Raw genomic sequence first — 113,542 nt, forward strand, 5'->3', positions numbered from 1 at the left:
TGATGCTCCGGTGGCACAGCCACCGCGGGCGCCACTTCGTGGACGCCGCGTTCGTCGGCACGCACGACGACGGTGGCCGGCAGTGGGTCCTCGAGCTCGACAGCTCGGTGCGGATCGCCCAGGACCGGCGGTACGTGCGGGGGGCCGGCGGTGAGGTCCTCACCGTGAGCCGCGAGGAACCTGCCCTGGGGCCCGTCGAGGGCGTCGCCGTGGACCTCAGCGAGGGTGGGCTGCGTGGCGCGTTCGACCCTGCCTCGGTCGCCGACGTCGCGGAGGACGACGTCCTCACCGTCGACGTGCTGCTCGACGGGCAGTCCGTGGGCCTCGCCGCGACGGTGCTGCGTGTCCTCCCCCAGTCGGACCGCACGGACCTCGTGGTCGTCTACGAGCCGGACGACCGCACCGCGACGAGGATCCGGCGCCACGTGCTCGAGGCGCAGCGCCTCGCGCGGCAGGCCGCGCGCGAGGAGTAGCACCCTCACGAACGGCTCTGCGTTGCCGATGGGCGGGGTGTCGGGCGCGTCCGCCCGGCACCGTCCGGAGGTCAGGCATGCAGCTCAGCGCCCGCGCGACGGCCCGCAGGGGTCTCGTCGTGCTCATGTGCGCGCTCCTCGTGGTGTACGTCGCCTTCCTCGCGGTGGGCGACCTGTCCGCCACGGGTCCTCTCGTCGAGGGGACCCTGAGCCTGCTCACCCAGTGGCTGCCCGCGATCGTGTGCTGGACGGCCGTCACGGCGACCCGGTTCCGCCGCGCCGAGACGGTCCTCGCCGCGGCGGCGATCACCGCGAACGCCGTCGGCGACACCTGGTACGTGGTGGCGACGCTCCTCGGGGCGGAGCCGCCCTTCCCGTCGCCCGTCGACCTCGTGTACCTCCTGTTCTACCCCCTCATGCTCGCCGCCATGGTGGTCGCCGCGAAGCGCGCCCTGCCGCGGGTCACGGCGCTCGTGTGGCTCGACGCCACCGTGGGGTCCTTCGGGGCGGCGGCGGTCCTTGCGGTCGTCCTCGACCCGGTCCTCGCCTCGGCGCGCACGGAGGCCGGTCCGCTCGCGGTGTCGGTGGCCGTCGCCTACCCGATGTCCGACCTCGTGCTCGTCTCGGCGATCGCCGGCATCGGGGCCCTCGCGGGGCTGCGCGCGGCGCGGTCGTGGTTGCTGCTGGCCGTGGGCCTGCTGTTCTTCGCGGCCTCCGACGTGCTCTTCGCGCTCCAGGTCGCCCAGGACACGTACACGATGGGGACCGTCGTCGACGCGTGGTGGCCGGTCGGTCTCGCGCTCATGGCCCTGTGGGCCGTGCGGACGATGGACGTGGAGGACGAGCACCCGCCCGAGGCGCGCCGCACCGGGGCGTTGACGCTCCTGTCCCCCGCCGTCGCCACGGTCGCCGCGCTCGGGGTGCTCGTCGCCGGCACCCGGACCGACCTGTCGGGGCTCGCCGTCGCCCTGTCGACGGTGGCGCTGCTCCTCGCGGGCGCCCGCACCCAGGTGGCGTTCGTGCGTCTCGCGGCGATGGCCGACCTGCGTCGGCAGGAGGCGGCGACGGACCCGCTCACGGGCCTGCCCAACCGCCGCTCGCTCTCCGCGGACGCGCGCGCCGAGCTCACCGACGGCCGTCGCCGGGCCCTCCTGCTGCTCGACCTCGACCGGTTCAAGGAGGTCAACGACAGCCTGGGGCACCACGTCGGTGACCTCATGCTCGTCCAGGTGGGCGCGAGGCTGCGCCGTCACGTGGGTCCCTCGGACCTCCTCGCGCGCCTCGGCGGCGACGAGTTCGCGATGCTCCTCGACGACGCGGGCGTGGCGGAGGCCCTCGGGCTCGCCGACGCCGTCCACGAGGCGGTCGCCGGGACCTTCCTCGTGGAGGACACCGCGATCCACTCCTCGGTGAGCATCGGGGTCGCCCTCTTCCCCGACGACGGGCGCGACCTCTCGACGCTTCTGCGCAAGGCCGACATCGCCATGTACCGGGCGAAGTCCACCGGCACCGGCGTCCACGTGTACGACGCCGTCGACGACGTGGACGGCGCGGAACGCCTGCGGGTCACCGAGGAGATCCGCACGGCCCTCACCACCGATCAGCTGGTCCTCCACTACCAGCCCAAGGTGGACCTCGTGGACGGACGGGTGCGCGGCGTGGAGGCGCTGGTCCGGTGGCAGCACCCGGACCGGGGCCTGCTGCCACCGGTGGAGTTCCTCGGGCTCGTCGAGGAGCTCGGTCTCATGCGGTCCCTCACGGACATCGTCCTGCGCAGCGCCCTCGACCAGGCGTCGCGGTGGCGCGCCGCAGGTCGGGACCTCGAGGTCGCCGTGAACCTCTCGGCGAGCGGTCTCGTCGACGTGGACCTCCCCGACCGTGTCGACGCGATCCTCCGCGAGCGCGGCCTGCCGCCGCAGGTCCTCCAGCTGGAGATCACGGAGGAGTTCCTCATGCGGGACCGCGAGCGCGCCCGGTCAATCCTGGCGCGGCTGCGGGCGACGGGGGTCCAGGTCGCCCTGGACGACTACGGCACGGGCTTCAGCTCGTTGGGCTACCTGCGTGACCTGCCGCTGGACGAGCTCAAGCTCGACCGGTCGTTCGTGGCACCGATGGTCGACGAGCCGCGGGCCGCGGCCATCGTGGCGTCGACGATCGGGCTGGCGCACAGCCTGGGGCTGCGGATGGTGGCGGAGGGCATCGAGACGCGGGAGGTGTTCGACGCGCTGGCGCGGCTGGGGTGCGACCAGGGGCAGGGGTACCACATGTCGCGTCCGGTGCCGGCGGTCGAGCTCGAGGCGTGGTTGGACGCGCGCTGGTCAGGTGGAGGGGTCGACGGGCCACGCGTGCTTGGGGTAGCGCCCCCTGAGGTCTGAGCGGACCTGGGGGTAGCCGGTGCGCCAGAAGGACTCGAGGTCCGAGGTGACGGCTGCCGGGCGTCGTGCGGGTGAGAGCAGGTGGAGGAGGACGGGGACGCGGCCGTCGGCGACGCGGGGTGTGGTGCGCCACCCGAAGGCCTCCTGGACGCGGACGGCGAGGACGGGTTGGTCGTCGTCGTAGCGCAGGCGGGCGGTGCCGCCCCCGGGGAGCGGGACGCGTTCGGGGGCGAGGTCGTCGAGCCGGGCGGCGTCGGGCCATGGCAGGAGGCGGCGCAGGGCTGCGAGGACGTCGGTGCGGCGCAGCTGGGAGGCGGTGCGGATGCGGTCGACGTCGAGCCAGGTCCGCAGGCCGTCGAGGAGCGCGTCGTCGGAGACGTCGGGCCAGGGGTGTCCGAGCACGCGGTGGCAGAAGGCCATGCGGGCGCGCAGCTCGCGGGCGGCGTCGGTCCACGGGAGGGCGTCGAGGCCGTCGGTGGCGAGGTGGTCGTGGACGGCTGCGGCGACGAGGTCGGGCGGCGGGTCGATGGTGGCCGAGGCGAGCTCGACGGCCCCGAGCCTGGTGGTGCGGCGGGCGACCACCCGTCCGTCCGCCCAGCGGACGTCGTCCTCCTCGTGGAGGTCGGCGAGGGCCGCCTCGACGGCGAGGTCCTCGTCGAGGGGGGCGGCGGAGCGGACGGTGGCGTCCCGGCGTCCTGCGCCGCGGTCGGCGTCGGCGACCGCGAGCCACCCGTACCCGGCGAGGGGTGAGCCGGGCGGCAGCACGGCCCCGGTGCCGGACACCATGAGGTAGGCGGACCCGGTGGGCCGGCGTCGTGCGACGCGCTCGGGGTGGGCGAGGGCGACGACGAGCCCGACGGCGAGGTCGTCGGTGAGGCGTGACGCGCCGCGGGTCCCTCGGGTGCCCTCGGTGGCCGTCCGTTCGGCGCGGCGCACCTGGGCGACCCAGGAGGCGGGCCGGTCGCGTCGGTAGGAGCGCAGCGCCGCGACGAGGTCGGCGCCGGGCGCGCGGACGTCCTCGGACAGGAGGGCGACGACCTCGGCGGCGCGACGGGCACCGACGAGCGGGGCCGCGTCGAGGAGCGCCCTGGCGAGACGCGGGTCGGTCCCGGCGCGGGCGATGCGGCGGCCGCGCCCGGTCACGGCCCCGTCGTCGTCGACGGCGCCGAGGCGGCGCAGCGTGGCCCGGGCGACGGCGAGGGCGGCGGCGGGCGGCGGGTCGAGGAGGGCGAGGCCTGTGCCGTCGGGGCTGCCCCAGCAGGCGAGCTCGAGGGCGAACGCGGTGAGGTCCGCGGTGGCGATCTCGGGGGCGGGGTGCTCGGGCAGGCGGGCGTGGTCGGGCTCCGACCAGCAGCGCAGGACAACGCCGGGCCCCTCGCGTCCGGCGCGTCCGGCGCGCTGGGCGGCGGAGGCGCGGCTGGTGCTCACCGTGACGAGGCCGGCGAGGCCCCGGCGGTGGTCGGTGCGCGGCTCGCGGGACAGCCCGGCATCGACGACGACGCGGACGCCGGGGACGGTGAGGGAGGACTCGGCGACGGCCGTGGAGACGACGACGCGTCGGCGGGGCCCGGTCTCGAGCGCGAGGTCCTGTTCGTGGGCGGTCAGCCTGCCGTGGAGGGGGCGGACGTCCACGGGCCCGGCTGCTGGACGGACCCCGGTGAGCGCACGGGTCACGGCAGCGACCTCGGCGGCACCCGGGACGAACACGAGGACGTCGCCGGGGTGGTCGTCGAGGGCTCGGCGGGCGGTGGCGGCGACGTGGTCGAGGAAGGCGCGGGTGGGGCCGCGCTCGTCGGCGCGGCGCACAGCCGTGGGAGGGGGGCACCAGCGGACGTCGACGGGGTGGAGCGAGCCGTGGGCCTCGACGACCGGGGCGGGCTGTCCGGGCGGGCCGGCCCCGAGGAGCTCGGCGGTGCGGTGCGCCTCGACGGTGGCGGACATCGCGACGAGCACGAGGTCGGGCCGCAGGGTGGCGCGGACGTCGACGAGGAGCGCGAGCGTGAGGTCGGCGTCGAGGTGGCGCTCGTGGACCTCGTCGAGGACGACGGCGCTCACCCCGGCCAGCTCGGGGTCGCGCTGCAGACGGCGCAGGAGCACACCGGTCGTGACGATCTCCACGCGGGTGGTGGGTGTCGTGGTGGACTCCCCGCGGACGCTGTGGCCGACGGTGACCCCGAGGGGCTCGCCGAGGAGGTGCGCGAGCCGGCGTGCCGCAGCCCGGGCGGCGACGCGCCGCGGCTGCGTGACGACCACGCGGCCCCCGAGCGCGTCCGCGAGCGCGGGCGGCACCAGGGTGGTCTTCCCGGTGCCGGGGGGCGCCTGGAGGACGGCGACCCGGTGCGTGCGGACCGCGGCGACGAGGGCGGGCAGGCTCTGCGTGACCGGGAGGCCGGGGGGTGAGGCGAGGAGCCGGGCGATCGGGTCGGGGTGCACCCGTGCATTGTCCTCCGGGTCGTGGTGCGCGGGCGACGTCGCCCGTTCAGGCCTGCGCGAGGGCCCGGCGCACGGCGGCGGCACGCTCACCGAAGCGCGCGACGTCGTGCTCCACGTGCCCGGCCCCGCGGAAGGCCTCCTCGAGGAGACCCACGTGGGTGAGGAGCCGTGCCCGGACGGCTCGTGACAGGGCGGCGGCGCCCACCCTCTCGACGAGCGTGAGGGTGGCGTGCATGACGCCCGGGTCCCCCGCGGCGTACCAGCGCAACGGGTCGAGCACCTCGGTGACGATGTCGACGGGGTCGACCCGGGGGGCGTGGACCCGGCGGGCCCCCGAGGGGCCTGCCCGGTCCGGGGAGGGGAGCTCGCGGCTCACGAGGTGGGTGAGGCCTGCGCCGAGGTCGTCGAGGGCGTTGGCAGCGGTGTAGGGGTCGTTGGTGCCGGGCGAGACGGCGCGCACGGCCATCTCCGTGAGCTGCTGCACCGCGAAGGACACGTCCTGGTAGGGGCTGCGCGCGTCGGAGACCCGGACGGCCGCGCGGACGGCGTCCCGGAGGTCCTTCCCGGACCGCCCGGGCGGGTGGACGAGCACGAGCGGTGTGCCGTCGAGCACGTGGTCGCCGGGGCGCACCCGCAGCACGAGGAGCACGTCGTGCTCCTCGGCGATCTCCAGGAGGTCGTCCTCCTGGACGGACTGGACGTACCCGGGGACCGCGGACCGCACGGCGTCGCCGTGGGCGAGCGCGTCCTCGAGATCGCGGTCCTGCACACCGGCGTCGTCGTGCGTGCCCTCGTCCGCGCTCCCGGCGGGTCGGCCCAGGCCCTCGGGGTAGAGGCGGTCGACCGTGTCCACCAGCTCCGCCCGCACGCGGTGCGTGAGGGTCGACACCTGGATGGAGTCGGAGATGTGGTGGATGAAGTACACGAGGACGGCGACGTTGGCGACGGCGAGGAGCACCGCGACGTTCACGGCGAGGTGGGGGACGAACACCTCGGCGTCCTGGTTGCCGGGATCCCCCACCACGCGGACCGCACGCAGCACGAGGAGGCTGTAGAGGAACGTGGCGACGTACACGCCGAGGACGGCCTGGTTGCCGCGGTCGGCCATGAAGTTCCGGACGAGGCGTGGGCCGTACGTCGACGAGGTGAGTGCCAGGACGGCCATGGTGATGGAGAACGTCGTCCCGGCCACCGCGAGGCTCGAGGACGCGATGGCACCGAGGATGTCGCGGCTGCCGCTCTCCCCCACCCTGTACAGGAGGGTCGACGCCCAGCCGGGGGTGATCCGGTCGTCGAGCGACCGGTCGAGCGCGACGAGCGCCTGGGCGAGGACGGCCGCCAGCGCGCACAGGACGGCGGGCAGGAACCAGAAGCGCTCGCGCAGGCGTTGCAGGAAGCTCACTCGGTCCACCCTGCCACCGACCCGCGCACGGTGCCGGTCGCAGCCCGGTCAGCCGGCTGGTCAGCGGGCCTGGTCGGCCGCGTATCTCCGGAACACCGCGTCCCGGTCGCCCTCACCGGGGACGTGCTGCTCGGCCAGGAGCTCCGCCAGGAGGTCGAGCGCGACGCCGAGCCTGCGGCCCGCGTCGCGGTGGCTGGGGACGGTGCAGGCCCGGTGTGCGACGCGCGAGGCGATCGGCAGGGCCAGGTCGAGCGCCACGCTCGGGTCGCTGTCGCGGAAGTAGTACGTCTGGGCGTGCTGCCACAGGTCGACGCGCACCGCGACGACGCTGCGCACGAGGTCGTCGATGACGTGCAGGGGAGGCAGACCGTGGGCGTCGTCCTCGTCCTCGTCCCCGTCCTCGTCGTGCTCGGCGCCGCTCCCTGCCGCCCGGGCGGAGCGGGCGAGCGCGTCGAGCTCGCCCGCGAGGCTGCGGCGGCGCTGGAGCGCGGGCGTGATCTGCTGCACCCAGGACATGCCGGCGGTGAGCAGACCGAAGCCGACGAGCGCCTCGCCCGCGGCGACGAGGCGCAGCACGCCCGACGCGGGCACGATGTCCCCGAACCCGAGCGTCCCGAGGACCACGGCGGACACGTAGAGGGCGTCGAGCGCCCCGGCCCAGCGGCCTTCCGGCACCCCGCTGCCGTAGACGAACGCCTCGGGCACCCACGGCCAGTACACGAGGGCGCACCCGACGACCACGAGGCTCCCCCAGACGACGATGACGGCGACGAGGACGGCAGGCCCGGCGTGGTTCTGGGCCCGGGGACCGATCCTGCGTGCCGCCCGCCACAGGACGGTGCTCACGTACCCGCTGAGGCGTCCCTGGCCGCTCGGGTGCCACAGGGTGAGGAACACGTCTCGCAGCGCACCGAGCACCAGGAGGGCCCCGACGACGCTGACGACGACCATGAGCGGGGTGGGCAGCGCCGCACCCGTCATCACAGGCCCATCCGCGGCGCCTCCATGGCCGGGCACGTGTCCATGACGACGTCGAGCCCGGCCGCGGCGGCACGTGCCGCCGCAGCCTCGTCGACGACGCCGAGCTGCAGCCACACCGCCCGGGCACCCGCGGCGACGGCCTGGTCGACGACGTCCCCGGCGAGCTCGGAGCGGACGAACACGTCGACGACGTCGACCGGCCCCGGGACGTCGGCGAGCGTCGGGTACCCCCGCGCGCCGTGGACCGTCTCGGCACGCGGGTGGACGGGCACGATCTCCATGCCGAGGTCCTGGACGTACCGGGCCACGCCGTAGGCGGTGCGGCTCTCGTTGGCGGAGAGTCCGACGACCGCCCACCGCGCGGGGGTGGTGAGCAGCCGGCGGACGACGTCGGGGTCGTTGGCGTGGGTCATGCTCCGACGCAACCATGCGCCCCGCCGACGCGCCAGCCGGACGTGGCACGCGGAGCCGTCCACGCTGCCGGCGTCCGTGCTGCGGGATCAGGACGGCGTCGCGTTACGGGCGAGGTGGAGCGCGTAGTCGGTCCACCACGTGCCCGCCTCCGGGCCCCCGTTGCACGGGCCGTCGGACCTGCCCGGGTGCTTGATCCACAGGTACCCGTCCACGAGCTCGATCCCGGTGTCCAGGGTCGGTGGCACACCGAGGCCGCGACCCCAGGGGTTGCACCACTCCCCGCTGTCGGAGGGGATGCCGTTGCGGCTCGTGTCGATCACGAAGTGGGTCGACACGTCGAGCGCCTCGGAGATGCGCGTGCCGTACTCCACCTGGTCCTCGGTGCTCCGGAAGTTCGAGACGTTGAGGCTGAAGCCCGCCGCCTCGTCCACGCCTGCCCTCCTCAGCCGGTCCGCCATCTCCTCCGCGTCGTGCCAGCCGGAGTGCCCCGCGTCGACGTACACGAACGACCCCTGGTCGGAGATCGCGGTCACCGCGTACCGCAGCAGCGACAACCTCGTCTGGCGGTCCTCCGGCTCGAGGCAGTCGAGCTGCGCCAGGGCGTCGGGCTCGAGCACGACGATCGCCCGGTGCTCACCGAGCCCGTCGACGAACTCGCCCACCCAGGCCCGGTAGTCGTCGACCTCGACCGTCTCGTCCGACGCGGAGTGGCTCCCGCAGTCCCTGCCGGGGATGTTGTACGCCACGAGAGTCGCCATCGCCTCACGGTCGGCCGCCCCCTCCACCGCCCTGTCGACGGCCTCGGCCGCCAGGCGGGTGGGGCCGGGGATCCACACGGCCGTGGGCCGCGTGCTGATCCTCCGCAGCACGTCACGCTCGGCCTCCGTGAGGGATCGGTCCTCGTCGACCGCCCGCGCCGCGGCCGACGTCGGGCTGACGTCGAGCGGGAGCTCGACAGCAGCGGGCGACGGCGCCGTCCTGCCGACCATCCACAACGCCACGCACACCAGGACGACAGCGAGCGTCGTCCCCGAGCCGATCCTCCCCCACCGCACGCGGGACCACTGCCCGCACACGTCGTTCCATGCCATCGACCGACCACCCCCTCGACGTGTTCTCCTCGACGCTAACACCCCCACCGCCGGTGAGACGCAGGAAACCCTCTGTTTACCGAGAAAATACCTCGGCGAAACGCTTAGTTCGCCGGATCGTGCTTGCCTGGATGGCACCGGAGAAAACGGTGAAGTATGTTTCCTCGGGGCTCGACGGAGCGTCCCGTCCGCATTTGTGGACGGCCACCGCGCCGTTCCGCGCCTTTCGGAGGAGAACACGTATGCCCGTACCTCAGCTGTCGGTCGGGACGCTGTCCAGACCGCACGACGAGGCCCCGACGCCGGGGTCCACCGCACAACTCGAAGCCAACGCGGCGACCGTGCAGACCACCCTCCGCCCCCCGGCGGACGAGCACCAGCCGGTGGTCGAACCGCCGGACGACGAGGAGCTCTTCTGGTACCTCGGGCCCCAGAGACGGTGGGTCCAGCTGCTCTCCGTCGTCGCATTCGCGCTCGCCGCAACCAGTCTCACGCGCTTCTCGCTGACCAGCCCGTGGCTCTACCCGCTGCTCGCCCTGCTCGGTGTCAGCGTGTTCGCCCTCGTGCTGTCCATGATCTCCGGGCTCAACAGGAGGCGGGACAGCAAGGCCTCCCACCTGCACCGGGTGGAGACCTGGCACCGACGGACCCCCGACCACGACGTCCCCTCGGTCGACGTCTTCCTCCCCTCCTGCGGTGAGGATCTCGCCGTCCTGAGGAACACCTACACGTTCGTCGATAAAATGCGATGGCGTGGGGAGCTGAACGTCTGGGTGCTCGACGACGCCGACCTTCCGCAGGTCCGTGAGATGGCACATGAGTTCGGATTCAACTATCGCGTGCGCCCCGACCGTGGCCACCTCAAGAAGGCGGGTAACCTCCGGGCCGGATTCCGCGAGTCCGACGGCGACTTCATCGTCATCCTCGATGCCGACTTCTGCCCCCGCGCCGACTTCCTCGACCACACGATCCCCTACATGGAGGACGCCGGGGTGGGCATCGTCCAGACCCCCCAGTTCTTCGGGACGTCCATGTCCATGAACTGGCTCGAGCGCACTGCCGGCGCCACCCAGGAGCTCTTCTACCGCTGGGTGCAACCCTCCCGGGACCGCGGTGGGGCACCCATCTGCGTCGGCACCTGCGCCGTCTACCGGCGCGAGGCCCTCCGCTCAGTCGGGGGCTTCGCCGAGATCGAGCACAGCGAGGACGTGCACACCGGCATCAAGCTCACCCGCGCCGGGTACAGCGTCCGGTACGTCCCCGTCCTCGTGTCCCGCGGCCTGTGCCCCGACGACCTCCAGGGATTCCTCAACCAGCAGTACCGCTGGTGCAACGGCTCGATGACCCTCCTTGCCAGCGGCCAGGCCAACCGCCGTCCCCTGACCCTGCGGCAGCGCATCGCCTTCTGGTCCGGCTTCATGTACTACATCAGCACGGCGATCAACGTGTTCGTGCTCCACGTACCCGGGATGCTCATGGCGGTGTTCTTCGCCGACCAGGTCCGAGCCGACCACTACATCCCCTTCCTCGCCGGCGTCTGGGTCTACTTCGTGCTGCTCCCGGCCGTCATGCGCTCCCACTGGCGGTTCGAGGTGCTCCGCGTACAGATGGCCTACAGCTTCGCCCACGCCCTCGCCATCACGCACAAGCTCACCGGGCGCACCGCCGGGTGGGTGGCCACCGGAGCGGTCGGCAAGAAGAGCAACCTCGCGTCCACCATCGCCACCGTCGGCATCGTGACCATCAGCCTCACCCTCGCGATCTCGTGGGCCGCTCTCGTCTACGACGTCCACGTCTTCGGGTGGGCCGACTTCTGGATGATGGGTCTCTTCCTCCTCGGCTACACCTACCTCGCGGTGCCGCTGCTCCTGGACTTCGTCAGGGTCGTCGCACCCGCCAGGACCGCCGCACGCCCCACGCCGGCCCCGGCCCTCCGGACCGGCCCGGCCGACGCCGCCCTCCCCCGCACCTCGACCACGGAAGCCCTGGTGACCCCATGACGCACCGAGACGACAAGACGCAGGAAGGCGGCCGTGCGACGGCCGTCGAGGTCGTGAGCTACACCGCCGTCATCGCGCTCGTGGGCGCCGTGGCCGCCGGATGGTTCGACACGATGGTGCCCTGGCTGTGAGCGGGACGACAGCGGCCCCGCCCGGGGGCACCGCCCTGGCACAACGCTCCACCTCCGTCCCCCCCGCGGGACGCGAGCACTTCCGGACCGACGTCGAGGGACTGCGAGCGCTGGCCGTCCTTGCGGTCGTCGCGTTCCACGCGTCCGTCCCGGGCTTCTCGGGCGGGTTCGTGGGCGTCGACGTGTTCTTCGTGATCTCCGGCTTCCTCATCACCGGCCTCCTGCTCCGCGAGGCCCAGGGCACCGGTCGGATCAACTTCGCGCAGTTCTACGCGCGCCGTGCCCGACGCATCATCCCGCCCGCAGCGCTGGTGCTCGTCGTCGTCGCGCTGGTGTCCTTCGCGGTCGAGCCCCTGCTCGGGGTCTACAACACGAGCCGGGCGGTGCTCGCCTCCGGGGTCTTCCTCGCGAACTGGCACTTCATCGGCATCGGCACCGACTACTTCGGTGCGTCGGTCTCGGAGAGCCCGGTGCTGCACTACTGGTCGCTCGCGGTGGAGGAGCAGTTCTACCTCGTGTGGCCCCTGCTCGTGCTCGTCCTGTTCAGCGTGGCCCGGCGCGCGCCGCTCATGAGCTCTCGCATCATCCTCCTCGGTGTGGGCCTCACGACCGCGGCGTCGTTCCTGTTCTCGCTGACCACGACGTCGAGCGACCCCACCCTGGCGTACATGTCCACGCTGACGCGCGCCTGGGAGTTCGGCATCGGTGGCCTCGTGGCGGCCGCAGCCCACTGGTTGTCCCGCGAGGCCCGCAGGGACTCCTCGCGGCGCATCGGGTTCCTCCTAGGGTGGGCCGGGGTGGGTGCGGTGGTCGGGTCCGTCGTCGTGCTCGACGAGTCCGTGCCGTTCCCGGGGACCGCTGCGCTCCTGCCGACCCTCGGGACGGCGGCGATCATCGCCGGCGGCATCCTCGTGGCCAACGCGCGCGGGTCCGTCGGGGCGGTCCTGTCGGTGCGACCCGTGCGGTACGTCGGGCGCGCGTCGTTCGCGTGGTACCTGTGGCACTGGCCCGTCCTCGTCCTCGTCGAGGGCCACACGGGCCAGCTCGGTTGGCAGGACCGCAGCGTCCTCATGCTCGCTGCTCTCGTCCTCGCCGTCGCGACGCTCCACCTCCTCGAGATCCCGGTGGGCCGGTGGAAGCAGCTCGCCCGGCGCGCCGCGCCCGCCACCGCGCTGGGGATGCTCGGCGTGACCGTCACCACCAGCGTGGCGCTGGCGACGGGCTCGTCGGCCGTGGACCGGCTCTCGTCGACGGAGGCGTCCGCACCGGTCGACGCCTCGAACTTCGAGCAGGTCTTCGGGCCTGACACGAAGGACACGTCGGGCCCCGTGTCCCCCAACCCGCTCGACGCACCGACGGACGAACCCGAACCGTCCGGGTGCCTCCTCGACAAGGAGGTCGGTCCCGTCCTGTCCTGCACGCTCGGGACCGCGGGCGGGACGCCCGTCGTCCTCTTCGGTGACAGCCACGCCCACCAGTGGGTGCCGGCGTTCGACAAGCTCGCCGAGGACAACGGCTGGGAGGTGTTCGTCTACGCCAAGGCCGGGTGCCCGGTCCACGCCATCGAGCCTCGTGACGACGACTCGCGGTTCTCGAACCCCGAGTGCGTGCGGTGGCGCGCGGCGTCCATCGAGTCGATCGTCCGGCTCCGGCCGGAGCTCGTGGTCGTCTCCTCCCTGCACACCTACCTGCCCGACCAGGAGGAGGTGCTCGAGGCGTGGGAGACGTCGCTCGACCAGCTGCGCGAGGCGGACGCGCCGATCGCGTACCTGCGTGACACGCCGAAGCCCGTCGAGGACATGCCCACGTGCATCTCGGCGGCCTTCGACGACTGGACCCGCTGCTCGTTCCCGCACGACGGTGTCCCCGAACCGGTGATCCAGGAGAGCATCACGGGCCGCCAGCCGGGCGTCACCGTCGTGGACCTCCTGCCGTACTTCTGCGACGGCTCGCAGTGCGTGGCCGTGCGCAACGGCCTGCTGCTGTACCGCGACGACTCGCACCTGACGGCCACCGCGGCACGTTCCCTCGCCCCGGCCCTCGCGCACGAGCTCGAGGCAGCCTCCCTCGTGCCTGCGTCCTGACCCGCACCCCACACACAGGAGTACCCATGAGAATCTCCGTCATCGGCTGCGGCTACCTCGGAGCCGTCCACGCCGCCTGCATGGCCCACCTGGGCCACGAGGTCGTCGGCATCGACGTCGACCACGACAAGGTCCGTGCGCTCGCCGCGGGCGTCTCCCCGATCTTCGAACCGAACCTGGACACGATCCTCAGCTCCGCCCGCGAGTCCGGGCGGCTGACGTTCAGCGACGACCCGGCCGCCGCGGCGGGCGCCCAGGTGCACTTCGTGACCGTCGGCACTCCCCAGCGCAAGGGCGAGAACGCCGCGGACATGACGTACGTCCACGCCGCCGTCGACGCGCTGCTGCCCCACCTGCGGCCGGGGGACCTCGTCGCCGGGAAGTCGACCGTCCCCGTGGGGACGGCCGCCTTGCTCGCCGAGAAGGTCGCCGCTTCCGGCACGGGCGCGCTCGTCGCCTGGAACCCCGAGTTCCTCCGCGAAGGCTTCGCGGTGGAGGACACGCTCACCCCGGACCGCATCGTCTACGGTCTCCCGCCGGCGGGCGCCACGACGGTGGACGGCGTCCCCGCGCAGGACCATGCGCGTCGCCTGCTGGACGAGGTGTACGTGTCCGCGCTCGAGGGCGGCACCCCGCTGGTCGTCACCGACTACCCCACCGCCGAGCTCGTCAAGGTCTCGGCGAACGCGTTCCTCGCGACGAAGATCTCCTTCATCAACGCGATGGCGGAGATCGCGGACGCCACGGGCGCGGACGTCACCGCCCTGGCGGACGCGATCGGCCACGACACGCGGATCGGGCGCCGGTTCCTCAACGCGGGGATCGGGTTCGGGGGCGGGTGCCTGCCCAAGGACATCCGGGCGTTCGCTGCGCGCGCGGAGGAGCTCGGCAAGGGTGAGTCGCTCGCGTTCCTGCGCGAGGTCGACGCCATCAACCTCCGCCGCCGGCAGCACGTGGTGGACATGGTCGTGGACGAGCTCGGCGGTGACGTGGTGGGCAGGAAGGTGGCGATCCTCGGCCTGTCGTTCAAGCCGGAGTCCGACGACATCCGCGACTCCCCCGCGCTCGACGTCGCGGTGCGGCTCAAGGGTCTGGGGGCTGACGTGGTGGCGACCGACCCGCACGCCATCCTCAACTCGATCCGCCAGCACCCTCAGCTGGGCTTCGCGACCAACACGGTGGACGCCCTCTTCGGGGCCGACGCGATCGTGCTCGTCACGGAGTGGGCGGAGTACCGCGACCTCGACCCGGAGCGGGTGGGCGAGCTCGTCCGCGCCAAGGTGGTGATCGACGGCCGCAACGCCCTCGACCCGCAGCGGTGGGCCGACGCCGGATGGACCTACCGGGGAATGGGCCGACCGGGGGTCGCCCCGCGGGCCGCCAGGGACGAGGGCGCGACGACGCAGGAGGCCATGGCGCCGGCCTGACGCACGGGCAGCGGGGCGGGTCGGGAATCCTCCGGCCCGCCCCGCTGCGCGTCACACGAGGAGCTCGTCGATCTGCTCCAGGGCCTGGGTCATGCCCTCCTGCATGCCCATGGCGACCATCTGCTCGAGCTGCTCGACGCTCTCGAACGTCGACTCGATGGTCATCCGGGCGCCGTCGTCCGTCGGGTCGATCGACACGACCGCTCGGGTGACGCCCATCTCGGGCGACACGGTCCCGTGCTCGTCGGCGAATCCGTCGTCGAACGCGAGGTATCGGGGCTCGTCGATGGCCGTGATGGTCCAGGCGCCCCACATCTGCTCGCCCTCCGGGCCGGTCATGTAGTAGCGCGACATGCCGCCCACCTCGAGGTCGTGCTGGGGGAAGGTGGCGGGCCACTCCGGCGGGCCCCACCAGCGCTCGAGCAGGCGCGGGTCGGCCCACAGCTGCCAGACCCGCTCCGGGGGTGCAGCGTGCTCGCTGACGAAGGTCATGGTGAGGGCCTCGGAGTCCTTGGTGCTGCTCACGACAGGCATGTGCGTCTCCTGATCAGTTCTCGGATAGAAGGTCATCGATGCGCCGTGCCCGCGACCGCCAGAGGGCCTCGTACTCGTCGAGGAGCCTGGCCGCGCCGCGGATGGTGTCGAGGTTCCCGTGGACGACCTGCTCCCGGCCGCGGCGCACCTTCGTCACGAGCGAGGCCCTCTCGAGGACCGCGACGTGCTTCTGGACCGCGGCGAAGCTCATGTCGTACGCGCTCGCCAGGACCGAGACCGAGCACCCCTCCTCGACCACGCGCCCCACGATGTCGCGACGCGTGGAGTCGGCCAGGGCCTGGAAGATGCGGTCGATCTCCGCATCCGTCCATCGATCTACAACCATAAAGTTGTACGTTACGCGCGGCCGGGCGATGTCGGCAAGACCACGCACGGGACTTCTCGAGCGAGCCGAGCTGTCACCGCGCCGTGGAAGGATGTCTCAGAACGAAGGACCCGCAGGTCCTGGCAAGGGACGGCCGGCACCCGAGCGCACTGGGAGCGCGGGCGAGGCGTCACGTGCCTGCCGTGCCGAGGGACGACCGGCCATCGCCCCTCTCCCCGCAGGCGTCCCTCGCGGTGACCTGGACCTGCCACTGATGGTGCGCCCGGACTGGTACCGACTCGGTGCACATCGGCATTGGAGCACCCAGCATCGGCACGCACGGCCGTCACGGTGGGCCTCGAGCCGGTATCGGCGAGAAGCGCGTCAGCGGAGAGGTAGACCCGCTCCGTCCTGCTGGGGTCGATCGTCTTGTCCGCGGCCTGATCCGTACCCCTAACGCACCCCTACCGCGATGTGCGAGACGCCCTCGCTACTGCGGCGGCTCACCCCGTCGGTCCGGTCACACTGTCGCATCCTCCTAAACAATGTTGCGATTGGTGACGACGAGACGGAACCGGCCGTCGGAATCGGGGTCGGGGTCGGTTCCGCCGGCTCGGCCCTGGCGATGACAGCGAGTGCAGCAGCTATGGGTTACTCGCGTGCCCCGACGAGCGCGATCGGTGCGGACCGGGTGGCCGCCAGGGTCGTCCACACGCTGGTCGCGCCGACGACGAGGAAGGCTGCGGGGACGGTTCGCCAGACGATGCCCCAGGGGATGACCAGCGTGCCGGCGACCCCGCTGATGCCTATCAGGGTGGCCACCGCCGCCAGTGAGCCCAAGAGCAGGCCGGCGCCGGTGACGATGGTCGACTCGAGCAGGGCGCCGGCGACCACCTGGCCGCGGCTGTAGCCGCTGAGTCGGGCGATGGCGAACTCGCGGCGTCGCTCGCCGGCGGCGATGACGATCGCGTTGATCACACCGATCGCCGCGTAGATGGCGGCCATGCCCAGGACGACCTTCATCACGCCGGCGTTCAGGGTGTCCTGCGCACCGTCGTCCTGCGCGATCCAGTCTTCGAGAGGTAGCACCGGCTGCGGCAGGGTGCTGGCTACGGCTGTGGGGTCCGTTCCGGGCTTGAGGCGGACGATGGCCCGCGCTGGGCCGAGTGCGGCGACCGGGACGATGTCGTGTGGCAGCAGGTACTCCGGGCCGCCGTTGAGGTTGGGCGGAAGTACGGCCACCACGCGCGTCGAGAGATCCTGGCCTCCAACGCGGATCTGCACGCTCGCGCCGAGAGTTCCACCCGCAGCGGCGACGGTATGCCCGTGGAGGTCGCCGTACGAGCCGGCCAGCAGCGGCACCCGGTGGGCCTGCTGGTAGGCGGCCGGGTCGACGGCCAACGCCTCGACCTCGTTGGTGTCGGTGCCGGGGTCGCCGGCGTAGTTGGTGGTGGTCGTGGCCCGAATGCTCAGGGCGTATTCAGTTGAGGCGGCTGCGACCCCGGAAGAGCCAGGGGCGACGGGCCCGGCGGCCATCAGGTCACCGTGCAGGTCGGCCGCGAGCTGGTCGCGTGCGCCGGCGGAGAGACTGTAGAAGGTCCCGGCCAGCCCGATCAGCAGGGCGACCAGGATCAGGAGGGGCGCGGCGATCGAGGTGCTGCGACGTACGCCGTCGCGCAGATTCCCCCGGGCGAGCCGGCTGACCGAGGAGTTGCCGGCGAGGCTGCCGCCGAGCCGGCTGAGCAGGGGCACGAGGACGGGGCTGAGCGCGGTCAGGCCGAGGCCGAGTGCGACGGTGGCGTTGATCGACAACGGGATCGCTGCGTCGGGATGATCCACAGCGGTCGCTGTCGTCATGAGGATGACGGCGAGGACAGTCAGCATGACACCGATCCGCCAACGGCCACCGGTCATCATTCTCCCAGCGGCGCCGGTCTCTCCCAGCGCTTCCAGCGGGCGAACGGAAGCAGCCTGTCTCGAGGCAGCGAGGACGCCTGCCTCAGAGACGCCGATGCCGATGCCGATGGAGACCCAGAGCACCCAGCCATGCCATGCCGCGTGGAAGGAGTGCGGTAGGAATCCCAAGTCGGTGAGAAGCGCTGTCTGCATGCCCAGCGCGATCTGCCCGGCGGGGACGCCGAGGATGGTGCCGACGATGCCGAGCAGCAGCGCCTCGGCAAGCAGCAGCCGCCGCACCTGGCGACGGCTCGCGCCGATGAGGCGCAGTAGAGCGAGGTCACGGCGGCGCTGAGCGATGGTGAAGGCGAAGGTCGCGCTCACCACGAAGATCGCCAGAAACACCGACACCCCCAGCGCCAGGCCGAGCACCGCGACCGCTTCGCCGTATCGGCCGGCCGAGGAGATGATGAGCAGCGATGACTGCACGATCGCGACGCCGAGCATGACGGTGATGATCGCTCCGGTGAACAGCTGCCAGCGTTCTCGGAAGGTGGCGACGGAGAGCGTGAGCATCAGGCCTCCAGGGCGGCGAGTCGGTCGGTGACCTCGCGAACCGAGGGCTGGATGAGTCGGTCGACGATGCGCCCGTCGTTGAGGAAGACGACGGAGTCAGCGCTGGCGGCGACGACCGGGTCGTGGGTGACCATGACGATGGTCTGCCGCGCGGAGCGGACCATCGAGCGCAGCAGCGCCAGCACCGTGCGCGCGGAACGGGAGTCCAGGGCGCCGGTCGGCTCGTCAGCGAACAGCACTGCAGGTCGGGTGACCATGGCGCGGGCTATGGCGACCCGTTGCTGTTGCCCTCCGGAGAGCTCGCGCGGCCGATGCCGGAAGCGATCGCCGAGTCCGACATCTGTGAGGATCTGCCGCACGTTGGTCATCGACACTTTCTGACCGGCCAGCCGCAGTGGCAGGGCGACGTTCTGCTCGGCGGTCAGGGATCCGAGGAGATTGAAGCTCTGGAAGACGAAGCCGACGTCCTGGCGTCGCAACTGGGTGAGTTCACGCTCGGAGGCGCCAGCCAGGTCGTGGTCGCCCAGCATCACCCGCCCGCTGGTAGGCCGCTCGAGGCCGGCGGCGCAGTGGAGCAAGGTGGACTTCCCGGAGCCGGAGGGCCCCATGACGGCGGTCCAGCTGCCGCGGGCAAACCTGATGTCGACCCCGTCGAGCGCACGAACTTGCGCCTGCTTGCTGCCGAATATATGGACTACGTCGCGCAATTCGACGGCTGTGCTCGTATGCATCTGAAGCTCGGTCATGCCCGTAAACGTACGGAGGAACGGGGGCTGAGCGCGTCACCCGGCGCGGTGACAACCCGGGTAGCTCGCACGGGGGACACCAGTGAAAACGTAGGACGCACGATGTCGCGGACCTCGGCTTCGAGCTCGGGGGGTCTAGTGCGACCCTCTCCCAACTGACATGAGCACTCCAGCCGTCGAAGCCGAAGGCCTAACCAGTGACGAGCCGGTGAGTCGCACGCATGTCTGCGACCACGGTGGCCCAGTGCTGCTCAGGCGCCCCCCTCCCTGCGCTCCACGAGAGAGTGACCCCCAGCCGGCTTCTGCGCCTGAACGGAAGTGTCCCCGCTAGCGTCCGACATCCTCTCGAGGATCAGGAAGGTCCCTTCGCCTGCCTCAATATCCTCGAGGAGCATGAATAGCAGGTCCTCCGACGGGTCGTCCCAGCTCTCGCCGCTCTCATTCGTGACACGCACGGTTGGCGCGGCGGGGGTGGCAGGAACGACTGGCACAACGTCTCGCCTGCGAGTATCGCCACGTCGCGTCACACCAGGACACGCTCGAGCTCCACGGCATCTCCGAGCGCCCCCAGTCCGTCAAAGAACTGGCCGTGCGCCACCCCTGCGTTCAGACTCACGGCCACGTACCCAGGGGCGTACCACTCACACAGGTACTCCAGCCGACCCAGCAGCTCGTGGAGCTTCCGATGTGCCCCATCGATGACGTAGCCCGAAGAAGCCTCAGCACGGACAACGTTGCCGAGCGCCAGGTCGTAGGCGAAGAACGGAATGCAGCACAGCTCGAGCAGGTCATCTCCGACGCGCTTCGTCCACAACTGTTCGAGGTTGTCTCCCTCGCCGACACCCTCCAACGCTGGCCGGGCTCTCACGAGGTCCCGGTGCTGGCCCGCCTCGAGTGGTCGTCGTCCGTGCAGGTGGTCCCCGGCGTAGTCGTACGCACCGCCCGCGGTCGGGTGCTGGTGCGCTGGAACCCCAGCGCCCGCAGGCCTCAAACGCGGATGACGTGGCTCGCGCGCCAGGACGTGCGTACCGAGCTGCGCGAGCCCGGACCGACCGACCCGTCACCCTCGACGTGACCTGCCGCTTTCCCGCGCCTCGGCAGTGACCAGCTCCGCCGCGTACTCCGCCGGCTACGAGATGCACAAGATCCTCAACGCCGCCCCGGTCCCGCCGCGTCCCGCGCAGCGTGACGCTCAGCCGCCGATCCCGGCCCGGGCCCGGGTGGTCTGGGAGCACGACGGGCAGGAGATCCTCGACGCCCTGGCGATCGGGTGGACCTCTCGCCACATCTGGATCCAGCTACGCGACCCTCGGCCGCGGTTCGTCGGAGTGTGGCTGCCAGCGCGCGACGTCCGGCGCCGGGAAGATCAACGCTCGACGTGAGCGGCAATGAGCTCGCGCCGCACCGTCGCCGGGTCGAGCCCGTCAGGCAGCTCGGCCACCCGTGCCGCTCCCGCTTCGATGTCGGTCCAGGCCCCCTGCATTGTCGTCTGGTCCCCAGCGCTTGAGGAGGTCACGTCGTGGTGCGAGGCGACAGGTGCCGGGAGGATCAGCGCGCTGAGCACCCCGTCTTTCTACCGCCGCACGCATTGGCTCACCGCGCACTGTTATGCAATCGTGTCCAGCCGGATCCACGCCAGACTTAAGCTCCCAAACGCGAAGAAAGCCACCACCGCTCTCGCGGTGATGGCCTCCGACCTGCGTGAAACGCCTGTCGGGATGACAGGATTTGAACCTGCGACCCCTTGACCCCCAGTCAAGTGCGCTACCAAGCTGCGCCACATCCCGAGAAGCCCCGCGGTGCCGTGCGCGTGAGCGCGGGCACGTTCCGGACCTCTGTCCGACCCCGAAGGGCCGTAGAGAATATTACCCCACGGCAGGGGTGGTTCAGGACATCGACGCCGCAGGGTCGGTCGGGGCGATCCCGTCCTCGGCGATGACGGCCCCGGAGTGGACCACGGCGACGTCACCCGGGTCGGTGAGCCGGGCGTCACCGACAGCCCGGACGTCGGCCTCGAACGTCCAGTCGCCCTCGACCGTCAGCGACGTCGCGTCGACGAGCGACGGCGGCCCGGCAGCGAAACGCGTGTCGAACGCCTGGATCGTCTTGTAGTGCGCGGGGTCGAGCGTCACGAGCGGCGCCTCGACGCGCGCCCGCAGGCGGTAGTCGTCCCCGAGCTCGTAGACGTCCGAGCGCAGCACCAGGAGGTCATTCGTGGTCTTCACGGGGAGGAAGCGCTCCCGGTCCACCTCGAGGACGGCCGCACCGTCGAAGACCTCGATCGCCGCGCCCATCGCGGACTCGATCTGGATGACCGGTGTCGACGACGGGTCCGTCGGGTCGACGGTCTTCGCGTTGCGGATCACCGGCAGGTGCAGCACTCCCCCGGTCCGCTCGAGCTCGTCCGCGAGCGCCCGCAGGTCGAACCACAGCGAGTTCGTGTTGAAGTACCGGTGCGTGGTGATGTCACCGGCGGCCTCGGCGTCGGAGTCGAGGACCTGCGCGGTCTCACGCAGCACGATGCGCCCGTCCGAGGACCTCACGACGAGGTGGCCGCCCTTGCGGTCGGCGGGCGTGCGGCGGGCAACCTCGGCCGCGAAGGGCGCCCCGGAGGCGGCGAACCAGCCCGCGACGGCGGGGTCCGGCGAGGCACCGAGGTTGTCGGAGTTCGACACGGACGCGTACCGGAACCCCTGGGCGAGGAGCTCGGTGAGCACACCGGACGTCTGCAGCGCCGTGTAGAGGTCACCGTGGCCCGGCGGGCACCACTCGAGCGACGGGTCCGCCGGCCACGACACGGGCGTCAGGTCGTCCGCGCGGAGCTTGGGCTCCCGGTTCTGGAGGAAGTCGAGCGGTAGGCCCTCGACGGGCAGGTCCGGGTACGACGCGAGCGCGGCGAGCGTGTCGTCCTGCGTCCGGAAGCTGTTCATGAAGATCAGCGGGAGACGCGCCCCGTAGGCCTGACGGGCGTGGCGCACCTGGCCGACGATGACGTCGAGGAACGTCTGCTCCCCGCGCACCCCGAGGAGGGACTTCGCCTTGTCCATGCCCATCGACGTGCCCAGGCCACCATTGAGCTTGATGACCGCCGTCGCTGCGAGCGCCTCGCGCCCGGCCTCCTCGGAGACCTCGAGGGCGGACTGCTGCTGCACGTCGACGAGCGGCTCGACGTCCGCCTCGCTGATGACGCCCGTGTCGCCGGACTCGAGCTGCGCGTAGAAGTGGGAGAAGACGTCGATGGCGGTCTGGTGCACTCCGCCGGCGGCCATCTTCTGCTGTGCCTGGGTCAGTCCCTGGTCGCTCATGCCTCCGATGGTACGGACGGCCCCGCCACCTCGACAGCGGAGCGACCTGAGGTGCAGATCACACGCCGTCGAGGTGGCAGCGCCGCCTCGTCCACGGTAAAAGAGTCCGGATTGTCGCGAGTGTCAGCGCTTGCGCTTCTCGCGGACCCGGACGGAGATCGAGATGGGTGAGCCCTCGAACCCGAAGGTCTCGCGCAGGCGCCTCTCGATGAACCGGCGGTAGCCGGCCTCGAGGAACCCGGTGGCGAAGATCACGAAGCGCGGGGGCCGCGTGGAGGCCTGCGTCGCGAAGAGGATGCGGGGCTGCTTGCCACCGCGCAGCGGGTGCGGGTGCGCGGCGACGAGCTCACCGAGGAACGAGTTGAGCCGTCCCGTCGAGATGCGCGTGTCCCACGACTCGAGCGACTTCTCCAGCGCAGGGACGAGGCGGTCCGTGTGCCACCCCGTCTGCGCCGAGATGTTCACGCGAGGCGCCCACTGCACCTGGACGAGCTCCTTCTCGATCTCCCGCTCGAGGAACGGACGACGGTCCTCGTCCATGAGGTCCCACTTGTTGTAGGCGATGACCACGGCACGTCCGGAGTCGATCACCTGCGAGATGACGCGGGTGTCCTGCTCCGTGAGCGGCACGCTCGCGTCGAGGAGCACGACCGCCACCTCGGCCTTCTCGATCGCGGCCTGCGTGCGCAGCGACGCGTAGAAGTCCGCCCCGCGCGTCTGGTGGACGCGACGACGGATGCCCGCGGTGTCGACGAAGGTCCACGGCTTGCCGCGCAGCACCACGAGCTCGTCGACCGGGTCGCGCGTCGTGCCCGCCGTCGGGTCGACGACCACGCGCTCGGAGCCGGCGACCTTGTTGAGCAGCGAGGACTTCCCGACGTTCGGTCGGCCGACGAGGGCGACCCGCCGCGGCCCGTCGGGGAGGACCACGCCGTGCTCCGACTCGGTGGGCAGAGCGCGCATCGCCGCGTCCAGGAGGTCACCCGTGCCACGACCGTGCAGCGCCGACACGGGGTGGGGCTCACCCAGCCCGAGGCTCCACAGCTCCGAGGCGTCCGCCTCGGCACGGGGGCCGTCGACCTTGTTGGCGCACAGCACCACGGGCTTGCCGGACTTGCGCAGCAGGCGCACCACGCGCTCGTCGGTGGCCGTCGGGCCGACCGTGGCGTCGACGACGAACAGCACGGCGTCAGCGAGCGAGATCGCCAGCTCGGACTGCTCGGCCACGCGGGCCTCCAGCCCGAGGACGTCGACCTCCCAGCCGCCCGTGTCGACGAGCATGAAGCGGCGCCCGGCCCACTCGGCCGGGTAGCTCACGCGGTCGCGGGTGACCCCGGGACGGTCCTCGACGACGGCCTCGCGGCGCCCGAGGATCCTGTTCACCAGGGTCGACTTGCCGACGTTGGGACGCCCCACCACGGCCAGGACGGGCAGCGGTGCGTCGGGCTCCGCGTCGTGCGCGTCGCCGTGCCCGCCGCCGAGGAGCGCGAGGTCCTCGTCGCCGAGCTCGTACTCCTCGAGGCCCGCGAGGAGGGCGCGCTCACGCGCGGCGTCGTCGTCGGGGTGCTCGGAGAGGGCGTCGGGAAGTTCGTGCTCAGGCGTGCTCATGCGTCCATTGTCCCAGCCGTGGGCCGTCCTGACGAACACGCGCCCGGACGGGTCGCCGCCCCGGGGGCGACGAGCCCTGGCCCACTCAGGCGGGCAGCTCCCGGTTGGGGTCGTCGAGCGGCAGCGGGACGCCCGTGCGCGCGACCGCCTGGTTGACGACGGCGGACAGCGCCTCGACGATCCGGACGTTCGCCGCCTCGAGCGCGACCTTCCCGCTCGTGCCCCGCTCCCGCTGGACCGTCAGCGGCGTGCCGAACTCGACGTGGAGCCTGCGGCGCGGCCTCGGCACGGTCCCGACGTCCTCACCCGTACGCCGGGTGCCGAGGACAGCCACAGGGACGACCGGCGCACCACTCGTCAGCGCGAGCCACGCGGCACCGGCACGCGCCGTCGCCGCGTCCCCCCGCCCACGGTTGCCCTCGGGGAAGATCCCCACGACCCCGCCGGCCCGCAGCACCGCCATGGACGAGGTGAGAGCAGCACGTCCCCCGTCGCGGTCCACGGGGATCTGGCCGACCGCGAGGAGGAACCGCCCGAGCAACCCGGTGAACATCGCGTCCTTGACGAGCATGTGCACGGGGCGTGGCGACGACCCCACCACCACCGGGCCGTCGACGAGGCCCGTGTGGTTCGCCGCGAGGATGCACGGCCCGTCGACCGGGACGTTCGACGCCCCGACCACCCTGGTGCTCCACACGGCGCGAGCGAGGAGCCGCCCCGCGCGGTGCCCCCACCGCACCCCCGTGGTGCGGGCGGCGGCCGGTGTCGGCGCTCCGCTCACCTCGACGACCCGGTGACCTGGGACACCACGGCGAGCACCGCGTCCACCGTCCCCTCGAGGTCGAGGCCCGACGAGTCGAGCGTCACGACGCCGTCGGCTGCCACGAGGAACTGGGACACCGTCGAGTCGTCCGCGTCACGACGCAGCACCTCGTCGCGGGTCGCGTCCACGGCGGCCGCGTCGTCGGCCCCGTGCACGTCCCGTGCACGGCGCGCCAGACGCGCCTCCTCGCTCGCGGTGAGGAGCATCCGCACGTCCGCGTCGGGCGCCACGACCGTCGTGATGTCCCGACCCTCCGCGACCACCCCGCCCCCCGACGAGAAACCGCCGGAGCGCTCGGCGTCGATGATCGCCCGCTGCAGCCGGCGCATCTCGTCACGGACCGTGAGGTTCGTCGCCACCGCGCTCACCGCGGTCGAGATCGACGACTCACGGATCGCCTCCCCCACGTCGGTACCGGCCACGTGGACCGTCGGGCCCGACGGGTCCACCCCCATCTCCAGGGGCAGCTCGAGGACCAGCGCGGAGACCGCGTCCTGGTCCGAGAGGTCCACGTCCTGCTGCACGCACCACCACGTGGCGGCCCGGTACATGGCGCCGGTGTCCAGGTACGCCAGCCCGAGCGCGGCCGCGACACGGCGCGACACGCTCGACTTGCCCGACCCGGACGGTCCGTCGATCGCGATCGTGAGACTCACTGTGCAAGATCCTTCCGCAACGACGTCGCCCCGTGGAGGTAGACGTGCCGGACGTCGGCCCGCGGGACGTCGAGGTCCGCGTGGGCCATGAGGCGCACCACCCGGGGCAGGGCCCCGGGGACGGCGACCTCCGTCGCGCACATGAGGGGGACGTCGCCCAGCCCCATCTCGCGCGCGGCGGCCGCCGGGAAGTCCGACACGAGGTCGGGGGTGCAGGTGAAGAGGATCGAGATGAGCGACCCCGTGTCGAGGGAGTTCTCCTCGAGGACCGCCAGGACCAGCTCCGTGGTCCTGGCGAAGAGGTGGTCGCGCTCGTCGATGTCGAGCTGCGTGGCACCGCGGATGGCGCGGACCGTCATGGGTTGCTCCTCGTCGTGGTGTGCGGGCGGCGGGTCAGAGGCCGACGTCGCTCATCAGCGACCCGAGCTCCGTCTGGCCGAGCACGCGCACACGTCCCGGGCGCAGGTCACCGAGACGCACCGGCCCGATGCGCGTGCGCACCAACCTGGTCACCGGGAAACCCACCTGCTCGAACATGCGACGCACGATGCGGTTGCGGCCCGCGTGCAGCTCCACCTCGACGAGGCTCGCCTGCGGCGTGCTGTCCACGACGCGGTACCGGTCGACCTGCGCGACGCCGTCCTCGAGCTCCACACCGTGGAGCATCGTGTTCGCGAGGTTCCCGGGCACCCGACCCTGGACGTTCACCAGGTACGTCTTGGGGATCTCGTACTTGGGGTGCGCCAGCCGGTTCGCCAGCTCGCCGTCGTTGGTCAGGAGCAGCAGGCCCTCGGAGTCCACGTCCAGCCGTCCGACGTGGAACAGGCGCTCCGGACGGTCCGCCACGAGCTCCGCGAGCGTCGGGCGCCCCTCGGGGTCGTGCATGGTCGAGACCACGCCCTGCGGCTTGTTCAGCGCGATCGTGATCATCGACGTGTCCAGCTGGATCCGCAGACCGTCCACGTGGACGGCGTTCACGGCCGGGTCGATGCGCACACCGAGCTCGGTGACGCTCACCCCGTCGACCTCCACGCGACCCGACGAGATGAGGTTCTCGCACGCACGACGCGACCCCAGGCCGGCCGTCGCGAGGACCTTCTGCAGCCGGACGCCGTCCGGGACGTGCACGTCGCGGGGCGGCTCCTGCGGGCGAGCCTTCTTGCGGCCGCCACGGGTGTTGCTCATCTACTCTTCCTCCAGTTCGGGCGCCACGGGATGCTCGGACGCCCCACCGACGCCCCGAGAGCCTTCCTCCACCCCCGGTCGAGGCACCACGGACGGCGGTCCGTGGAGCTCCTCCAGGGAGTCGATCTCCGGCAGGTGCGGGGCGAGGGCGGGCAGCTCGTCGAGCGACGTCAGCCCCATGCGCTCCATGAAGTATCCCGTGGTTCCGTACAGGTGCGCACCACTGACCGGGTCCGTACCCACCTCCGTGACCAGACCACGGGTCGTCAGGGTCCGCACCACACCGTCCACGCTCACCCCGCGCACGGCCGACACCTGCCCTCGCGACACCGGCTGACGGTACGCGATCACCGCGAGGGTCTCGAGCGCGGCCTGCGTCAGACGGGCCGTCTGCCCCTCCGTGACGAACCGCCCGACCACGTCGGCGAACGGTGCCGCGGAGTACAGGCGCCACCCGCCGCCGGCCTCACGCAGCTCGAAGCCGCGCGGACGCACGCCAGGGTTCCCCGAGGCACCGGTGTACTCCGCAGCGAGACCGTGGAGCAGGACGTCGACCTCGAGGACGGTCATGCCGAGCACCGCCGCCAGGGCGGCGGTGGGCACGGGGGCGTCCGCCACCATGAGGACCGCCTCGACGGCCGCGGCGGCGCCACCGGGGATCATCGCCACGTCCACGGGCCCAGCCACGGTCCGAGCGTCCTCACCCATGGTGGACCGCCTCCCCCGGGACTGCCTCCACGGCCACCGGGTCGTCGAAGTCGCCTTGCACGCTCACCTCTCCCTGCGTCGCACCGGTCCACCGGACCGTGAGCTCTCCCAACGGCGTCACCTGGTCGAACGCCACCACACCCTCCCGGAAGAGCTCGAGGAGCGCAAGGAAGCGAGCGACCACGACCCCGGGCGTGGCAGCGCCGGCGACGATGGTGCGGAAGGAGACCGGCCCCACGTGGTCGCCCGACGGGCCCCGCAACAGAGCCACGACCACGGCCGCCTGCTCGCGGACGCTGACCGTCGGGGCGTGCAGGTGGGTGGTGTCCACCCCGGGCGGGGGCGGTTTCGGGGCGAGCGCGGCCGCCGCGAGAGCAGCGAGGTCCGCCGGTGACGTCGTCCACTCGAGCTCGGGGAGCAGCGCCGCGAGGTGCGGCTCGAGGGCGACGTCCCGCGGGACCCGCCGCGACTCGATGTCGAGCCGCTCCGCGAAGACGCCGGCGAGCTGCTTGTACGCCCGGTACTGCAGCAACCGAGCGAAGAGGAGGTCGCGGGCCTCGAGGAGCTCGAGGTCCTCCGCGTCCTCGACGTCGCCCGCCGGGAGGAGACGGGCGGCCTTGAGGTCGAGGAGCGTCGCCGCGACGAGGAGGAACTCGCTCGTCGTCCCCAGGTCCCGCTCCGCGGCGCGGATGTACGCGATGAACTCGTCCGTCACCTGGGCGAGCGCGATCTCCGTGATGTCCAGACGGTGCTTCGCGATGAGCGACAGGAGGAGGTCGAACGGCCCGGTGAAGTTCGACAGGTGGACCTCGAAGGCGTCGCCCGGCGCCCCCGGGCCGTGGACCGCGTCAGGCGGCGTCGCCACGGGCGACGAGCTCCCGCGCCAGCTGCCGGTAGGCGACGGCACCCGCGTGCGTGGGGGCGTACGTCGTGATGGGCTCCGCCGCGACCGACGCGTCGGGAAACTTCACGGTCCGTCCGATGACGGTGTGCATGAGCGTGTCACCGAACGCCTCGTAGACCCGGGCGACGACCTCACGGGAGTGCAGGGTCCTGGGGTCGAACATCGTCGCGATGATGCCGTCCACCTCGAGGCGCGGGTTGAGGCGGTCCCGCACCTTCTCGATGGTCTCGATGAGGAGCGCCACACCCCGGAGCGCGAAGAACTCGCACTCGAGCGGGATGAGGACGCCGTGCGCGGCGGTCAGCGCGTTCACGGTGAGCAGGCCCAGGGACGGCTGGCAGTCGACGAGGATGACGTCGTAGTCGTCGGCGACGGGCCGCAGCACCCGGGACAGCACGGACTCCCGTGCGACCTCCCCCACCAGCTGGACCTCCGCAGCGGACAGGTCGATGTTCGCCGGGAGGACGTCGAGCCCCGGCACGCCGGTCTGCACCACGATGTCGTGGATGTCCGCGCGACGGTCCATGAGCAGGTTGTAGACCGTGTTGTCGAGCTCGTGGGTGCTCACGCCCAGACCGACGGACGCGGCACCCTGCGGGTCGAAGTCGACGATGAGCACACGACGCCCGTACTCGGCGAGAGCGGCGGCGAGGTTGATGGTCGTCGTCGTCTTGCCGACGCCGCCCTTCTGGTTGCACATCGCGATGATCCGCGCGGGTCCGTGGCCACCCAGCGGGGCGGGTACCGCGAACGCCGGCAGGGGGCGTCCGACCGGGTCGTGGGCCTGCTCGTCGGTCGCTGTCGGGGCCTGGCTAGTCACACCGTCACGCTACCTCAGGGCTCCCGGCGGGAGCGGGCAACGCGCCGTCGTCAGCCCATCGCCCGCGGGTGGGACTGGATGTACACCTCACGGAGCGTGTCCGGGGTCACCATCGTGTAGATCTGGGTGGTCGTCACCGACGCGTGACCGAGAAGCTCCTGGACGACACGCACGTCGGCGCCTCCGGAGAGCAGGTGCGTGGCGAAGGAGTGCCGGAGCGTGTGCGGCGAGACGTGGGCGGCGCCCGGCAGGCCGGCCCTCTCGGCGGACGACCGCAGGACGGCCCAGGCGCTCTGCCGGCTGAGCCGAGCCCCCCGGGTGTTGAGGAAGACGGCCGGGGTGCCCCTGCCCGCGCCGGCCAGGGCGGGCCTGCCGCGGACCACGTACGCCTCGAGCGCGTCCACCGCGAAGGACCCCACGGGGACGACCCTCTCCTTGCTCCCCTTGCCGAAGAGCCGGACCGCCGCGGCACCGGGGGTGAGGTCGAGGTCGTCGACGTCGAGGTTGACGGCCTCGGAGATCCGGGCCCCGGTGGAGTAGAGGAGCTCGAGGAGAGCACGGTCGCGCAGCGGTCCCGGTCCGTCGCCGGCACCGGCGGCCTCGAGCAGGAGCTCCACCTCGTGGGTGGAGATCGCCTTGGGCAGCCGCTTGCGCTGGCTCGGCGGACGGACCACCTGGGCGGGGTTGCTCGACGTGAGGCCCTCGTCGAGGCAGAACCTGTGCCAGCCCCGCACCGCCGCGAGGGACCGAGCGGTGGACGACGCGGACAGGGCGGCACCACCGTCGGCGCCTGTGCGGACGGCGGTGACGTACTCCTCGACGTCGTCCGGACCCACCTCGGACAGGACGGTCCCGCGAGCATCGAGGAACGCCGCGTAGCGAGCCAGGTCGCGACGGTACGCCGCGACCGTGTTGGGCGACCTGCCCCGCTCGACGGTCAGGTGGTCGAGGTAGCCCTGGAGGGCACGAGCCGTCGACACGACCGGTGGGTCAGAACGGGAGGTAGACGTCGACGGCGACCGCGACGAAGAGGAGCGTGAGGTACGTGATGGACCCGTGGAACACCTTCATCGCACCGAGCTTCCCCCGCGCGGGGTCCTTGGCGCGCTGGTACATCCCGTAGCAGTCCGCGAGGAACCACAGGCCGAGCCCGCTGGCCACGACCGCGTACACCCACGTCATCCCCGCGAGCGGGACGAGCGCCAGGGAGCTGACGATCATCGCCACCGTGTACAGGAGCATCTCGCGGGCGACCTTCGTGTCGGCGGCGACCACGGGGAGCATAGGGACCCCTGCGGTCGCGTAGTCGCGCCGGAACTTCATCGACAGCGGCCAGTAGTGCGGGGGCGTCCAGAAGAAGATCACGAGGAACAGCGCGACCGCCGACCAGCTCAGGCCGCCCGTCACGGCGGACCACCCGATGAAGACGGGCATGCACCCGGCGATCCCGCCCCAGACGATGTTCTGCGGGGTCCGGCGCTTGAGGATCATCGTGTAGCCGACGACGTAGATGAGGATCGCCGTCGCCGTGAAGATCGCCGAGGCCATGTTCACGAGCAGCGCGAACCACAGGAGCGACCCGGCACCGAGGACCGAGGCGAAGACGAGCGCGGCCCGGGGTGAGATCTCCCCCGTGACGAGCGGCCGGCGCTTGGTCCGGTTCATGACCTCGTCGATGTCACGGTCGATGTAGCAGTTGAACGCGTTGGCGGACCCTGCTGCCGCGGCACCGCCGACGAGCGTCGCGAGGACGAGCCACAGCCCGGGGAACCCGCCGGCGGCGAGCATCATCGTCGGGACCGTCGTGACGAGGAGGAGCTCGACGACCCGCGGCTTGGTCAACGCGAGGTAGGCCCCGAGACGGCCGCGCAGGGCCTCTGGACCTGACGCGTCCGGGGTCGCGTCGTGCGCGCCGCCCGTCGCGTCGGAGCGTCCGGTCGGCTGGGCCGAGGCTTGACTCGATGTGTGCACGCGGGGATGGGTTCCGTTCTGCGTCCGGGAGATGTCCGAGGACACGACCCGAGGGAGGCGCCCGAGCCGTCGTCAATGCCATGGTACGTGGCCGGGAGGCGACCGGGAGCGGCTCCGGCGAGGAACATCGTGTGACATTGGCGTCAACACCACGATGTGAGCGTTCACAACGGCGTGCTGCATGACGCGATAGGGTGGAGCGCAGTCATGAACTGTGGCGAAACCCACCCGTCCGTCGCGCGATCGCGCCACGCACACCGGACCGTGCCGCGCACGGGACGGGATGCGCGCACGTGCGCACCACGGCCGAGGGCGCTGGACCCGCAGCCGTGTGCCGTCAGACCCCCAGATGTCCGAGAAGTCGACTGATCACGGCGGCCCGCCCGCCGGAGAAATGAGGTTCGGTGAACGCGTTCGCTCCCGCAGAGCAGCCCTTCGAGTGGTCGGAGCTCGACGACCGCGCGGTGAAGACCATCAAGGCCCTCGCCGCTGACGCCGTCGAGAACGTCGGAAACGGCCACCCCGGGACCGCGATCTCCCTGGCACCCGCCGCCTACCTGCTCTTCCAGCGCTTCATGCGCCACGACCCCAGCGACTCCCAGTGGGTCGGCCGCGACCGCTTCGTGCTCTCCGCCGGCCACTCGTCGCTGACCATCTACCTCCAGCTCTTCCTCTCCGGCTACGACGTGGACCTCGAGGACATCAAGGCGCTGCGCACCTGGGGCTCGAAGACCCCCGGGCACCCCGAGTACAGCCACACCGACGGCGTCGAGATCACCACGGGCCCGCTCGGCCAGGGCCTCGCGTCGGCCGTCGGCATGGCCATGGCAGCCCGCCGCGAGCGCGGCCTCCTGGACCCGGACACCGCGGCCGGTGAGAGCCCGTTCGACCACAACGTGTACGTCATCGCCGGCGACGGCGACCTCCAGGAGGGCGTCACCTCCGAGGCGTCGTCGCTCGCGGGTCACCAGAAGCTCGGCAACCTCGTGGTCGTCTACGACCAGAACCACATCTCCATCGAGGACGACACGGACATCTCGTTCAGCGAGGACGTCCTCGCGCGGTACGAGGCGTACGGCTGGCACGTCCAGCGCGTCGACTGGACCGAGGGCGGTACGGGCTACACCGAGAACGTCGAGGAGCTCGCGGCAGCGCTCTCGGCCGCCCGCTCGGAGACCGGCAAGCCGTCGATCATCGCGCTGCGCACCGTCATCGGCTGGCCGTCGCCCACCAAGCAGAACACGGGTGGCATCCACGGGTCCGCGCTCGGCGGCTCCGAGGTCGAGGGGCTCAAGCTCGCGCTCGGGCTCGACCCGGAGAAGACGTTCGACGTCGACCCCGATGTCCTCGCCCACGCCCGGAAGGTGAGCGAGCGCGGCACAGCCGCGCGCGAGGCGTGGACCACCGGCTTCGACGCGTGGCGCACCGCCAACCCCGAGGGCGCGGCCCTCCTCGAGCGCCTCACCACCCGGACGCTGCCCGACGGCTGGACCGACGCCCTCCCCGCCTTCGAGTCCGGCAAGGACGTCGCGACGCGCTCCGCGTCCGGGAAGGTCCTCAGCGCGCTCGCGCCCGTCCTGCCCGAGCTCTGGGGCGGCTCCGCCGACCTCGCCGGCTCGAACAACACGACCATGGCGGGCGAGCCGTCGTTCATCCCCGAGGAGTTCGCCACCAAGGCGTTCCCGGGCCACCCGTACGGCCGCACCCTGCACTTCGGCATCCGTGAGCACGCCATGGGCGCGATCCTCAACGGCATCGTGCTGCACGGCGGGACCCGCGCGTACGGCGGGACGTTCCTCGTCTTCTCCGACTACATGCGGCCCGCCGTCCGTCTCGCGGCCCTCATGCGCATCCCGGCGGTGTTCGTCTGGACGCACGACTCCATCGGCCTCGGCGAGGACGGGCCCACCCACCAGCCCGTCGAGCACCTCGCGGCGCTCCGCGCGATCCCCGGGCTCGACGTCGTCCGCCCCGCGGACGCGAACGAGGTCACGTGGGCCTGGCGCACGATCCTCGAGCACACCGACCGCCCCTCCGGGATCGTCCTCACGCGGCAGAACGTCCCGACGTTCCCCCGTGGCGAAGCCGGCTTCGCGGACGCCTCCGGGGTCGCCCGCGGCGCCTACACGCTCGTCGACGCCGAGGACGGGAACCCCGACGTCGTGCTCCTCGGGACCGGCTCCGAGGTCCAGCTCGCGGTCGAGGCGCGCGAGCTCCTCGCCGCCGAGGGCATCGGCGCCCGCGTGGTCTCCGTGCCGTCGCGCGAGTGGTTCGACGAGCAGGACGACGCGTACCGCGACTCCGTGCTCCCCCCGTCGGTCCGCGCGCGCGTGTCCGTCGAGGCGGGCATCTCGCAGGGATGGCACGAGCTCGTGGGCGACGCCGGTCGCACCGTGAGCCTCGAGCACTACGGGGCGTCGGGCGACTACAAGCGCCTGTACACGGAGTTCGGCATCACCGCCGAGGCCGTCGCCGCAGCGGCCAAGGAGTCCATCGCCGCAGCGGGGTCGAGCGCACCCGGCTCCTCCCCCGAGCCGTCCGAGGGCGGGACCGGCGACCAGAAGTAGCACCGACCAGCACCACCCGGTTGCGCCCCGAGCGCAGCTGATCTAGACCGGACCGTGCGACAGCACACCGGACGGACGATCGAGGAGAGGTCATCGTGGCACCAGAGAACAGCACCCTTCAGCAGTCCGAGCGCACCGCACGGCTCACAGCAGAGGGGGTCGCCATCTGGTTGGACGACCTCTCCCGTGACCGGATCACCTCCGGCAACCTCGCGGGTCTCGTCGAGACCCGCGGGGTGGTCGGGGTGACCACCAACCCGACGATCTTCGCCGGGGCCCTCGCCCAGGGGAGCAGCTACGACGAGCAGCTCCGGGGCCTCGAGGCGCCCGTCGCCGGTGCCGACCCGGACGACGCGGTGTGGGCGGTCACCACGCACGACGTCCGGGAGGCCTGCGACATCCTGCGCCCGGTCTACGACGCGACCGGCGGGGTGGACGGCCGCGTCTCCATCGAGGTCGACCCGCGCCTCGCGCGTGACGCCGAGGGGACCGCGACGCTCGCCGAGCGCCTGTGGACGCTCGTCGACCGCCCCAACCTCTACATCAAGATCCCGGCGACGGTCGAGGGCCTCGACGCGATCACCCGGACCGTGGCGGCGGGCATCAGCGTCAACGTCACGCTCATCTTCTCCCTCGAGCGGTACAGCGCCGTCATCGACGCGTACCTCACGGGCCTCGAGCAGGCGGTGGCCGCGGGCCTGGACGTCTCCCGCGTGGGTTCCGTGGCCTCGTTCTTCGTGTCGCGCGTGGACGCCGCGGTCGACGCCGCGCTCGACGAGATGGGCACCGACGAGGCGGCAGGCCTCCGCGGCAAGGTCGCGATCGCGAACGCGCGCCTCGCCTACGGCGTCCACCTCGACACGCTCGCCGGGGACCGGTGGAAGGCACTTGCCGAGGCCGGTGCCACGCCCCAGCGTCCCCTCTGGGCGTCGACCGGCGTCAAGGACCCGCAGTACCCGGACACCCTCTACGTGACCGAGCTCGTCGCACCGGGTGTCGTGAACACCATGCCGGAGGCCACGCTCGAGGCCGTCGCCGACCACGGCACCATCACGGGCGACACGATCACCCCGGCCCTCGACGAAGCCCGGGCGACCCTCGAGACGCTCGACTCCCTCGGCATCTCGCTCGGCGAGGTTACGGAGCGCCTCGAGGAGGAGGGGCTCGAGAAGTTCGTCACGAGCTGGACGGAGCTGCTCGCGACGGTCACGGACGGGCTCTCCCGCACCCGTGCGTGAGACGCGCTTCCCGCCGCAGCGCGGCCTGCTGTAGAAACTGATGGACGGCTCGGCTCCCCGGCGGTACCGGGGAGCCCTTCCGTCCGCACGCCGCAGCACCGCGCTGACCTGCCGTTGACCCGCTCGACCTCGTCCCGACCACGATTGGTGCCCACCCGTGAGACCCGCGAACATCACCGCCGACTCCAACCCGCTGCGGGACCCGCGGGACCTGCGCCTCCCACGCATCGCGGGACCGTGCGGGCTCGTGATCTTCGGGGTCACCGGCGACCTCGCACGCAAGAAGCTCATGCCCGCGGTCTACGACCTCGCCAACCGAGGTCTCCTCCCCCCTGGGTTCGCGCTCACGGGCTTCGCCCGACGCGACTGGGAGGACCAGGACTTCGCGCAGGTGGTCCACGACGCGGTGAAGGCCCACGCACGCACACCGTTCCGCGAGTCCGTGTGGAACCAGCTCGCCGAGGGCATCCGGTTCGTCCAGGGCACCTTCGACGATGACGACGCGTTCGAGCGCCTGAGTGCGACCGTCGCGGAGCTCGACGAGATCCGGGGTACCGGCGGCAACCACGCCTTCTACCTCTCGGTGCCGCCCAGCTCGTTCCCCGTGGTGTGCAAGCAGCTCGCCCGCTCCGGTCTCTCCGAGTCCAGCGAGGACGCGTGGCGGCGGGTCGTCATCGAGAAGCCGTTCGGCCACGACCTCGAGAGCGCCCGCGAGCTCAACGACGTCGTCTCGGAGGTCTTCCCGCCGGACTCGGTCTTCCGCATCGACCACTACCTCGGCAAGGAGACGGTCCAGAACCTCCTCGCCCTGCGCTTCGCCAACGAGATGTACGAGCCGATCTGGAACGCCAACTACGTGGACCACGTCCAGATCACCATGGCCGAGGACATCGGGATCGGTGGCCGCGCCGGCTACTACGACGGCATCGGGGCCGCCCGCGACGTCATCCAGAACCACCTGCTCCAGCTCCTGGCGCTGACCGCCATGGAGGAACCGGTCTCGTTCAGCGCGAACGACCTCATCGCCGAGAAGATCAAGGTCCTCTCCGCGATGCGCCTGCCCGCCGACCTCGGTGAGCACACCGCCCGCGGCCAGTACTCGGCCGGGTGGCAGGGCGGCGAGGAGGTCCGTGGCTACCTCGACGAGGACGGCATCAGCGAGGACTCAGCGACCGAGACCTTTGCCGCGATCCGCGTCGACATCGACACACGTCGATGGGCGGGGGTCCCGTTCTACCTGCGTGCCGGCAAGCGTCTGGGACGCCGCGTCACGGAGATCGCGGTCGTGTTCAAGCCGGCCCCGCACCTCCCGTTCGAGTCGACGGCCACGTCGGAGCTCGGGAAGAACGCCATCGTCATCCGCATCCAGCCCGACGAGGGCGTCACCCTCCGGCTCGGCGCGAAGGTCCCCGGGACCGCGATGGAGGTCCGTGACGTCACCATGGACTTCGGGTACGGGCACGCGTTCACCGAGTCCTCCCCCGAGGCCTACGAGCGGCTCATCCTCGACGTCCTCCTCGGCGACCCGCCCCTGTTCCCCCGCCACGAGGAGGTCGAGCTCTCCTGGAAGATCCTCGACCCGATCACCGCGTTCTGGGAGAAGGAGGGCAAGCCCGAGCCCTACCGCTCCGGCACCTGGGGACCCGACTCGGCCGACGAGATGCTCGCCCGCGACGGCCGCGTCTGGCGACGCCCGTGACCTCGCCCCACGCTCCCGCGGGAGCGCTCGCCCGCCCGGCACAGACCCGCCCCTGACGGAGGACCACCCGTGATCATCGACATCCCGCAGACCACCGCCGGGGCCGTGGCCAAGCGCCTCATCAAGATCCGCGAGGAGGGCGGCGCGATCGCCCTCGGTCGTGTCCTCACCCTCGTCATCATGGCCGACGAGAAGGGCATAGAGGAGGCCATCGACGCCGCCAACGACGCCAGCCGTGAGCACCCGTGCCGCATCGTCGTCCTCGCCACCGCCCGGGGGCGCACCACCGACGGACTCGACGCCCAGATCCGCGTCGGTGGGGACGCCGGCGCGAGCGAGGTCATCGTGCTCCGCCCCTCCGGTGCCGTCGCCGAGCACACCGACACGCTCGTCATGCCGCTCCTGCTGCCCGACGCGCCCATCGTCGCCTGGTGGCCGGACGAGATCCCGACCAACCCCTCGAAGGACCTCATCGGGGCGATGGCGAAGATCCGCATCACCGACACGATGAACTGCGCCTCGCCGCGGGAGAGCCTCCGCTCGCTCCGCGAGAACCACTCCCCCGGGGACATCGACCTCGCCTGGACGCGGGTCACGGTCTGGCGTGGGCTCCTCGCCGCGGCGCTCGACCAGGCGCCGTTCGAGCCCGTCGAGGCCGTCGTCGTCGAGGGGAACGCGTCTCACCCGTCGGTCGACCTCCTCGCCGCGTGGCTGGGGCACTACCTCGCGTGCCCCGTGACGACGCATCGGGACGCCTCCGCGCACGCTATCACCAAGGTCGTGCTCAGGCGCCGCACCGGTGACATCGTCCTCGACAGGCCGGACGGCGCCGTGGCGATCCTGTCGCAGCCGGGGCAACCGTCCCACCGGATCGCCCTGCCCGTCAGGCAGCTCCGGGAGTGCCTCTCGGAAGAGCTGCGACGGCTCGACCCCGACGAGGTGTACAGCGACGTCCTCTCGAGCGGGCTCACGACCGTGGACGCTGACGCGTGACCGGGCACCTGGTGGTCGTCCACCCCACGGCTGAGGTCCTCGCAGAGGCCACCGCGGCACGACTCCTCACCCGGATCCTCGACGTCCAATCGGTGCGCTCCCCCGTGCACGTCGTCGCCACCGGGGGGACGGTGGGCATCAGGACCTTGGCGGCCGTCGCCGCCAATCCTGTGCGTGACGCCGTCGACTGGTCGCAGGTGCACGTGTGGTGGGGTGACGAGCGATTCCTGCCGCCCGGGCACGCCGACCGCAACGAGACACAGGCACGCGACGCCCTCCTGGACGCCCTGGACCTCCTCCCGGCGGAGAACGTCCACGCCATGCCAGCGGCCGTCGGCGATCTCGACCCGGAAGGGGCCGCGAATCTCTACGCCTCCGAGCTCGCCGAGCACGCGACGGACGGTGCTCCCGTCCCCGAGTTCGACGTGACCCTCCTCGGCATGGGGCCCGACGCCCACGTCGCGTCCCTGTTCCCGGGGCACGAGGCCCTCCGGGCCACCGGTGCGTCGACCGTGGGCGTGCACGGTTCGCCGAAGCCGCCCGCGGAGCGCGTCTCTCTCACCTTCGAGGCGATCCAGGCCTCCAGGGAGGTCTGGGTGGTGGCTGCAGGAGCTGAGAAGGCCGGTGCCGTAGCGGCCGCGCTCGGAGGCGCTCCGCGCGACGAAGCCCCGGCCGCGGGAGCGACAGGGACGTCGCGGACCCTCTGGCTGCTCGACGCGGCGGCGTCCTCCGAGCTCTAGCGGCGCGTCCGGCGGGCGCGGAGCGCAGCGAGCGCCTCGTCGAGGAGCGCCTCGCCGTCCTCGTCGCTGCGTCGCTCCTTCACGTATGCGAGGTGCGTCTTGTAGGGCTCGTTGCGGAACGGCTGAGGAGGGTTCTCCGCGTCGAGACCCGCCGGCAGTCCGCAGCGCGGGCAGTCCCACACCTCGGGGGCTACGACGTTCGCCTCGATCGAGAAGCTGGGGCGCGTCTCGTGCCCGTTGACGCAGTAGTACGGCACGAAGAACCGAGGAGCGGTGTCACCACGCTCGGCCTCGCCCATCGGCCCTGCTCCTACACGCGATCCTCGGATCGCACTACCACCAGCCACTGCACACCTCCGGGAGAGCGGACGAACTCGAGCTAGACGGCGACCTTCTGGATGAGACCGAGGAGCACCACGGCGGCGAACCACACGAGCGCGAAGCCGATGGTGATGCGGTTGAGGTTGCGCTCGGCGACCCCGGAGCTCCCTGCGCTGCTGGAGACGCCGCCGCCGAACATGTCGGAGAGGCCCCCGCCCTTCCCCTTGTGCATGAGGATCAGGAGCGTCAGGAAGGCGCTCGTGAGTACCAGGACGACTTCGAGGGAGATGCGCAGGATGTCCACAGGGTCTTCGTTCCTCTAGCTCAAGGGGTCACGCTCCGGGAGGAGCGGGATCTCGCGCGCGGGGCTGCCCGCACCGTGGTCAAGACTAGGCCACGATCCGGAGTCCGATCCACCATGTCGCTGATCGGATCTCCGGGAACGGGCCGAGCGACGCGTCGCCGGGGGCCCGGCCCCCCGCGCCGCCCCCCGCGGCCCCGCGCCACGTGTCGGTCAGGCGCCGGCGTGCGCCTGGTACCGGGCGATCTTGGCGAACTCCTCGGCGTCGAGGCTCGCGCCACCGACGAGGGCACCGTCGACGTCGGTCTCCTTCATGAGCTCGGCGATGGTTCCGGACTTCACGGAACCGCCGTAGAGGACGCGCACCGCGTCCGCGACCTCGCTCGAGTAGAGCTCGGCGAGACGGGCGCGGATCGCGCCGGCGACCTCCTGCGCGTCCTGCGGGGTGGCGACCTCACCGGTGCCGATGGCCCACACGGGCTCGTACGCGATGACGACCTTCGAGGCGTCCTCCGCGCTCAGTCCGTCGAGGGCGCCGTCCACCTGCGCCAGCGTGTGGGCCACCTGGTCGCCCGCCTTGCGGACCTCGAGGGCCTCCCCGACGCAGATGATCGGGACGAGGCCGTGCGCGAGGGCCGCCTTCGACTTCGCGTTGACGAGGGCGTCGTCCTCGCCGTGGTACTGCCGGCGCTCGGAGTGGCCGACGGCCACGTACTTCGCGCCGAGCTTGGCGAGGAACACTGGCGAGATCTCGCCCGTGTAGGCGCCGGAGACGTGCTGGGAGACGTCCTGCGCGCCGTAGCTCAGCTCGAGCTTGTCGGCGTCGACGAGCGTCTGGACGCTGCGGAGGTCGGTGAACGGCGCGAGGACGGTCACCTCGACGGCGGAGTAGTCGTGCTTGCCGTCCTTGAGCGCCCAGGCGAGCTTCTGCACCAGGTGGATGGCCTCCTGGTGGTCCTGGTTCATCTTCCAGTTGCCCGCGATGAGCGGGGTGCGTGCGTTGGCCACTGTGTGCCTACCTTCTTCGATGGAGGGACGGGACGGTCAGGCGTCGAGCACGGCGATGCCGGGCAGCGACTTGCCCTCGAGGAACTCGAGGCTGGCGCCACCGCCCGTGGAGATGTGGCTGAAGCCGGCCTCGTCGAACCCGAGGATGCGCACGGCGGCCGCGGAGTCACCGCCACCGACGATCGTGAAGGCACCGTTCGACGCCGTGGCGTCCACGAGCGCCTGGGCGACCGCGCGGGTGCCGCCGGAGAACGCCTCGAACTCGAACACACCGGCCGGGCCGTTCCAGACCGCGGTCTTGGCGTCGGCGAGCTTCGACGCGAAGAGCTTCTGGGAATCCGGGCCGATGTCCAGGCCGATCTTGCCGTCAGGGATCGAGTCGGCGGCGACGACGCTCGCGGGCGAGTCGGACTTGAACTCGTCGGCGACGACGATGTCCGTCGGCAGGACGATCTCGACGCCCGCCTCCTCGGCCTGGGCGAGGTAGCCCTTGACCGTCTCGACCTGGTCGGCCTCGAGGAGCGAGTTGCCGACCGAGTAGCCCTTGGCGGCGAGGAAGGTGAAGACCATCCCGCCACCGATGAGCAGGCGGTCCGCCTTGGTGAGGAGGTTGGCGATGACACCCAGCTTGTCGGACACCTTGGAGCCGCCGAGGACGACGACGTAGGGGCGCTCCGGCGACTCCGTCGCCTTCTTCAGGGAGTCGACCTCCTTGAGGACGAGCGCACCGACGGCGGACGGGAGCTTGAGCGCGACGTCGTACACCGACGCCTGCTTGCGGTGCACGACACCGAAGCCGTCCGAGACGAACGCGTCGGCGAGGGCCGCGAGGTCGTCGGCGAGCGCGGCACGCTCGGCGTCGTCCTTCGACGTCTCGCGGGCGTCGAAGCGGATGTTCTCGAGGAGCGCGACCTCACCCTCGCCGAGAGCCGCGACGGTCGACCGGGCGGAGTCCCCGACGGTGTCCTCCGCGAGGGTCACGGGAGCCCCGAGGAGCTCACCGAGGCGCTGGGCGACGGGCGCGAGCGAGTACTTCGCGTCGGGCGCACCCTTGGGGCGTCCGAGGTGGGCGGTGACGACGACCTTCGCGCCAGCGTCGACGAGGGACTTGAGCGTCGGCAGGGCCGCGCGGATACGGCCGTCGTCGGTGATGGTCGCGCCGTCCAGCGGCACGTTGAAGTCGGAGCGGACGAGCACGCGCTTGCCGCGCAGGTCGCCGAGGTCCTCGAGCGTCTTCATGGGTTCTCCAAGTTCAGGGTGCGGACATGCGAACGTCCGCGTGAGTGACGAGTACCGGTTGGTTCATCACTCACGCGGACGCTTCAGAGAGTTCGGGGAGTGACCCGAGACCGTTCGCTAGGCGAGGGTCAGAGCTTCTCGCCGACGAGGACCGTGAGGTCCACGAGGCGGTTCGAGTAGCCCCACTCGTTGTCGTACCAGGAGACGACCTTGACCTGGTCGCCGATCACCTTGGTGAGCTTCGCGTCGAAGATGCTCGATGCGGGGTCGGTGACGATGTCGGACGAGACGATGTCGTCCTCGGTGTAGACGAGGATGCCCTTGAGGGGGCCCTCGGCGGCAGCCTTGATCGCGGCGTTGACGGACTCGACGGTGACGTCCTTGCCGGCGGTGAAGGTGAGGTCCGTCGCGGAGCCGGTGGGCACGGGCACGCGGAGCGCGTAGCCGTCGAGCTTGCCCTTGAGCTGCGGGAGGACGAGCGCCACGGCCTTCGCCGCACCGGTCGAGGTGGGGACGATGTTCAGCGCGGCGGCGCGGGCACGGCGGAGGTCCTTGTGCGGGCCGTCCTGCAGGTTCTGGTCACCCGTGTAGGCGTGGATCGTCGTCATGAGGCCGCGCTCGATGCCGAAGGCCTCGTCGAGGACCTTCGCCATGGGGGCGAGGCAGTTCGTGGTGCACGACGCGTTGGAGATGATGTGCATCGTCTCGGGGTCGTAGTCGCCCTCGTTGACGCCGATGACGAAGGTGCCGTCCTCGTTGCTGGCGGGAGCGGAGATGATGACCTTCTTGGCGCCGGCCTCGATGTGCGCCTTGGCCTTGGTGGCGTCCGTGAAGAAGCCGGTCGACTCGATGACGATGTCGGCACCCAGCGCGCCCCAGGGGAGGTCTGCGGGGTTGCGCTCTGCGAGAGCCTTGATCTTCTTGCCGTCGACGGAGATCGAGTCATCGTCGTAGGTCACGTCAGCTGCGAGACGACCCAGGACGGAGTCGTACTTGAGCAGGTGCGCGAGGGTCTTGTTGTCCGTGAGGTCGTTGACACCGACGATCTCGATGTCTGCACCGGACGCCACGATGGCGCGGAAGAAGTTACGTCCAATACGACCGAAGCCGTTGATTCCGACGCGGATGGTCACTGTGCCCTCCTCGGGGGCGCGCCGGAGGGTACCGACGCACACGGTTGTTGACGAACGTCACGTACGTCGACGTACGTAGGGTGGTGTCCGGAGCCTCTCGGGACTCGCCTCTCAGCACGTGGCTCGGGGCCAGCACCCGGTTGACCGGACCTCTTGAGCCTATACCCCTCAGGGAGGTTCTGTGAGGACCATCGTCCTTCTGAGACGTCCCGTCCTCTCGTCGGACGAACGCCTCAGAGGTCGAGGAGGTCCGCGCTCAGGCCGGCCTCGGTGTCGGGCACCCCGAGCTCCTGCGCGCGCTTGTCGGCGGTCGCCAGCAGCCTTCGGATCCGTCCGGCGACGGCGTCCTTGGTGAGGGGCGGGTCGGCGTACTGCCCGAGCTCCTCGAGCGACGCCTCCTTGTGCGCCAGGCGCAGCTCGCCGGCCTGGCGCAGGTGGTCCGGCAGGTCCGGGCCGAGGATCTCGAAGGCCCGCTCGACGCGCGCACCCGCGGCGACGGCCGCCCGGGCGGAACGCCGCAGGTTGGCGTCGTCGAAGTTCGCGAGCCGGTTCGCGGTCCCGCGGACCTCCCGTCGCTGTCGCCGTTCCTCCCACACCGTCACGGCGTCGTGCGCGCCGAGCCGACCCAGGAGGACCCCGATCGCCTCCCCGTCCCTGATCACGACCCGGTCGACCCCGCGCACCTCCCGCGCCTTCGCCGAGATCCCGATGCGCCGCGCGGCACCGACGAGCGCGAGCGCCGCCTCGGGGCCGGGGCACGTCACCTCGAGCGCGGACGACCGGCCGGGCTCGGTGAGCGACCCGTGGGCGAGGAACGCGCCGCGCCACGCGGCCTCCGCCTCCCCCACGCCCGCCGAGACGACCTGCGGGGGCAGCCCCCGGACCGGGCGGCCCCGGTTGTCGAGCAGACCGGTCTGGCGCGCCAGCGACTCGCCGTCCTTGACGACGCGGATGACGTACCGGCTGCTCCGCCGCAGCCCACCGGCGGAGACGACGATGATCTCGCTCGTGTGCCCGTAGACGTCCGTGATGGCCTGGCGCAGCCGACGCGCCGCGACACCGGCGTCGAGCTCCGCCTCGATGACGATGCGCCCGGAGATGATGTGCAGGCCTCCCGCGAACCGGAGGGTCGCGGACACCTCGGCCTTGCGGTGCGAGGTCTTGTCGACCTTGACCCGCGCGAGTTCGTCCTTCACCTGTGCCGTGAGAGCCATGGGGGCAATCCTGCCACCCCCGGGAGCACGCACCGACACGTCACCCGGAGACGGTCCCCACATCTCCCAGGAACCTGTCGAACACGTCCCGGTACGCGGCCGCGAGGCGGAGCGAGTCGTGCTGGGCGGATCCGTCCCCGCGCCGGACCTGCCGCATGAGGAGAGTCGCACCCATCCGTTCGGCCTCGTCGGCGAGGAGCTCCGGGTCGTCGACGGCGGACGGGTCGGCGACGACCGCGTCGATGCGCAGGTCCGGGGCGTGCCTCGAGAGCGCACGGAGGTGTTCGGTCGTCGTCATGCCCTGCGTCTCGTCGGTGTCGCTCGACAGGTTGAGCGTCAGGCACCGGCGCCCGCGGGTCTCGTGCAACGCCCTCGCCAGGTCCGGGACCATGAGGTGCGGCATGACCGACGAGAACCAGGACCCCGGCCCGAGCACCACCCAGTCGGCCGCCATGACGGCGTCGACGGCCTCCTGCGGCGCGGGCGGGGTCGCCGGGATGAGCCGGATGGTGTCGACGCGTCCGCGGGTCGACGCCACCTGCGCCTGCCCGACGACCGTCACCACCTCGCCGCCGACGCTGACGTCCGCCTCGATCGACAGCGGGACGGACGCCATCGGCAGCACCCGCCCACGCGACCCGAGGAGCTTTCCCACCCAGTCGAGACCCTCGACCTGGTCACCCAGGAGCTCCCACAGCGCCACGATGAGGAGGTTGCCCACGGCGTGCTGGTCGAGGTCCCCCGACGACGTGAAGCGGTGCTGGAGCAGGTCCCGCCACGTGCGACCCCAGTCGGAGTCGTCGCACAGCGCGGCGAGCGCCATCCGGAGGTCGCCCGGCGGCAGGACGCCCAGCTCCTTGCGGAGACGACCGGAGGAGCCCCCGTCGTCGGCAACCGTGACGATCGCGGTGAGACGGTCCGACATGAGCCGGAGCGCGGAGAGGCTCGCGGAGAGACCGTGACCTCCTCCGAGCGCGACGACGGCTGGGGTGAGCGGCGCAGGCATCCCCGGGGTCACTCCTTGCCGAGGTCTCGCGCGGTGACCGCCACGCGGTGGCCGCGCTCCCGGAGGATCCGGGCGATCTCCTCGCTCACCGCGACGGAGCGGTGCTTGCCGCCGGTGCAGCCGATGGCGATGGTCACGTAGCGCTTCTCCTCGTTGAGGTAGCCGGAGAGCACGGGCTCGAGGGCAGCGACGTACCGCTCGACGAACTCCTGCGCGCCGGGCCGCGCGAGCACGAAGTCACGTACCGGTGCGTCACGTCCGGTGAGGTGCCGGAGCTCGGTGATCCAGTAGGGGTTGGACAGGAAGCGCATGTCCACGACGTGGTCCGCGTCGAGCGGGATGCCGTACTTGAAGCCGAAGGAGACGACGTTGATGCGCAACCCTTCCTGGCTCGCCCCACCGACGGCGCTGCGCACCTCGCGTGCGAGGTCGTGGACGTTGAGCTCGGAGGTGTCGACGATGACGTCGGAACGCTCGAGGATGGCCCGCAGGAGGTTCCGCTCGTTCCCGATCCCGTCGAGGATCCGGCCTTCACCCTGGAGGGGGTGCGGTCGGCGGACCTGCTCGAACCGGCGCACCAGGACCTCGTCGGACGCGTCGAGGAAGAGGATCCGGTACGCGATGCCGCGTTTGCGGAAACGTGCGAGCACGTCGGTGAGGTCGTTGAAGAACTCCCGACCCCGCACGTCGACCACTGCGCCCACCCGCGTGATGGCCGACCCCGACCGCGTCATCATGTCCACGAGGGGGATGAGCATCTTCGGGGGGAGGTTGTCGACCACGTACCAGTCGAGGTCCTCGAGGACCATGGCTGCCCGGGACCTCCCGGCGCCGGACATCCCGGTGATGATGAGGACCTCGCTCGAGACGGGTTCGGGCGCCGGGGTCGAGGCCTCGACGGCGGGGATCCCCTGGGGGACGGTCATCGGGGCTTCTTCGTCGCTCATGCGTTCAGCATGCCAGGTCGGTCACGGCTCGGTGGGTTGCGCCACGGCATCCGGCTCACCCGCACCCGGCACCGCCGACGCGCGCCCCTGCGTGAGGGCCGCGACCACGGCCTGGGCGGTGCGCTCACCCATCCCCGGGACGGTGGCGATCTCCTCCGCGCTCGCCGCGCGCAACCGCTTGAGCGACCCGAAGTGGCGCAGGAGGGCTGCTCGGCGGGCCGGGCCGAGCCCGGGCACCGTGTCGAGCTCGGACGCCGTCATGCCCTTACCGCGGCGAGTGCGGTGGGCCCGGATCGCGAAGCGGTGCGCCTCGTCGCGCACGCGCTGGAGGAGGTAGAGCCCCTCGGAGGACCGGTTGAGGATCACGGGGTAGTCGTCGTGCGGGACCCAGACCTCCTCCAGCCGCTTGGCGAGCCCGCACAGGGCGACGTCGTCGATGCCGAGGTCGGCGAGCGCACGTGCGGCTGCGGCGACCTGCGGCGGTCCGCCGTCGACGACGACGAGGTTCGGTGGGTAGGCGAAGCGAGGCTTGTCCTTGGCCGGGCCCTCGTCGCCCGGCTCGGACAGCGGTACCTCTCCTCCGAACGCGGCGACCTCGACCTCCCCGGACCTGGCACGGTCGGCGAGGTAGCGCTTGAAGCGGCGGGTGATGACCTCGTACATCGCCGCCGTGTCGTCGCGCGCGCCGTCGCCGTCCTCTCCCCTGACGGTGAAGGTGCGGTACTCGCTCTTGCGCGCGAGGCCGTCCTCGAAGACCACCATCGAGGCGGACTGGTAGGTGCCCATGGTCGTCGAGATGTCGTAGCACTCGATGCGCAGGGGTGCTGTCGGGAGGTCGAGGGCCTCCTGGATCTCGCGCAGCGCCTGGCTGCGGGTCGTGAGGTCCCCCGCTCGACGCGTCCGGTGGAGCGCGAGGGCGTGCTCGGCGTTCTTGCGGACGGTCTCGGCGAGCTCCCGCTTGTCGCCGCGCTGGGGCACGCGCACGTCGACGCGCGAGCCGCGCAGCCCGGAGAGCCACGTGGCGACCTCGTCCTCGTGCGCGGGCAGGACTGGCACGAGGACCTCGCGGGGTACGAGCCCGCTGTCGCGCGCTGCGCGCACGTCGCCCCCGGCCGTCTCCTCGGCGGCGCCGTAGACCTGCTGGAGGAGGTGCTCGACGAGGTCCGCGTCCGTGACGTCCTCGACCTTCTCCACCACCCAGCCGCGCTGACCGCGGATACGGCCCCCGCGGACGTGGAACACCTGGACCGCGGCCTCGAGCTCGTCGCCGACGAGTGCGAACACGTCGGCGTCGGTCCCGTCCTGGAGGACGACGGCGTTCTTCTCGAGCGCCCGCTCCAGCGCCTGGATGTCGTCCCTGAGCCGGGCGGCCTGCTCGTACTCCATGTTCTGCGCGGCCTGGGTCATCTGCTCCGTGAGCCGACGGACGAACTTCGCGGTGTCGCCCGCCATGAAGGCGCAGAAGTCGTCGGCGAGCGACTTGTGGTCCTCGATGCTGATCCGCTCGACGCACGGGGCGGAGCACTTGTCGATGTACCCGAGCAGGCAGGGGCGTCCGGACTGCTGGGCGCGCTTGTACACCCCGGCGGAGCAGGTCCGTACGGGGAAGACGCGCAGCAGCAGGTCGAGCGTCTCGCGGATCGCCCACGCGTGGGCGAAGGGTCCGAAGTACCGCGTCCCGGTCCGCTTCGCGCCCCGCATCACCTGGGCGCGGGGCACGGACTCGCCCATCGTCACCGCGAGGTACGGGTACGACTTGTCGTCGCGGTACTTGACGTTGAAGCGGGGGTCGTACTCCTTGATCCACGAGTACTCGAGCGCGAGCGCCTCGACCTCGGTGCCCACGACGGTCCACTCGACCGACGCCGCGGTGGTGACCATCGAGCGCGTCCTGGGGTGGAGGGCGGCGATGTCCTGGAAGTAGCTCGAGAGCCGGGAGCGCAGGTTCTTCGCCTTGCCGACGTACACGACGCGCCCGTGCTCGTCGCGGAACCGGTAGACCCCTGGCGTGGTGGGGATCTCCCCCGGCTTGGGGCGGTAGGTGACGGGGTCGGCCATGCCCACGAGCCTAGACGAGGGCCCTGACAGCGAACCGTCGAGGATGCGGCACTCCCTCGCCCGTTGTGACGAGTATCACTATCCATCCGGTCCCGCTACGGTGACCCCATGGGATCACTCCACTCGTACTCCGTCGAGGTCACCTGGACGGGAGCCGGCGACACGGGCACCTCCGGCTACACGAGCTACTCGCGCGACCACTCGGTGCACGTCGGGGGCAAGCCCGACATCCTCGCCAGCTCGGACCCCGCGTTCCGAGGGGACCCTGGCCGCCACAACCCCGAGGAGCTCTTCGTCGCGTCGCTCGCGCAGTGCCACATGCTCTGGTTCCTCCACATGGCGGCGGCGGCCGGCGTCGTCGTCACCGCCTACGAGGACCGGGCCGTGGGCACGATGCGCGTCGAGGCCGCGGGAGCCGGTCAGTTCACCGAGGTGGAGCTCCGCCCCCGTGTCACCGTGACCGTGGACGGGACGCTCGACCCCGCCTCCACCGTGGCCGACCTGCACGCCCGGGCGCACGACCACTGCTTCATCTCGCGATCCGTGAACTTCCCGGTCCACGTCTCCCCCGTCGTCCACGTCGCCGCCGCCCGGACCCCGCGGCCTGCCTGAGGGCCGCGGGGTCGCGGGCGCCGACGTCCCGGCCGCGCAGCGTCACTCGGCGAGCCGTGCCTTGCTCCTGGACGCAGGCTTCTTCTTCGCGGCGGTGGGTGCCGCCGCGGACCGCTTCGCCCGCTTGGCGACGGTCGCCGGCGGGTGCGTGGCGAGCACCTCGGCGAGGAACTGCCCCGTGTGGCTCCCCTCGACGGCGGCCACCTGCTCCGGGGTGCCTTGAGCGACCACGAGGCCACCGCCCGACCCGCCCTCCGGGCCCATGTCGATCACCCAGTCGGCGTTCTTGATGACGTCGAGGTTGTGCTCGATGACGAGCACCGAGTTGCCCTTGTCGACGAGCGACTGGAGCACCGCGAGCAGCTTGCGGATGTCCTCGAAGTGCAGGCCCGTCGTCGGCTCGTCGAGCACGTAGATGGTCCTGCCGGTCGACCGCTTCTGCAGCTCGCTCGCGAGCTTGACGCGCTGCGCCTCGCCGCCCGAGAGCGTCGGGGCGGGCTGCCCGAGACGCACGTACCCCAGCCCGACGTCGACGAGGGTCTTGAGGTGCCGCGAGATGGCGGGGACCGCGGCGAAGAACTCCGCAGCCTCCTCGATCGGCATGTGCAGCACGTCCGCGACGGTCTTCCCCTTGAAGTGCACCTCGAGCGTCTCGCGGTTGTACCGGGCGCCGTGGCACACCTCGCACGGCACGTAGACGTCCGGCAGGAAGTTCATCTCGATCTTCAGGGTCCCGTCGCCGGAGCACGCCTCGCAGCGTCCACCCTTGACGTTGAACGAGAAGCGGCCGGGCGTGTAGCCGCGGACCTTCGCCTCGGTGGTCTCGGCGAAGAGACGACGCACGTGGTCCCACACACCGGTGTAGGTCGCCGGGTTGGACCGCGGCGTCCGCCCGATGGGCCCCTGGTCCACGTGGACGACCTTGTCGAGGTGCTCGAGCCCCGTGACCCGCTTGTGCCGGCCCGCGACCTGCCGAGCACCGTTGAGCTCGTTCGCGAGGACGGTGTAGAGGATGGAGTTGACGAGCGTCGACTTGCCCGACCCGGACACGCCGGTGACGGCGGTGAGGACCCCGAGCGGGAAGCTCACGTCGATGCCGGTGAGGTTGTGCTCCCGGGCGCCGACGACCGTGACCTTCCGGTTCGGGTCGAGCGCGCGGCGCTCCGAGGGCATGGGGATGGTGCGCCGCCCGGCGAGGTACGCACCCGTGACGGACTCCGGCGCCTCGAGGAGGCCCGCGTAGTCGCCGGAGTGGACGACCCGTCCGCCGTGCTCGCCGGCCCCGGGGCCGATGTCCACGATCCAGTCGGCCGTGCGGATCGTGTCCTCGTCGTGCTCGACGACGATGAGCGTGTTGCCCAGGTCCCTCAGCCGCGTGAGCGTGTCGATGAGCCGGCGGTTGTCCCGCTGGTGCAGGCCGATGCTGGGCTCGTCGAGGACGTAGAGCACGCCGACGAGCCCCGAGCCGATCTGCGTGGCGAGCCGGATGCGCTGCGCCTCACCACCCGACAGCGTCCCCGCAGGACGGGTCAGGGAGAGATAGTCGAGGCCGACGTCGAGGAGGAACCCGAGACGGTCCTGGATCTCCTTGAGGACCTGCGTCGCGATGGCCCGCTCGCGGGCACCGAGCTCGAGCGCGTCGAGGAAGTCGCGGCACTCGCGCAGCGGGAGCTCGCACACCTCGGCGATGGACTTCCCGCCCACGCGGACGGCGAGGACCTCCGGCTTGAGCCGTGCCCCGTCGCACACGGGGCACGGGACCTCGCGCATGTACGCCTCGTACTTCTCCTTGGACCAGTCGGAGTCCGTCTCGGCGTGCCGACGCTCGAGGAAGGAGATGACTCCCTCGAACCCCGTCGAGTACTGACGCTCGCGGCCCCACCGGTTGCGGTAGCGCACCTGGACCTCGTGGTTCTGACCGTGGAGCACCGCCTTGCGGGCCCGCTCGGGCAGCGCCCGCCAGGGAACGTCCATCGAGAAGCCGAGGTCCGCCGCGAGCGCGGTGAGAACCCTGTCGAAGTACTCCGAGGAGGTCTGCGACCAGGGAGCCACGGCACCCTCGGCGAGGGTGCGGTCCTCGTCGGGCACCACGAGGTCGGGGTCGACCTCGAGGCGGACGCCGATGCCCGTGCACTCCGGGCACGCGCCGTAGGGCGCGTTGAAGGAGAACGTGCGCGGCTCGATCTCGTCGAGGGACAGGACGTGGTCGTTGGGGCAGGCGCGCTGCTCGGAGAAGCGACGCTCCCGGTTCGGGTCGTCGGCGTCGGCGTCCACGAGCTCGACGACGACCAACCCGCCCGCGAGCCCGAGGGCCGTCTCGATCGAGTCGGTGAGTCGTCGCTGGACGCCCTCGCGGGCGACGAGCCGGTCGACGACGACCTCGATGGTGTGCTTGAGCTTCTTCTCCAACGTGGGCGGCTCCGTGAGCTGGGCGACCTCCCCGTCGACGCGCGCACGGGAGAACCCCTTGGCCTGCAGCTCCTTGAAGAGGTCGGCGTACTCCCCCTTGCGGCCACGGACCACCGGGGCGAGCACCTGGTAGCGCGTGCCCTCCGGGAGCTCCAGGAGGCGGTCGACGATCTGCTGCGGGGACTGCGCGGTGACCCGCTCGCCGCACACGGGGCAGAACTGGGTCCCTGCTCGCGCGAAGAGGAGCCTGAGGTAGTCGTACACCTCGGTGATCGTGCCGACCGTGGACCGCGGGTTGCGGTTGGTCGACTTCTGGTCGATCGAGACCGCGGGCGACAGGCCCTCGATGAAGTCGACGTCGGGCTTGTCCATCTGCCCGAGGAACTGGCGCGCGTACGCCGACAGCGACTCGACGTAGCGGCGCTGGCCCTCGGCGAAGATCGTGTCGAAGGCGAGGGAGGACTTTCCGGAGCCGGAGAGCCCTGTGAAGACGATCAGCTTGTCCCGAGGGAGGTCCAGATCGACGTTGCGGAGGTTGTGCTCACGGGCACCTTGGACGACGAGGCGGTCACTCACCGGACCATCGTAGGCGCAGATCGCCGAGACCGCACAGGTGTTCGAATGAGAGGATCGGTCGATGGCAGCCCAGACCTCCCCCGCCCCGTCCGCCGTGCCCGCTCTCCCGACCCCGATCGCCGACTACGCCGTCCTGGGGGACGGCCACTCGTGCGCGCTCGTCAGCCTCCGAGGGTCCGTCGACTGGCTGTGCCTGCCGCACTTTGACTCCCCTGCCTGCTTCGCCGCGCTCCTCGGCGCACCGGAGCACGGTCGGTGGCTGCTCACCGTCCCCGACGCCACCGAGGTCTCCCGGCGCTACGTCGACGAGTCGTTCGTCCTCGAGACGACTTACACGAGCCCCACGGGCACGGCGCGCGTGACGGACTTCATGCCGGTCGCCGACGGCCGCGCGGACCTGGCGCGCCGCCTCGAGGTCCTCGAGGGCACCGTGACGGTCGAGCACGAGTGGATCGTCCGGTTCGGGTACGGGGCGTACGAGCCGTGGGTCCACCGCGTGGACCAGGACGACTCGAGGGACCCCGACCGGCGGCACAGGACGATCCGTGCCGTCGCCGGACCCGACTCGCTGGTCCTGCGGGGCGACCGTCTCCCGGAGCCCGACGATCACCGTCACCGCGACGTCTTCGAGGCGCACGCCGGGGAGCGCTACGAGTACGTGTGCACGTGGACCCGGTCCTGGGAGCCGGTCCCCGCGCGCCTGTCGATCTCGAGCCGGCTCGAGGACACGACGGCCATGTGGCGCGACTGGGCCCGACGCTGCGCGTACGAGGGTCCGCACGCGGCAGAGCTCGTGCGCTCGCTCCTCGTCCTGCGTCTCCTCACGAGCGTGCGGACCGGCGGTATCGTCGCCGCGGCCACGACCTCCCTGCCCGAGGACTTCGGGGGCGAGCGCAACTGGGACTACCGCTTCTGCTGGCTGCGCGACGCCGCGCTCACCGTGGAGGCCCTCATCGAGTCGGGGTACAGCGACGAGTGCGAGGCATGGCGCTCGTGGCTGCTCCGCGCAGTGGCGGGCAGCCCGCAGGACCTGCAGATCATGTACGGCGTCGACGGGCGCAGGGACCTCCCGGAGCGACACCTCGACCACCTGCCGGGGTACGCGGCGTCCCGCCCAGTCCGGGTGGGCAACGCGGCCGTCGACCAGATGCAGAACGACGTGCTCGGCGAGGTGATGTGCGCCCTGGAGATGGCCCGGGACGCGGGGCTCGTGGAGACCGACGAGACGTGGGCGCTGCAGCGTGAGCTGGTCAACGACCTCGTCACCCACTGGCAGGTGCCGGACCGCGGGATCTGGGAGGTCCGCGGACCCGAGCGACACTTCGTGCACTCGAAGGTCATGAGCTGGGCGGCGCTCGACCGTGCCGTGCGCGCCGTCGAGACGTACGACCTGCCAGGGCCCGTCGACGACTGGCGGTCGGTCCGCGACGCCATCCACGCCGAGGTCCTCGAGCGGGGGTGGGACGAGTCGGTGGGGTCGTTCGTCCAGTACTACGGTGCCCGGCACACGGACGCGTCGCTCCTGCAGATGGCCCAGGTGGGTTTCCTGCCTGCGGACGACCCCCGGATCGTGTCGACCGTCCGTCACGTTCAGGCCACCCTCTCCGATCCCGCCGGGTTCGTCCTGCGGTACTCGACGGACCACACCGAGGACGGCCTGAGCGGGCACGAGGCGCCGTTCCTCGTGTGCACCGCGTGGATGGTCGACGCGCTCGCGCGCATCGGTGAGGTCGAGGAAGCCGACGCCCTCCTCGGGACGCTCGTGGCCTCGGCGAACGACGTGGGTCTCATGGCGGAGCAGTTCGACGCAGGGCGCGCCCGGATGGCGGGGAACTTCCCGCAGGCCTTCTCCCACCTGGGTCTCGTCCGCGCCGTGCACGCGGTCGACCGCGCCCGGGCCACGTCGTGACCGGCGCCTACACGGGCCAGGTTGTGCCGGGCGGTCCCGCGGCCCTGCGGACGCTGGACCGCCTCGAGATCCGCAAGGTGTGCGTCGGCCCGATGGACAACAACGCGTACCTGCTCACGTGCCGGGCGAGCGGGGAGCAGCTGCTCGTCGACGCCGCCGCCGAGGCGTCCCGGCTCGTGACGCTGGTCGGCGAGGGTGGTGGCGGGCTGGGCCTCGTCGTGACCACGCACGGCCATGCCGACCACCACGGCGCCCTCGCCGAGGTGGTCGCGGCGACCGGTGCGGCGACCGCGGCCGGGGCACCGGACATCGCGCTCCTGCCAATCCCCAGCGACCGTGCCCTGCACCACGGCGACACGCTCACGGTGGGCGAGACGGTGCTCGACGTCATCGCGCTGCGCGGTCACACGCCCGGCTCGGTGGCGCTCGTGCACACCGAGCCGGCCGACGCGCAGGCTGCGGGCTCCGTCCCGGGTCGCCGGCACGTCCTCACCGGTGACTCCCTCTTCCCCGGCGGTGTGGGCAGCACCCAGGGCGACGCCGCACGCTTCACCCAGCTGCTCGACGACGTCACGGAGCGGCTCTTCGACCGCTTCGGTGACGACACGTGGATCTACCCGGGCCACGGCGCGGACACGACGCTCGGCGCCGAGCGACCTCAGCTCCGGGCGTGGCGCGCGCGGGGCTGGTGACGCTCCTGGCTAGCGGGCCCCGGGCAGCACGCGAGGCTCGAGACGTTCCTCGAGCACACCGTCGCCGTCGTCCGTGCACGAGACACGGTAGGCGGCCTTCCCGCGGATCTCGGTGACGGCCTCCACCATCGTGGTCCCCCGGTACACCAGCCCGACCCCGTCGTCGGTGCAGTAGGCGGTGGGAAGGTCGCCCGCAGCGACGAGCGAGCGCACGAGGGGGCGGCGGCGTACCTCCGAGTCGTGGTGGACCCCGTTCGCGTAGGGCAGGAAGCCGAGTCCGTCGTGCACGGGGCGCAGGTCGGGGCCGAACGAGTCGGTCGTGCCGCCGGCGTGCCAGCAGAGCGACCCCGCGCTCACCCCGGACAGGACGACCCCGGCCTCCCAGACGGTCCGCATGATCCGGTCCACACCGTGCACGCGCCAGACGGCGAGGAGGTTCGCCACGGACCCGCCACCCACCCAGACGACGTCCTGGGCGAGGAGGTGCTCCTCGACGTCGGGGACGTTCGGCATGGGGAAGAGCACGAGGTGCGACGGCTGAAGCCCCACCGCGCGGGCCGCCTCGTCGAGCTCCGCGCGGAACCACGCCTGGTCACCGCTCGCGGTCCCGACGAAGCAGACGGCCGGCGTCCCCTCGGCCCCGGAGAGTTCGACCGCGTGGCGGACGAGGGGCGCGAGGGAGACGCGGGTCCGTGCGCCCGGGGCGTACCCGCCGGAGGTCGCGAGGATGGTCTGCTCAGGCATGCGTCCGACCGTAGTGCTTCAATGACGCCATGACGACCTACGCCGTGACCTACGTGTACGACGACCGCGCGTGTGACCGCGACACGCACCGCCCGGCGCACCGGGCGTTCCTCAGCGGGCTGCACGCCGCCGGCGTTCTGCGGGCCTCGGGTCCGGTGTCGGACGGCGACATGCAGGGCGCACTCCTCGTGGTCGACGCGCCGGACGCGGAAGCCGCCGGCGCGATCCTCGACTCGGACCCGTTCGCGCTCGAGGGGCTGGTCGCAGCCCGGGCGGTGGCCGAGTGGACCGTCGTCATCGGTTCGGTCGGCTGAATCCCTCGGTCCACCGCTCCTCCCGGAGCGACTCGTCCGCGCGGGTGAGTCGCCTCAACCAGTCGCGGGGCCCGAGGACCTGGACGCGCAGCGCGGCGACCTGGGCAGCCGCAGCGAGCCGCTCGGGGAGACTCCCTGCACCCGTGGCCGTCCCGTAGGCGAAGGCGCCGTGGAACGCGTCTCCCGCCCCGAGGGTGTCGACAGCGTCGACGCTCGGGACCTCGACGACACCTCTCGCCTCGCCGGTCCACCAGTCGACGGGGCCGGGGCCGTGGGTCACGGCCCACTCCTGCGGACCGCTCGCGGACCCGGCGGACGTCTTGCTGAGGGGCGGGTGGGTCGCAACCTCGCCGTCGGTGCCCTGCCAGCGGAAAGTCGCTGACGCGACGACCGTCCTGGACACGGGCACCAGGTCGGCCATGACGGGGCGCCAACGCCCCGCGTCGAGGACGATCGGGACGCCGAGGTCGGTCGCCGAGGCCGCGAGAGCACGCGCGAGAGCCGGGTGGTGGCCGTCGAGCAGGAGGACGTCCGCGTCGTGGAGCGCCGCCACGGCGTCGAGGGTTGTAGCGACCTCGTCGGTGCTCGGTGTCACCGCCGAGGCGTCCATGGACAGGACGGACCGCTCGCCTGTCCGGGCGTCGACGCGCACGGCGGACACCCCGAGGTCGGTCCCGAGGTCCGGTGCGACGTCGACGATCTCGACTCCGTGCGACTCGAGGTCGTCACGGGCGATCCGGGCGACCGCTCCCCGGCCGAGCACGGTGACGAGCCTCGCGCGGCCGCCGAGGGCTGCGAAGACGACGGCGGCGTTGGCGGCGGGCCCACCGGCGGCGACGTCCTGCCGGACCGCGGTGATCTTCTCGTCCCGCCCGGGCGCACGGTCCGCCCTGTGCACGATGTCGAGGGTCGTGAGGCCTCCGAACACGCCGACGGGGCGCAGGGCGGTCATGCGGTGGCTGACTGCATCTGCCGGAGCTCCTTCTTCAGGCCGGAGATCTCGTCACGCAGCCGTGCGGCGAGCTCGAACTGCAGCTCGGCGGCGGCGGAGTGCATCTGGTCGCTGAGCTCCTGGATGAGGTCGGCGAGCTCGCCCGCAGCGACGTTGGCCAGCCTGTTCGCGGACGTCGCACCGGCCTTCCCACCGCCGGGCACCGGCGCCCTGGCCTTGCCGGCGTTGCGGTACCCACCCTGGAGGAGCTCCTGGGTGTCGATGTCCTCCCGCGCCAGCATGTCGGTGACGTCGCTGATCCGCTTGCGCAGCGGGGTCGGGTCGATGCCGTGCTCGAGGTTGTACGCGACCTGCTTCTCACGGCGTCGGTCCGTCTCCTCGAGCGCCGTGGCCATGGCCGCCGTGATCTTGTCGGCGTACATGTGGACCTCGCCGGAGACGTTGCGCGCCGCACGGCCGATGGTCTGGATCAGGGAGGTCGCCGATCTGAGGAACCCCTCCTTGTCGGCGTCGAGGATGGCGACGAGCGACACCTCGGGGAGGTCGAGGCCCTCACGGAGGAGGTTGATCCCGACGAGGACGTCGTACTCGCCGAGACGGAGCTCGCGGAGCAGCTCGACGCGGCGCAGGGTGTCGACCTCGGAGTGGAGATACCGGACACGGACGTCCTTGTCGAGGAAGTAGTCGGTGAGGTCCTCGGCCATCTTCTTCGTCAGCGTGGTGACGAGGACCCGCTCGTTGCGCTCGGCGCGCACACGGATCTCCTCGAGGAGGTCGTCGATCTGCCCCGTCGTCGGCTTGATGACCACCTTGGGGTCCACGAGACCGGTGGGTCGGATGATCTGCTCGACGACCCCGTCGGACATCGACAGCTCGTAGTTCCCCGGGGTGGCGGACAGGTAGACCGTCTGACCGATGCGGTCGACGAACTCCTCCCACCGCAAGGGGCGGTTGTCCATCGCGCTCGGCAGCCTGAATCCGTGGTCGACGAGGTTCCGCTTCCGCGACATGTCACCTTCGAACATGGCACCGATCTGCGGGACCGTGACGTGCGACTCGTCGATGACGAGGAGGAAGTCCTCGGGGAAGTAGTCGAGGAGGGTGTGCGGCGCGGTGCCAGGCTCCCGGCCGTCGATGTGCCGGGAGTAGTTCTCGATCCCCGAGCACGACCCGATCTGCCGCATCATCTCGATGTCGTACGTGGTGCGCATGCGCAGGCGCTGCGCCTCGAGCAGCTTGTTCTGCCGCTCCAGCTCGCCCAGCCGCACCTCGAGCTCGGCCTCGATGGAGCCGATGGCCCGCTCCATGCGTTCCGGGCCCGCGACGTAGTGGGTCGCCGGGAACACGTGGACGGACGTCTCGGCACGCACCACGTCCCCGGTGAGCGGGTGCAACGTCTGGATCGACTCGATCTCGTCACCGAAGAACTCGATGCGGATGGCGAGCTCCTCGTAGACAGGGATGATCTCGACCGTGTCGCCGCGCACCCGAAAGGTGCCGCGGGTGAACGCCATGTCGTTGCGCGTGTACTGCATCGCGACGAACTGGCGCAGCAGCGCGTCGCGCTCGACGACGTCCCCGACGTCCAGGCGCACCATCCGGTCGACGTACTCCTGTGGTGTCCCGAGGCCGTAGATGCAGGAGACCGACGCCACGACGACGACGTCGCGCCGGGTGAGGAGGTTGCTCGTCGCCGAGTGCCGCAGACGCTCGACCTCGTCGTTGATCGACGAGTCCTTCTCGATGAAGGTGTCCGTCTGCGCGATGTACGCCTCGGGCTGGTAGTAGTCGTAGTACGACACGAAGTACTCGACGGCGTTGTTGGGGAGGAGCTCGCGGAACTCCGTCGCGAGCTGCGCCGCGAGGGTCTTGTTGGGCGCCATGACGAGGGTCGGGCGCTGGAGCTTCTCGATGAGCCAGGCCGTGGTGGCCGACTTCCCGGTCCCGGTCGCCCCGAGGAGGACCACGTCCTTCTCCCCCGCCTGCACCCGCTCGCTCAGCTGCGCGATCGCGGTGGGCTGGTCACCCGAGGGCGTGTACTCCGAGACGACCTCGAAGGGCGCCACAGTACGTTGGAGGTCGGTGACAGGTCGCATGGGTCAACGGTACGTCGGACGACCGACATCCATCGGGGTGGCCGTCCGACGTCCCGTCAGACCAGCTCCTCGACCACCTCTGCCCGGACCCGCGTCCAGAGGGCGTCGACCCCGGCACGCAGCTCCTCGACGGTGCCGGCGCCGTCGAGGACGACGTCGGCGGCCGCACGGCGCTCGTCGTCGCCCACCTGCGCGGCGACCCGCCGCTGCGCGTCCTCACGCGTCATCCCCCGGGACTCCACCAGCCGCTGCACGCGGAGGTCGGCGGGCGCGTCGACGACCACGAGGACGTGGAAGCCCTCCGACTGCCCCGTGTCCACGAGGAGCGGGATGTCGTGCACGACGACGGCCTCGGGGTCGGCGGCCCCGGCCGCGGCCTCTCGTTCCGCGGCGAGCCGACGCACCTCCGGGTGCACGATCCCGTTGAGGTCGGCGCGCGCCCCGGCGTCGTCGAACACGATCCGCCCGAGCGCCTCCCGGTCGAGCGCGCCGTTCTCGTCCACCACACCGTCGCCGTACCTCTCGACGATCTTCTCCAGCCCCACGGTCCCCGGAGCCACGACCTCCCGGGCGAGGACGTCGTGGTCGATCACCAGGGCCCCGAGCTCGGCCAGACGCTGCGAGGCAACGGACTTTCCCGCCGCGATGCCTCCTGTCAGTCCGATGCGCAACATCCTGACATCCTCCCGCCCATGGGCAGCCGGGGCAACGGGAGGACCCTCCCACGCCTCTAGCCGTCGTCCTCCCCGGCGACCCGGCGGAGCAGCCTGAGCAGGTCCTGGCGCTCCGCAGGGTCCAGCCCGGCGAGGAGGTCGCCGGCCCGGGCGCTGCGCCAGGCGTTCGCCTGGCCGAGAACCTCACGACCGCGCGGCGTGAGCTCGACGAGGGTGGCGCGCCCGTCCGCCGGGTCCGCCGACCGACGGACGAGACCCGCGAGCTCCGCGTCGTCGACCTTCGACGTCACCGACCGCGGCACGACGTCGAGCACCCGGGCGAGCTCCCGCAGCCGGACCGGAGCGCCGGCACGGTCGAGCGCCCGGAGCATCCGGTGCTGACCCGGAGTGGTCCCCGTCGGCTCGAGCCGTTCCTGCGCCGCGCGACGGACCTGCCGGAGCGCCTGGTGGAGCAGCGCCACGAACTCCGCCCCCGTCACGGCGTCGGGCGGCGAGACGGGCTCGCTCGCCCCCTCGCTCCCTGTCATGCCGCCGAGCGTAGTCGACCGGGGCGGGAACAGAACGCCGCCCCCGATGGTTGGTGAGTGTGGCTCACCACCTGGTGCGTCGTCCAGAGGGTCGGAGGTCACCATGTCCATCCCCGTGAGCGCCGGCAGCGGGTTCGGCGGCCCCGGAGGGGGCATGCGCTCCTTCCGGCAGGACTCGAGCGTCAAGGACCACACCCTCGCCCGGGGAACCGTCTCCCGCGTCCTGCGCTTCGCCACCCCGTACCGCCGCCAGCTCGTGGCCTTCCTCGGCCTGATCGCCGTCGACGCAGCGATCGGCGCAGCCACGCCGTTGATCCTCAAGGCCATCATCGACGACGGGATCACCCCGGGACGACGCGACGTCGTCCTGTGGCTCTCAGGTCTCGTGGCCGTCCTCGCCCTCGCGTCCGGGGCGCTCACCCTCGGGCAGCGCTGGCTGTCGTCACGCATCGGCGAAGGCCTCATCCTCGACCTGCGCACCGCGGTCTTCGACCACGTCCAGCGCATGCCCCTCGCGTTCTTCAGCCGCACCCGGACGGGCGCGCTGGTCCAACGCCTCAACGGCGACGTCCTCGGTGCTCAGCAGGCCTTCACGAGCACCCTCTCGAGCGTCTTCAGCAACTCCCTCACCGTGGTCTTCGTCCTCGCCGCGATGCTCACCATGTCGTGGCAGCTCACGCTGCTGTCCCTCGCCCTCCTCCCCGCGTTCGTCCTGCCGGCCCGGTGGATCGGTCCGAGGCTCGCCCGCATCACCCGCGAGAGCTACGCCATCAACGCCGACACCGCGCAGATCATGAACGAACGGTTCAACGTCGCGGGCGCACACCTGGCGAAGACGTACGGGCGTCCTGGTGACGAGGCGCGCACGTACACCGACGCGGCGACCCGCGTCCGCGACATCGGCATCCGCCAGGCCCTGTACACGACGGTGTTCCGGGTGGGTCTGACCACGGTCGCCGCGGTCGCCGTCGCGGTCGTCTACGGTCTCGGCGGGGTCATGGCGATCTCGGGCGGGATCACGGTCGGGGTCGTGGTGGCGCTCACGGCCTACCTGGGCAGGCTCTACGGTCCGCTCACCGCCCTGTCGAACGTGCAGGTGGACGTCATGACCGCGCTCGTGAGCTTCGAGCGGGTCCTCGAGGTCCTCGACCTCGCACCGACGGTCACGGACGCCGCGGACGCCATGGACCTGCGGCCCGTCGCAGCGGAGCGCGGCGCGGGTGTGGAGCTGTCCGGGGTGTCGTTCCGGTATCCCGCGGCCTCGGAGGTGTCCCTCGCGTCGCTCGAGTCCACGGCGGCCCTGAGCTCCGACCCGGTGTCGGACACTCTCGACGACGTGACGTTCACCGTGGGCCCCGGTGAGATGGTCGCGATCGTCGGACCGTCCGGTGCCGGGAAGACGACCGTCTCGCACCTGGTGACGAGGATGTACGACGCGACCTCGGGAACGGTCCGTGTGGCGGGCAGGGACGTCCGCGACGTGACTCAGGAGTCGTTGCGGGCGGTGATCGGCACGGTCCCGCAGGACTCCCACATGTTCCACGACACGATCGCCAACAACCTCCGCTACGCCCGGCCCGACGCGTCGGACGCCGAGCTCGAGGCCGCCCTGCGCGCGGCGCACGTCTGGGACCTCGTCGTGTCGCTCCCCGCCGGGATCGACACCGTCGTCGGCGACCGCGGGTACCGCCTCTCCGGTGGCGAACGTCAGCGGCTCGCCATCGCCCGGTTGCTGCTCAAGGCCCCCGAGGTGGTCATCCTCGACGAGGCGACCGCACACCTGGACTCGGAGTCGGAGGCAGCCGTGCAGCGAGCCCTCCGGGCCGCTCTCGTGGGCAGGACGTCGATCGTCATCGCCCACCGCCTGTCCACGGTGCGCGAGGCCGACAGGATCGTGGTCCTCGACGCCGGGTCGGTCGTCGAGCAGGGCACGCACGTCGAGCTGCTCGCTCGTGGGGGGCTCTACTCCGAGCTCCATGCCCGCCAGTTCAGCGAGGAGGGCGAGCACGACCCCGTGCTCTGATCGTGGTGGCGGGCTCCGCGACCGACGACGAAGGGCCGGTCACCTCTCGCGAGGTGACCGGCCCTTCGTCGTCGTGCTGGACGTGACCCTCCGGGCGGCTCTGCGAGCCGCCTCGGATCAGTTGCCCGTGAGCTTCTCGCGCAGAGCGGCGAGAGCCTCGTCGGACGCGAGCGTCCCGCCCGTGCTCACCTCGGCGACCGGAGCCGACGAGTAGGAGCTGCTCGAGGAGCTGGCGGTCGGCTCGGTGTCGCCCGACTGAGCGGCCTCGGTGTCGGCCTTGATGGCCTCCGCGACCTGCTTGCGGTGCGACTCCCAGCGCTCGTGCGCCTTGGCGTACTGCGACTCCCAGGTCTCACGCTGCGACTCGAAGCCCTCGAGCCACTCGTTCGTCTCGGGGTCGAAGCCCTCGGGGTACTTGTAGTTCCCCTGCTCGTCGTACTCGGCCGCCATGCCGTAGAGCGCGGGGTCGAAGTCGTCGCTCTCCGGGTCGACGCCCTCGTTGGCCTGCTTCAGGGACAGCGAGATGCGGCGACGCTCGAGGTCGATGTCGATGACCTTGACGAAGACGTCGTCGCCCACGTTGACGACCTGCTCCGGCAGCTCCACGTGGCGCACGGCCAGCTCGGAGATGTGGACGAGACCCTCGATGCCGTCCTCGACGCGCACGAACGCACCGAAGGGGACGAGCTTCGTGACCTTGCCCGGCACGACCTGACCGATCGCGTGAGTGCGGGCGAAGGTCTGCCACGGGTCTTCCTGCGTCGCCTTGAGGGACAGCGAGACACGCTCGCGGTCGAAGTCGACGTCGAGGACCTCGACGGTGACCTCCTGGCCGACCTCGACGACCTCGCCCGGGTGGTCGATGTGCTTCCAGGACAGCTCGGAGACGTGCACGAGGCCGTCCACGCCGCCCAGGTCGACGAACGCACCGAAGTTGACGATCGAGGAGACGACACCGGGGCGCACCTGGCCCTTCTGGAGCGTCTGCAGGAAGGTCGAGCGGACCTCCGACTGCGTCTGCTCGAGCCATGCGCGACGCGACAGGACCACGTTGTTGCGGTTCTTGTCGAGCTCGATGATCTTCGCCTCAATCTCCTTGCCGACGTACGGCTGGAGGTCGCGGACCCGACGCATCTCCACGAGCGACGCGGGGAGGAACCCACGGAGACCGATGTCGAGGATGAGGCCGCCCTTGACGACCTCGATGACGGTGCCGGTGACGACGCCGTCCTCTTCCTTGATCTTCTCGATCGTGCCCCAGGCACGCTCGTACTGAGCGCGCTTCTTGGACAGGATCAGGCGGCCTTCCTTGTCCTCCTTCTGGAGGACGAGCGCCTCGACGGCGTCGCCGACGTTGACGACCTCTCCGGGGTCCACGTCGTGCTTGATGGACAGCTCGCGGGAGGGGATGACGCCTTCGGTCTTGTAGCCGATGTCGAGGAGCACCTCGTCACGGTCGACCTTGACGATGATGCCTTCGACGATGTCACCGTCGTTGAAGTACTTGATGGTGGCGTCGATGGCGGCGAGGAAGTCCTCTGCAGAACCGATGTCGTTGATGGCGACCTGCGGTGCGGACTTCGCGGGGGTAGAGAGGGTCATTGAGTCAGGTGCTCCGATGCGGACAGGAAGTAGTGATGGAAAGGGATGATGACCCGACCCTGACTCCGTGCGACCCCGCTGGCGCGTGGGCACGGATGCCGGCTACCTGCGGGAGACGTCGGGGCACGGCCGTAGTGCACCGCCAGATACCCTACCGGGGGTGCACTACGGGGTCAACGCGGGGTGTCAGGCGAGGACTCGTGCCACCCGGAGGAGGTCGGCCGGGACGTGCTTGACCTTCCCGGCGATCTCCGAGAGGGGGACCAGCACGACCTCCTCGTTGCGCAGGGCGGTCATGACGTTGGTCTCGCCGTGCGTCACGGCGTCGACGGCGGCCACCCCGAACCGGCTCCCCAGGATGCGGTCGGTGGGCGTCGGGGTCCCACCCCGCTGGACGTGCCCGAGGATGGTGAGGCGCGTGTCGAAGCCTGTCCGCGTCGCGATCTCGTTCGCGACGCGCTCCCCGATCGCCCCGGCGATGATCTCTCCGAACTGACCGAGCTGCGCCTCGTACTGCATGGAGCTGCCCTCACGCGGCAGCGCACCCTCGGCGACGACCACGATCGAGAAGTTCGCGTGGGCGCGGTGCCGGTGCTTGAGGAACTTGACGATGCGGTCCATGTCGAAGGGCTCCTCCGGCGCGAGGACGAGCTCGGCGCCACCGGCGATCCCCGCGTTCACCGCGATCCACCCGGCGTGCCTGCCCATGACCTCGACGACCATGACGCGGTTGTGGCTCTCTGCGGTCGTGTGGATCCGGTCGATCGCCTCGGTCGCGATGTTCACCGCGGTGTGGAACCCGATCGACAGGTCCGTGCCGGCGACGTCGTTGTCGATCGTCTTGGGGATGGCGACGATCTTGATGCCGTGCTCCGCGACCTTGCTCGCCGCGTTGAGCGTCCCGTCACCACCGATGCAGATGAGCGCCTCGATGCGCTCCGCCTCGAGGGTCGCCATGACGGCGTCCATGCCACCGTCGGAGGAGTGCGGGTGGTACCGCGCGGTGCCCAGCATCGTCCCGCCCTGCGGGAGCACGTTGCGGATGTTCTCGCGGGACATCGGAACGACGTCGCCGTCGACGACGCCCTTCCACCCGTTGCGGAAGCCGATGATCGTGTGCCCGTACTCCCCCAGCCCTTGCTTGACCACGGCGCGGATCGCGGCGTTCAGACCTGGGCAGTCGCCACCGCCGGTGAGCAGACCGATGCGCATTCGTACTCCCTCGAGAAAAACGGAACGTGACCAGCGGCTTCGGCCGCCCGCCGGGGCGGGGGCCGCTGGTCCTCCAACCCTACAGACCGCGGCCGACGGCAGTGACCGCCCAAGGTCCCAGCGTGGCGGACAATGTCTCGATGGACTCCCACGACCTGCGACGTGCCGGCTACCAGGACGTCCCGGACGAGGCCGGCGGCAGGGCCGGGCGGTCGTGGTGGGACGCCAACGCCCGCGAGTACGTCGAGGAGCACGGCGACTTCCTCGGCGAGGACGACTTCTGCTGGGGACCGGAGGGCCTCCGGGAGGTCGACGCCCAGCTCCTCGGTCCGACGCAGAGCCTGGTCGGACGCCGGGTGCTGGAGGTCGGTGCGGGCGCCGCACAGTGCGGGCGCTGGCTCGCCTCCCGCGGCGTGGACGTCGTCTCGACGGACGTCTCCGCCCGGATGCTCGCGGAGGGCGCCGCCATGAACCGTCGGACCGGCCGCGCCGTGCCTCTCGTCCAGGCGGACGCCCGCGCGCTGCCCTTCGAGGACTCGAGCGTCGACGTGGCGTTCAGCGCCTACGGTGCCATCCCCTTCGTCCCCGACGCGATCGCGGTCCACACGGAGGTCGCGCGGGTCCTGCGCCCGGGCGGCCGGTGGGTGTTCTCCGTGACCCACCCGGTCCGGTGGGCGTTCCCGGACGACCCGTCGGTGCGCGGTCTCACCGCGACCAGGTCGTACTTCGACCGTCGACCGTACGCCGAGACGGACGAGACGGGCGTCGTCACGTACGCCGAGTACCACCGGACCGTCGGCGACCACGTCCGTGACGTCGTCGCGGCCGGTCTCACCCTCGTCGACCTCGTCGAACCGGAGTGGCCCGCGAGCAACGGCGAGACGTGGGGCGGCTGGAGCCCTGTCCGAGGCACCGTCCTGCCCGGGACGGCGATCTTCGTCTGCCGGGCCTGACCGTCGCCGGCCCTCAGTGGCCGGCGTCGTGCCAGCTGCTGCCGGAACCGACCGACACGTCGAGCGGGACGGAGAGGTCCGCGGCGGCCGCCATCTGCTCGCGGACGAGCTCCTCGAGCTCGTCCCTCTCGCCCGGGGCGACCTCGAGGACCAGCTCGTCGTGCACCTGGAGGAGCAGCCTCGAGCGCAGACCCCGGCCGCCGATCTCCCGCTCCACCCCGAGCATGGCGACCTTGATGAGGTCGGCCGCGCTGCCCTGGATCGGCGCGTTGAGCGCCATCCGCTCGGCCATCTCGCGTCGCTGACGGTTGTCGCTCGTGAGGTCCGGGAGATACCGGCGCCGCCCCATGATCGTCGCGGTGTACCCCGTGGCGCGCGCCTCCTCGACGACCCCCGTGAGGTACTCCCGCACGCCGCCGAAGCGGGAGAAGTAGTCCTCCATGAGCTTCGACGCCTCGGAGACCTCGATGTTCAGCTGCTTGGACAGACCGAACGAGGACAGCCCGTACGCCAGCCCGTACGACATGGCCTTGATCTTGGACCGCTGACCGCTCGTCACCGCGTCGGTGGGGACACCGAACACCCGCGAACCCACGTAGCTGTGCAGGTCCTCACCCGTGCGGAAGGCCTCGATGAGCCCCTCGTCGCCGGACAGGTGCGCCATGATGCGCATCTCGATCTGGCTGTAGTCCGCGGTGAGGAGCGTCTCCGCCGAGTCCCCCACCACGAACGCGCGCCGGATGCGCCGCCCGGCCTCCGTGCGGATCGGGATGTTCTGGAGGTTGGGCTCGGTCGAGCTCAACCGGCCCGTCGCCGCGATGGTCTGCTGGAACGTCGTGTGGATGCGGCCGTCGTCGGCGACCGAACGGAGGAGCCCCTCGACCGTCTGGCGCAGCCGGGTCGCGTCCCGGTGGGCGAGGAGGTGCGCGAGGAAGGGGTGCTCGGTCTTGACGAAGAGGTCGGCCAGCGACGCGGCGTCGGTCGTGTAGCCGGTCTTGATCTTCTTCGTCCGCGGCATCCCCAGCTGGTCGAACAGGACCTCCTGGAGCTGCTTGGGCGACCCGAGGTTCACCTCCCGACCGATGACCGCATACGCGTCCGCCGCGGCCCCGGCGACGATCTCCCCGAAGTGGGACTCGAGCGAGCGCAGGTACTCGACGTCGACCGCGACGCCGCGGTGCTCCATCCGGGCGAGGACCTCCGCGAGGGGGAGCTCGAGCGTCGTGAGCAGCCCGCTGGAGCCACGGTCGGCGAGGTCGCCCGCGAGGACCTCGGCGAGCTCGACGAGGCTCGCGGCGCGCACGGCCAGTCTCGTGGCCTCACCGGAACCGTCGGGAGACAGGTCGAAGGCGCCCTGGTCACCGGTCGGCGCGTCGTCCACCCGGAGCTCGCGGTGGAGGTGCCGGACGGCCAGCTCCCCGAGGTCGTAGGACCGCTGGTCGGGGTGGCACAGATAGGCGGCGAGCTCGGTGTCGAACTCCACGCCCCGGAGCTCGAGGCCGCGGCCGGCGAGGGAGTGCCAGGCCCCCTTGTAGCCGTGGACGACCTTGGGAGCGTCGGTGTCCTCGAGCCATCGAGCGAGCCGTTCCTCGTCGGCCGGGTCGACCGTGGAGAGGTCGACGACCGCCGCGCCACCGTTCCCGTCCGCGACGGCCACGGTCCAGGCGTCGCCCGCACCCGGCGTGGGGCGACCGGCCACCTCCAGGCCGAGGCGTGCCCCCGAGCGTGCGTCGAGCCAGGCACCCAGCTCGCCTGTGCCGAGGTCCGCGACGTCGACCGACGCCGCGGCACTCTCCTGGGGCTCGTCGTCCCCGTCGTCCGGCATCATCGCGAAGAGGCGTTCCCGCAGCGTCCGGAACTGCAGCGCGTCGAAGACGCGGTGCATGGCCTCCCGGTCCCACGGCTGGGCCCGGAGATCGTCCGGGCCGACGGGCAGGTCGACGTCGGTGAGGAGGTGGTTCAGCGTGCGGTTGGTGCGTACCTGCTCGAGGTGCGCCCGCAGGTTCTCCCCCGCCTTGCCCTTGATCTCATCGGCACGGTCGAGGATCTCGGAGAGACCGCCGTACTGGGCGATCCACTTGGCCGCGGTCTTGGGACCCACGCCGGGCACACCGGGGATGTTGTCGCTCGTCTCGCCCACGAGAGCCGCGAGGTCGGGGTACTGGTGGGGTGCCACACCGTACTTCGCCTGCACCGCGTCGGGGGTCATCCGGGCGAGCTCGGAGACGCCCTTGACCGGGTAGAGGACCGTGACGTCGTCGTTCACGAACTGCAGGGAGTCGCGGTCCCCGGAGCACACGAGCACCTCCATGCCGAGGCCGTGGGCCTGGTGGGAGAGGGTCGCGAGGATGTCGTCGGCCTCGAAGCGCTCCTTCTCGAGGTGCGGGACGCGCATGGCGTCGAGCACCTCCTTGATGAGCGGTACCTGGCCCTTGAACGGCTCGGGCGTCGCGTCCCGGGTCCCCTTGTACGCGGGGAACGCCTCGGTCCGGAACGTCGTGCTCCCGGCGTCGAAGGCGACGGCGACGTGGGTCGGCTGCTCGACCTTGACGAGGTTCGCGAGCATCGACACGAAGCCGTGGACGGCGTTCGTGTACTCGCCGGTGGTGGTGGTGAACTTCTCCGCCGGGAGCGCGAAGAACGCCCGATACGCCATGGAGTGGCCGTCGATGAGCAGGAGCCTGGGTCGCGCGATGTCCGTCACGCCTGCAAACCTATCGTCCATGACCGACAACGACATCACCGAGCAGCTCAACCGTCAGGCACGGGGAACCCTCATCGAGAGGATGGGGATCGTGGTCCTCGAGGCGAGCGCGGACCGGGTGGTGGGGACCATGCCGGCTGCCGGGAACACCCAGCCCGCCGGGCTGCTCCACGGGGGCGCGAGCGTCGTGCTCGCGGAGACCTTGGGCTCGTTCGCCGCCCAGGTCCACGCCGGTCCGGACCGGCCCGTCGTCGGCATCGAGGTGAGCGCGACGCACCATCGTGGCGCCCGCGGCGGGCTGGTCACGGGGACGGCCACGGCGATCCACCGGGGTCGCACGACCGCGAGCTACGAGATCGTCGTCGCCGACGACGCCGGGCGCCGGGTGTGCACCGCGCGCCTAACCTGCCTGGTGCTCACGCCCTCGGAGTGACTGTGCGGGCAGCGAGCCCGTCCGCGCCGGGGGTTCGGTCGCGGGCGGGGTGCCCTGAGCGAGGCTCGCCTGGAAGCTCCGCAGGTCCACCGGCCCGGAATGGGTCTCGATCCGCGCCTTGCGTCGTCGTGCGATGAGGTCCTCGATGCCGCGCACCTGTCGACGCGTCCCGGCCGCCTCGGCGGCGAGCTTGCGCTGGAGCACCGCTGTGGCGACGACCCGGTGCCCGGCGGCGGGGGCGAAGCCCAGTCGCGCGAGGAACCGTTGGACGCCCCGGGACCCGGGCAGCGGGACGGAGTAGACGTCCGGCGCGCCGACGGAGGCGGCGAGGTCGCCCGCGGCGGTGAGCAGCGCGTGACCCGCACCCCGACGACGGAAGTCGGGCGCGACGTACAGCGCCTCGATGTACACGGAGTGGACGTCGTTGAAGAGATTGGGCTCCAGCACCCGCACGAGCATGAACCCCACGGGGGCGCCCTCATGATGGGCGACGATGATCTGCCCACCGGGGACGCTCGCGAGCGTCCCGAGCTGGCGCACGAGCCGGTCCTCGTCGTCGATGCACAGCTGGGCACCGGTGGCGGACTCCTGTCGCGCCGTGATGCACAGGCCTGCGATGACCCGGAGATCGTCGGCGACCGCGGGGCGGACGTCCAGCAACGCGCGCATACGGGGCTCCCTCTCGTCAGGTGTGCTGTCCGGAGGACGGCACGGGGCTCTGCTCGACGCCGACTCCCCTACGCGCGGACCCGGTGATCGACGACCTCGTCCTGCTCGGCAGGACCTGAGGCCCCACTGACAGGATGGGCGCCGACGGCACCGGCCGTCAAGCGCTCGGGAGGACGAACCGCCCGGTCAGGCGTTACCGACCTGGTCGATGACCGCGTCCGCGACCTCGCGCATGGTCAGGCGGCGGTCCATCGACGTCTTCTGGATCCAGCGGAAGGAGTCCGGCTCGCTCAGACCCATCTTGGTCATCAGCAGACCCTTGGCACGGTCGACGCGCTTACGGGTCTCGAACCGGTCGGCCAGGTCCGCCACCTCGGACTCGAGCGCCGTGATCTGGGCGTAGCGAGAGATCGCGATCTCGACCGCGGGCAGGAGGTCCGCCGGGCTGAACGGCTTGACGACGTAGGCCATGGCTCCGGCGTCCCGGGCGCGCTCGACGAGCTCGGTCTGGGAGAAGGCCGTGAGGAGGACGACGGGGGCCACGTGCGCCTTGCCGATGCGCTCCGCGGCGGAGATGCCGTCGAGCTCGGGCATCTTCACGTCCATGACGACGACGTCGGGCTCGAGCTCGATGGCCAGCCGGACCGCCGTCTCGCCGTCACCGGCCTCGCCGACGACGTCGAAGCCCGCCTCTCGGAGCGTCTCGACGACGTCCATGCGGATGAGCGCCTCGTCCTCGGCCACGACGGCGCGTCGGGCACGCCTGGGCTCGACCTTCTCGGGCTCGTCCGCCGGCTCGACGACCTCGGGCTCGAGCATCGGGGGGAGGTCGAGCGGGGGAACGATGGCCTGCGTCTCGTCGTTGTCCTTCACACCCGACATCGTAGTGCGTCGGCGCTGCGGGGTGTGGCACCGGACCGCCGTCGCAGGGCGCCGGGTGCGAGACGCTCGCCACACGTGTGGTTACATAGTCGAGCACTTCACGCCTGTTACCGCGCCCCGGTAGCCCAACCGGCAGAGGCGTTCGGCTCAAACCCGATCCAGTGTGGGTTCGAATCCCACCCGGGGCACCACCTTCCGCCGTCGTCCGCGCCTCGCCCTGGTCGGCACCACGCACCCGCCGTGGCACACAGGCCCAACCGGCCTCACCCGAGCAGCCCCCTCGTGGCGTCGGCGTGGCGCCGACATGCCGTCGGCGCATATTCCTGAGCCGGCGGAATTCACCCAGGAACGGGCCGACGAATACGGCACCACTCCTTGCATACCGCGGGTATGTGAACCCATACTCGAACGAGAGCGCTGGGGGAATCGGCTGGCGCGACGACCGTCACCGCCTTCTGCTCCACGACCACGGGGGAACACCACGATGCTCGACTCAGACGTGATCACCACGCACCTCCCGCTCGTGGGACACGTCGTGTCCGAGACCCTGTCGAGGGTTCCTGCGCACGTCCGTCGCGACGACCTCGCCGCCGCCGGCGTCGCAGGTCTGGCTCGAGCGGCCGAGACGTTCGACGTCGACTCCGGGGCTCGTTTCGGCACCGTCGCAACCCTCGTCGTGCGACAGCACCTCGTCGCCCACCTCGCGTCGTACGACTGGACCGCGCAGCCCTCGCCGCGCTCGACCGCCGGCGCCTCCGCGACCCTCGCAGCACTCACGCACGAGCTCCGACGCCGGCCGACCCACGAGGAGATCGCCGCAGCGACGGGAACGAGCGTGGAGTCCGTCCGCGCCGCGCTCGGCGGCACCACCGCGCACGACGGCGCCGCCCCCTCGGTGGACCTCGGGATCCACGTGGCCCTCACGCCGGCGCCCGTCGTCCCGATCATCGACCCCGCGTACATCCCCGCCGTCCTCACCGCCCCGTCGCCGGCACGGCCGGTGCCGTCCTGCTACGCGCAGATGGCGCTCCTCGCCGGTTCGGTCGCGCGCCCGCGCGACACGACGGCCGTGGCCGTCCCCGCCTGACGCGTCCCAGCCGTGCCCGCGGAGAATTCCTGCGAGCATTCATGCGCCCTTGCGCCACACGGCACGGGCTTTCTCGCGCGCAATCACCAGCATCCCGCGCGACGCGCTGACCTGCGGTGAAGCCGGGAACTATCACGCCTGCCACGAATGCGATGTGAATCACATCTGCATTTCTCTGCGCGCCGCCCGCTCAAGAGTTCTTCCCCGTCGCCGATAGACAGGGCAGGACACGACGCGGGCCACCGAGGAACGAGCCGGGGCCCGACCCTCGCACCACCGACGCGCCCGCCTGCCCGGCTGACCCTGGGCGCGCGCCGTCACGACCACGAAGGAGACGCGGACGATGCAGATCGCCAGCCGCCTGGGCCTCGTCACTGTCGTCGCCGCCCTGGGCGCGATCGCCGCGGGCCCGGCCACCGCAGCCGAACCCGCCGACGGCACCCGCCGTCCCGCGCGGATCTCCCCCGCCGTCACCGTCTCCGTCGACGCGGTGTGGGAGATGGAGGACGCGACCCTGGTCCTCACCCCGGCGCCACCTCCCCCGCCGCCCGCTCCGACCCCGGAGGAGATCGCCGAGACCCGCGCCCTGTCGGCAGCCGAGTACGACAACGGCACGATCCCCCTCGACGAGCTCTGCACCCTGTCGTTCGCCCCCAAGCACCGTCTGCGGTGCGACGCCGCCCTCGCCCTGGAGGACGCCTACGACGCCGGGATGCCGTCCTCACGGATGACCGACTCCTACCGCACGCTGGCCGGCCAGGTCTCGCTCGCCGGCCTCAAGCCGGAGCTCGCGGCCGTCCCCGGGACGAGTCAGCACGGCCTGGGCCTGGCCGTCGACGTCTTCGGCCCCATGCAGGCCTGGCTCCACGAGAACGGTGAGGAGTTCGGCTGGGTCAACCCTGATTGGGCGAAGTCAGACAAGTACGAGCCGTGGCACTTCGAGTTCGACGACGACCTCCTCGGCGACGCCTCCTGAGGAACCCACCCGAGCGGTAGCGTGACCGCATGACGACCCGGGACACGTCCGACGACAGCCCTGCCCCCGCCCGGACGGCCGCACGGTCGGGGTCGGTGCGACGCGTGGGTGCGGCCGTGCCGGTCACCGGGGCGGCCTCCCGCCTGCTCGACGCGATCAGGTCCGCCGGCGGGCGCGGGTACCTCGTCGGCGGCTGCGTGCGCGACGCGCTGCTCGAGCCCGGAGAACGACCCAAGGACGTCGACATCGAGGTCCACGGCCTCCCGCTCGAGGCGCTCGCGCCGGCGCTCGCCAGGGTGGCGCGCGTCGACGAGGTCGGGCGGGCCTTCTCCGTCCTCACCGTCACGACCGGTGGCGAGTCGTTCGACGTGTCGTTGCCCCGCGGCGGGCAGACACCGCCCTCGGGCGACGGGCGGTCGCGGGACGACGACCTCCTCGCAGAGGCGTCGCGACACCGCGACTACACAGTGAACGCCCTGATGTTCGACCCCCGCACGGGCGAGGTCGTCGACTGCTGGGGCGGGCTGGACGACCTGCACGCAGGGGTCCTCCGCCACACGTCCTCCAGCTTCGACGACGACCCCGTGCGAGTACTGCGCGGCGCCCGCCTCTCCGCGAGGTTCGGGTTCACCATGGCTCCCTCGACCGTCGAGGCGTCACGACACCTGAACCACCGGTTCCCGTCCTTGCCCACCGAGCGGGTGTGGAACGAGTGGTTCCTCATGGCCGCGACCGCGCGCCGGCCGTCCGCGTGGCTCGACGTCCTCGAGGAGACCGGGTGGATCGGCCACGTCCCCGAGCTCGCGGTCCTCCGCGGAATCCCCCAGGACGTCCGCTGGCACCCCGAGGGCGACGTCCTCGAGCACACCCGCCTCGCGTCCGACGTGGCCGCTCGGCTCGCCGACGACGCGGGCCTCACGGGCGTCGATCGCGCCGTCGTCGTCCTCGCGACGATGCTCCACGACGTCGGCAAGGCGACGCACACCCAGCGCCGCGCCGACGGGAGGATCACCTCCCACGGCCACGACGAGGCAGGCCGCGCGATCGCCGCCCGGTTCCTCGCCCGCATCGGGGCACCACGGTCGATCACCGCACGGATCCTCCCGCTGGTGCGCGAGCACATGGTGGCCACCTCGGTCCGCGAACCGACCCCCGCAGCGGTCCGTCGGCTCGCCCGACGCCTCTCCCCCGCGACCATGGACGAGTGGGCGCTCGTGGTAAGTGGAGACCGTGGAGGCCGCGGCACGGCATCAGCGCCCGGCGACACAGGGCGCTGGCTGGAGCTCGCCGATGCCGCGGGAGCACGGGATCGGCCCGCACCGCCCCTTCTCTCCGGCCGTCATCTCATCGCGGCAGGCATGCCGCCCGGGCCCGCCTTCTCCACCGTGCTGGACGCGGCGCTCGTCGCCCAGGACGCCGGCGTCTTCACCACGGAGGAGGGCGCTCTGGAGTGGCTCGCCCGCCGCTGACCCTCCGCGGGACCCACGACGAGGACCGTGATCGAACGTACGTTGCACCAGTGTCCGTGCACTCTGTATCGTCCCAGGTCAGCGGACCCGCCGGTCCTCGACGGACGAGCACAGCTGGAGACTGCACCATGATGGGCGCCCACCATGCCGCGACCGGATCGGCCGCCTGGGTGGCGGTCGCCGGCACAGGACCTCTGATGCTCGGGTGGTACCCGGTCTCCCCGTCGGGCCTGCTCGTCGGGTCGATCGTCTGCGGTGGTGCGGCGATGCTCCCGGACGCGGACCACCAGTCGGGAACGATCAGCAACTCCCTGCCGCCCGTCTCCAAGGTCGTCACGCGGGCCGTGTCGCGCCTGTCCGGCGGGCACCGCCGCGGGACCCACAGCATCCTGGGGATCGCCGTCGCCACGGGGCTCGCGGTGCTCGCCGGTCTCGTGGGCGTCGAGACGGAGACCTTCGGACGCGTCGCGGTGGGTGCGGGAGTGCTCTCGCTGCTCCTCGTCGCCTACGCCGCGCGGGTCACCCACCTCACGGACGGGAACTCGTGGGGACGCTCATGGGTCCTCGCCGCAGCCGTCGCGACCTTCATCACCCTCTACGCGCCCGAGGAGTGGGAGTGGCTGCCCGTGGCGGTCGGTCTCGGGTTCGCCGTGCACATCGCCGGGGACATGCTCACCACCGGTGGGGTGCCTCTCCTGTGGCCATGGGCTCCGAAGCCTCCGCGGTGGTGGCGGAAGGTCAACGTGCTCAACGACGTCTGGCGGAGCAACGGTGCGGTCGCCCTGCCGATCCTCGGGGACACAGGTTCCAAGCGGGAGTGGACGTTCGCGATCCCGGTGACGATCTACGCGACGTACGGCCTCCTCCTCGGTGTCCTGGGCCTCGTGGACGTGAGCATCGGTGGGGTCGCTCTCACCTCGGAGCTGCGCCGCGTCCTCGGCACCTGACGGCTCGGGGGCCACTCCCTACGCACGACGACGCCCTCGCCCCGGAAGACCGGGGCGAGGGCGTCGTCGTGCGTAGGCTGAGGTCAGACCTCGTCGCCGATACGGTGCACGAGGATCGAGTTCGTCGTGCCCGAGACGCCCACGGGGGCACCCGAGACGACGACCACGAGATCACCGACGTCCGCGAGACCGTTGGCCTGGACCATCGAGTCCACCTGGCGGACCATCGCGTCGGTGCTGTCGACGGACGGCACCTCGTACGTCTGCGTGCCCCACGTCAGTGCGAGGACGTTGCGCACGTCCGTGCGCGGCGTGAAGGCCAGCAGCGGCAGACCGGAGCGCAGGCGCGACATCCGACGTGCCGAGTCGCCCGACTGCGTGAAGGTCACGAGGTACTTGACGCCGAGGATCTCACCGATCTCCGCTGCGGCGCGCGTGATGGCGCCACCACGCGTGTGAGGCGTCGACCCGAGGGGCGCGATGCGCTCACGGCCGAGCTCCTCGGTGGACTCGATGATGCGTGCCATGGTGCGCACGGCCTCGATCGGGTAGTCACCGACGCTGGTCTCGCCCGAGAGCATGACGGCGTCCGCACCGTCGAGGACGGCGTTGGCGCAGTCGGACGCCTCGGCGCGGGTGGGGCGCGGTGCGCTGATCATCGACTCGAGGACCTGGGTGGCCACGATGACCGGCTTCGCGTTGCGACGCGCGAGCTCGACGGCGCGCTTCTGCACGAGGGGGACCTGCTCCAGCGGGAGCTCCACACCGAGGTCGCCACGGGCGACCATGATGCCGTCGAACGCGTCGACGATCTCGGCGAGGTTCTCGACGGCCTGGGGCTTCTCGATCTTCGCGATGACGGGGAGGACGCGGCCCTCCTCCTCCATGATGCGGCGCACGTCGTCGTAGTCGACAGCGCTGCGAACGAACGACAGGGCGATCATGTCGGCACCGAGGCGCAGCGCCCAGCGGAGGTCCTGCTCGTCCTTGTCGGACATGGCCGGGACGGAGACCGCCACGCCCGGGAGGTTGAGTCCCTTGTTGTTGGAGACGGGTCCAGGGACCTCGACGCGGGTGACGACGTTGGAGCCCTCGACAGCGGTGATGCGGACGAGGACGCGGCCGTCGTCGATGAGGATGGGGTCGCCGACGCGGGCGTCGTTGGTCAGGCCCTTGTGCGTGGTGGAGCACAGCTCCTTGGTGCCCACGACGTCGTCCGTGGTGATGGTGAACGTGTCACCCTCGTTGAGCCACTGCTTCTCGTCGTTGGCGAACCGACCGAGGCGGATCTTGGGGCCCTGGAGGTCGACGAGGACCGCCACCGAGCGGCCGGAGGCCTTCGCGGCGGCTCGGACGTTGTTGTAGACCGCTTCGTGCTCTTCGGGCTCTCCGTGGCTCCGGTTGATCCTCGCGACGTCCATTCCGGCGTCGACGAGGTTCTGAACCTGCTCGGGAGAGGCGGTGACGGGTCCGATGGTGCATACGATCTTCGCTCTGCGCATAGCTCCAGCCTAGTTGCTTGTTTCGATGCTGCTGTCGGGACAAAGGTCTTGGTGCCCGGACGGCAGCCCGGGAGGGGGTCAGGGGCGCAGGGCCGAGGTGCTGGCCCTGACGGGAGCAGGCAGCTCGGTGCTGCCCTGGAGGAAGGCGTCCACCGTGGCTGCGGCGGCACGACCCTCGGCGATGGCCCACACGATCAGGGACTGGCCCCGTCCCGCGTCACCGGCGACGAACACGCCGGGGAGCGCCGTGGAGAAGTCGTCCTCGCGCGAGACGAGGCCGCGGTCCGTGAGCGGGACGGCCGTCTGATCGACGAGGACGTCGGTCTCGGGTCCGGTGAAGCCCATCGCGACGAGCACGAGGTCCGCCGGGATGATCTTCTCGGTGCCTTCCTTGGGCACGCGTCGACCGTCGGGGAGGTACTCGGTGGTCGCGACCTTGAGGGCGGTGACGCGACCGTCCTCGCCGAGGAACTCCACGGTCGATGCGAGGTAGTCGCGCTCCCCGCCCTCGGCGTGCGAGCTGGACACCTCGAAGAGCACCGGGTCCGTGGGCCAGGGCTGACCCGCCGGACGCTCGACAGGGGGCTTCTTGCCGATGGCCAAGGTGGTCACGGAAGCAGCCTTCTGGCGCAGCGACGTCCCGATGCAGTCAGAGCCCGTGTCGCCACCACCGATGACGATGACGTGCTTCCCTGTCGCGAGGATCTGATCCTCGACCTCACGGCCTGCGACGACCTCGTTGGCCTGGTGCAGGAAGTCCATGGCGACGTGGATGCCCTCGAGGTCGTTCCCCGGGATGGGCAGCACGCGAGGGACGGTCGCCCCCGTCGCGACGACCACGGCGTCGAACCGCGCCCGGAGCTCGTCCCACGTGAGGTCGGAACCGATCTCCACCCCTGCACGGAACCGGGTGCCCTCGGCACGCATCTGCTCGAGCCGGCGGTCGACGTGCTGCTTCTCGAGCTTGAAGTCCGGGATCCCGTACCTCAGGAGCCCGCCGATCTCGTCGTCCCGCTCGTAGACGGCGACCGTGTGACCGGCGCGCGTGAGCTGCTGCGCGGCCGCGAGGCCCGCCGGGCCGGACCCGACCACGGCCACCGTCTTGCCCGTGAGGCGCTGCGGCACCTGCGGTGTGACGTACCCGCGGGCGAACGCCTCGTCGATGATGCTCACCTCGACGTTCTTGATCGTCACAGGTGGCTGGTTGATCCCCAGGACACAGCTCGACTCGCACGGAGCGGGGCACACCCGACCGGTGAACTCGGGGAAGTTGTTCGTCGAGTGGAGCCGCTCGATCGCCGACTCCCACTGGTCGCGACGCACGAGGTCGTTCCAGTCGGGGATGAGGTTCCCGAGAGGGCATCCCTGATGGCAGAACGGGATGCCGCAGTCCATGCAGCGCCCCGCCTGGACACGGACGACGGCGGAGTCCTCCTCCCGGTGCTCGTGCACCTCGCGCCAGTCCATGAGCCGCACCGGCACCGGCCGGTAGGCGGGGAGCTCACGCTCCCGGACCTTCAAGAACCCACGTGGGTCAGCCACGAGCCACCTCCAAGATCTCTTCCCACTTCCCGGGGACGGACAGGTCGATCCCGTCGGCGTCCGCCTGGGCGAGCGCGACGCGGATCCGTGAGAACTCCGTCGGCAGGACACGCGTGAACCTGGCGAGCGCGGCCGGCAGGTCGCCGAGGAGCTGTGCCGCGACCGGGGACTCGGTCTCCTCGTGGTGACGGCGCAGGAGGTCGGTGACCACCTTCTCGTCGTCGGCGTCGAGGCTGGAGAGGGTGAGCTCACCGGTGGTCGCCGCCGTCGTGTTGAGGGCCTCCCGGCGCAGGTCGAGGACGTACGCCGTCCCACCGGACATGCCGGCACCGAAGTTGCGACCCGTCCCACCGAGGACGAGCACGGTGCCGCCGGTCATGTACTCGCAGCCGTGGTCCCCCACGCCCTCGACGACGAGCGTCGCACCGGAGTTGCGGACACCGAACCGTTCCCCGACCTGGCCGTTGAGGAAGATCTCTCCGGACGTCGCGCCGTAGCCGATGACGTTCCCGGCGATGACGTTGCTCGCACCGGAGAGCACGGCCGCGCGGTCGGGCCGGGCGACGATCCTGCCGCCCGACAGGCCCTTGCCCACGTAGTCGTTCGCGTCGCCGAAGAGCCGCAGGGTGATGCCTCGAGGCAGGAAGGCCCCGAGCGACTGCCCGGCGGACCCCGTGAGGGTCACGTCGATGGTGTCGTCAGGGAGGCCCGCCCCCGCGTACCGCTTGGTCACCTCGTGCCCGAGCATGGTGCCCACCGTCCGGTTGACGTTGCGCACGGGCAACGCGACACGGACGGGTGCCTGGCGCTCGAGGGCCGCCTCGGAGAGCGCGATGAGCTGGTTGTCGAGCGCCCTGTCGAGGGCGTGGTCCTGGGTGGTGGTGCTCCGCAGGGACGATCCGGGGAGCGGCTGCGGGACGGCCAGCACCGGCCCGAGGTCGAGGCCCTGGGCCTTCCAGTGCTCGATGGCCCGACGCGTGTCGAGAGCCTGGACGTGACCGACGGCCTCCTCGATGCTCCGGAAGCCGAGGGACGCCAGGTGCTCCCGGACCTCCTCGGCGAGGAACTCGAAGAAGTTCACGACGAACTCGGGCTTGCCCGTGAAGCGCGCACGGAGCTCGGGGTTCTGCGTGGCGACGCCCACAGGACACGTGTCCAGGTGGCAGACACGCATCATGATGCACCCCGAGACGACCATGGGTGCGGTCGCGAAACCGAACTCCTCCGCACCGAGCAGTGCTGCCACGACGACGTCCCGGCCCGTCTTCATCTGCCCGTCGACCTGGACGACGATGCGGTCGCGGAGGTTGTTGAGGACGAGCGTCTGCTGGGTCTCGGCGAGCCCGATCTCCCAGGGCGTCCCCGCGTGCTTGAGCGACGTGAGCGGGCTGGCGCCCGTCCCACCGTCGTGGCCGGAGATGAGCACGACGTCCGCGTGCGCCTTGGACACGCCCGTGGCGACCGTTCCCACCCCGAACTCGGAGACCAGCTTGACGTGGATCCGGGCGGAGGGGTTGGCGTTCTTCGCGTCGTGGATGAGCTGCGCGAGGTCCTCGATCGAGTAGATGTCGTGGTGCGGCGGGGGCGAGATCAGTCCGACACCCGGGGTCGAGTGACGGGTCTTCGCGACCCACGGGTAGACCTTGTGCCCGGGGAGCTGCCCGCCCTCCCCGGGCTTGGCGCCCTGTGCGAGCTTGATCTGGATGTCGTCCGCGTTCGTCAGGTACTCCGACGTGACGCCGAAACGACCGGACGCGATCTGCTTCACGCGGCTACGGCGCTCCGGGTCGTGGAGACGCTCCGGGTCCTCGCCGCCCTCTCCGGTGTTCGACCGGCCGCCGAGCCTGTTCATCGCGATCGCGAGGGTCTCGTGGGCCTCGGCCGAGATGGAACCGTAGGACATGGCACCGGTGTTGAAGCGCTTGACGATCTCGCTCACCGGCTCGACCTCGTCCAGGGGCACCGGTTCGCGGTCAGGGGCGAACTCCAGCAGGCCCCTCAGGGTCATGAGCCGTTCGGCCTGGTCGTCGACGCGCTTCGTGTACTCGCGGAACACGTCGAACTGGCGGGTGCGGGTCGAGTGCTGCAGCCGGAAGACCGTCTCCGGGTCGAAGAGGTGCTCCTCGCCGTCCCGACGCCACTGGTACTCGCCACCCACGGCCAGACGCTGGTGCGCCTGGAAGTTCCCGGACGCGGGGTACGCCTCGGCGTGCCGGGCCGCGACCTCGGCGGCGATGACGTCGAGACCGATCCCCCCGAGCCTACTGGTCGTCCCGGTGAAGTAGTCCCCGATGAGCTCGTGGGAGAGCCCGAGCGCCTCGAAGACCTGCGCGCCGCGGTACGACGAGACGGTCGAGATGCCCATCTTGCTCATGATCTTCAGGACACCCTTGCCGAGCGCCTTGATGAGGTTGCGGACCGCGGTCTCGGGGTCGACGTCGAGGTGCCCGGCGTGGGCGAGGTCCTCGACCGTCTCCATCGCGAGGTACGGGTTGACGGCGGCCGCCCCGTAGCCGACGAGGAGCGCCACGTGGTGGACCTCCCGGACATCGCCGGCCTCGACGACGAGCGACACCTGGGTCCGCGTGTGACGGCGCAGCAGGTGGTGATGGACGGCACTGAGCAGGAGCAGCGACGGGATCGGGGCGAGGTCCTGGTACGAGTCGCGGTCGGACAGGACGATGAAGCTCGTCCCCGCCTCGACGGCCGCGTCGACCTCGGCGAAGATCTCCTCGAGCCGTGCGCGCAGCCCTTCGCCACCGTCGTCGACCTTGTACAGGCCGCGGACGGTGATCGAGCTGAACCGACCGGCTGCCGCCGGCGCCTTGTGGATGTTGATGATCTTCGCGAGGTCGTCGTTGTCGATCACCGGGAAGGCCAGCACGACCTTGCCCGCGTGCTCGGGGACGTCCGAGAGGAGGTTCGGCTCGGGCCCGATGGCCCCGCCGATCGCCGTGACGAGCTCCTCACGAATCGCGTCGAGCGGCGGGTTCGTCACCTGGGCGAACATCTGCGTGAAGTAGTCGAACAGCAGCCGGGGCCGGTTGGAGAGGACGGCGATGGGCGTGTCGGTCCCCATCGCACCGAGCGGTTCCGCACCGGCGTTCGCCATCGGGGTGAGGAGGATCTTGAGCTCCTCCTCGGTGTACCCGAAGGCCCGCTGCCTGCGCTGCACGGAGGCAGGGCTGTGGATGACGTGCTCGCGGTCCGGGAGCTCCGACAGGAAGATCGAGTTCTCCTCGACCCACTGTGCGTAGGGCCGCTGGGCGGCGAGCTGGGACTTGACCTCGTCGTCGGGGACGATGCGTCCCTGCGCGGTGTCGACGAGGAACATCCGGCCCGGTTCGAGCCGTCCCTTCTTCACGACCGTCGCGGGGTCGATGTCGAGGACGCCTGCCTCGCTCGCGAGGACCACCAGGCCGTCCTCGGTGACCCAGTAGCGTCCGGGGCGCAGCCCGTTGCGGTCGAGGACCGCGCCGATGAGGGTCCCGTCCGTGAAGTTCAGGCAGGCCGGCCCGTCCCACGCCTCGATGAGGTTCGCGTGGTACTCGTAGAAGGCTCGTCGTTCAGGGGTCATCTCGGCGTGGTTCTCCCACGCCTCGGGGATCATCATGAGGACGGCGTGCGGCAGCGACCGTCCACCGAGGTGCAGGAGCTCGAGCACCTCGTCGAAGGACGCGGAGTCGCTCGATCCCTCGCTGCAGATGGGCAGCAGCGGCTCGAAGTCGCCGAGGTGCTCGCTCTGGAGCTTGCCCTGGCGCGCGGCCATCCAGTTCCTGTTGCCGCGCACGGTGTTGATCTCACCGTTGTGGGCGATGAGCCGGAAGGGCTGCGCGAGCGGCCACGACGGGAAGGTGTTGGTGGAGAAGCGCGAGTGGACGAGCGCGAGCTCGCTCGCGTAGCGGGGGTCCGAGAGGTCGGGGAAGAACGGCTCGAGCTGAGCGGTCGTGAGCATCCCCTTGTACGTCAGCGTGCGGGCCGACAGGGACGCGAAGAAGAGCCCGAGCTCCCCCTCGGCCCTCTTGCGGAGCCGGTACGTGCGTCGGTCGAGGTCGATGCCGCTGAGCTCGCGGCCAGGGGCGGCGACGACGAGCTGACGGAAGGTGGGCATCGACGCGCGCGCCCCGGGGCCGACGAGGTCGACGGTGACGGGCACGTCACGCCAGGCGAGGACGTCGAGCTTCTCCTCCGAGGCGATGGCCTCGACGGCACGAGCCACCTCGTCCGCCTCCTGCCGGTCCTGCGGGAGGAAGGCCATGCCGATCGCGTAGGACCCCACGGGCGGGAGGTCCGCGGAGACGACGTCCCGGATGAAGGCGTCCGGGATCTGCGTGAGGATGCCCGCACCGTCGCCGCTGTTCTCCTCGGCCCCGACCGCTCCACGGTGGTCGAGGTTGAGCAGCGCCGTGAGGCCGGCGTCGACGATGTCGCGGCCGGGTGTGCCCCGGAGCGTCGCGACGAACGCGACACCGCAGGCGTCGTGCTCCGCCCCCGGGTCGTAGAGGCCCTGGGCGGCGGGCGCGGTGGTCTGGGCCGATCGGCGCGCGCTGTGCTGCGGCGTGGTCATCAACACCGTCCTCACGGAGTGCCCACGGAGGGTGGGCTCGTCTTGGCTGGGAAAGATCTGCGGGACGTCGTCGGCCCTGGACATGACGACAGGCGCCGACGTTCGTCGACGCTCGATCGATCATCGTTCATGTCAGGCCGGCGTGGGTTCTGACCGGTCGACATCCTCCGGGTCCGGCGTGGCGGCCGTGACCCAGACACTCTCTTCACGCCCGGGGTTCCGGCGCCCGACAACGACGAACGCTATCAATGCCCCGATCCCGACGACGACGGACGTCCACACGTTGAGTCGCAGCCCGAGGACCAGCTCCGCGGGGTCGATCCGCAGCATCTCGATCCACAGGCGTCCGATCGTGTACGTCAGTACGTACAGCCAGAATACGCGACCGTGGCCGAGCCTGAAGCGCCTGTCCAGGACCACGATCAGCGCGGCCGCGGCGAGGTTCCACAGGAGCTCGTAGAGGAACGTGGGGTGGAACAGCGTGCCGGGGTCATGGTCGATCGGCAGGTGCGCGGCGTCGATCTCCAGGCCCCACGGCAGCGTCGTGGGGCCGCCGAAGAGCTCCTGGTTGAACCAGTTCCCGAGCCGTCCCACGGCCTGCGCCACGAGTAGGCCGGGGGCGAGGGCGTCGGCGAACACCGCGAACCGTACGCCGAGACGCCGGCACCCGATGTAGGCGCCCACGGCGCCGAGGGCGACGGCGCCCCAGATGCCGAGCCCGCCCTCCCAGATGGCGAAGGCCTTGAGCGGGTCGCCGCCTTCCCCGAAGTACGCGTCAGGCGAGGACACAACGTGGTAGAGGCGCCCGCCGACGATCCCGAAGGGCACCGCCCAGAAGGCGATCTCGTAGACCTGGTCGGCCTCGCCGCCGCGCGCCTTCCAGCGACGGTCGGTCATCCACGCCGCGATGAAGATCCCGGCGAGGATGGCGAAGGCGTAGGCGCGCAGCGGAACCGGCCCGATGTGCCAGGTCCCCTGGCTGGGGCTCGGGATCGACGCCAGGACCGTGACGCTCTCGACGACGCTCACGCGACACCCCCGTCGACGCGAGCCGTGCGCACACCCTCCGCCAGTCCTGCGGCGACGGCACGCATCGCGTCGACCCGCTGCGTGAAGGTCCCCTCGCCCAGGAGCGGCCGGACGAACGCCGACCCGACGATGACCCCGTCGGCGTAGCGCCCGACCTCGGCGGCCTGCTCCGGCCGCGAGACGCCCAGCCCCACGCACACCCGCTCCGCACCGGCGGCGCGGGTGGCCGCGACGAGCTCCGACGCCCGGGCACCCACCGTCGCCCGCTCGCCGGTGACCCCCATCGTCGACGCCGCGTACACGAACCCGCGGGAGGCGGCGGCCGTCGACGCGAGGCGTTCCGGCGTCGAGCTCGGGGCCACCAGGAACACCTTGTCCAGGCCGTGCGCGTCCGCGGCGGCGGTCCACTCCGCGGCCTCGTCAGGGATGAGGTCCGGGGTGATGAGCCCCGCTCCCCCCGCTGCGGCGAGGTCCCGGGCGAACGCCTCGACGCCGTACCGCAGGACGGGGTTGAAGTACGTCATGGCGAGCACCGGCACACCGTGCCCGGAGACCGCCTCGAGAACCCGGAAGACGTCCCTGACCCGCGCACCTGCCGAGAGCGCGACGTCGACGGCGTGCTGGATGGTCGCCCCGTCCATGACGGGGTCGCTGTACGGGATGCCGAGCTCGATGATGTCGGCACCGGACTCGATGAGCGCCTCGACGGCGACGACCGACTCGTCGACCGTGGGGAATCCCACGGGGAGGTACCCGACGAGGGCGGCGCGCCCCTCGCCCTTGAGCTCGTCGATCCTCAGCGCGGTGGCGCTCATGCGTCCACCCCTTCCGCACCCAGGTCGGCACCGGCGTCCACGAGCTCGAACCAGCGCGCGGCGGTGGCCACGTCCTTGTCCCCCCGGCCGGAGAGGTTGACGAGGATGATCTCCTCGCGTCCGGCCTCCTGCGCCTCACGGCCGAGCCGCATCGCACCCGCCAGGGCGTGGGCGGACTCGATGGCGGGGATGATGCCCTCCGTACGGGACAGGAGGCGCAGCGCCTCCATGGCCTCGCTGTCCGTGACCGGCCGGTACTCGGCCCGGCCGATGCTCGACAGGTACGAGTGCTCCGGCCCCACGCCCGGGTAGTCGAGGCCCGCGGAGATCGAGTGGCTCTCCTTCGTCTGGCCGTCCTCGTCCTGGAGGAGATAGGACCGTGCGCCGTGGAGCACTCCTGGAACGCCACCGGTGATGCTCGACGCGTGCCGCCCTGTCGACACACCGTCACCGCCGGCCTCGAGCCCGACGAGACGGACGGCCTCGTCATCGAGGAACGCGTCGAAGATCCCGATCGCGTTGGACCCTCCCCCGACGCACGCCGCGACGACGTCGGGCAGACGCCCGACGAGGTCGAGCATCTGCTGCCTGGCCTCGACACCGATGATCCGCTGGAAGTCGCGCACCATCGCCGGGAAGGGGTGCGGTCCGGCGGCGGTGCCGAAGACGTAGTTCGTGGAGTCGACGTTGGTCACCCAGTCGCGGAGCGCCTCGTTGATGGCGTCCTTGAGCGTCCGGGATCCGGTCGTCACCGGGACGACCTCGGCACCCAGGAGGCGCATGCGCGCGACGTTGAGCGCCTGGCGCTGCGTGTCCTCCTCGCCCATGTAGACGACGCACTCGAGGTCGAAGAGGGCGGCGGCCGTGGCGGTCGCCACCCCGTGCTGGCCTGCACCCGTCTCGGCGATGACGCGCTTCTTGCCGATGCGCTTGGTGAGGAGTGCCTGCCCGAGGACGTTGTTGATCTTGTGCGAACCGGTGTGGTTGAGGTCCTCGCGCTTGAGGAAGACCCGTGTGCCGCCCGCGTGCGCAGCGAAGCGGGGCACCTCGGTGATGATGCTCGGGCGGCCGCTGTACGACCGGTGGAGGTCCGCGAGCTGGGTCGCGAACCCCGGGTCCGCGACGGCCCGCTGGTACTCGGTGTCGAGCTCGTCGAGCGCCGCGATGAGCGCCTCGGGGACGTATCGTCCACCGAACTCGCCGAAGTACGGCCCTTGCAGGTTCTGCAGGGATTCAGGCACGGTCGTGTCCTCCTTGGTACGAAGTACGTCCCGGCGCGCGGGTGTCGCGTCGGCCGGTCTGCTGGCTACGGTGGAGATCAGTGACGCACGGCACGCAGCGACGGGTGGGACCCTGCCGCCACGAGGTCCGCGACCGCCGAGCGTGGGGACTCCCCCGTGACGAGCGCCTCGCCGACCAGGACGGCGTGCGCCCCGGAGCGGGCGTAGTCCATGACGTCGTGGGGGCCGCGGACACCGGACTCGGCGACCAGGACGATGCCGTCGGGGACGGACGGCGCGAGCCGCGCGAAGAGGCTCCGGTCGATCTCGAGCGTCTTGAGGTTGCGCACGTTCACGCCCATGAGGCGAGCTCCGGCGTCGACGGCCCGCGTGACCTCCTCGGGGGTGTGGACCTCGACGAGCGCCGTCATCCCCAGTGAGTGGACGCGCTCGACGAGCGACTCGAGGACCGTCTGCTCGAGGGCGGCGACGATGAGGAGCACGAGGTCCGCGCCGTGCGCCCGCGCCTCCCACACCTGGTAGGGCGAGACGACGAAGTCCTTGCGGAGGATCGGCACGTCCACCGCAGCACGCACGGCACGCAGGTCCGCGAGGCTCCCCTTGAACCGTCGCTCCTCCGTGAGCACGGAGATGACCGACGCCCCGCCCTTCTCGTACTCGCGGGCGAGGGACGCAGGGTCGGTGATGGGCGCGAGGGCCCCCTTGCTGGGGCTCGACCGCTTGACCTCGGCGATGACCGCCACGGCGTCCTTGCCGCTCAGCCGCGTGAGGCACTCCACCGCTCCGGGCTGACGCCGGGCGGTCTCCTTGAGGACCGCGAGCGGCGTCGCGGCCTCCCGGACCGCGAGGTCCTCGCGAACTCCGACGATGATGTCATCGAGTACCGTCATGACGCCTCTTCTCCCCGAACACCTGACCACGACCGACCGCAGCGCCCCGTCCGTCGACGCCCTGGGCACCTGTCGTCCCGCGCCGTCGGAGGAACCGCACCGTGCCATCGTAGGGCCGCTCCGGCGGGCGGTCGGCAACTCGACGACCCGTGAGACGCGGACACGGCTCCGCGGACGCGCGTCAGCGACGCTCGTTGGGGTCCGTGGTGCCGAGGCGAGGCTGCCCGTATCCCGCCACGGACAGGACCTTCCCGCCGAGCGCTCCCACGAGGACGATCGCAGCACCGACCCACACGAGCCACACCATGGCGAAGCACATCGCGACGCCCGCGACGACGGAACCGAGCACCACCACGCCCGTGGTGAACCACGCGGCGCGGGTGTGACCGTGGTTGGCCGGGGGCACCGACGGGGGCAGGTAGGAGAGCTCGGTGCGAGGAGAGTTGTCAGCCATCGATCGTGCCTTTCATCGAAACGTGGACCCAGCCTATCGAACGGCAGCAGCACCGCTGGACGTGGGGTGGAGGATGCCCGCGGCGGCCCGGCCCGTCAGGTCGGGTCGTCGCCGTGGGTGAGAGCGTCCCAGGCGTCGCGCTCGTCGAGCACGGCGTCGCCCGCCGGCTCCCGCGAGCCGGCGGACCGGACGGCACCCTCGGAGCTCTCGGCAGCCACGGGGGTGGCACCGACGCCCGGGGCGGCGTCGTAGCGGCGCGACCTCCCGTCCCACCGACCTGCCCCGAGCGCGGCCGCCGTCGCGAGCACGACGAGCAGCACCCCCAGGACGACCGTGAGGAACGGTGCCACCCCGACGTCCACCTCGCCGACCGGGCCGACCACGCCCGTGACCTCGGCGACGGCGGACCGTGCCGGCCCCTGGGGATCGGTCACCACGAGGACCGCGGAGGCGGCGACGACGAGCCCGCCCAGGGCTACCGACCCGAGGACCACCCAGCGACCCGCACGACCCACGAGGCCGAGGGCGAGGCTCGCGGCGAGGACCACGAGCGCGGCCGCGGTGACTCCCGGGGCCGCCTGCGTCCCGGTGACGGTCACCGACACCTCCTCGCCGAGCGCGGTGCTGCTCGTCGTGGTGATCCAGGCGGGGACCGCGCTGAGCAGCGCCGCACCACCGAGGAGCACCCCGGAGAGGACCGCAGTCCTCCTGGTGGGAACCCTCACCGTCGTGCCCGGAGACGGCTCGCGATCTGCACGGCACGCACGGCCGCCGCGGCCTTGTTGCGCGACTCCTCGTACTCGAGCGCGGGCACGGAGTCCGCGACGACGCCCCCGCCGGCCTGGACGCTCGCACGGTCGCCGCGGATGAGCGCGGTGCGGATCGCGATGGCCATGTCCATCGTCCCGTCGAAGCTGAAGTACCCCACGGTGCCCCCGTAGATGCCACGGGACGCGGGCTCCACCTCGTCGATGAGCGCGATGGCGCGCGTCTTGGGCGCCCCCGAGAGGGTCCCTGCGGGGAAGGTGGCCCGCAGGACCTCCAGGGCGGACGCCTCGGGACGCAGGTGACCCACGACCGTCGAGCAGATGTGCATGATGTGGCTGAACCGCTTGATGGCCATGAACTCCACGACCTCGACGCTCGTCGGCTCGCACACCTTGACGAGGTCGTTGCGGGACAGGTCGACGAGCATGATGTGCTCCGCGACCTCCTTGGGGTCGGCGAGGACCTCCTCGCCGAGCCGCACGTCCTCCTCCGGCGTGGCGCCGCGCGGACGCGACCCGGCGATCGGGAAGGTCACCACGCGCCGGTCGGCGACCTTCACCAGGGTCTCGGGGCTCGACCCGACCACCGCGAAGTCGTTCCCCTCGGCGTCGACGAGCTGGAAGCAGTACATGTACGGGCTCGGGTTGATGGTCCGCAGCACGCGGTACACGTCGAGGGGCGAGGCCGTGCACTCGAGGTCGAGGCGCTGGGAGAGCACCACCTGGAAGACCTCCCCCTCGGTGATCGCCTCCTTCCCGGCGACGACGGCCGCCTCGAACTCCTCCCGGGTGGACCGGAACTCGAGGGTCGGCTCAGGCGCGTCCGCGAGGACGCGCAGCACGTCGGCCCCGCCGCCGCCCGCGCCTGCGACGAGCCGCGCCTCCATGTCGTCGAGCCTCGCGACGGCGTCGGCGTGCGCCTCGTCGACCCGTTCGTCGGTGTCGTCGAAGTTGATGGCGTTGGCGACGAGCCACACGCTTCCGTCGACGTGGTCGACGACCGCGAGGTCGGTGGCCAGCAGGAGCGTCATCTCGGGGACCCCGAGCTCGTCCGGCGCCGTGGCGGGCAGCGTCGGCTCCCACCGGCGCACGACGTCCCACCCGAGCGCGCCCACGAGGCCACCGGTGAGCGGGGGCAGCCCGTCGACCGCCTCGGTGTGCAACGCACGCAGCGTCGCGTCGAGGACCTCCAGCGGGGGGCCGGACACGGGGATGCCCGCCGGGACGTCACCGGACCACACGGCCTCGTCGTCGCGCACCGTCAGGGACGCGCGCGAGCGCACGCCGATGAACGAGTAGCGCGACCAGCTCCCGTCGATCTCCGCGGACTCCATGATGAAGGTGCCGGGACGCCCGCCCGCGAGGGTGCGATAGAGCCCCACGGGGGTGACGTCGTCCGCGAGGAGTCGCCGCACGACGGGCACGACCCGTCGTGACTCCGCCAGCCGGCGGAACTCCCCGAGGTCCGGCCAGCTCGCGCCCCAGGCGAGGGAGCCGACGCTCGGCGGGGTGGTGCTCGTCGTCGTCATCGTCCGTGCTCCTCGTCCGTCGTCGTGCTGGTCGTCATGGTCGGTACGGGCGCCTGGTCGGCCCTGCCGGCGCCCTCCCCCGGCGCGGCGACCACGGCACCGAGGTCACCTCCCGTGAGGAAGCACGTCCGCTCCCCCGTGTGGCACGCCGCACCCACCTGGTCCACCCGGACCAGGAGAGCGTCGCCGTCGCAGTCGAGCGCGACGCTCCGCACCCACTGGACGTGCCCGGAGGTGTCCCCCTTGCGCCAGTACTCCTGCCGGGACCGGGAGTAGAACGTCACGCGCCCGCTGGTCAGCGTGCGCGCGAGGGCCTCGTCGTCCATCCAGCCGAGCATGAGGACCTCACCGGTGTCGTGCTGCTGCACGATCGCGGCGACGAGACCGGCCGGGTCACGGGAGAGACGAGCGGCGACGGCCGGGTCGAGAGAGCTTTCCGGGGTGCGGGGCGCGTGGGTCGTGGACACCCGAGAATCCTCCCACGTCGGCGGCCGTCGGCGGGGTCAGTGCGCCTGCGCCACCCACGCGCCGTGCATGCCGGCGTACACGCCTCCGCGCGCGACGAGCTCGGCGTGGCTGCCGACCTCGACGACGCGCCCCTGATCCATCACGACGACGAGGTCTGCGGCCTCGGCGGTGGACATGCGGTGGGCGATGGTGATGGTGCTGCGCCCGTGCGTGAGCGAGTCGAGGGCACGGGCGAGCCGCACCTCCGCCGCGGGGTCGACGGCCGAGGTGGCCTCGTCGAGGACGAGTAGGTCGGCACTCGCGAGGTACGCGCGCGCCACGGCGACGAGCTGCCGCTCCCCCGTCGACAGCGCCTCGCCGCGCTGACCCACCTGGGTGTCGAGCCCGTCGGGCAGGTCGGCGACCCAGTCCTCGAGCCCGAGGTCGCGGAGGGCGTCCGCGAGCATGCCCGCCGTCCGCGGGTCGTGGGACGGCTCGCCCGACGGGTCGGAGCCGCGGTGACCGTAGGCGATGTTCTCCGCGAGGGTGCCGTCGAAGAGGAAGCCCTCCTGGGGCACCATCACCACACGCTCCCGCAGGTTGCCGGCGGGGACGTCCCGGAGGTCGACGCCGTCCAGGAGGACGCGACCGCGGGTGGGGTCCATGAGCCGGGTGACGAGCTTGGCGAGCGTCGTCTTCCCCGAGCCGGTCGCCCCCACGACGGCGACGCGGGTGCGTGCCGGGAGGCTGAGGTCCACGTCGTGCAGGACGTCCGGACCGCCGGGGTAGGCGAAGGCGACGCCGGAGAGCTCGACGGCGGCCGGCCCGCGCGGCGTCGTGGTGCCCGACGCGCCGCGGTCGGCGACGAGCACGGGGGTCTCGAGGACCGCCAGGACGCGCCGCCAGCCGGCGACGGCGTTCTGGAGCTCGTTGAGGATCTCGGTGGCCATCTGGACCGGCTGGGTGAAGACCTGGACGAGGAAGAGGAACGCGACGAGCTGCCCGATCGTGAGGCCTCCGCCCACACCGAGGAACGCCCCGACCACGACGACGACGCCGAGGACGAGGTTGGACACGAGGACGCCCGAGGAGAAGACGACGCTCACGAGCTTCTGGGCACGGACGGCTGCTCGACGGTGGTCCTCGATGGCGGCGTCGATGCGGCGCTCCGTGCGGCGGGCGACGCCGTAGGCGCGGATGGTCTCCGCCCCGACGACGGCCTCCGAGACCGCACCGAGCATGGCGCCGACCTTCGCCCGGACTGCGGTGTAGGCGACGCTGACGCGTCGCTGCGCGGGTCCGAGGAGGAAGAACAGGGGCACGTAGCAGGCCCAGACCACGAGGGTCAGCTGCCACGAGAAGACCGCCATGAGCACGGTCGCCGCGGCCAGCTGGAGGACGGACACCAGGAGCAGGATCCCGCCCCACTGGACGAACAGGGAGATCGTGTCGACGTCCGAGGTCACGCGGGACACGAGGGACCCGCGTCGCTCCGTGCTCTGCGACAGCACGGACAGGTCGTGCACGTGGCGGAAGGCCTGCACCCTCAGGCTGGCGAGCCCGGCCTCGGTGGCGCGGAACAGCCGGACGTTGACCAGGGTCGACGACAGCCCGGCCGCCAGGAGGAGCACCGCGGCGCCGGCGACGAGCCAGACCACACGACGGCTGTCCACGCCGCCGTCGGCGAGGATGCCCGTGTCGATGGTCTGCTGGACGGCCAGCGGCACGACGACCCTGCCGCAGGCGGCGACGACGGCGAGCAGGAGGGTGAGCAGCGCGCCGTCGAGCATCTCGGGCGACACCTGGAGCCCGCGCCGGAGGGTGGCGAGGACGCCCAGGCCGCTCGTGGACGCGATGGACCCGTGGTCCGCAGCGGGCTCGTCGGCCTGCGTGCTCATGCTGTCTCCGTTCGGCGCGCGGCCTCGCGCTGGTAGGCGAGCGCGAGGTCCCGGTACCCGTCGTCGCGGACGAGCAGCTCGTCGTGCGTGCCCTCGTCGACGACGGCGCCGCCCTCGAGGTGGACCACGTGGTCGGCGAGCGCGACGCTCGACATGCGGTAGGCGACCATGACGACGGTGGTGCCGGTGCTCGACCGGAGCCCCGCGAGGATCGCCTGCTCGATCTGGGGGTCGACGGCGGACGTCGCGTCGTCGAGGACGAGGAGGCGGGGGCGGCGGACGAGGGCCCGTGCGAGGGCGATGCGTTGACGCTGGCCGCCCGAGAGGTTGGCGCCCCTCTCCCCGAGGGGGGAGTCGAGGCCGTCGGGGAGCGCGCGGACGACGTCGGCGACGCGCGCGGTCTCGAGAGCCGCCCACACCTCGTCGTCGGTGGGGCTGTCGTCGTCACCGACGTCGCGGAGCGTGACGTTGGCCCGGATGGTGTCCTCGAAGACGAACGTCGTCTGCGCGACGAACGCGACGGTGCTCGCGAGCGAGCCCGGCGCGACGGTGCGCGCGTCGGTCCCGTCGAGGAGGACGCGGCCCTCGCTGGGGTCGGAGAGGCGGCTCAGGAGGGACACGAGGGTCGTCTTGCCGGCCCCGGTGGACCCGACGACGGCGACGGTGCTCCCGGCGGGGACGTGGAGCGAGACGTCGCGCAGGAGGTGCGCGGGCCCGGTGGCCGTGGGGACGGTGACGTCCACGTGGTCGACGCGGACGTCGAGACCCTCGGGTCGCGCGCCGGCCTCGTCCAGGAGGACCGTCCCGGGGGCGAGCGCCCCGCGTGCGTCCATGACCTGGCTCACCCGGTCGTGACCGACGAGCCCGCGCGGGAGCTCGCCGAGGACCCAACCGAAGGCGCGGACGGGCACGGCGAGCATGGTCACCAGGTAGGCGGCGGAGACCACCTCGCCGGTGTCGACGTGGCCGGCGGACGCCCTGAGCGTGCCGACGAGGAGGACGAGGAGCGTCCCGACCGACGGGAGGATCTCGATGACCGGGTCGAACACGGCTCGCACCGAGCCGACGCGGACGTTCGCGTCCTTGAGCGTCGCGGTCCGCTGCGCGAACCTGCGCTCCTCACGGCCCTCGGTACCCAGCGCCTTGACCAGGACGCCGGCCTCGAAGCTCTCGTGGGCGACGTCGGCGACCTCCGCGCGCAGCTGCTGGGCGCGGGTCGCTGCAGGTGACATGTGCTTCTGGAAGACGACGTTCGCGAGGATCGCTGCGGGGACGACGACGAGCGCCGCGACGGCGAGCCACACGTCGAGCCGCAGCAGGGCCCCGGCGGCGACGAGGATCATCACGCACACGCCGAGCGCGAAGGGCAGGGGGTTGAAGACCCCGGTGGCGGCCTCGACGTCGGAGCTGACGTTCGACAGGAGCTGGCCGGTGGGGTGGGCGCGGTGCCACGACATGGGGAGCTCGAGGTACCGGCGCGTGACTCCTCTGCGGTGCCGTGACTGGAGGTTCGCCATGCCGATCCCGGCCCAGATCCTCCGTGCGGCGACGCTCCCGGCGAGGGCGACCGCGACGGCCGCGAGCGCGGCTCCTCCGGCCCAGGCGCGGGAGGCCGGCTCGTCACCCGCGAGCACCGGGACGACGACCGAGTCGGTGACCGCGCCGAGGACCTGGCTCACCGCGACGGTGAGGCCGCCGAAGAGGGCGGACGCCGCGATGGCCCACCCGTAGACGCGCGGCTCTGCCTTGATCCCCCGGGCGACGAGCACCGCGGAGCGGCGCGCACGGGACCCCTGGAGGGCATGGGGAGTCACGGTCGTCCTTCCTGTGGGATGGAGCGATCTTCTCACAGCGCGACGCCGCGGGCCGTGCCACGATGTCCTATGCCCACCGATCGCAGGACCTCGCAGGACACGCCGTGGAACGTCCAGGAGCGCGCCGAGCTGGTACGTGCGCTCACCGAGGCAGGACCTGGTGCCCCGACGCTGTGCGAGGGGTGGCGGACCGAGCACCTCGCGGCGCACGTCCTCCTGCGTGACCGCCGACCCTGGTCGGCGACCCCCGGAGGCATCGACGCGCTCGCCGCGCGGAGCAGGACCCCTGAGGGTTTCGCCGCACTCGTCGCCGACGTCGCCGAGGCCCCGCCGCTCTGGGCGCCGGGCCGGTGGGCGGGCGAGCTCGTCAACGTCCTCGAGCTCAGGGTGCACACGGACGACGTGCTGCTCGCCGGGCCGGACCCGACGTCGGGCAGGCGTGAGCTCTCGGACGCGCACCGGGACGCCCTGTGGCGTCAGCTGCGCCTCGGCGCGAGGCTGCTCTACGCCCGGGCGCCGGTCGGTGTGGTCCTCGTCGTGCCGGACGGGCCGCGCGCTGCCGTGCGCAAGCCGCCCGCCCGTGGCGGGCACGGGACGGTCGTCGTCCGCGGACAGGTGGAGGAGCTCGTGCTGCACGCGTTCGGTCGGGGCGCGTCGGCGCGCGTCGTGGTCGAGGGGTACGACGAGGACGTCGCCGCTCTCGCCGAGCGTTTCCCCGGACCGTCGTCCGTCTAGAGCCGTACGGTCACGCCGTCGTCGGCCATGGTGGCCTTGACCTCGCCGATGGTGAGCTTCCCGAAGTGGAAGACGCTGGCTGCGAGGACGGCGTCCGCCCCGGCGCCGGCCGCTGCCGAGAAGTCGCGTGCGGAGCTCGCGCCCCCGCTGGCGATGAGGGGCACGCTCACCTCGGACCTCACCGCGGCGAACATCTCGAGGTCGTAGCCCTCGTAGGTGCCGTCGGCGTCCATCGAGTTGAGGAGGATCTCACCGGCCCCGAGGGCTGCTGCGCGCACGGCCCACGCCACGGCGTCGATCCCCGTGCCGCGTCGCCCCCCGTGGGTGGTGACCTCGTATCCGGAGTCGGTGGTGGTCCCCTCGAGGGTACGGCGCGCGTCGACGGAGAGGACGAGCACCTGGCTGCCGAAGCGGTCGGCGATCTCCGAGACGAGCTCGGGGCGCGCGATGGCCGCGGTATTGACCCCGACCTTGTCCGCGCCCGCCCGCAGGAGGCGGTCGACGTCCTCGACGGAGCGCACACCTCCCCCGACGGTGAGCGGGATGAACACCTCCTCGGCGGTGCGGCGCACCACGTCGTAGGTGGTCTCCCGGTTGCCCGAGGACGCCGACACGTCGAGGAACGTCAGCTCGTCGGCGCCTTCGGCGTCGTAGCGCCGTGCGAGCTCGACCGGGTCGCCCGCGTCCCGGAGGTTCCCGAAGTTCACGCCCTTGACGACGCGGCCTGCGTCGACGTCGAGGCAGGGGATGACACGGACGGAGAGGGTCATGGCTTCGGCTTCCTGGTGGGGGTGCGGGTCAGGCCGGTGGTGGGACGGGTGAGGTCCCGAGGATGTCGACGACGTAGACGAGAGTCTCTGTGGAGAGCTCGTTGCCGCTGGGCCCGAACGCCTGCCCGGGAGGGACCACGAGCATCACCTGGCTGCCGACGAACAGTCCTTCGAGACCGTCCTCCACACCCTCGATGAGCTGGTCGAGACCGATGGTCACGGTCTCGGGGAGGAGGTCGGCACCCCACGTGGTGTCGATGACCTCACCGGTGGACCACTTCACGGCGACGTACCGGATGACGACCTGCTGTCCCGCGACCACCTGGTCGCCGGTCCCCCGGATGATCTGGTGCACGACGGCGTTCGCCGGGGCGGGGACCTCGGCGGGGATCGTCACGGTCGGGCTGCCGTCGGGTCCGTGGGACACGCTGGGCAGGCCGTCGCCCGGGGAGACGGGTTCTCCGACGGCCCGGGTGGGCAGCACGTCGATGCTCATGACGAGCGGAACGTCGTCGGTCTCGACGACGTGGAGGATGCGGCTGCCGACCGTGGCGCCCGAGAGCGTCGCGTAGAGGTCGGACCCGATGGCCTCGGGAGCGAGGAGGTAGCTCTGCGGCACCGAGGCGAAGTCGTCGCGGAGGACGGACGCGTCACGGCCGTCCTCCGAGTAGATGCGCACGAGGACGGGCGCACCGTCCACCAGGGGGTCCCCGTCCCCCTCCCACAGGACTTCGGTGAAGGGCTCGTCGAGGTCAAGAGGAACCGGGTACGTGAAGGTCGGGGCCTGCCCACCGGGGCCCGTGGCCTCGACCACGGGGCCGGGGGCCTCGGTCGCCGTCGGGGCCTCCTCGGGCGGCGGCGCGCACGCCGCGAGCGCCGTCACCGCGACCAGCGCCCCGCACAGGGCGGTCGTCAGTGTTCTCGGGGTCCGTGATCGCATAGGGACGGATCTTACCGACGGTCCCTGGACGTCCGGTGACAGCGGGTCGTCACATGCTCTGGATGAGGCGCTCCACCCGGTCGTCGACGCTCTGGAACGGGTCCTTGCACAGGACGGTGCGCTGGGCCTGGTCGTTGAGCTTGAGGTGCACCCAGTCGACCGTGTAGTCGCGCCGGGCCTCCTGGGCCTTGCGCACGAAGTCTCCTCGGAGCTTCGCGCGAGTGGTCTGCGGCGGGACCGCGGTCGACTCGAGGATCTCGATGTCCGTCGTGACGCGCTCCACCATCCCGCGAGCGGCGAGGAGGTTGTAGAGCCCCTCCGACCTCGAGATGTCGTGATAGGCGAGGTCGAGGCGGGCGATCCTCGGGTCGGACAGCTCGAGCGAGTGCTTCTCCTGGTACCGGCGCACGAGCTTGTGCTTGATGACCCAGTCGAGCTCGCGGTCCACGGTGGACAGGTCGCCCGTCTCGAGCGCGACGAGCCCACGCTCCCAGAGGTCGAACACCCGCTCGTCCATGGGTGACGGGTCGGCGTTCGCCTCGACGAGGTCCCGCACCCGCACCAGGTACTCCTGCTGGAGCTCGACGGCTGTCGCGGTCCGTCCCGACGCGAGGGTCACGGGCGCCTTGCCCGTCATGTCGTGACTGATCTCACGGATCGCCCGGATCGGGTTCTCGAGAGCCATGTCCCGCATGGGGACGCCCGCCTCGATGAGGCGCAGCACCATGTCGGTGGCCCCGACCTTGAGCATCGTCGTGGGCTCGGCCATGGAGGAGTCGCCGACGATGACGTGCAACCTGCGGTACCGCTCCGCGTCGGCGTGCGGTTCGTCGCGCGTGTTGATGATGGGCCGCGAGCGTGTGGTGGCGCTCGAGACGGACTCCCAGATGTGGTCGGCCCGCTGGGAGAGGCAGAACGTCGCGCCCTTGGACGAGGGCAGGATCTTCCCGGCACCGGTGAGGACCTGGCGGGTGATGAGGAAGGGGACGAGGATGTCGGCGAGCCGGGAGAAGTCGCCCTGGCGCCGCACGAGGTAGTTCTCGTGGCAGCCGTAGGAGTTCCCGGCGGAGTCCGTGTTGTTCTTGAACAGGTGGACGGTGCCGGGGATTCCCTCGAGGTCGAGGCGCTGCTGGGCGTCGGCGACGAGCCCTTCGAGGATGCGTTCGCCTCCCCGGTCGTACGACACGAGCTGGCGGATGTCGTCGCACTCGGCGGTCGCGTACTCGGGGTGGGACCCGACGTCGAGGTAGAGGCGTGACCCGTTGCGCAGGAAGACGTTCGAGGACCGACCCCAGGCGACGACCTTGCGGAACAGGTAGCGGGCGACCTCGTCCGCGGAGAGTCCCGGCCCGTCGGGCGTCGCGCACGTCACCCCGTACTCGGTCTCGAGCCCGAAGATCCGACGACTGCTCATGGTGTGCTCATCTCGGTGGTGTGTGCTCGTCGCGGGTGCGGTCGTCCGTCAGGGGCCGAGGAGCTCGTCGAGCGGAAGGCCTGTGATCCGGCGGAACGCGCGGCGGGGTCGGGACCGGTCGAGGACCGCGACCTCGAGGGACGACGCCGCGAGGTCCCTCGGGGCGGCGGACTCGTCGCCCGGGGTGGCGAGGACGCGTCGGACGAGGTGGAGCACGTCGGTGAGGGGCATGTCTGGCTGCCACCCGTCCGCGAGGACGTCGCCGAGCTGCTCGGCCTGGCCGCCCATGACGACGTACCCGTGCTCGTCGGCGACGGACCCGTCGTAGGAGAGGCGGTAGATCTGGTCGTCGACGGCGCGGGCACCGACCTCCGCGACGACCAGCTCGACCTCCAAGGGTTTGGACTCCGTGGTGAAGACCGTGCCGAGGGTCTGCGCGTAGGCGTTGGCGAGGCCGCGGGCGCTCACGTCGGACCTGTCGTAGGAGTACCCCCGGAGGTCCGCGTAGCGCACCCCGGCGACGCGGAGGTTCTCGAACTCGTTGTACTTGCCGACGGCCGCGAAGGCGATGCGGTCGTAGATCTCCGAGATCTTGTGAAGCGCGCGCGACGGGTTCTCCGTGGCGAACGCGATCCCACCGTCGTACGCGGCGACGACGACGGAGCGGCCGCGGGCGATGCCCTTGCGCGCGTAGTCGGCCCGGTCCTTCATGAGCTGCTCGGGCGAGACGTAGAACGGCATGCTCATCGCAGGTCACCTCCGTGCTGTCGGCCGTGGACCCTCCGGGCGGCCCGCACGTCGCGGGTGCGCTCGGCGAGGATGGCCTCGACCGTGGCCTCGAGCTCGTCGGCCTGCACGCGTTCGAACCCGTCGGCGGTGACGCGGGCCACCACGGGCCAGATCTTGCGCACGCGGTCGGGGCCGCCGGTGGCGGAGTCGTCGTCCGCGGCGTCGACGAGCGCCTCCACGGCGACACGGACAGCACCGGAGGGGTCCAGCCCGGGGCGCCACAGCTTCTTCAGCGACCCGCGGGCGAAGAGGGACCCGGACCCGACGCTGTGGTGCTCGTGCTCCTCGTAGCGCCCACCCGTGACGTCGTACGAGAAGATCCGGCCGAGTCCCTCGTCGACGTCGAAGCCCGCGAAGAGAGGGACCACTGCGAGCCCCTGCATGGCGAGGCCGAGGTTCCCCCGGATCATCGTCGAGAGGCGGTTGGCCTTGCCGTCGAGCGACAGCGCCGCGCCCTCGATCTTCTCGTAGTGCTCGAGCTCGAGCTGGAAGAGCCGCACGAGCTCGAGGGCGATCCCGGCCGCACCGGCGATCCCGACGGCCGAGTGGTCGTCCGCGGGGAAGACCTTCTCGATCTCACGGTTGGCGATGACCGAGCCCGCGGTGGCCCGCCGGTCACCGGCCATGACCACGCCACCGTCGAACGTCACGGCGACGATCGTCGTCCCGTGAGGCGTCAGCGGCACCTCGCCCCCGGGCGTGTGCCGGGCGCCCGGCAGGAGATCGGGCGCGTGGGACGCGAGGAACTCGACGAACGACGAGGAGCCCGGCGTGGTGAACGCCCGAGGCAGCCGGCCCGTGGCTTCATGTTCCATCGGCGGTCACTGACCGCCCTTCTGGACGAACCCGCGGACGAAGGACTCCGCGTTGGACTCGAGGACCTCGTCGATCTCCTCCAGGAGGGAGTCGACCTCGGTGTCCTGGGCAGCGGGGGCGACCGGGGCGCGAGGGGTCTCGGGCTCCTCCGGCGTCTCGTCCCTGGCCGAGCGCTGCTGACGTTCCTTCCCTGCCATGCCGTTCCTCCTCGTCCTCACGAACACCGTGACGAACTCCCATCTAACCCCATGGCGGACGGCGACGGGCGACCGGCTCGCAGACAGGCGCGACGTTCTCGTCCACGGACGGCAGCCACGGAGCGTCGTCCACAGGGGAGTTCTCACCAGTGCGCTCGAGCACCCCGGTAGGGCAGGATCGGGCGCCATGACCACCACGCCCCCGCCCACCGACCCGGGGGCGTCCTCCCGATGGGTCGACCGCGCCCTCCTCACCGACCCCACGCGGTGCCCGGCCTGCGGCGCACCGCTGCACGGCGGGAGCTGCAGCACCTGCGGCCTCTCGTTGTCCGACGACGAGGGCACCCGCCTGTGGGCCCTGTCCTCGGAGGCCGCGGACGCCATCGACCGCCGCCAGACGTACCTCGGGTCGGTCGTCGAACGAGCGGCCGCCCGACGTGCCGAGCAAGCCGCCTCCGGGCAGGCAGCAGCCCGCGGTGCCGCCACCCTGCCCGCAGCCGTCAGGCAGCCGGGCGCAGCACTTTCCCCCCGTCCGGCGCCACACCGTCCAGGAACCGCGCCGGCCGCACGATGGGCGTCCTCCGCACCCGACGTCGCGGTCCCGGGGCCGCGGAGCTCGATGCGACTGCAGACCGTGCTGCTCCTGCTCGGAGTCGTCCTCCTCGGCGGGGCGAGCATCACGTTCCTCGCCTTCTCCTGGGGCGAGATGCCCCTGGCCGCGCGGGCGCTCGTGGTCGCGGGTGCCACCGCCGGAGTCTTCACGGGCGCTCACCTCGCCGGCCGAAGGGGACTGAGGTCGTCAGCGGAGGCGGTCGCGACCCTCGGCACCCTCCTCGTCCTCCTCGACGCCTGGGCGGTCCGCGCCACCGGACTGGTCGACGGTCTCCACGGGGCCGTGTACGCGGCGATCGCGCTCCTCGTCTGCTCGGGTCTCCTCGTGGCGCTCGGCTCCCGCCTGGGTCTCGTCGCCCCACGGATCGCCGGGGTCGTCCTCCTCCCCCACGTCGCCGCTGCACTCCTCCCGCTCGCCGGGTCCGTGGTCGCAGGGACCCTCCTCGTGCTCGCGGCCTGCGCCGTCGCCATGGTCCGCGCCCTGCCCGGTGTCCACCGGTTCGCGCGCATCGTGCTGGACGTCCAGGCGTGGGCCTACCTCGCCACGACGCTGACATGGGTCGCAGCCACCACGATCGAGCAGGGCGCGGTCACCGGTGCGCTCGTCCTCCTCCTGACGGCGGCGGTCGCCTGGGCGTGGGCCGTCGTCGCAGCACCGGGGCCCCTGTCACGCTCCGCGTGGGCGATCACCGCCGGGGCGGGTGCCGCATCAGGGACCTCGCTCCTCGCCGCCGGCCCGCTCGGGAGGATCGACGCACCCTCGATCCTGTGGATCACGACCGCGGCCTCCGTGCTCACGGCGATCGCGCTCGGGGTCGGCGGGCGCCGGTCCGGTCGCGGGACACCTGTCGCCACGGCCGCCTTCGGGGCGTGGTGCGTCGCGCTGCTCAGCACCGCGGTGCCGGCCGTCGCGGTGGCCGTCCTCCTCCTCGAGGTCAGCGGCGGGTACGCCGCACCCGTCGGGCACCCGGTCCTCCTCGCCGCACTGGTGAGCATCGCGGTCCTCAGCATCGGCGCGGCCGCCAGCCGGAGCACCGTGGCACACCCGACGTTCCTCGCGCACACCGCCCGATGGTCGGCCGCGCTCCTGCTGCTCGGGCTCGCGCTCCTCGCGCCGGCCGGGGCGTGGCGCGCCACCGCCTGGCTCGTCGTCGCACTCTCTGCGGCTGCCCTCGGGTCCCGCACGCCGCGGTCGTGGCGCGCCTCGTCCCGGGCCGCCGCAGCGTGCGCCGCGCTCCTCGCGCTGCGGACGGGCGTCGAGGCCGTCGAGGGGATGCACCCCGGGCTCGACGTGCCGGACGGACGCTGGCTCGTCACCGCGGCTCTCGTCACGGCAGCGCTGCTCGTCCTCTCCGCCCGCGGATGGGTGACGCCCGGCCCGACGTCCTCGGTGACCCGGGCCGTCCTCCTCGCTTCCGCCCTCCTCCTCGCAGCGACGGCGATCGGGGTCTCGGCGGTCACGCTCTCCGGCGCCCGGTCCGTCGGGTGGTACGTCGCCTCGCTCCCCGCGTCCCTCCTCACGCTCCTCGCCCTCCGGTCGCGGCGACCGAGCACCGCCCCACGCCGCCGGTGGCACCACGCCGACCTGGGGGCGATCCTCGTCGCCTCCGCGCTCCTCGCAGTCCCGGCGACGGTCGCATCCGTCCTCGAACCCGACGTCCTTGCGGCACGGACCCCGGCAGCCCCGCTCCCCGTCTGGGTGCTTGCGCTCGCCACGCTCACCGCGGTCGCGATCCTCGGACAGGTCCTGCTCGTCCTCACCACGAGCACCGTCGACGGCCCACGGTCCGCGCCCCCGGGCTCCTCGGCGTGGGCCGCTCGAGCGGCAGCGGCCTGCACGCCCGTCGCGGCGCTCCTCGTCATGCTCACGGGCAGGTCGTACGGCTTCGGACCACGCGTCGAGTGGTCCCTCGTCGCGCTCGTCGTCCTCACCGCCTGCGTCGTCCTCGCCGGCTCCGCGTACCGGCGACTCGGCACGGCACGCCCCGTCCTCGAGATCTCGACCGCGACCTGCGCAGCACTCGTCCTCCTCCTCCTGCCCACCCACGGGCAGCTCCTCGTCCTCGCCCTCCTCCTGTGCTCCGTCGGCACCACCGCCTGGGCCCTCACCCCCGGACGTGCCCGGCTCGGTTGGGCTGCCCTCACGCTCGCCGTCCTCGGGTCATGGGTCCAGCTCGACGAGTCCCGGGTGCAGACCGTCGAGGCGTACACCGCACCGGCAGCAACCGCCCTCCTCCTCGTCGGCCTGTGGCACGCCACGCGCGGACGGCACGGGACACCACCGCTCCTCGCGGGGATCCTCCTGCTCGTCCTCCCGACCGCCCTCCTGACCCCGACCACCGAGCCCTGGCGGCAGCTCGTCTCCCTCGGTGCGGCCCTCGTGCTCGCCACGACCGTGCAGACCCTCCTCGGGCGCACCGAGAGGTCCGGCGACAACACCGTCCGCGGGTCGGGCGCCCTGCGCACCGTGCAGCTCCTCACGCTCCTCGGCCTCGTCACCTCGACCGTGGCGATCGGCGGCCGCGCCCTGGTGGTCGCCGGCGGCACGACCCCGACCGGGCCCTCCGACTCCCCCTGGCTGCTCGTCCCCTCCGCCGTGGTCCTCACGGCGCTCTTCACCTGGTTCGTGGGTCGCACCCTGCCGACGCCCCCCACCCTCCGACCGGCGGTGTGGGGACCCAGCCTCGTCGCCCTCGTCGGGACAGCACCCCTGGGCCTCCTGATCCTCGAGGACCAGATCTCCCGGGACGCAGCACCCTGGGTCGTCGCCGCTCTCGTCGGGGCCTGGGGCGCAGCCACCGTCCTCGGCACACCACCGGGCCGCCCTCGGGTCCGGGACACCCAGGACCTCGTCCTGCGGACGCTGCCCCCGGTCATCGGCGCCTACGCGAGCGTCGTCCTCCTCGGTCCCGGCACCGGGGCGCGCCTCGACCTCCTGTTCCTCCTCGCAGGCCTCCTCGTCACGCTCGTCACCGTCAGGGCGGCACAGACCATCCCCACGACGACCACGTGGCAGACCGTCCACCTCGGCGCCCTCGGCACCCTGGTGCCCACCACCCTGTCCATGATCGCGACCCCGGACGCCGCACGGGTGACCCTCGCCGTCGTCCTCGCGACGGCATGGGTCCTCGCAGGCCTCCGCCTCCGGTGGCAGTCACCCGTCGCGCTCGGCGGCGCCGCGCTCCTCCTCCAGGCCTTCGTGCTCCTCGGGCGTCCGACGCTCGCCGTCCTGGCTGGCGCCCCCGGGTGGCTGGTCCTCGCCGTGACAGGTGGTGTCCTCCTCGCCCTCGGGTTCACCTACGAGCGACAGCTCGCCTCGGCGCGCGCCACAGCGCGCCGGTTCGCCGACCTGCGCTGACCGGGCCAGGGCGCCTCGGGAGGCCTCAGGCGAGGAGCGCCTCGAGGAACTGGGCCGGGTCCTCGTGCGCGTCGAAGAGGGCACCGACGTGCCTGCGCGTGCCCCGCCACGGGTCCATCATGGGAACCCTCTGGAGGGAGGGCGCGCCCGGCAGGTCGAACACCACGGAGTCCCAGCTCGCCGCCGACACGACCGTGCCGAACCGTGCCATCGCCTCGCCCCGGAAGAACGCACGGGTGTCCTCGGGCGGATGGGCCACCGCCCACTCGACCTGCTGGTCCGTCACGAGCCGCTCCGCAGCGCCCGCCCCCACCACCCGGTGGTACACCGACCGCTCCGGACGGACGTCCGACCACTGCAGGTCGAGCGCCGCGAGACGCGGGTGGTCCCACGCGAGACCGTCCCGCGAGCGCATCGCGTCGAGCACCCTGAGCTTGCCGAGCCACTCCACCTCGCGCGCGCACGACGCCCGGTCCGAGACGAGCCGGTCCAGCACGGACGCCCACCGGTCGACCACCTCACGGGTGTCGTCGTCCCAGCCGTCGAGGACGTCGAGCGCACGGGTCAGGGCCGCCACGTAGCCGTCCTGGACCTCGAGAGCGGTCAGGTGACGGCCGTCGGCCATCTCCAGGCGGCGCGTGAGGTCCAGGTCGCGGCTCACCGCCTGCACCGCCGGGACGGGGTCGGCGAGCCGGAGGGCCACGAGCTCGGCGCGCAGGCCCGGTACCCGGTCCAGGTTCTCCAGCGCCCACAGCACGAGCGACGTCGACCCGGTCTTGAGGAACGTCGACGTCTCGTAGAGGTTGGCATCACCGATGATGAGGTGCAGGCGCCGCCACCGCGTGCGGTCGGCGTGCGGCTCGTCGCGCGTGTTGACGATGGGCCTGCGCAGTGTGGTCTCGAGCCCGACCTCGGCCTCCATGAAGTCCGCACGCTGCGAGAGCTGGAACCCCGCCTCCGCGCCGGTCGCCCCGAGGCCGACGCGGCCCGACCCCGCGAACACCGTGCGCGTCACGAGGAACGCCGTGAGGAGCTCGACGATCACACCGAACGGCAGGTCACGCTCCACGAGGTAGTTCTCGTGGGTGCCGTAGCTCGCTCCCTTGCCGTCGGTGTTGTTCTTGTACAGCTGGAGGTCCACGCCCATGGTCGACGAGAGCTCTCGTGCCGCGGCGAGGACCACGCGTTCGCCCGCGACGTCCCACCGCACGAGGTCGCGCGGTGTCGTGACCTCGGGCGACGAGTACTCGGGGTGCGCATGGTCGACGTACAGGCGGGCGCCGTTGGTGAGGATCGCGTTCGCCGCGCTGGGGTCGTCGTAGGTCTCGACGGTGGGGCGCTCGATCTCCTGGAGCCGCTCGTCGTCACGCCTCGAGGGCCCCGACGGCGCGGGATGCGCGGGGGCGTCCGTGAGGAGGGACGGGTGCGCCGCGGCGCGCTGGACGTGGAAGCCACGGGCGTCCATGAGGGGGTCCTCGTCGACGTAGTCCCACCTGGCGCGTCCGCGAGCCGAGGAGCTGATGGCCCGGTACGCGGTGACGACCTGGCTCGACATGAGCATCGGGTTGGCCCCGGGGTCCCCCTTGCGCAGCACGCCGTACTCGGTCTCGATGCCCATCACGCGTCGCACAGTCACGGCCCCAACCCTAGTCGGAGCCGTGCAGGGCCCGCCGATGACGGGCCCAGCACCGACCTGCCACGACCCTGTCTGGGCCCGGGCAGGTCAAAGGTACTGGCCGGTGCTCGTCGCCGTGTCGATGGTTCGGGCGGCGCCGGCACGGCCGGTGCCCCGCTTGTCCTGGACGATGGTGCGGATGAAGACGATGCGCTCTCCCTTCTTCCCGGAGATGCGCGCCCAGTCGTCGGGGTTGGTCGTGTTGGGGAGGTCCTCGTTCTCCTTGAACTCGTCGACGCAGGCGGTGACGAGGTGCTCCACCCGGATCCCTCGCTCGCCCGTGGCGAGGAAGTCCTTGATCGCGGACTTCTTGGCCCGGTCGACGATGTTCTGGATCATGGCCCCGGAGTTGAAGTCCTTGAAGTACAGGACCTCCTTGTCGCCCGACGCGTAGGTCACCTCGAGGAACTGGTTCTCCTCGCCGTCCGAGTACATGCGCTCCACGACCCGTTGGATCATGGCGTCCACCGCCGCCGCCGGGTCGCCGTCGTGCTCGGCCACGTCGTCGGCGTGCACGGGCAGGTCCGGGGTGAGGTACTTCCCGAAGATCTCCCGGGCGCCCTCCGCGTCGGGCCTCTCGATCTTGATCTTCACGTCGAGCCGCCCGGGGCGCAGGATCGCCGGGTCGATCATGTCCTCGCGGTTGGACGCCCCGATGACGATGACGTTGTCGAGTCGCTCGACCCCATCGATCTCGCTGAGGAGCTGCGGCACGATGGTCGTCTCCACGTCGGACGACAGCCCGGTGCCCCGGGTGCGGAACAGGGACTCCATCTCGTCGAAGAAGACGACGACCGGGTTGCCCTGCGAGGCCTTCTCGCGGGCACGGGCGAAGATGAGGCGGATGTGGCGCTCGGTCTCGCCGACGTACTTGTTGAGGAGCTCGGGTCCCTTGACGTTGAGGAAGAAGCTCTTGGCCTGGGCAGCGGTCTGCGCGGCGTCCCCACCTGCAGCCCCCCCGTCGGTGCCGCGTTCCCGGACCGCCGACGCGAGCGAGCTCGCGACGGCCTTCGCGATGAGCGTCTTCCCGCACCCGGGCGGCCCGTACAGGAGGATCCCCTTGGGTGGTCGCAGCCCGTGCTCGCGGAAGAGGTCCGGGTGGTTGAACGGCAGCTCGACGGCGTCACGGATCTGCTCGATCTGCGGGCCGAGCCCCCCGATGTCCGAGTAGTCGATGTCGGGAACCTCCTCGAGGACGAGCTCCTCGACCTCCGCCGACGGGATCCGCTCGAACACGAACCCGGCGCGGGTGTCGACGGTGAGCGCGTCGCCGACACGCAGCGGCCCGTCGACGAGAGGGCCGGCGAGCCGGACCACCCGCTCGTCGTCCGCGCGCCCGACGACGAGGGCACGGTGGTCGTCGAGGACCTCCTTGACGGTGACGAGCTCGCCGACCGTCTCGAAACCCCCCGCCGCGACGACCGTGAGGGCCTCGTTGAGCGCGACCTCCTGGCCGGGACGGAGCGCACCGAGCTCGACGCCGGGGCTCGCGTTGACGTGCATCTTCCGTCCGGCGGACATGACGTCGACCGTCCCGTCGTCGTGCGCCCCGAGGAAGACCGCGTACGTGCCCGGGGGTTTCGCCAGCTCCTCGATCTGCTGCTGCAGCTCCACGATCTTGCCGCGGGCCTCGCCGAGCACCTGGACGAGGCGCTCGTTCTGGGCGGAGAGCGTCGCGAGCCTCCGGGTGCTCTCGTCGGACTCGCGGGACGACGTCGATGACATGTCACTCATGGAGAACGCACCTCTTCTCGCTGACCGGGCTCTGACCCTGTCACATATCGTCGCCGACAGGCGGACCGTCCGCACGCGTGTCCGTCGACGGCCCGTCGACCTGGAGCGCCGCGTCCACCTCGTGACCCGCGTCCTGCCCGCCCTGGCCGTCGAGCGCCTGGGTGACGTCCCGACGCACGCGCCGCACCTTCTTGTCGGAGACGGGACGCTCGCCGAGCTCCTCCGGGCTCCACTCCGCGTCCACCGGGTACGCGCCCTTCGAGGGACGACGACGGCGGACCGGCGCCTGGACGCCGTCGGCCATGCGTCGTGCGGTGAGGAGGAACCCGGTGTGCCCCACCATGCGGTGCTGCGGCCGGACCGCGAGGCCCTCGAGGTGCCAGCCGCGGACCATGGTCTCCCACGCCTCGGGCTCGGTGTAGCGACCGTCCTCGCGGAGGTCCTCGGCGAGGCGGGAGAGCTGCGTGGTGGTCGCCACGTAGCAGACGAGCACCCCACCGGGGGCGAGGGCCGTGGCGACGGCCTCGAGGTTCTCCCACGGCGCGAGCATGTCGAGCACCACGCGGTCGACGGTCCCAGGCTCCGCGACGGTGGGCAGGACGTCGGAGAGGTCACCGACGGACAGGTCCCACGCCGGGTGCGGCCCCCCGAAGAGGAGCTCGACGTTGGCGCGGGCGATGTCCGCGAAGTCCTCACGGCGCTCGATGGACCGCACGGACCCGCCGTCGCCGACGGCGCGGAGCAGGGACAGCGTGAGCGCCCCGGACCCGACGCCCGCCTCGACGACGCGCGCACCGGGGTAGATGTCGGCCATCGCGACGATCTGCCCGGCGTCCTTGGGGTACACGACCGCGGCGCCGCGCGGCATGGACAGCGTGTAGTCGCTGAGGAGCGGACGCAGCGCCAGGTACTCCACACCAGAGGTCGTCGTGACGACGGACCCCTCGGGCATCCCGAGGATGTCGTCGTGCGAGAAGAAGCCGCGGTGGGTGTGGAAGGCAGCACCTGCGGCGAGCGTGATCGTGTGCAGGCGCCCCCGCGGGTCGGTGAGCTGGACGCGGTCACCGGGGCGGAACGGACCTCGTCGCTGCGCGGCCCCGGTGGGCGTCTCGGGGGCGTCGGGCTGCGGTGTCAGGTCTTCGGTCACAACGGGTCAGTCTAGGCGCACCGCCCGGGCGACGTCCGTCGCCCGCACGAGACCGACCACGGTGCCCGCGTCGACGACGACCAGGGTGTCGGTGCGGCGTGCGAGACCGACCACGGCGGAGTGGAGCGCGATGCCGCACAGGCCCGCGTCGAGCGTGGCGCCGGGTGGGAGGGGGACGCCGACGGCCCACGCCGGGGTGGTGTCCGCGGTGTGGTCGGGGACGGCGGCGAGCGCGTCCTCGTCGACGTACCCGACGGGGTGGGTCCCGCTGACGAGCACCGCGCGGGTGGCCGGGGCGACGTGCGCGCGGGCGGCGTGGACGTCGGCGACGCTCGCGTCGGCGGGGACGGCCAGGGCCGGTGCCGCCAGGGCGGCGAGGTCGAGCCGTTCGACGCGGGCCCGGCGTCGACCGGAGGTGAGGGCCTGAGTCGCGGCGGTCCACATGAAGGCTCCGACGAACGCGACCCAGGCGACGAGGAGGAGGTTGACCTGCTGCCCCCGTGCCGTGGGGACGGCGATGGCGAGCGCGACGACGAGGACGGCGATGATGCGGCCGGTCCAGGCGGCGACGACGGTGCCGCGCAGCCGCGACCCGGTGAGCGCCCAGGTCGCGGCCTCGGTGATCTGCCCGCCGTCGAGCGGGAGACCAGGGAGGAGGTTGAAGGCGCCGACGGCGGCGTTCGCGTAGGCGGTGACGTAGAGCAGGAGCGCGAGGAGCCCGGCGGAGGGTTGGGTCTGGTAGAGCGCCCAGGCCGCACCCGCGAGGGCGAGGTTGGTGGCGGGGCCGACGACGGCGACGAGCGCGCTGGACGCCGGTGTGGCGCTCACGTCCGTGAAGGAGGTGTGGCCTCCCCACACCGTGAGGGCGAGCTCCTGGACGCGCATGCCGCGGCTGCGGGCCACGAGGGCGTGCGCGAGCTCGTGCAGGAACACGGAGACCATGAGCACGACGACGAGGAGGAACGACCCGAGGACGGCCTGCGGCCCGAGCGACGGTGCGAGGGTGCGGACGGTGGGGACGAACAGGACGGTGAGGAGCGCCACCATGATCAGCGCGGAGGGCTGCAGGACCACCGGTGCACCCGCGGCCCGGCCGACCACCCATCCTGCGCGCTTGTCCACAGCCACACAGTACGTGTCCTCGCTGCGGGTGGTTGACCCTAGGCTCGATGCATGACCGTCGACCCCTCCTCGCTCGTGAGCGACGCCGTCCCGCTGCCCGTGGCCGTCCCTGCTGCCGGCGAGGCCCGGGGCGATGTCCGCGAGGAGCGCCGTCGCCGCCCCGGGCTGTCGCCGTCCCGCGCGAACGACTTCGCGCAGTGCCCGTTGCTCTTCCGCTACCGCGTGGTGGACCGGCTCCCGGAGCCGCCCAGCTCGGCTGCCGTGCGCGGCACGCTCGTGCACTCGGTCCTCGAGCGTCTGTACGACGCCCCCCTCGGGGAGCGGACGGTGGCGCACGCGGAGAGCCTCCTGCCCGGGGAGTGGGCGCGCCTGCAGGAGGCGCAGCCCGAGTACGGGTCGCTCTTCGGGTCGTCCGAGGAGATGTCGACATGGCTGGGCACCGCGGGCAGCCTGGTGCGCACGTACTTCACGCTCGAGGACCCGAACCGCCTGGAACCTGCGGAGCGGGAGATGTTCCTCGAGTCGCAGCTCGACGGAGGTCCGCTGCTCCGGGGCGTCGTCGACCGCCTGGACGTCGCGCCCGACGGCGCGGTGCGGGTGGTGGACTACAAGTCGGGGAAGTCCCCGCGGGCCGGGTACGCGAGCTCCGCGGAGTTCCAGATGCGCTTCTACGGCCTGGTCGTGTGGCGCGAGCGTGGCGTGGTGCCCCGCATGCTCCAGCTCGTGTACCTCGGAGACGGCCAGGTGCTCCGCAACGAGCCGGCGGAGGCCGACCTCCTCGCCACGGAGCGTCGCATCCGGTCCGTGTGGGGGCAGATCCAGTCGGCGGGGGCGTCGGGCGACTTCCGGCCCCGCCGCACGCCGTTGTGCGGGTGGTGCGCGCACAAGGCCCTGTGCCCGGAGTTCGGCGGGACCCCACCGGTCCTCGAGCCGGACGCGGTGGAGCGCGCGCTCGGCGTCAGGCCGACGGAGCAGACAGCAGGTCGATGACCTCGCCGCCCAGCACCCGGTCGTAGAACTCCGGGGTGAGGGAGTCGAGCGACCGGACCCGGTTGAGCCGCGGGTCGTCGGGCAGGGGGACCATGACCTCGATCCCGACCGGCACCGCGCCGCACGCGAGCGCCGCCCCGACCCCCGACGGTGAGTCCTCGACGACGACGCAGTCCTCGACGGGCACGCCGAGGAGGTCGGCGGCCGTGAGGTACGCCTCGGGGTGCGGCTTGCCGTGCGTGACGTCGTCACCCGCCACCACGGCGTCGAAGGTGCCTGCGGGGGCGCGGTCCACGAACACGCCCGCGAGGGACCGGAACGACATGGTCACGAGGGCGCACGGGATCCCGGCGGCACGCAGCCGGGCGAGCGCGGCGACGGCACCCGGCTGCCAGGGCACCTCGGCGGCGACCGCGGACGACACGCGGGAGATGAGGAAGTCGATGATCGCCGGGATCTCGAGGGGGACGCCGAGCCCCTGGAAGAAGGCAGCCGCACGAGGCAGCGGGCTGCCCACGAGCGTGAGGCCCTGCTCGTGGGTCCACGGGATGCCGAACCCCGCGAGCAGCTCGGTCTCGGCAGCGATCCAGTACTGCTCCGAGTCGATGAGGGTGCCGTCCATGTCCCACAGGACCGCACGCGGTCGTCGCAGACCGGTCCCCCACGTCTCGGACGTGTCGCCCGAGGGCTGGGCGGGGTCGGGTCCGGGCACGGTGGCGCTGCTGGTCGTCGGGGGCATGCCCGCATGATATCGGGCGGTTCCGGGCCGCTGTGCGCCGCGTGCGGGCGGGTGGTCCTAGGCTGGTGCGATGACCGAACCACACACCCGTCCTGCCGGGGCCCCCGTGCCCGAGGAGCCGGACGCGATCCTGCTCGCCGCGTTCGAGGGGTGGAACGACGCCGGAAGCGCCGCGAGCTCCGCCCTCCTCCACCTGAGCGAGCTCTGGGGTGCCGAGCGCGTCGACGAGCTCGACCCCGAGGAGTACCACGACTTCCAGGTGAACCGGCCGGTCTCGACCGTCGGCGACTCCGGCGCCCGCGAGCTCACGTGGCCCACCACGACCGTGTCGGTCGCCACCGCCCCGACGAGCGGCCGGCGCGTGGTGCTCGTCCACGGGATCGAGCCCTCGATGCGGTGGCGCAGCTACTGCGCGGAGATCCTCGAGATCGCCGCGAGCCTGGGCACCCGGACGGTCGTCACCCTGGGAGCGCTCCTCGCGGACGTACCGCACACCCGCCCCATCCCGGTGACGCTCACGTCGGACGACCCCGCGGTCCAGGCCCTGCTCGAGGTGGAGGCCAGCACCTACGAGGGACCGACCGGCATCACCGGCGTCCTCCACCACGAGGCGCAGGACGCCGGGTTCCACTCGCTCGCGGTGTGGGCGGCCGTCCCCCACTACGTGGCGCACCCGCCGTCGCCCAAGGCGACCGTGGCGCTCCTCACCCGTCTGGAGACGTTCCTGGGTGAGCCGATCCCGCTGGGCGACCTCCCGGAGGACGCCGAGGCATGGCAGCACGGCGTCGACGAGCTCGCCTCGGAGGACTCCGAGATCGCGGAGTACGTCCAGCAGCTCGAGGAGGCCAAGGACACCGCCGAGCTGCCCGAGGCGTCGGGCGAGGCCATCGCGCGCGAGTTCGAGCAGTACCTCAGGCGCCGCGACAAGGGCTCCTGAGGTCGGGTCGACGGGCCGCGCGGCTAGAGCCGGACGCCGAGCAGGGCGTCGACCGTGCGGGCGACGACACCGGGGGCGCCCTCGTCCTCGTGGTCGTCGCCCTCGAGACACCGCGTCGCCCATGCATCGACGGCCGCGAGCGCCGTCGGTGCATCGAGGTCGTCGGCCAGCGCGGCACGGACGGCCGCGAGGGTGGACTCCGCCTCTGGTCCTCCGTTGCCGGAGACGGCGGCACGCCACGTCCGCAGGCGCCGCTCCCCCGTCTCGAGGTCGGCGTCCGTCCACTCCCAGTCGCTGCGGAAGTGGTGCGCGAGGAGCGCGAGGCGCACCGCCATCGGCTCCACGCCGGAGGCCCGCAGGCGCGACACGAAGACGAGGTTCCCACGGGACTTGCTCATCTTCTCGCCCTGATAGGCGACGAGCCCGGCGTGGACGTGGGTCCGGGCCGCGGCGCCGCGCACGTCGCCGTCGCCGAGGACCCGTGCATGGGAGGTGCTCATCTCGTGGTGCGGGAAGAGGAGGTCGGCGCCGCCACCCTGGACGTCGAAGGGCAGGCCGAGGGCCGAGCGGGCGATGACGGCGCACTCGACGTGCCACCCCGGGCGCCCCGAGCCGAGCACCCCGCCGTCCCACGTGGGCTCGCCGTCCCGTTCCCTGCGCCACAGCAGCGGGTCGAGGGCGTCGCGCTTGCCGGCGCGGTCAGGGTCTCCGCCGCGCTCCGCGAAGAGCGCCCGCATGGTCTCGCGGTCCATCCCGGCGACGGCACCGAAGGACGGGTCGACGGACAGGTCCGCGTACACGTCACCCAGCTCCGGGTCGGCACCGCCGGCACCGGCCTCGAGCGGCACCCGGTACGCCGCGCCTGCGTCGAGCATCGCCGAGACGGCCGCCGCGACGGGTTCGACGGTCTCGACGGCTCCGAGGTAGACGTCGGGCGGCACGACGCCGAGGGCGGTCATGTCCTCGCCGAACAGGGCCCCCTGCTCGGCGGCGAGGGTGCGCCACTCCACGCCGGTGGCCGTCGCCCGCTCGAGGAGCGGGTCGTCGACGTCCGTGACGTTCGACGCGTACGTCACGTCGAGACCTGCGTCGAGCCAGGCGCGGACGAGGAGGTCGAAGCCGACGTACGTGGCGGCGTGGCCGATGTGCGTCGCATCGTACGGCGTGATGCCGCACACGTAGATGGTGGCCGTCGGCCCGGGGGCCGCGACGACGAGGTCACCGGTGGTGCTGTCGACGACACGGACGGTCCCGCCGTGTCCGGGGAGGGTGGGGATCTGAGGAGCGGGCCAGCTGAGCACGGACCCAGACTATCCGGGATCCGGCACCGGCCGGGCCGCTGCGGTCAGACCCCGCCCTCGGCGTCCAGGACGCCCACGAGCAGCAGGACGACGACGACGACGGCGAGGCCGATGCGGTACTGGACGAACGGCTTGTAGCTGAAGCTCGAGACGATCTTGAGGAAGACGATGATCACGAGGTAGCCGACGACGAACGCGACGAGGGTCGCGATGAACGTCGCTCCTGCTCCCGGAGCGCCCGGGACCGGGTCCCCGGAGAAGAGCTTGTAGAAGCCGGAGCCCATGACGGCGGGGATCGCGAGGAGGAAGGAGTAGCGGGCCGCGGCCTCGCGGGAGTACCCCATGAGGAGGCCCGCGGTGATGGTGCCGCCGGAGCGCGACACGCCCGGGATGAGCGCCAGGGACTGCGCGAGCCCGAAGTAGAGGGCGTGGCGCGGGGTGAGCTCGCCGAGCGGCTTGACCTTGCGGCCGTGCTTGTCGGCCCACCCGAGCGCCAGGCCGAACACGACGAGCATGAGGGCGGTGAGGTAGAGGTTGCGGAACGTGTGGTCGATCGAGTCCTCGAGGAGCAGACCGAAGACGACGATCGGGATGCTGCCGAGACCGATGTACCAGCCCATCTGGGCGTCGTGGTCGTGGGCTCCCATGCGGTCCCGCCACGTGGTCCCGTGGTCCCCTCGCACGGATCTCCACCAGGCCGAGCAGATCGTCGCGATGTCGCGCCGGAAGTACAGGATCACGGCTGCCTCGGTCCCGATCTGGGTGATGGCCGTGAAGGCCGCCCCCGGATCGGAGGACCCGATGAGGTCACCGACGATGCGCAGGTGCGCGCTCGAGGAGATGGGGAGGAACTCGGTCAGACCCTGGACGAGGCCGAGGATGATTGCTTCGAACGCGTTCACGTCGGGACACGTTACAGCCCGCCGGGGCGTCCTGGTGCACACCTCGCAGAAGCGACGACACGGACGGCCGCGCGAGGGGCAGGCCCAGTAGTCTGCCGAGCATGGAACTCCGTCGTCTCGGCCGCACCGGTCTGCACGTCTCCGCGCTCGGTCTCGGCACCATGACGTGGGGGCGGGACACCGACGAGCAGGACGCGGAGGACCTCGTCCGCGAGTTCGCCGCCGCGGGCGGCACGCTCGTCGACACGGCGGCGTCGTACTCGGACGGCCGCAGCGAGGAGATCCTCGGCGGCGTGCTGGGCCGCGTGGTGCCGCGGGACGAGCTCGTGCTGTGCACCAAGGGTGGCGTGCGACGGACCCGGACGGGCGGGGTCGTGGACGCGTCCCGCGGGTCCCTGCTCGCGTCCCTGGACGCCTCGCTGGCCCGCCTGGGGACGGACCACGTCGACCTCTTCCTCGTCCAGGCTCCCGACGCGGGCACCCGGCTCGAGGAGACCGTCTCCGCGCTGCGGACGGCGGTGACGAGCGGACGGGCCCGCTACGTGGGGTTGTCGAACCACGCCGGGTGGCAGACCGGTCTGGCCGCCGGGCTCCTCGCCGCGCACCGGGACGTCGAGCTGGCGGCCGTCCAGGTGGAGCACTCGATGCTGTGCCGGTCGGCGGAGGTGGAGATGCTCGGTGCGGCAGAGGCCCTCGGTGCGGGGGTCCTCGGGTGGTCGACGCTGGGTCGTGGCGTGCTCACGGGCAAGTACCGTCGCGCGCTGCCCCCGGAGTCGCGGGGCGCGTCCGCGCACCTGGCGGGTTTCGTGGAGCCGTACCTCGACGAGCGGGCCTCGTCGGTCGTCGACGCGCTCTGCACCGCCGCGCGCGGGCTCGAGCGCGAGCCCCTGGAGGTGGCGCTGGCATGGGCCCTTGCACGCCCCCGCGTCTCGGCGAGCCTGGTCGGCCCGCGCACCCCGGCCCAGCTGCGGACGTGCCTCGCCGCGACGGACCTCGAGCTCCCGCCGGAGGTCGCGGCGGCGCGCCCCGACGGGAGAGCCCCCCCGCCCCACCCCGGGGGTGGGGGGCGGCCCCC

General features: G+C 71.8%; 96 protein-coding genes and 2 tRNA genes (1 of these 98 running past the window's edge). 29 read left to right on the forward strand and 69 right to left on the reverse strand.

The window, feature by feature from the left end; genetic code table 11:
* Nucleotides 1–473 carry the 3' portion of a PilZ domain-containing protein gene (locus JAV76_RS07550; protein WP_307844077.1) on the forward strand. The gene continues 163 nt to the left of window position 1, outside the view, so 473 of the gene's 636 nt are visible here — the last part of the coding sequence; the start codon falls outside the window, past its left edge; it ends in the stop codon at nucleotides 471–473.
* Between the two features lie 77 nt (nucleotides 474–550).
* Nucleotides 551–2,848, forward strand: coding sequence for a putative bifunctional diguanylate cyclase/phosphodiesterase (locus JAV76_RS07555; RefSeq protein WP_198733431.1), 2,298 nt, complete (start codon nucleotides 551–553; stop codon nucleotides 2,846–2,848).
* Here JAV76_RS07555 and hrpB read toward each other — a convergent pair.
* From hrpB to JAV76_RS07580, 5 genes are all read right to left on the reverse strand, one after another.
* Nucleotides 2,792–5,281 carry an ATP-dependent helicase HrpB gene (gene hrpB, locus JAV76_RS07560; protein WP_198733432.1) on the reverse strand — a complete coding sequence of 830 codons (2,490 nt, stop codon included), beginning with the start codon at nucleotides 5,279–5,281 and terminating at the stop codon, nucleotides 2,792–2,794. The genes JAV76_RS07555 and hrpB overlap by 57 nt on opposite strands.
* A gap of 46 nt (nucleotides 5,282–5,327) precedes the next feature.
* The gene (locus tag JAV76_RS07565; protein WP_198733433.1) at nucleotides 5,328–6,683 is read right to left on the reverse strand and encodes a DUF2254 domain-containing protein; all 1,356 of its coding nucleotides are present in this window, start codon (nucleotides 6,681–6,683) and stop codon (nucleotides 5,328–5,330) included.
* 60 nt (nucleotides 6,684–6,743) lie between these two features.
* A complete protein-coding gene (locus JAV76_RS07570) occupies nucleotides 6,744–7,664 on the reverse strand; it encodes a potassium channel family protein (protein ID WP_198733434.1) in 921 nt (306 codons plus the stop codon).
* The gene (locus JAV76_RS07575; RefSeq protein WP_198733435.1) at nucleotides 7,664–8,077 is read right to left on the reverse strand and encodes a CoA-binding protein; all 414 of its coding nucleotides are present in this window, start codon (nucleotides 8,075–8,077) and stop codon (nucleotides 7,664–7,666) included. The genes JAV76_RS07570 and JAV76_RS07575 overlap by 1 nt, the downstream gene beginning before the upstream one ends.
* Nucleotides 8,078–8,164: 87 nt before the next feature.
* Nucleotides 8,165–9,169: a glycoside hydrolase family 6 protein gene (locus tag JAV76_RS07580; protein ID WP_198733436.1), complete on the reverse strand. Its 1,005-nt coding sequence runs from the start codon at nucleotides 9,167–9,169 to the stop codon at nucleotides 8,165–8,167.
* 242 nt (nucleotides 9,170–9,411) lie between these two features.
* Between JAV76_RS07580 and JAV76_RS07585 the strand changes: the two genes are divergently transcribed.
* Genes JAV76_RS07585 through JAV76_RS07595 form a run of 4 tightly spaced genes read left to right on the forward strand, consistent with a single transcriptional unit; the run spans nucleotide 9,412 to nucleotide 14,811 of the window.
* Nucleotides 9,412–11,169, forward strand: coding sequence for a glycosyltransferase family 2 protein (locus JAV76_RS07585; RefSeq protein WP_198733437.1), 1,758 nt, complete (start codon nucleotides 9,412–9,414; stop codon nucleotides 11,167–11,169).
* Nucleotides 11,166–11,300: a hypothetical protein gene (locus tag JAV76_RS15120; protein ID WP_268922261.1), complete on the forward strand. Its 135-nt coding sequence runs from the start codon at nucleotides 11,166–11,168 to the stop codon at nucleotides 11,298–11,300. The genes JAV76_RS07585 and JAV76_RS15120 overlap by 4 nt, the downstream gene beginning before the upstream one ends.
* A complete protein-coding gene (locus JAV76_RS07590; protein ID WP_198733438.1) occupies nucleotides 11,297–13,384 on the forward strand; it encodes an acyltransferase family protein in 2,088 nt (695 codons plus the stop codon). Before JAV76_RS15120 ends, JAV76_RS07590 begins: the two co-directional genes overlap by 4 nt.
* Before the next feature lie 26 nt (nucleotides 13,385–13,410).
* A complete protein-coding gene (locus JAV76_RS07595) occupies nucleotides 13,411–14,811 on the forward strand; it encodes a UDP-glucose dehydrogenase family protein (protein ID WP_198733439.1) in 1,401 nt (466 codons plus the stop codon).
* Between the two features lie 51 nt (nucleotides 14,812–14,862).
* Here JAV76_RS07595 and JAV76_RS07600 read toward each other — a convergent pair whose 3' ends face one another.
* The 5 genes from JAV76_RS07600 to JAV76_RS07620 form a co-directional block, all read right to left on the reverse strand.
* Nucleotides 14,863–15,345, reverse strand: coding sequence for an SRPBCC family protein (locus JAV76_RS07600; RefSeq protein ID WP_198733440.1), 483 nt, complete (start codon nucleotides 15,343–15,345; stop codon nucleotides 14,863–14,865).
* Nucleotides 15,346–15,358: 13 nt separating this feature from the next.
* The gene (locus JAV76_RS07605) at nucleotides 15,359–15,691 is read right to left on the reverse strand and encodes an ArsR/SmtB family transcription factor (RefSeq protein ID WP_198733441.1); all 333 of its coding nucleotides are present in this window, start codon (nucleotides 15,689–15,691) and stop codon (nucleotides 15,359–15,361) included.
* A gap of 630 nt (nucleotides 15,692–16,321) precedes the next feature.
* Nucleotides 16,322–18,142 (reverse strand): FtsX-like permease family protein, encoded by a 1,821-nt coding sequence (locus JAV76_RS07610; protein ID WP_198733442.1) that lies wholly within the window; start codon nucleotides 18,140–18,142, stop codon nucleotides 16,322–16,324.
* Nucleotides 18,142–18,888: an ABC transporter ATP-binding protein gene (locus JAV76_RS07615; protein ID WP_198733443.1), complete on the reverse strand. Its 747-nt coding sequence runs from the start codon at nucleotides 18,886–18,888 to the stop codon at nucleotides 18,142–18,144. The genes JAV76_RS07610 and JAV76_RS07615 overlap by 1 nt, the downstream gene beginning before the upstream one ends.
* 523 nt (nucleotides 18,889–19,411) lie before the next feature.
* Nucleotides 19,412–19,756, reverse strand: a complete 345-nt coding sequence (locus JAV76_RS07620; RefSeq protein ID WP_198733444.1) for a DUF4265 domain-containing protein — start codon at nucleotides 19,754–19,756, stop codon at nucleotides 19,412–19,414.
* Between the two features lie 232 nt (nucleotides 19,757–19,988).
* Here JAV76_RS07620 and JAV76_RS07625 point away from each other — a divergent pair, with 232 nt between their 5' ends.
* The gene (locus JAV76_RS07625; RefSeq protein ID WP_198733445.1) at nucleotides 19,989–20,270 is read left to right on the forward strand and encodes a hypothetical protein; all 282 of its coding nucleotides are present in this window, start codon (nucleotides 19,989–19,991) and stop codon (nucleotides 20,268–20,270) included.
* On the opposite strand, the gene JAV76_RS07630 is transcribed toward JAV76_RS07625, so the two are convergent.
* The 13 genes from JAV76_RS07630 to JAV76_RS07690 form a co-directional block, all read right to left on the reverse strand.
* Nucleotides 20,255–20,452, reverse strand: coding sequence for a hypothetical protein (locus tag JAV76_RS07630; protein ID WP_198733446.1), 198 nt, complete (start codon nucleotides 20,450–20,452; stop codon nucleotides 20,255–20,257). The genes JAV76_RS07625 and JAV76_RS07630 overlap by 16 nt on opposite strands.
* A gap of 149 nt (nucleotides 20,453–20,601) precedes the next feature.
* A tRNA-Pro gene (locus JAV76_RS07635) sits at nucleotides 20,602–20,675 on the reverse strand.
* Nucleotides 20,676–20,774: 99 nt separating this feature from the next.
* Nucleotides 20,775–22,193, reverse strand: a complete 1,419-nt coding sequence (locus JAV76_RS07640) for a UTP--glucose-1-phosphate uridylyltransferase (protein ID WP_198733447.1) — start codon at nucleotides 22,191–22,193, stop codon at nucleotides 20,775–20,777.
* Nucleotides 22,194–22,316: 123 nt separating this feature from the next.
* A complete protein-coding gene (gene der, locus JAV76_RS07645) occupies nucleotides 22,317–23,801 on the reverse strand; it encodes a ribosome biogenesis GTPase Der (RefSeq protein ID WP_198733448.1) in 1,485 nt (494 codons plus the stop codon).
* 85 nt (nucleotides 23,802–23,886) lie between these two features.
* Complete coding sequence (locus JAV76_RS07650) at nucleotides 23,887–24,582, reverse strand: lysophospholipid acyltransferase family protein (RefSeq protein WP_198733449.1); 696 nt, start codon at nucleotides 24,580–24,582, stop codon at nucleotides 23,887–23,889.
* On the reverse strand, nucleotides 24,579–25,280 hold the full coding sequence (gene cmk / locus JAV76_RS07655) for a (d)CMP kinase (protein WP_198733450.1): 702 nt from the start codon (nucleotides 25,278–25,280) through the stop codon (nucleotides 24,579–24,581). The genes JAV76_RS07650 and cmk overlap by 4 nt, the downstream gene beginning before the upstream one ends.
* Nucleotides 25,277–25,639 (reverse strand): chorismate mutase, encoded by a 363-nt coding sequence (aroH, locus tag JAV76_RS07660; RefSeq protein ID WP_198733451.1) that lies wholly within the window; start codon nucleotides 25,637–25,639, stop codon nucleotides 25,277–25,279. Before aroH ends, cmk begins: the two co-directional genes overlap by 4 nt.
* A gap of 34 nt (nucleotides 25,640–25,673) precedes the next feature.
* Complete coding sequence (locus tag JAV76_RS07665; protein WP_198733452.1) at nucleotides 25,674–26,465, reverse strand: pseudouridine synthase; 792 nt, start codon at nucleotides 26,463–26,465, stop codon at nucleotides 25,674–25,676.
* The gene (gene scpB / locus JAV76_RS07670; protein WP_198733453.1) at nucleotides 26,466–27,173 is read right to left on the reverse strand and encodes an SMC-Scp complex subunit ScpB; all 708 of its coding nucleotides are present in this window, start codon (nucleotides 27,171–27,173) and stop codon (nucleotides 26,466–26,468) included.
* Complete coding sequence (locus JAV76_RS07675) at nucleotides 27,166–28,038, reverse strand: segregation and condensation protein A (protein ID WP_198733454.1); 873 nt, start codon at nucleotides 28,036–28,038, stop codon at nucleotides 27,166–27,168. Before JAV76_RS07675 ends, scpB begins: the two co-directional genes overlap by 8 nt.
* The gene (locus JAV76_RS07680; RefSeq protein WP_198733455.1) at nucleotides 28,022–28,897 is read right to left on the reverse strand and encodes a ParA family protein; all 876 of its coding nucleotides are present in this window, start codon (nucleotides 28,895–28,897) and stop codon (nucleotides 28,022–28,024) included. The genes JAV76_RS07675 and JAV76_RS07680 overlap by 17 nt, the downstream gene beginning before the upstream one ends.
* A 50-nt stretch (nucleotides 28,898–28,947) precedes the next feature.
* Entirely contained in the window at nucleotides 28,948–29,877 is a 930-nt protein-coding gene (xerD, locus tag JAV76_RS07685; RefSeq protein ID WP_198733456.1) for a site-specific tyrosine recombinase XerD, read from the reverse strand.
* A 10-nt stretch (nucleotides 29,878–29,887) separates the two neighbouring features.
* Complete coding sequence (locus JAV76_RS07690; RefSeq protein WP_230402038.1) at nucleotides 29,888–30,769, reverse strand: heme o synthase; 882 nt, start codon at nucleotides 30,767–30,769, stop codon at nucleotides 29,888–29,890.
* Nucleotides 30,770–31,272: 503 nt separating this feature from the next.
* Here JAV76_RS07690 and tkt point away from each other — a divergent pair.
* The 5 genes from tkt (at nucleotide 31,273) to pgl (ending at nucleotide 38,105) form a co-directional block, all read left to right on the forward strand.
* Nucleotides 31,273–33,435, forward strand: coding sequence for a transketolase (tkt, locus tag JAV76_RS07695; protein WP_198733458.1), 2,163 nt, complete (start codon nucleotides 31,273–31,275; stop codon nucleotides 33,433–33,435).
* Between the two features lie 95 nt (nucleotides 33,436–33,530).
* Entirely contained in the window at nucleotides 33,531–34,673 is a 1,143-nt protein-coding gene (tal, locus tag JAV76_RS07700; RefSeq protein WP_198733459.1) for a transaldolase, read from the forward strand.
* Between the two features lie 157 nt (nucleotides 34,674–34,830).
* A complete protein-coding gene (gene zwf, locus JAV76_RS07705; protein ID WP_198733460.1) occupies nucleotides 34,831–36,372 on the forward strand; it encodes a glucose-6-phosphate dehydrogenase in 1,542 nt (513 codons plus the stop codon).
* A gap of 69 nt (nucleotides 36,373–36,441) precedes the next feature.
* Entirely contained in the window at nucleotides 36,442–37,365 is a 924-nt protein-coding gene (locus JAV76_RS07710) for a glucose-6-phosphate dehydrogenase assembly protein OpcA (RefSeq protein WP_198733461.1), read from the forward strand.
* Nucleotides 37,362–38,105 carry a 6-phosphogluconolactonase gene (gene pgl / locus JAV76_RS07715; protein ID WP_198733462.1) on the forward strand — a complete coding sequence of 248 codons (744 nt, stop codon included), beginning with the start codon at nucleotides 37,362–37,364 and terminating at the stop codon, nucleotides 38,103–38,105. The genes JAV76_RS07710 and pgl overlap by 4 nt, the downstream gene beginning before the upstream one ends.
* On the opposite strand, the gene JAV76_RS07720 is transcribed toward pgl, so the two are convergent.
* The 9 genes from JAV76_RS07720 to uvrC form a co-directional block, all read right to left on the reverse strand.
* On the reverse strand, nucleotides 38,102–38,452 hold the full coding sequence (locus JAV76_RS07720) for an RNA polymerase-binding protein RbpA (RefSeq protein WP_198733463.1): 351 nt from the start codon (nucleotides 38,450–38,452) through the stop codon (nucleotides 38,102–38,104). The genes pgl and JAV76_RS07720 overlap by 4 nt on opposite strands.
* Before the next feature lie 32 nt (nucleotides 38,453–38,484).
* The gene (gene secG / locus JAV76_RS07725; RefSeq protein WP_198733464.1) at nucleotides 38,485–38,730 is read right to left on the reverse strand and encodes a preprotein translocase subunit SecG; all 246 of its coding nucleotides are present in this window, start codon (nucleotides 38,728–38,730) and stop codon (nucleotides 38,485–38,487) included.
* Nucleotides 38,731–38,940: 210 nt separating this feature from the next.
* Complete coding sequence (tpiA, locus tag JAV76_RS07730; protein ID WP_198733465.1) at nucleotides 38,941–39,735, reverse strand: triose-phosphate isomerase; 795 nt, start codon at nucleotides 39,733–39,735, stop codon at nucleotides 38,941–38,943.
* Between the two features lie 36 nt (nucleotides 39,736–39,771).
* Nucleotides 39,772–40,974, reverse strand: coding sequence for a phosphoglycerate kinase (locus JAV76_RS07735; protein ID WP_198733466.1), 1,203 nt, complete (start codon nucleotides 40,972–40,974; stop codon nucleotides 39,772–39,774).
* A 128-nt stretch (nucleotides 40,975–41,102) separates the two neighbouring features.
* Nucleotides 41,103–42,107: a type I glyceraldehyde-3-phosphate dehydrogenase gene (gap, locus tag JAV76_RS07740; RefSeq protein ID WP_198733467.1), complete on the reverse strand. Its 1,005-nt coding sequence runs from the start codon at nucleotides 42,105–42,107 to the stop codon at nucleotides 41,103–41,105.
* Between the two features lie 233 nt (nucleotides 42,108–42,340).
* Nucleotides 42,341–43,321: a DNA-binding protein WhiA gene (gene whiA, locus JAV76_RS07745; protein WP_198733468.1), complete on the reverse strand. Its 981-nt coding sequence runs from the start codon at nucleotides 43,319–43,321 to the stop codon at nucleotides 42,341–42,343.
* A 40-nt stretch (nucleotides 43,322–43,361) separates the two neighbouring features.
* The gene (locus JAV76_RS07750; protein ID WP_198733469.1) at nucleotides 43,362–44,327 is read right to left on the reverse strand and encodes a gluconeogenesis factor YvcK family protein; all 966 of its coding nucleotides are present in this window, start codon (nucleotides 44,325–44,327) and stop codon (nucleotides 43,362–43,364) included.
* A gap of 8 nt (nucleotides 44,328–44,335) precedes the next feature.
* Nucleotides 44,336–45,274 carry an RNase adapter RapZ gene (gene rapZ / locus JAV76_RS07755; protein WP_198733470.1) on the reverse strand — a complete coding sequence of 313 codons (939 nt, stop codon included), beginning with the start codon at nucleotides 45,272–45,274 and terminating at the stop codon, nucleotides 44,336–44,338.
* 21 nt (nucleotides 45,275–45,295) lie between these two features.
* Nucleotides 45,296–47,332 carry an excinuclease ABC subunit UvrC gene (gene uvrC / locus JAV76_RS07760; RefSeq protein WP_198733471.1) on the reverse strand — a complete coding sequence of 679 codons (2,037 nt, stop codon included), beginning with the start codon at nucleotides 47,330–47,332 and terminating at the stop codon, nucleotides 45,296–45,298.
* Between the two features lie 108 nt (nucleotides 47,333–47,440).
* Between uvrC and JAV76_RS07765 the strand changes: the two genes are divergently transcribed.
* On the forward strand, nucleotides 47,441–47,944 hold the full coding sequence (locus tag JAV76_RS07765) for an OsmC family protein (RefSeq protein WP_198733472.1): 504 nt from the start codon (nucleotides 47,441–47,443) through the stop codon (nucleotides 47,942–47,944).
* 42 nt (nucleotides 47,945–47,986) lie between these two features.
* On the opposite strand, the gene uvrA is transcribed toward JAV76_RS07765, so the two are convergent.
* Nucleotides 47,987–50,929 carry an excinuclease ABC subunit UvrA gene (gene uvrA, locus JAV76_RS07770; protein ID WP_198733473.1) on the reverse strand — a complete coding sequence of 981 codons (2,943 nt, stop codon included), beginning with the start codon at nucleotides 50,927–50,929 and terminating at the stop codon, nucleotides 47,987–47,989.
* Nucleotides 50,930–50,990: 61 nt separating this feature from the next.
* Between uvrA and JAV76_RS07775 the strand changes: the two genes are divergently transcribed.
* Together JAV76_RS07775 and JAV76_RS07780 are read left to right on the forward strand one after the other, a co-directional pair.
* Complete coding sequence (locus JAV76_RS07775) at nucleotides 50,991–52,838, forward strand: glycoside hydrolase family 15 protein (RefSeq protein WP_198733474.1); 1,848 nt, start codon at nucleotides 50,991–50,993, stop codon at nucleotides 52,836–52,838.
* Complete coding sequence (locus JAV76_RS07780; RefSeq protein WP_307844079.1) at nucleotides 52,835–53,530, forward strand: MBL fold metallo-hydrolase; 696 nt, start codon at nucleotides 52,835–52,837, stop codon at nucleotides 53,528–53,530. Before JAV76_RS07775 ends, JAV76_RS07780 begins: the two co-directional genes overlap by 4 nt.
* Before the next feature lie 9 nt (nucleotides 53,531–53,539).
* Here JAV76_RS07780 and JAV76_RS07785 read toward each other — a convergent pair whose 3' ends face one another.
* Nucleotides 53,540–54,274: a Type 1 glutamine amidotransferase-like domain-containing protein gene (locus JAV76_RS07785; protein WP_198733475.1), complete on the reverse strand. Its 735-nt coding sequence runs from the start codon at nucleotides 54,272–54,274 to the stop codon at nucleotides 53,540–53,542.
* 29 nt (nucleotides 54,275–54,303) lie between these two features.
* Between JAV76_RS07785 and JAV76_RS07790 the strand changes: the two genes are divergently transcribed.
* Nucleotides 54,304–54,588 (forward strand): YciI family protein, encoded by a 285-nt coding sequence (locus JAV76_RS07790; protein WP_198733476.1) that lies wholly within the window; start codon nucleotides 54,304–54,306, stop codon nucleotides 54,586–54,588.
* Here JAV76_RS07790 and JAV76_RS07795 read toward each other — a convergent pair.
* From JAV76_RS07795 to JAV76_RS07810, 4 genes are read right to left on the reverse strand one after another with little or no spacing between them, the layout of a single operon-like run.
* Entirely contained in the window at nucleotides 54,569–55,540 is a 972-nt protein-coding gene (locus tag JAV76_RS07795; protein WP_198733477.1) for a PfkB family carbohydrate kinase, read from the reverse strand. The two genes, JAV76_RS07790 and JAV76_RS07795, sit on opposite strands and share 20 nt — an antisense overlap.
* Nucleotides 55,537–57,636, reverse strand: coding sequence for an excinuclease ABC subunit UvrB (uvrB, locus tag JAV76_RS07800; protein ID WP_198733478.1), 2,100 nt, complete (start codon nucleotides 57,634–57,636; stop codon nucleotides 55,537–55,539). Before uvrB ends, JAV76_RS07795 begins: the two co-directional genes overlap by 4 nt.
* 56 nt (nucleotides 57,637–57,692) lie before the next feature.
* The gene (gene coaE / locus JAV76_RS07805; RefSeq protein WP_198733479.1) at nucleotides 57,693–58,310 is read right to left on the reverse strand and encodes a dephospho-CoA kinase; all 618 of its coding nucleotides are present in this window, start codon (nucleotides 58,308–58,310) and stop codon (nucleotides 57,693–57,695) included.
* A gap of 56 nt (nucleotides 58,311–58,366) precedes the next feature.
* Nucleotides 58,367–58,837: a MarR family winged helix-turn-helix transcriptional regulator gene (locus tag JAV76_RS07810; protein ID WP_198733480.1), complete on the reverse strand. Its 471-nt coding sequence runs from the start codon at nucleotides 58,835–58,837 to the stop codon at nucleotides 58,367–58,369.
* Nucleotides 58,838–58,940: 103 nt separating this feature from the next.
* Here JAV76_RS07810 and JAV76_RS07815 point away from each other — a divergent pair, with 103 nt between their 5' ends.
* Nucleotides 58,941–60,860: an ABC transporter ATP-binding protein gene (locus JAV76_RS07815; protein ID WP_198733481.1), complete on the forward strand. Its 1,920-nt coding sequence runs from the start codon at nucleotides 58,941–58,943 to the stop codon at nucleotides 60,858–60,860.
* Between the two features lie 117 nt (nucleotides 60,861–60,977).
* Here JAV76_RS07815 and rpsA read toward each other — a convergent pair whose 3' ends face one another.
* The gene (gene rpsA, locus JAV76_RS07820) at nucleotides 60,978–62,462 is read right to left on the reverse strand and encodes a 30S ribosomal protein S1 (RefSeq protein WP_198733482.1); all 1,485 of its coding nucleotides are present in this window, start codon (nucleotides 62,460–62,462) and stop codon (nucleotides 60,978–60,980) included.
* Between the two features lie 186 nt (nucleotides 62,463–62,648).
* A complete protein-coding gene (locus JAV76_RS07825; protein ID WP_198733483.1) occupies nucleotides 62,649–63,674 on the reverse strand; it encodes a 6-phosphofructokinase in 1,026 nt (341 codons plus the stop codon).
* Between the two features lie 140 nt (nucleotides 63,675–63,814).
* Between JAV76_RS07825 and JAV76_RS07830 the strand changes: the two genes are divergently transcribed.
* Nucleotides 63,815–64,627 carry a class I SAM-dependent methyltransferase gene (locus JAV76_RS07830; RefSeq protein ID WP_198733484.1) on the forward strand — a complete coding sequence of 271 codons (813 nt, stop codon included), beginning with the start codon at nucleotides 63,815–63,817 and terminating at the stop codon, nucleotides 64,625–64,627.
* Nucleotides 64,628–64,640: 13 nt separating this feature from the next.
* On the opposite strand, the gene polA is transcribed toward JAV76_RS07830, so the two are convergent.
* Nucleotides 64,641–67,352 (reverse strand): DNA polymerase I, encoded by a 2,712-nt coding sequence (gene polA / locus JAV76_RS07835; protein ID WP_198733485.1) that lies wholly within the window; start codon nucleotides 67,350–67,352, stop codon nucleotides 64,641–64,643.
* Between polA and JAV76_RS07840 the strand changes: the two genes are divergently transcribed.
* A complete protein-coding gene (locus JAV76_RS07840; RefSeq protein ID WP_230402021.1) occupies nucleotides 67,351–67,764 on the forward strand; it encodes a hotdog fold thioesterase in 414 nt (137 codons plus the stop codon). The genes polA and JAV76_RS07840 overlap by 2 nt on opposite strands.
* Here JAV76_RS07840 and JAV76_RS07845 read toward each other — a convergent pair.
* Both JAV76_RS07845 and JAV76_RS07850 read right to left on the reverse strand, forming a co-directional pair.
* Nucleotides 67,732–68,433 (reverse strand): GNAT family N-acetyltransferase, encoded by a 702-nt coding sequence (locus tag JAV76_RS07845; RefSeq protein ID WP_198733487.1) that lies wholly within the window; start codon nucleotides 68,431–68,433, stop codon nucleotides 67,732–67,734. The genes JAV76_RS07840 and JAV76_RS07845 overlap by 33 nt on opposite strands.
* Before the next feature lie 186 nt (nucleotides 68,434–68,619).
* Nucleotides 68,620–69,252, reverse strand: a complete 633-nt coding sequence (locus JAV76_RS07850; RefSeq protein ID WP_372403357.1) for an ANTAR domain-containing response regulator — start codon at nucleotides 69,250–69,252, stop codon at nucleotides 68,620–68,622.
* Between the two features lie 177 nt (nucleotides 69,253–69,429).
* On the opposite strand from JAV76_RS07850, the gene JAV76_RS07855 reads away from it, so the two are divergent.
* From JAV76_RS07855 to JAV76_RS07875, 5 genes are all read left to right on the forward strand, one after another.
* Nucleotides 69,430–69,506, forward strand: a tRNA-Leu gene (locus JAV76_RS07855).
* A gap of 293 nt (nucleotides 69,507–69,799) precedes the next feature.
* Nucleotides 69,800–70,402, forward strand: coding sequence for a sigma-70 domain-containing protein (locus JAV76_RS07860; protein WP_198733489.1), 603 nt, complete (start codon nucleotides 69,800–69,802; stop codon nucleotides 70,400–70,402).
* A gap of 343 nt (nucleotides 70,403–70,745) precedes the next feature.
* Entirely contained in the window at nucleotides 70,746–71,378 is a 633-nt protein-coding gene (locus JAV76_RS07865; RefSeq protein WP_198733490.1) for a M15 family metallopeptidase, read from the forward strand.
* Between the two features lie 29 nt (nucleotides 71,379–71,407).
* The gene (locus JAV76_RS07870) at nucleotides 71,408–72,847 is read left to right on the forward strand and encodes a CCA tRNA nucleotidyltransferase (protein WP_198733491.1); all 1,440 of its coding nucleotides are present in this window, start codon (nucleotides 71,408–71,410) and stop codon (nucleotides 72,845–72,847) included.
* Nucleotides 72,848–72,975: 128 nt separating this feature from the next.
* Entirely contained in the window at nucleotides 72,976–73,794 is an 819-nt protein-coding gene (locus JAV76_RS07875) for a metal-dependent hydrolase (protein ID WP_198733492.1), read from the forward strand.
* 83 nt (nucleotides 73,795–73,877) lie between these two features.
* Here the strand turns inward: JAV76_RS07875 and pyk are convergent, their stop codons facing one another.
* The 13 genes from pyk to JAV76_RS07940 form a co-directional block, all read right to left on the reverse strand.
* On the reverse strand, nucleotides 73,878–75,296 hold the full coding sequence (gene pyk / locus JAV76_RS07880; protein ID WP_198733493.1) for a pyruvate kinase: 1,419 nt from the start codon (nucleotides 75,294–75,296) through the stop codon (nucleotides 73,878–73,880).
* Between the two features lie 78 nt (nucleotides 75,297–75,374).
* Entirely contained in the window at nucleotides 75,375–76,838 is a 1,464-nt protein-coding gene (locus tag JAV76_RS07885) for a glutamate synthase subunit beta (protein WP_198733494.1), read from the reverse strand.
* On the reverse strand, nucleotides 76,831–81,405 hold the full coding sequence (gene gltB / locus JAV76_RS07890) for a glutamate synthase large subunit (protein WP_198733495.1): 4,575 nt from the start codon (nucleotides 81,403–81,405) through the stop codon (nucleotides 76,831–76,833). Before gltB ends, JAV76_RS07885 begins: the two co-directional genes overlap by 8 nt.
* A gap of 132 nt (nucleotides 81,406–81,537) precedes the next feature.
* The gene (lgt, locus tag JAV76_RS07895; RefSeq protein ID WP_198733496.1) at nucleotides 81,538–82,434 is read right to left on the reverse strand and encodes a prolipoprotein diacylglyceryl transferase; all 897 of its coding nucleotides are present in this window, start codon (nucleotides 82,432–82,434) and stop codon (nucleotides 81,538–81,540) included.
* A complete protein-coding gene (gene trpA / locus JAV76_RS07900) occupies nucleotides 82,431–83,249 on the reverse strand; it encodes a tryptophan synthase subunit alpha (RefSeq protein ID WP_198733497.1) in 819 nt (272 codons plus the stop codon). Before trpA ends, lgt begins: the two co-directional genes overlap by 4 nt.
* Nucleotides 83,246–84,490, reverse strand: coding sequence for a tryptophan synthase subunit beta (gene trpB, locus JAV76_RS07905; protein WP_198733498.1), 1,245 nt, complete (start codon nucleotides 84,488–84,490; stop codon nucleotides 83,246–83,248). Before trpB ends, trpA begins: the two co-directional genes overlap by 4 nt.
* 77 nt (nucleotides 84,491–84,567) lie before the next feature.
* Nucleotides 84,568–85,380: an indole-3-glycerol phosphate synthase TrpC gene (gene trpC / locus JAV76_RS07910; protein ID WP_198733499.1), complete on the reverse strand. Its 813-nt coding sequence runs from the start codon at nucleotides 85,378–85,380 to the stop codon at nucleotides 84,568–84,570.
* 181 nt (nucleotides 85,381–85,561) lie between these two features.
* The gene (locus tag JAV76_RS07915; protein WP_198733500.1) at nucleotides 85,562–85,834 is read right to left on the reverse strand and encodes an HGxxPAAW family protein; all 273 of its coding nucleotides are present in this window, start codon (nucleotides 85,832–85,834) and stop codon (nucleotides 85,562–85,564) included.
* Nucleotides 85,835–85,929: 95 nt separating this feature from the next.
* Nucleotides 85,930–86,559 carry a Trp biosynthesis-associated membrane protein gene (locus JAV76_RS07920; protein WP_198733501.1) on the reverse strand — a complete coding sequence of 210 codons (630 nt, stop codon included), beginning with the start codon at nucleotides 86,557–86,559 and terminating at the stop codon, nucleotides 85,930–85,932.
* Entirely contained in the window at nucleotides 86,556–88,130 is a 1,575-nt protein-coding gene (locus JAV76_RS07925) for an anthranilate synthase component I (protein ID WP_198733502.1), read from the reverse strand. Before JAV76_RS07925 ends, JAV76_RS07920 begins: the two co-directional genes overlap by 4 nt.
* Nucleotides 88,127–88,597 carry a phosphoribosyl-AMP cyclohydrolase gene (gene hisI, locus JAV76_RS07930; RefSeq protein WP_198733503.1) on the reverse strand — a complete coding sequence of 157 codons (471 nt, stop codon included), beginning with the start codon at nucleotides 88,595–88,597 and terminating at the stop codon, nucleotides 88,127–88,129. The genes JAV76_RS07925 and hisI overlap by 4 nt, the downstream gene beginning before the upstream one ends.
* 36 nt (nucleotides 88,598–88,633) lie before the next feature.
* Nucleotides 88,634–90,475, reverse strand: a complete 1,842-nt coding sequence (locus tag JAV76_RS07935) for an ABC transporter ATP-binding protein (protein ID WP_198733504.1) — start codon at nucleotides 90,473–90,475, stop codon at nucleotides 88,634–88,636.
* On the reverse strand, nucleotides 90,472–92,289 hold the full coding sequence (locus tag JAV76_RS07940) for an ABC transporter ATP-binding protein (protein WP_198733505.1): 1,818 nt from the start codon (nucleotides 92,287–92,289) through the stop codon (nucleotides 90,472–90,474). Before JAV76_RS07940 ends, JAV76_RS07935 begins: the two co-directional genes overlap by 4 nt.
* 69 nt (nucleotides 92,290–92,358) lie before the next feature.
* Here JAV76_RS07940 and JAV76_RS07945 point away from each other — a divergent pair, with 69 nt between their 5' ends.
* Complete coding sequence (locus JAV76_RS07945; protein WP_198733506.1) at nucleotides 92,359–93,024, forward strand: TIGR03085 family metal-binding protein; 666 nt, start codon at nucleotides 92,359–92,361, stop codon at nucleotides 93,022–93,024.
* On the opposite strand, the gene hisF is transcribed toward JAV76_RS07945, so the two are convergent.
* The 6 genes from hisF to JAV76_RS07975 are packed head-to-tail and all read right to left on the reverse strand — an operon-like array spanning nucleotide 93,021 to nucleotide 97,950.
* Nucleotides 93,021–93,794, reverse strand: a complete 774-nt coding sequence (hisF, locus tag JAV76_RS07950) for an imidazole glycerol phosphate synthase subunit HisF (RefSeq protein WP_198733507.1) — start codon at nucleotides 93,792–93,794, stop codon at nucleotides 93,021–93,023. The genes JAV76_RS07945 and hisF overlap by 4 nt on opposite strands.
* A 28-nt stretch (nucleotides 93,795–93,822) precedes the next feature.
* The gene (locus tag JAV76_RS07955) at nucleotides 93,823–94,734 is read right to left on the reverse strand and encodes an FKBP-type peptidyl-prolyl cis-trans isomerase (RefSeq protein ID WP_198733508.1); all 912 of its coding nucleotides are present in this window, start codon (nucleotides 94,732–94,734) and stop codon (nucleotides 93,823–93,825) included.
* A 49-nt stretch (nucleotides 94,735–94,783) separates the two neighbouring features.
* The gene (pafA, locus tag JAV76_RS07960; RefSeq protein WP_198733509.1) at nucleotides 94,784–96,148 is read right to left on the reverse strand and encodes a Pup--protein ligase; all 1,365 of its coding nucleotides are present in this window, start codon (nucleotides 96,146–96,148) and stop codon (nucleotides 94,784–94,786) included.
* 48 nt (nucleotides 96,149–96,196) lie between these two features.
* The gene (gene prcA, locus JAV76_RS07965) at nucleotides 96,197–96,895 is read right to left on the reverse strand and encodes a proteasome subunit alpha (protein ID WP_198733510.1); all 699 of its coding nucleotides are present in this window, start codon (nucleotides 96,893–96,895) and stop codon (nucleotides 96,197–96,199) included.
* Nucleotides 96,892–97,752, reverse strand: coding sequence for a proteasome subunit beta (gene prcB / locus JAV76_RS07970; protein ID WP_198733511.1), 861 nt, complete (start codon nucleotides 97,750–97,752; stop codon nucleotides 96,892–96,894). Before prcB ends, prcA begins: the two co-directional genes overlap by 4 nt.
* Nucleotides 97,753–97,758: 6 nt before the next feature.
* A complete protein-coding gene (locus tag JAV76_RS07975) occupies nucleotides 97,759–97,950 on the reverse strand; it encodes a ubiquitin-like protein Pup (RefSeq protein ID WP_198733512.1) in 192 nt (63 codons plus the stop codon).
* A gap of 187 nt (nucleotides 97,951–98,137) precedes the next feature.
* Between JAV76_RS07975 and JAV76_RS07980 the strand changes: the two genes are divergently transcribed.
* Nucleotides 98,138–101,920, forward strand: coding sequence for an SCO7613 C-terminal domain-containing membrane protein (locus JAV76_RS07980; protein ID WP_198733513.1), 3,783 nt, complete (start codon nucleotides 98,138–98,140; stop codon nucleotides 101,918–101,920).
* Nucleotides 101,921–101,945: 25 nt separating this feature from the next.
* Here JAV76_RS07980 and dop read toward each other — a convergent pair whose 3' ends face one another.
* The 4 genes from dop to JAV76_RS08000 form a co-directional block, all read right to left on the reverse strand.
* Entirely contained in the window at nucleotides 101,946–103,538 is a 1,593-nt protein-coding gene (gene dop / locus JAV76_RS07985) for a depupylase/deamidase Dop (RefSeq protein WP_230402050.1), read from the reverse strand.
* Nucleotides 103,539–103,643: 105 nt separating this feature from the next.
* Complete coding sequence (gene arc, locus JAV76_RS07990) at nucleotides 103,644–105,329, reverse strand: proteasome ATPase (protein ID WP_372403335.1); 1,686 nt, start codon at nucleotides 105,327–105,329, stop codon at nucleotides 103,644–103,646.
* Nucleotides 105,330–105,369: 40 nt separating this feature from the next.
* Nucleotides 105,370–106,476 (reverse strand): tRNA (adenine-N1)-methyltransferase, encoded by a 1,107-nt coding sequence (locus JAV76_RS07995; protein WP_307844081.1) that lies wholly within the window; start codon nucleotides 106,474–106,476, stop codon nucleotides 105,370–105,372.
* A 6-nt stretch (nucleotides 106,477–106,482) separates the two neighbouring features.
* Entirely contained in the window at nucleotides 106,483–107,598 is a 1,116-nt protein-coding gene (locus JAV76_RS08000) for a site-2 protease family protein (RefSeq protein ID WP_198733514.1), read from the reverse strand.
* Nucleotides 107,599–107,649: 51 nt separating this feature from the next.
* Between JAV76_RS08000 and JAV76_RS08005 the strand changes: the two genes are divergently transcribed.
* Nucleotides 107,650–108,588, forward strand: coding sequence for a RecB family exonuclease (locus JAV76_RS08005; RefSeq protein WP_198733515.1), 939 nt, complete (start codon nucleotides 107,650–107,652; stop codon nucleotides 108,586–108,588).
* On the opposite strand, the gene JAV76_RS08010 is transcribed toward JAV76_RS08005, so the two are convergent.
* The gene (locus tag JAV76_RS08010) at nucleotides 108,557–109,327 is read right to left on the reverse strand and encodes an HAD family hydrolase (RefSeq protein ID WP_198733516.1); all 771 of its coding nucleotides are present in this window, start codon (nucleotides 109,325–109,327) and stop codon (nucleotides 108,557–108,559) included. The genes JAV76_RS08005 and JAV76_RS08010 overlap by 32 nt on opposite strands.
* Nucleotides 109,328–109,397: 70 nt before the next feature.
* Here JAV76_RS08010 and JAV76_RS08015 point away from each other — a divergent pair, with 70 nt between their 5' ends.
* The gene (locus tag JAV76_RS08015) at nucleotides 109,398–110,264 is read left to right on the forward strand and encodes a PAC2 family protein (protein WP_198733517.1); all 867 of its coding nucleotides are present in this window, start codon (nucleotides 109,398–109,400) and stop codon (nucleotides 110,262–110,264) included.
* Nucleotides 110,265–110,287: 23 nt separating this feature from the next.
* Here JAV76_RS08015 and mshC read toward each other — a convergent pair whose 3' ends face one another.
* The gene (gene mshC / locus JAV76_RS08020) at nucleotides 110,288–111,565 is read right to left on the reverse strand and encodes a cysteine--1-D-myo-inosityl 2-amino-2-deoxy-alpha-D-glucopyranoside ligase (RefSeq protein WP_198733518.1); all 1,278 of its coding nucleotides are present in this window, start codon (nucleotides 111,563–111,565) and stop codon (nucleotides 110,288–110,290) included.
* A gap of 44 nt (nucleotides 111,566–111,609) precedes the next feature.
* Nucleotides 111,610–112,467 carry an undecaprenyl-diphosphate phosphatase gene (locus JAV76_RS08025; protein WP_198733519.1) on the reverse strand — a complete coding sequence of 286 codons (858 nt, stop codon included), beginning with the start codon at nucleotides 112,465–112,467 and terminating at the stop codon, nucleotides 111,610–111,612.
* A 101-nt stretch (nucleotides 112,468–112,568) separates the two neighbouring features.
* Between JAV76_RS08025 and JAV76_RS08030 the strand changes: the two genes are divergently transcribed.
* Nucleotides 112,569–113,542: aldo/keto reductase (locus tag JAV76_RS08030; RefSeq protein WP_198733520.1), on the forward strand; the 974-nt coding region annotated here is incomplete at its 3' end.

The sequence above is a fragment of the Sanguibacter suaedae genome (assembly GCF_016342785.1).
Taxonomy (GTDB): Bacteria; Actinomycetota; Actinomycetes; order Actinomycetales; family Cellulomonadaceae; genus Sanguibacter; species Sanguibacter suaedae.

What these genes read in the sequence shown, in the direction of transcription:
- JAV76_RS07750 (WP_198733469.1), bottom strand. Translation starts at nt 44,327, where the DNA reads ATGCCTGCGCCGCTCACCCCAGCCGTCGTCGCGCTCGGAGGAGGTCAC.
- rpsA (WP_198733482.1), bottom strand. Translation starts at nt 62,462, where the DNA reads ATGACCCTCTCTACCCCCGCGAAGTCCGCACCGCAGGTCGCCATCAAC.
- JAV76_RS07850 (WP_372403357.1), bottom strand. Translation starts at nt 69,252, where the DNA reads ATGCTCGAGCCCGAGGTCGTCGAGCCGGCGGACGAGCCCGAGAAGGTC.
- dop (WP_230402050.1), bottom strand. Translation starts at nt 103,538, where the DNA reads ATGGGCATCGAGACCGAGTACGGCGTGCTGCGCAAGGGGGACCCCGGG.
- JAV76_RS07980 (WP_198733513.1), top strand. Translation starts at nt 98,138, where the DNA reads ATGACCACCACGCCCCCGCCCACCGACCCGGGGGCGTCCTCCCGATGG.
- JAV76_RS07875 (WP_198733492.1), top strand. Translation starts at nt 72,976, where the DNA reads ATGATGGGCGCCCACCATGCCGCGACCGGATCGGCCGCCTGGGTGGCG.
- JAV76_RS07785 (WP_198733475.1), bottom strand. Translation starts at nt 54,274, where the DNA reads ATGCCTGAGCAGACCATCCTCGCGACCTCCGGCGGGTACGCCCCGGGC.
- pyk (WP_198733493.1), bottom strand. Translation starts at nt 75,296, where the DNA reads ATGCGCAGAGCGAAGATCGTATGCACCATCGGACCCGTCACCGCCTCT.
- JAV76_RS08015 (WP_198733517.1), top strand. Translation starts at nt 109,398, where the DNA reads ATGACCGAACCACACACCCGTCCTGCCGGGGCCCCCGTGCCCGAGGAG.
- trpC (WP_198733499.1), bottom strand. Translation starts at nt 85,380, where the DNA reads ATGACGGTACTCGATGACATCATCGTCGGAGTTCGCGAGGACCTCGCG.
- uvrB (WP_198733478.1), bottom strand. Translation starts at nt 57,636, where the DNA reads ATGCGACCTGTCACCGACCTCCAACGTACTGTGGCGCCCTTCGAGGTC.
- JAV76_RS07935 (WP_198733504.1), bottom strand. Translation starts at nt 90,475, where the DNA reads ATGAGCACGCAGGCCGACGAGCCCGCTGCGGACCACGGGTCCATCGCG.
- JAV76_RS07580 (WP_198733436.1), bottom strand. Translation starts at nt 9,169, where the DNA reads ATGGCATGGAACGACGTGTGCGGGCAGTGGTCCCGCGTGCGGTGGGGG.
- gltB (WP_198733495.1), bottom strand. Translation starts at nt 81,405, where the DNA reads ATGACCACGCCGCAGCACAGCGCGCGCCGATCGGCCCAGACCACCGCG.
- scpB (WP_198733453.1), bottom strand. Translation starts at nt 27,173, where the DNA reads ATGGGTGAGGACGCTCGGACCGTGGCTGGGCCCGTGGACGTGGCGATG.
- JAV76_RS07815 (WP_198733481.1), top strand. Translation starts at nt 58,941, where the DNA reads ATGTCCATCCCCGTGAGCGCCGGCAGCGGGTTCGGCGGCCCCGGAGGG.
- JAV76_RS07925 (WP_198733502.1), bottom strand. Translation starts at nt 88,130, where the DNA reads ATGACGACGACGAGCACCACCCCGCCGAGCGTCGGCTCCCTCGCCTGG.
- JAV76_RS07640 (WP_198733447.1), bottom strand. Translation starts at nt 22,193, where the DNA reads ATGAGCGACCAGGGACTGACCCAGGCACAGCAGAAGATGGCCGCCGGC.
- JAV76_RS07570 (WP_198733434.1), bottom strand. Translation starts at nt 7,664, where the DNA reads ATGACGGGTGCGGCGCTGCCCACCCCGCTCATGGTCGTCGTCAGCGTC.
- aroH (WP_198733451.1), bottom strand. Translation starts at nt 25,639, where the DNA reads ATGACGGTCCGCGCCATCCGCGGTGCCACGCAGCTCGACATCGACGAG.
- JAV76_RS07615 (WP_198733443.1), bottom strand. Translation starts at nt 18,888, where the DNA reads ATGACCGAGCTTCAGATGCATACGAGCACAGCCGTCGAATTGCGCGAC.
- JAV76_RS07840 (WP_230402021.1), top strand. Translation starts at nt 67,351, where the DNA reads ATGACCGACAACGACATCACCGAGCAGCTCAACCGTCAGGCACGGGGA.
- JAV76_RS07945 (WP_198733506.1), top strand. Translation starts at nt 92,359, where the DNA reads ATGCCCACCGATCGCAGGACCTCGCAGGACACGCCGTGGAACGTCCAG.
- JAV76_RS07860 (WP_198733489.1), top strand. Translation starts at nt 69,800, where the DNA reads ATGCTCGACTCAGACGTGATCACCACGCACCTCCCGCTCGTGGGACAC.
- polA (WP_198733485.1), bottom strand. Translation starts at nt 67,352, where the DNA reads ATGGACGATAGGTTTGCAGGCGTGACGGACATCGCGCGACCCAGGCTC.
- JAV76_RS07915 (WP_198733500.1), bottom strand. Translation starts at nt 85,834, where the DNA reads ATGGCTGACAACTCTCCTCGCACCGAGCTCTCCTACCTGCCCCCGTCG.
- JAV76_RS07975 (WP_198733512.1), bottom strand. Translation starts at nt 97,950, where the DNA reads ATGGCAGGGAAGGAACGTCAGCAGCGCTCGGCCAGGGACGAGACGCCG.
- JAV76_RS07605 (WP_198733441.1), bottom strand. Translation starts at nt 15,691, where the DNA reads ATGGTTGTAGATCGATGGACGGATGCGGAGATCGACCGCATCTTCCAG.
- JAV76_RS07610 (WP_198733442.1), bottom strand. Translation starts at nt 18,142, where the DNA reads ATGCTCACGCTCTCCGTCGCCACCTTCCGAGAACGCTGGCAGCTGTTC.
- JAV76_RS07810 (WP_198733480.1), bottom strand. Translation starts at nt 58,837, where the DNA reads ATGACAGGGAGCGAGGGGGCGAGCGAGCCCGTCTCGCCGCCCGACGCC.
- JAV76_RS07865 (WP_198733490.1), top strand. Translation starts at nt 70,746, where the DNA reads ATGCAGATCGCCAGCCGCCTGGGCCTCGTCACTGTCGTCGCCGCCCTG.
- trpA (WP_198733497.1), bottom strand. Translation starts at nt 83,249, where the DNA reads ATGAGCGCCACCGCGCTGAGGATCGACGAGCTCAAGGGCGAGGGGCGC.
- rapZ (WP_198733470.1), bottom strand. Translation starts at nt 45,274, where the DNA reads ATGAGCGACGAAGAAGCCCCGATGACCGTCCCCCAGGGGATCCCCGCC.
- JAV76_RS07830 (WP_198733484.1), top strand. Translation starts at nt 63,815, where the DNA reads ATGGACTCCCACGACCTGCGACGTGCCGGCTACCAGGACGTCCCGGAC.
- JAV76_RS08005 (WP_198733515.1), top strand. Translation starts at nt 107,650, where the DNA reads ATGACCGTCGACCCCTCCTCGCTCGTGAGCGACGCCGTCCCGCTGCCC.
- JAV76_RS07825 (WP_198733483.1), bottom strand. Translation starts at nt 63,674, where the DNA reads ATGCGCATCGGTCTGCTCACCGGCGGTGGCGACTGCCCAGGTCTGAAC.
- JAV76_RS07595 (WP_198733439.1), top strand. Translation starts at nt 13,411, where the DNA reads ATGAGAATCTCCGTCATCGGCTGCGGCTACCTCGGAGCCGTCCACGCC.
- JAV76_RS08010 (WP_198733516.1), bottom strand. Translation starts at nt 109,327, where the DNA reads ATGCCCCCGACGACCAGCAGCGCCACCGTGCCCGGACCCGACCCCGCC.
- JAV76_RS07735 (WP_198733466.1), bottom strand. Translation starts at nt 40,974, where the DNA reads ATGAAGACGCTCGAGGACCTCGGCGACCTGCGCGGCAAGCGCGTGCTC.
- JAV76_RS07600 (WP_198733440.1), bottom strand. Translation starts at nt 15,345, where the DNA reads ATGCCTGTCGTGAGCAGCACCAAGGACTCCGAGGCCCTCACCATGACC.
- arc (WP_372403335.1), bottom strand. Translation starts at nt 105,329, where the DNA reads ATGAGTGACATGTCATCGACGTCGTCCCGCGAGTCCGACGAGAGCACC.
- uvrC (WP_198733471.1), bottom strand. Translation starts at nt 47,332, where the DNA reads ATGGCCGACCCCGTCACCTACCGCCCCAAGCCGGGGGAGATCCCCACC.
- prcA (WP_198733510.1), bottom strand. Translation starts at nt 96,895, where the DNA reads ATGAGCATGCCGTTCTACGTCTCGCCCGAGCAGCTCATGAAGGACCGG.
- JAV76_RS07955 (WP_198733508.1), bottom strand. Translation starts at nt 94,734, where the DNA reads ATGCGATCACGGACCCCGAGAACACTGACGACCGCCCTGTGCGGGGCG.
- JAV76_RS15120 (WP_268922261.1), top strand. Translation starts at nt 11,166, where the DNA reads ATGACGCACCGAGACGACAAGACGCAGGAAGGCGGCCGTGCGACGGCC.
- whiA (WP_198733468.1), bottom strand. Translation starts at nt 43,321, where the DNA reads ATGGCTCTCACGGCACAGGTGAAGGACGAACTCGCGCGGGTCAAGGTC.
- JAV76_RS07555 (WP_198733431.1), top strand. Translation starts at nt 551, where the DNA reads ATGCAGCTCAGCGCCCGCGCGACGGCCCGCAGGGGTCTCGTCGTGCTC.
- hisF (WP_198733507.1), bottom strand. Translation starts at nt 93,794, where the DNA reads ATGACCCTCTCCGTCCGTGTCATCCCCTGCCTCGACGTCGACGCAGGC.
- JAV76_RS07765 (WP_198733472.1), top strand. Translation starts at nt 47,441, where the DNA reads ATGGGATCACTCCACTCGTACTCCGTCGAGGTCACCTGGACGGGAGCC.
- JAV76_RS07845 (WP_198733487.1), bottom strand. Translation starts at nt 68,433, where the DNA reads ATGCGCGCGTTGCTGGACGTCCGCCCCGCGGTCGCCGACGATCTCCGG.
- pafA (WP_198733509.1), bottom strand. Translation starts at nt 96,148, where the DNA reads ATGAGCAGTCGTCGGATCTTCGGGCTCGAGACCGAGTACGGGGTGACG.
- JAV76_RS07575 (WP_198733435.1), bottom strand. Translation starts at nt 8,077, where the DNA reads ATGACCCACGCCAACGACCCCGACGTCGTCCGCCGGCTGCTCACCACC.
- JAV76_RS07795 (WP_198733477.1), bottom strand. Translation starts at nt 55,540, where the DNA reads ATGACCGCCCTGCGCCCCGTCGGCGTGTTCGGAGGCCTCACGACCCTC.
- JAV76_RS07870 (WP_198733491.1), top strand. Translation starts at nt 71,408, where the DNA reads ATGACGACCCGGGACACGTCCGACGACAGCCCTGCCCCCGCCCGGACG.
- coaE (WP_198733479.1), bottom strand. Translation starts at nt 58,310, where the DNA reads ATGTTGCGCATCGGACTGACAGGAGGCATCGCGGCGGGAAAGTCCGTT.
- JAV76_RS07585 (WP_198733437.1), top strand. Translation starts at nt 9,412, where the DNA reads ATGCCCGTACCTCAGCTGTCGGTCGGGACGCTGTCCAGACCGCACGAC.
- JAV76_RS07665 (WP_198733452.1), bottom strand. Translation starts at nt 26,465, where the DNA reads ATGAGCAACACCCGTGGCGGCCGCAAGAAGGCTCGCCCGCAGGAGCCG.
- der (WP_198733448.1), bottom strand. Translation starts at nt 23,801, where the DNA reads ATGAGCACGCCTGAGCACGAACTTCCCGACGCCCTCTCCGAGCACCCC.
- JAV76_RS07790 (WP_198733476.1), top strand. Translation starts at nt 54,304, where the DNA reads ATGACGACCTACGCCGTGACCTACGTGTACGACGACCGCGCGTGTGAC.
- prcB (WP_198733511.1), bottom strand. Translation starts at nt 97,752, where the DNA reads ATGGAACATGAAGCCACGGGCCGGCTGCCTCGGGCGTTCACCACGCCG.
- JAV76_RS07775 (WP_198733474.1), top strand. Translation starts at nt 50,991, where the DNA reads ATGGCAGCCCAGACCTCCCCCGCCCCGTCCGCCGTGCCCGCTCTCCCG.